Annotated in this window: 99 protein-coding genes and 1 riboswitch; of the genes, 61 read left to right on the plus strand and 38 right to left on the minus strand. The window is 58.7% G+C overall.

Going from position 1 to position 107,078, the window contains the following annotated elements:
* Both AC2FNN_RS02040 and AC2FNN_RS02045 read right to left on the minus strand, forming a co-directional pair.
* Positions 1–1,353 (minus strand): ABC transporter substrate-binding protein (locus tag AC2FNN_RS02040; RefSeq protein WP_496756250.1); only part of this gene is annotated, 1,353 nt, incomplete at its 3' end.
* Complete coding sequence (locus AC2FNN_RS02045; protein ID WP_496756252.1) at positions 1,346–3,118, minus strand: ABC transporter ATP-binding protein; 1,773 nt, start codon at positions 3,116–3,118, stop codon at positions 1,346–1,348. The genes AC2FNN_RS02040 and AC2FNN_RS02045, both read right to left, overlap by 8 nt.
* 209 nt (positions 3,119–3,327) lie before the next feature.
* Between AC2FNN_RS02045 and AC2FNN_RS02050 the strand changes: the two genes are divergently transcribed.
* From AC2FNN_RS02050 to AC2FNN_RS02080, 7 genes are all read left to right on the plus strand, one after another.
* On the plus strand, positions 3,328–3,849 hold the full coding sequence (locus tag AC2FNN_RS02050; RefSeq protein ID WP_496756254.1) for a class I SAM-dependent methyltransferase: 522 nt from the start codon (positions 3,328–3,330) through the stop codon (positions 3,847–3,849).
* A gap of 18 nt (positions 3,850–3,867) precedes the next feature.
* Positions 3,868–4,497: a glutathione S-transferase family protein gene (locus AC2FNN_RS02055; RefSeq protein WP_496756256.1), complete on the plus strand. Its 630-nt coding sequence runs from the start codon at positions 3,868–3,870 to the stop codon at positions 4,495–4,497.
* 111 nt (positions 4,498–4,608) lie between these two features.
* Positions 4,609–7,011, plus strand: coding sequence for a GcvT family protein (locus tag AC2FNN_RS02060; protein ID WP_496756257.1), 2,403 nt, complete (start codon positions 4,609–4,611; stop codon positions 7,009–7,011).
* 2 nt (positions 7,012–7,013) lie between these two features.
* A complete protein-coding gene (locus tag AC2FNN_RS02065) occupies positions 7,014–8,558 on the plus strand; it encodes a trimethylamine methyltransferase family protein (RefSeq protein WP_496756259.1) in 1,545 nt (514 codons plus the stop codon).
* The gene (locus tag AC2FNN_RS02070; protein WP_496756261.1) at positions 8,559–9,233 is read left to right on the plus strand and encodes a TetR/AcrR family transcriptional regulator; all 675 of its coding nucleotides are present in this window, start codon (positions 8,559–8,561) and stop codon (positions 9,231–9,233) included. It begins immediately after the preceding gene.
* Positions 9,230–10,534 carry an NAD(P)/FAD-dependent oxidoreductase gene (locus AC2FNN_RS02075; protein ID WP_496756262.1) on the plus strand — a complete coding sequence of 435 codons (1,305 nt, stop codon included), beginning with the start codon at positions 9,230–9,232 and terminating at the stop codon, positions 10,532–10,534. The genes AC2FNN_RS02070 and AC2FNN_RS02075 overlap by 4 nt, the downstream gene beginning before the upstream one ends.
* A 56-nt stretch (positions 10,535–10,590) precedes the next feature.
* The gene (locus tag AC2FNN_RS02080) at positions 10,591–11,373 is read left to right on the plus strand and encodes a hypothetical protein (protein ID WP_496756264.1); all 783 of its coding nucleotides are present in this window, start codon (positions 10,591–10,593) and stop codon (positions 11,371–11,373) included.
* On the opposite strand, the gene AC2FNN_RS02085 is transcribed toward AC2FNN_RS02080, so the two are convergent.
* On the minus strand, positions 11,328–11,690 hold the full coding sequence (locus AC2FNN_RS02085; protein WP_496756383.1) for a DUF3307 domain-containing protein: 363 nt from the start codon (positions 11,688–11,690) through the stop codon (positions 11,328–11,330). The two genes, AC2FNN_RS02080 and AC2FNN_RS02085, sit on opposite strands and share 46 nt — an antisense overlap.
* Before the next feature lie 244 nt (positions 11,691–11,934).
* Between AC2FNN_RS02085 and AC2FNN_RS02090 the strand changes: the two genes are divergently transcribed.
* Entirely contained in the window at positions 11,935–14,931 is a 2,997-nt protein-coding gene (locus AC2FNN_RS02090; RefSeq protein WP_496756385.1) for a cyclic nucleotide-binding domain-containing protein, read from the plus strand.
* Positions 14,932–14,934: 3 nt separating this feature from the next.
* On the opposite strand, the gene AC2FNN_RS02095 is transcribed toward AC2FNN_RS02090, so the two are convergent.
* The 9 genes from AC2FNN_RS02095 to AC2FNN_RS02135 form a co-directional block, all read right to left on the minus strand.
* Entirely contained in the window at positions 14,935–15,222 is a 288-nt protein-coding gene (locus tag AC2FNN_RS02095) for an ArsR/SmtB family transcription factor (protein WP_496756386.1), read from the minus strand.
* Between the two features lie 111 nt (positions 15,223–15,333).
* A complete protein-coding gene (locus tag AC2FNN_RS02100) occupies positions 15,334–16,566 on the minus strand; it encodes a mandelate racemase/muconate lactonizing enzyme family protein (protein ID WP_496756266.1) in 1,233 nt (410 codons plus the stop codon).
* A 19-nt stretch (positions 16,567–16,585) separates the two neighbouring features.
* A complete protein-coding gene (locus AC2FNN_RS02105; RefSeq protein ID WP_496756268.1) occupies positions 16,586–17,680 on the minus strand; it encodes a Zn-dependent alcohol dehydrogenase in 1,095 nt (364 codons plus the stop codon).
* An 82-nt stretch (positions 17,681–17,762) separates the two neighbouring features.
* Positions 17,763–18,962 carry a TCR/Tet family MFS transporter gene (locus AC2FNN_RS02110; RefSeq protein WP_496756270.1) on the minus strand — a complete coding sequence of 400 codons (1,200 nt, stop codon included), beginning with the start codon at positions 18,960–18,962 and terminating at the stop codon, positions 17,763–17,765.
* Between the two features lie 100 nt (positions 18,963–19,062).
* A complete protein-coding gene (locus AC2FNN_RS02115; protein ID WP_496756271.1) occupies positions 19,063–19,776 on the minus strand; it encodes an alpha/beta fold hydrolase in 714 nt (237 codons plus the stop codon).
* Positions 19,777–19,788: 12 nt separating this feature from the next.
* The gene (pcaD, locus tag AC2FNN_RS02120) at positions 19,789–20,577 is read right to left on the minus strand and encodes a 3-oxoadipate enol-lactonase (RefSeq protein WP_496756388.1); all 789 of its coding nucleotides are present in this window, start codon (positions 20,575–20,577) and stop codon (positions 19,789–19,791) included.
* Positions 20,578–20,636: 59 nt separating this feature from the next.
* The gene (locus AC2FNN_RS02125; RefSeq protein WP_496756273.1) at positions 20,637–21,611 is read right to left on the minus strand and encodes a threonine ammonia-lyase; all 975 of its coding nucleotides are present in this window, start codon (positions 21,609–21,611) and stop codon (positions 20,637–20,639) included.
* Positions 21,608–22,438: an alpha/beta fold hydrolase gene (locus tag AC2FNN_RS02130; RefSeq protein WP_496756275.1), complete on the minus strand. Its 831-nt coding sequence runs from the start codon at positions 22,436–22,438 to the stop codon at positions 21,608–21,610. Before AC2FNN_RS02130 ends, AC2FNN_RS02125 begins: the two co-directional genes overlap by 4 nt.
* Positions 22,438–23,124, minus strand: a complete 687-nt coding sequence (locus AC2FNN_RS02135; RefSeq protein ID WP_496756277.1) for a haloacid dehalogenase type II — start codon at positions 23,122–23,124, stop codon at positions 22,438–22,440. The genes AC2FNN_RS02130 and AC2FNN_RS02135 overlap by 1 nt, the downstream gene beginning before the upstream one ends.
* A gap of 126 nt (positions 23,125–23,250) precedes the next feature.
* Here AC2FNN_RS02135 and AC2FNN_RS02140 point away from each other — a divergent pair, with 126 nt between their 5' ends.
* Positions 23,251–23,679 (plus strand): FKBP-type peptidyl-prolyl cis-trans isomerase, encoded by a 429-nt coding sequence (locus tag AC2FNN_RS02140; RefSeq protein WP_496756279.1) that lies wholly within the window; start codon positions 23,251–23,253, stop codon positions 23,677–23,679.
* A 271-nt stretch (positions 23,680–23,950) separates the two neighbouring features.
* Here the strand turns inward: AC2FNN_RS02140 and AC2FNN_RS02145 are convergent, their stop codons facing one another.
* From AC2FNN_RS02145 to fabA, 3 genes are read right to left on the minus strand one after another with little or no spacing between them, the layout of a single operon-like run.
* Positions 23,951–24,742, minus strand: a complete 792-nt coding sequence (locus AC2FNN_RS02145; RefSeq protein WP_171636730.1) for an enoyl-ACP reductase FabI — start codon at positions 24,740–24,742, stop codon at positions 23,951–23,953.
* A 5-nt stretch (positions 24,743–24,747) separates the two neighbouring features.
* Positions 24,748–25,977 carry a beta-ketoacyl-ACP synthase I gene (gene fabB / locus AC2FNN_RS02150; RefSeq protein WP_496756281.1) on the minus strand — a complete coding sequence of 410 codons (1,230 nt, stop codon included), beginning with the start codon at positions 25,975–25,977 and terminating at the stop codon, positions 24,748–24,750.
* 31 nt (positions 25,978–26,008) lie between these two features.
* The gene (gene fabA / locus AC2FNN_RS02155; RefSeq protein ID WP_152457158.1) at positions 26,009–26,518 is read right to left on the minus strand and encodes a bifunctional 3-hydroxydecanoyl-ACP dehydratase/trans-2-decenoyl-ACP isomerase; all 510 of its coding nucleotides are present in this window, start codon (positions 26,516–26,518) and stop codon (positions 26,009–26,011) included.
* A gap of 186 nt (positions 26,519–26,704) precedes the next feature.
* Here fabA and irrA point away from each other — a divergent pair, with 186 nt between their 5' ends.
* Positions 26,705–27,121 carry an iron response transcriptional regulator IrrA gene (irrA, locus tag AC2FNN_RS02160; protein ID WP_170344907.1) on the plus strand — a complete coding sequence of 139 codons (417 nt, stop codon included), beginning with the start codon at positions 26,705–26,707 and terminating at the stop codon, positions 27,119–27,121.
* Between the two features lie 6 nt (positions 27,122–27,127).
* On the opposite strand, the gene AC2FNN_RS02165 is transcribed toward irrA, so the two are convergent.
* Positions 27,128–28,069: a LysR family transcriptional regulator gene (locus tag AC2FNN_RS02165; protein ID WP_496756283.1), complete on the minus strand. Its 942-nt coding sequence runs from the start codon at positions 28,067–28,069 to the stop codon at positions 27,128–27,130.
* A gap of 38 nt (positions 28,070–28,107) precedes the next feature.
* On the opposite strand from AC2FNN_RS02165, the gene AC2FNN_RS02170 reads away from it, so the two are divergent.
* Complete coding sequence (locus AC2FNN_RS02170) at positions 28,108–28,905, plus strand: phytanoyl-CoA dioxygenase family protein (protein ID WP_496756285.1); 798 nt, start codon at positions 28,108–28,110, stop codon at positions 28,903–28,905.
* A gap of 6 nt (positions 28,906–28,911) precedes the next feature.
* Here AC2FNN_RS02170 and AC2FNN_RS02175 read toward each other — a convergent pair whose 3' ends face one another.
* Positions 28,912–29,775, minus strand: a complete 864-nt coding sequence (locus AC2FNN_RS02175) for a hypothetical protein (RefSeq protein WP_496756287.1) — start codon at positions 29,773–29,775, stop codon at positions 28,912–28,914.
* A 123-nt stretch (positions 29,776–29,898) separates the two neighbouring features.
* Here AC2FNN_RS02175 and miaB point away from each other — a divergent pair, with 123 nt between their 5' ends.
* The 10 genes from miaB (at position 29,899) to cmk (ending at position 40,385) form a co-directional block, all read left to right on the plus strand.
* Positions 29,899–31,218, plus strand: a complete 1,320-nt coding sequence (gene miaB / locus AC2FNN_RS02180) for a tRNA (N6-isopentenyl adenosine(37)-C2)-methylthiotransferase MiaB (protein ID WP_496756288.1) — start codon at positions 29,899–29,901, stop codon at positions 31,216–31,218.
* Between the two features lie 207 nt (positions 31,219–31,425).
* Positions 31,426–32,154 carry an outer membrane protein gene (locus AC2FNN_RS02185; RefSeq protein ID WP_496756290.1) on the plus strand — a complete coding sequence of 243 codons (729 nt, stop codon included), beginning with the start codon at positions 31,426–31,428 and terminating at the stop codon, positions 32,152–32,154.
* Positions 32,155–32,290: 136 nt separating this feature from the next.
* A complete protein-coding gene (locus tag AC2FNN_RS02190; RefSeq protein ID WP_171636743.1) occupies positions 32,291–33,313 on the plus strand; it encodes a PhoH family protein in 1,023 nt (340 codons plus the stop codon).
* A gap of 36 nt (positions 33,314–33,349) precedes the next feature.
* Positions 33,350–33,844, plus strand: a complete 495-nt coding sequence (ybeY, locus tag AC2FNN_RS02195; protein WP_496756292.1) for an rRNA maturation RNase YbeY — start codon at positions 33,350–33,352, stop codon at positions 33,842–33,844.
* Between the two features lie 36 nt (positions 33,845–33,880).
* Positions 33,881–34,768 carry a hemolysin family protein gene (locus tag AC2FNN_RS02200; protein WP_496756293.1) on the plus strand — a complete coding sequence of 296 codons (888 nt, stop codon included), beginning with the start codon at positions 33,881–33,883 and terminating at the stop codon, positions 34,766–34,768.
* Entirely contained in the window at positions 34,765–36,270 is a 1,506-nt protein-coding gene (gene lnt / locus AC2FNN_RS02205; RefSeq protein ID WP_496756295.1) for an apolipoprotein N-acyltransferase, read from the plus strand. Before AC2FNN_RS02200 ends, lnt begins: the two co-directional genes overlap by 4 nt.
* 41 nt (positions 36,271–36,311) lie before the next feature.
* A riboswitch (SAM-SAH riboswitch) is annotated at positions 36,312–36,361 on the plus strand.
* A gap of 5 nt (positions 36,362–36,366) precedes the next feature.
* The gene (gene metK, locus AC2FNN_RS02210) at positions 36,367–37,548 is read left to right on the plus strand and encodes a methionine adenosyltransferase (RefSeq protein ID WP_496756297.1); all 1,182 of its coding nucleotides are present in this window, start codon (positions 36,367–36,369) and stop codon (positions 37,546–37,548) included.
* A gap of 97 nt (positions 37,549–37,645) precedes the next feature.
* Positions 37,646–38,356 carry a tRNA (guanosine(46)-N7)-methyltransferase TrmB gene (gene trmB, locus AC2FNN_RS02215; protein WP_496756299.1) on the plus strand — a complete coding sequence of 237 codons (711 nt, stop codon included), beginning with the start codon at positions 37,646–37,648 and terminating at the stop codon, positions 38,354–38,356.
* Positions 38,357–38,424: 68 nt separating this feature from the next.
* Complete coding sequence (gene aroA, locus AC2FNN_RS02220) at positions 38,425–39,771, plus strand: 3-phosphoshikimate 1-carboxyvinyltransferase (RefSeq protein ID WP_496756300.1); 1,347 nt, start codon at positions 38,425–38,427, stop codon at positions 39,769–39,771.
* Positions 39,768–40,385, plus strand: coding sequence for a (d)CMP kinase (cmk, locus tag AC2FNN_RS02225; protein ID WP_496756302.1), 618 nt, complete (start codon positions 39,768–39,770; stop codon positions 40,383–40,385). Before aroA ends, cmk begins: the two co-directional genes overlap by 4 nt.
* A gap of 21 nt (positions 40,386–40,406) precedes the next feature.
* On the opposite strand, the gene AC2FNN_RS02230 is transcribed toward cmk, so the two are convergent.
* Complete coding sequence (locus AC2FNN_RS02230) at positions 40,407–40,883, minus strand: YHS domain-containing (seleno)protein (RefSeq protein WP_496756304.1); 477 nt, start codon at positions 40,881–40,883, stop codon at positions 40,407–40,409.
* 217 nt (positions 40,884–41,100) lie between these two features.
* Between AC2FNN_RS02230 and AC2FNN_RS02235 the strand changes: the two genes are divergently transcribed.
* The 9 genes from AC2FNN_RS02235 (at position 41,101) to AC2FNN_RS02275 (ending at position 51,258) form a co-directional block, all read left to right on the plus strand.
* Positions 41,101–41,637, plus strand: a complete 537-nt coding sequence (locus AC2FNN_RS02235) for a hypothetical protein (protein WP_496756306.1) — start codon at positions 41,101–41,103, stop codon at positions 41,635–41,637.
* Positions 41,638–41,844: 207 nt separating this feature from the next.
* On the plus strand, positions 41,845–43,530 hold the full coding sequence (locus AC2FNN_RS02240; protein ID WP_171636759.1) for a tryptophan halogenase family protein: 1,686 nt from the start codon (positions 41,845–41,847) through the stop codon (positions 43,528–43,530).
* A 170-nt stretch (positions 43,531–43,700) separates the two neighbouring features.
* The gene (locus tag AC2FNN_RS02245; protein WP_496756308.1) at positions 43,701–43,976 is read left to right on the plus strand and encodes a DUF6525 family protein; all 276 of its coding nucleotides are present in this window, start codon (positions 43,701–43,703) and stop codon (positions 43,974–43,976) included.
* 231 nt (positions 43,977–44,207) lie between these two features.
* Positions 44,208–45,884, plus strand: coding sequence for a 30S ribosomal protein S1 (gene rpsA, locus AC2FNN_RS02250; protein WP_068337749.1), 1,677 nt, complete (start codon positions 44,208–44,210; stop codon positions 45,882–45,884).
* A gap of 270 nt (positions 45,885–46,154) precedes the next feature.
* Entirely contained in the window at positions 46,155–46,439 is a 285-nt protein-coding gene (gene ihfB / locus AC2FNN_RS02255) for an integration host factor subunit beta (protein ID WP_050603110.1), read from the plus strand.
* Positions 46,440–46,446: 7 nt separating this feature from the next.
* Entirely contained in the window at positions 46,447–46,797 is a 351-nt protein-coding gene (locus AC2FNN_RS02260) for a lipopolysaccharide assembly protein LapA domain-containing protein (RefSeq protein ID WP_224857610.1), read from the plus strand.
* 11 nt (positions 46,798–46,808) lie between these two features.
* Positions 46,809–47,450 (plus strand): phosphoribosylanthranilate isomerase, encoded by a 642-nt coding sequence (locus tag AC2FNN_RS02265; protein WP_496756311.1) that lies wholly within the window; start codon positions 46,809–46,811, stop codon positions 47,448–47,450.
* A 231-nt stretch (positions 47,451–47,681) separates the two neighbouring features.
* Positions 47,682–48,929 carry a tryptophan synthase subunit beta gene (gene trpB / locus AC2FNN_RS02270; RefSeq protein WP_171170912.1) on the plus strand — a complete coding sequence of 416 codons (1,248 nt, stop codon included), beginning with the start codon at positions 47,682–47,684 and terminating at the stop codon, positions 48,927–48,929.
* 676 nt (positions 48,930–49,605) lie between these two features.
* Positions 49,606–51,258, plus strand: coding sequence for an Ig-like domain-containing protein (locus tag AC2FNN_RS02275; protein WP_496756313.1), 1,653 nt, complete (start codon positions 49,606–49,608; stop codon positions 51,256–51,258).
* 52 nt (positions 51,259–51,310) lie between these two features.
* On the opposite strand, the gene AC2FNN_RS02280 is transcribed toward AC2FNN_RS02275, so the two are convergent.
* The 7 genes from AC2FNN_RS02280 to AC2FNN_RS02310 all read right to left on the minus strand — a co-directional run bounded on the left by AC2FNN_RS02280 (position 51,311) and on the right by AC2FNN_RS02310 (position 57,337).
* A complete protein-coding gene (locus tag AC2FNN_RS02280; RefSeq protein WP_496756314.1) occupies positions 51,311–51,685 on the minus strand; it encodes a DUF2237 family protein in 375 nt (124 codons plus the stop codon).
* A 9-nt stretch (positions 51,686–51,694) separates the two neighbouring features.
* Positions 51,695–52,858 carry a serine hydrolase domain-containing protein gene (locus AC2FNN_RS02285; RefSeq protein WP_496756316.1) on the minus strand — a complete coding sequence of 388 codons (1,164 nt, stop codon included), beginning with the start codon at positions 52,856–52,858 and terminating at the stop codon, positions 51,695–51,697.
* A gap of 83 nt (positions 52,859–52,941) precedes the next feature.
* Positions 52,942–53,622: an aminoacyl-tRNA hydrolase gene (gene pth, locus AC2FNN_RS02290; protein ID WP_496756318.1), complete on the minus strand. Its 681-nt coding sequence runs from the start codon at positions 53,620–53,622 to the stop codon at positions 52,942–52,944.
* A 141-nt stretch (positions 53,623–53,763) separates the two neighbouring features.
* Complete coding sequence (locus tag AC2FNN_RS02295) at positions 53,764–54,417, minus strand: 50S ribosomal protein L25/general stress protein Ctc (RefSeq protein ID WP_496756320.1); 654 nt, start codon at positions 54,415–54,417, stop codon at positions 53,764–53,766.
* 249 nt (positions 54,418–54,666) lie between these two features.
* The gene (locus AC2FNN_RS02300; RefSeq protein WP_496756321.1) at positions 54,667–55,833 is read right to left on the minus strand and encodes an alpha-hydroxy acid oxidase; all 1,167 of its coding nucleotides are present in this window, start codon (positions 55,831–55,833) and stop codon (positions 54,667–54,669) included.
* A 145-nt stretch (positions 55,834–55,978) separates the two neighbouring features.
* Positions 55,979–56,770: a tryptophan synthase subunit alpha gene (gene trpA / locus AC2FNN_RS02305; RefSeq protein ID WP_496756323.1), complete on the minus strand. Its 792-nt coding sequence runs from the start codon at positions 56,768–56,770 to the stop codon at positions 55,979–55,981.
* 78 nt (positions 56,771–56,848) lie between these two features.
* A complete protein-coding gene (locus AC2FNN_RS02310; RefSeq protein WP_496756324.1) occupies positions 56,849–57,337 on the minus strand; it encodes an acyloxyacyl hydrolase in 489 nt (162 codons plus the stop codon).
* 202 nt (positions 57,338–57,539) lie between these two features.
* On the opposite strand from AC2FNN_RS02310, the gene ychF reads away from it, so the two are divergent.
* Positions 57,540–58,637: a redox-regulated ATPase YchF gene (gene ychF, locus AC2FNN_RS02315; RefSeq protein WP_496756325.1), complete on the plus strand. Its 1,098-nt coding sequence runs from the start codon at positions 57,540–57,542 to the stop codon at positions 58,635–58,637.
* A gap of 78 nt (positions 58,638–58,715) precedes the next feature.
* Here the strand turns inward: ychF and AC2FNN_RS02320 are convergent, their stop codons facing one another.
* Complete coding sequence (locus AC2FNN_RS02320; RefSeq protein WP_496756327.1) at positions 58,716–59,108, minus strand: GFA family protein; 393 nt, start codon at positions 59,106–59,108, stop codon at positions 58,716–58,718.
* Positions 59,109–59,323: 215 nt separating this feature from the next.
* Between AC2FNN_RS02320 and AC2FNN_RS02325 the strand changes: the two genes are divergently transcribed.
* The 3 genes from AC2FNN_RS02325 to fdhF all read left to right on the plus strand — a co-directional run bounded on the left by AC2FNN_RS02325 (position 59,324) and on the right by fdhF (position 64,791).
* Complete coding sequence (locus AC2FNN_RS02325; protein ID WP_496756328.1) at positions 59,324–60,205, plus strand: LysR family transcriptional regulator; 882 nt, start codon at positions 59,324–59,326, stop codon at positions 60,203–60,205.
* Positions 60,206–60,290: 85 nt separating this feature from the next.
* Positions 60,291–61,994, plus strand: coding sequence for an NAD(P)H-dependent oxidoreductase subunit E (locus AC2FNN_RS02330; RefSeq protein ID WP_496756329.1), 1,704 nt, complete (start codon positions 60,291–60,293; stop codon positions 61,992–61,994).
* 13 nt (positions 61,995–62,007) lie between these two features.
* Positions 62,008–64,791 carry a formate dehydrogenase subunit alpha gene (gene fdhF / locus AC2FNN_RS02335; RefSeq protein WP_496756330.1) on the plus strand — a complete coding sequence of 928 codons (2,784 nt, stop codon included), beginning with the start codon at positions 62,008–62,010 and terminating at the stop codon, positions 64,789–64,791.
* Positions 64,792–65,061: 270 nt separating this feature from the next.
* Here the strand turns inward: fdhF and AC2FNN_RS02340 are convergent, their stop codons facing one another.
* The 4 genes from AC2FNN_RS02340 to AC2FNN_RS02355 all read right to left on the minus strand — a co-directional run bounded on the left by AC2FNN_RS02340 (position 65,062) and on the right by AC2FNN_RS02355 (position 72,468).
* Positions 65,062–69,150 carry a translocation/assembly module TamB domain-containing protein gene (locus tag AC2FNN_RS02340; RefSeq protein ID WP_496756332.1) on the minus strand — a complete coding sequence of 1,363 codons (4,089 nt, stop codon included), beginning with the start codon at positions 69,148–69,150 and terminating at the stop codon, positions 65,062–65,064.
* Complete coding sequence (locus tag AC2FNN_RS02345) at positions 69,147–70,910, minus strand: autotransporter assembly complex protein TamA (RefSeq protein ID WP_496756389.1); 1,764 nt, start codon at positions 70,908–70,910, stop codon at positions 69,147–69,149. Before AC2FNN_RS02345 ends, AC2FNN_RS02340 begins: the two co-directional genes overlap by 4 nt.
* A 193-nt stretch (positions 70,911–71,103) precedes the next feature.
* Positions 71,104–72,090 carry a type I glyceraldehyde-3-phosphate dehydrogenase gene (locus AC2FNN_RS02350; RefSeq protein WP_496756333.1) on the minus strand — a complete coding sequence of 329 codons (987 nt, stop codon included), beginning with the start codon at positions 72,088–72,090 and terminating at the stop codon, positions 71,104–71,106.
* A 54-nt stretch (positions 72,091–72,144) separates the two neighbouring features.
* Positions 72,145–72,468, minus strand: coding sequence for a hypothetical protein (locus AC2FNN_RS02355; RefSeq protein ID WP_170344942.1), 324 nt, complete (start codon positions 72,466–72,468; stop codon positions 72,145–72,147).
* Between the two features lie 324 nt (positions 72,469–72,792).
* Here AC2FNN_RS02355 and AC2FNN_RS02360 point away from each other — a divergent pair, with 324 nt between their 5' ends.
* Positions 72,793–73,149 carry a hypothetical protein gene (locus tag AC2FNN_RS02360; protein ID WP_496756335.1) on the plus strand — a complete coding sequence of 119 codons (357 nt, stop codon included), beginning with the start codon at positions 72,793–72,795 and terminating at the stop codon, positions 73,147–73,149.
* Positions 73,150–73,164: 15 nt separating this feature from the next.
* Here the strand turns inward: AC2FNN_RS02360 and AC2FNN_RS02365 are convergent, their stop codons facing one another.
* The gene (locus AC2FNN_RS02365) at positions 73,165–74,100 is read right to left on the minus strand and encodes a 2-hydroxyacid dehydrogenase (protein ID WP_496756336.1); all 936 of its coding nucleotides are present in this window, start codon (positions 74,098–74,100) and stop codon (positions 73,165–73,167) included.
* 130 nt (positions 74,101–74,230) lie between these two features.
* Here AC2FNN_RS02365 and AC2FNN_RS02370 point away from each other — a divergent pair, with 130 nt between their 5' ends.
* From AC2FNN_RS02370 to AC2FNN_RS02385, 4 genes are all read left to right on the plus strand, one after another.
* Positions 74,231–74,458 (plus strand): hypothetical protein, encoded by a 228-nt coding sequence (locus AC2FNN_RS02370; RefSeq protein ID WP_496756338.1) that lies wholly within the window; start codon positions 74,231–74,233, stop codon positions 74,456–74,458.
* A 7-nt stretch (positions 74,459–74,465) separates the two neighbouring features.
* Positions 74,466–75,272, plus strand: a complete 807-nt coding sequence (locus tag AC2FNN_RS02375; RefSeq protein WP_496756339.1) for a thioesterase family protein — start codon at positions 74,466–74,468, stop codon at positions 75,270–75,272.
* Between the two features lie 72 nt (positions 75,273–75,344).
* The gene (locus tag AC2FNN_RS02380) at positions 75,345–75,992 is read left to right on the plus strand and encodes a DUF1007 family protein (protein ID WP_496756340.1); all 648 of its coding nucleotides are present in this window, start codon (positions 75,345–75,347) and stop codon (positions 75,990–75,992) included.
* The gene (locus tag AC2FNN_RS02385; RefSeq protein WP_496756342.1) at positions 75,977–76,912 is read left to right on the plus strand and encodes a nickel/cobalt transporter; all 936 of its coding nucleotides are present in this window, start codon (positions 75,977–75,979) and stop codon (positions 76,910–76,912) included. Before AC2FNN_RS02380 ends, AC2FNN_RS02385 begins: the two co-directional genes overlap by 16 nt.
* Before the next feature lies 1 nt (position 76,913).
* Here AC2FNN_RS02385 and truA read toward each other — a convergent pair whose 3' ends face one another.
* Positions 76,914–77,681 (minus strand): tRNA pseudouridine(38-40) synthase TruA, encoded by a 768-nt coding sequence (gene truA / locus AC2FNN_RS02390; RefSeq protein ID WP_496756343.1) that lies wholly within the window; start codon positions 77,679–77,681, stop codon positions 76,914–76,916.
* Positions 77,682–77,788: 107 nt separating this feature from the next.
* Here truA and AC2FNN_RS02395 point away from each other — a divergent pair, with 107 nt between their 5' ends.
* The 6 genes from AC2FNN_RS02395 (at position 77,789) to ileS (ending at position 87,451) form a co-directional block, all read left to right on the plus strand.
* A complete protein-coding gene (locus AC2FNN_RS02395; RefSeq protein WP_496756344.1) occupies positions 77,789–79,204 on the plus strand; it encodes a YcjX family GTP-binding protein in 1,416 nt (471 codons plus the stop codon).
* Positions 79,201–79,656, plus strand: a complete 456-nt coding sequence (locus tag AC2FNN_RS02400) for a GNAT family N-acetyltransferase (RefSeq protein WP_496756346.1) — start codon at positions 79,201–79,203, stop codon at positions 79,654–79,656. Before AC2FNN_RS02395 ends, AC2FNN_RS02400 begins: the two co-directional genes overlap by 4 nt.
* Positions 79,649–80,638: a YcjF family protein gene (locus AC2FNN_RS02405; protein WP_496756348.1), complete on the plus strand. Its 990-nt coding sequence runs from the start codon at positions 79,649–79,651 to the stop codon at positions 80,636–80,638. The genes AC2FNN_RS02400 and AC2FNN_RS02405 overlap by 8 nt, the downstream gene beginning before the upstream one ends.
* 60 nt (positions 80,639–80,698) lie before the next feature.
* Positions 80,699–81,409, plus strand: coding sequence for a VIT1/CCC1 transporter family protein (locus AC2FNN_RS02410; RefSeq protein WP_496756349.1), 711 nt, complete (start codon positions 80,699–80,701; stop codon positions 81,407–81,409).
* Positions 81,410–81,587: 178 nt separating this feature from the next.
* The gene (locus AC2FNN_RS02415; protein ID WP_496756350.1) at positions 81,588–84,296 is read left to right on the plus strand and encodes a DUF2339 domain-containing protein; all 2,709 of its coding nucleotides are present in this window, start codon (positions 81,588–81,590) and stop codon (positions 84,294–84,296) included.
* A gap of 164 nt (positions 84,297–84,460) precedes the next feature.
* Positions 84,461–87,451: an isoleucine--tRNA ligase gene (ileS, locus tag AC2FNN_RS02420; RefSeq protein ID WP_496756352.1), complete on the plus strand. Its 2,991-nt coding sequence runs from the start codon at positions 84,461–84,463 to the stop codon at positions 87,449–87,451.
* A 40-nt stretch (positions 87,452–87,491) separates the two neighbouring features.
* Here the strand turns inward: ileS and AC2FNN_RS02425 are convergent, their stop codons facing one another.
* Positions 87,492–89,450, minus strand: coding sequence for a hypothetical protein (locus tag AC2FNN_RS02425; RefSeq protein ID WP_496756354.1), 1,959 nt, complete (start codon positions 89,448–89,450; stop codon positions 87,492–87,494).
* 134 nt (positions 89,451–89,584) lie between these two features.
* On the opposite strand from AC2FNN_RS02425, the gene AC2FNN_RS02430 reads away from it, so the two are divergent.
* Together AC2FNN_RS02430 and AC2FNN_RS02435 are read left to right on the plus strand one after the other, a co-directional pair.
* Entirely contained in the window at positions 89,585–90,040 is a 456-nt protein-coding gene (locus AC2FNN_RS02430) for a methylated-DNA--[protein]-cysteine S-methyltransferase (protein WP_496756355.1), read from the plus strand.
* A gap of 76 nt (positions 90,041–90,116) precedes the next feature.
* The gene (locus AC2FNN_RS02435; RefSeq protein WP_496756357.1) at positions 90,117–90,584 is read left to right on the plus strand and encodes a hypothetical protein; all 468 of its coding nucleotides are present in this window, start codon (positions 90,117–90,119) and stop codon (positions 90,582–90,584) included.
* Positions 90,585–90,605: 21 nt separating this feature from the next.
* Here the strand turns inward: AC2FNN_RS02435 and AC2FNN_RS02440 are convergent, their stop codons facing one another.
* The 4 genes from AC2FNN_RS02440 to fsa form a co-directional block, all read right to left on the minus strand.
* Positions 90,606–91,301 (minus strand): CDP-alcohol phosphatidyltransferase family protein, encoded by a 696-nt coding sequence (locus AC2FNN_RS02440; protein ID WP_170344959.1) that lies wholly within the window; start codon positions 91,299–91,301, stop codon positions 90,606–90,608.
* 68 nt (positions 91,302–91,369) lie between these two features.
* The gene (locus AC2FNN_RS02445; protein WP_496756359.1) at positions 91,370–92,290 is read right to left on the minus strand and encodes a tyrosine recombinase XerC; all 921 of its coding nucleotides are present in this window, start codon (positions 92,288–92,290) and stop codon (positions 91,370–91,372) included.
* Complete coding sequence (locus AC2FNN_RS02450; protein ID WP_496756360.1) at positions 92,287–92,994, minus strand: DUF484 family protein; 708 nt, start codon at positions 92,992–92,994, stop codon at positions 92,287–92,289. The genes AC2FNN_RS02445 and AC2FNN_RS02450 overlap by 4 nt, the downstream gene beginning before the upstream one ends.
* A gap of 197 nt (positions 92,995–93,191) precedes the next feature.
* A complete protein-coding gene (gene fsa, locus AC2FNN_RS02455; protein WP_152457215.1) occupies positions 93,192–93,845 on the minus strand; it encodes a fructose-6-phosphate aldolase in 654 nt (217 codons plus the stop codon).
* 88 nt (positions 93,846–93,933) lie between these two features.
* On the opposite strand from fsa, the gene AC2FNN_RS02460 reads away from it, so the two are divergent.
* The 4 genes from AC2FNN_RS02460 to AC2FNN_RS02475 all read left to right on the plus strand — a co-directional run bounded on the left by AC2FNN_RS02460 (position 93,934) and on the right by AC2FNN_RS02475 (position 98,832).
* Positions 93,934–96,129 carry a primosomal protein N' gene (locus AC2FNN_RS02460; RefSeq protein WP_496756362.1) on the plus strand — a complete coding sequence of 732 codons (2,196 nt, stop codon included), beginning with the start codon at positions 93,934–93,936 and terminating at the stop codon, positions 96,127–96,129.
* A gap of 79 nt (positions 96,130–96,208) precedes the next feature.
* Positions 96,209–97,441, plus strand: a complete 1,233-nt coding sequence (locus AC2FNN_RS02465; protein WP_496756364.1) for an MFS transporter — start codon at positions 96,209–96,211, stop codon at positions 97,439–97,441.
* Between the two features lie 66 nt (positions 97,442–97,507).
* Positions 97,508–98,386 carry a 50S ribosomal protein L11 methyltransferase gene (locus AC2FNN_RS02470; RefSeq protein WP_496756366.1) on the plus strand — a complete coding sequence of 293 codons (879 nt, stop codon included), beginning with the start codon at positions 97,508–97,510 and terminating at the stop codon, positions 98,384–98,386.
* A gap of 89 nt (positions 98,387–98,475) precedes the next feature.
* Positions 98,476–98,832, plus strand: a complete 357-nt coding sequence (locus AC2FNN_RS02475; protein WP_496756367.1) for a hypothetical protein — start codon at positions 98,476–98,478, stop codon at positions 98,830–98,832.
* A 102-nt stretch (positions 98,833–98,934) separates the two neighbouring features.
* Here the strand turns inward: AC2FNN_RS02475 and AC2FNN_RS02480 are convergent, their stop codons facing one another.
* On the minus strand, positions 98,935–99,150 hold the full coding sequence (locus AC2FNN_RS02480) for a DUF1127 domain-containing protein (protein WP_170344966.1): 216 nt from the start codon (positions 99,148–99,150) through the stop codon (positions 98,935–98,937).
* Positions 99,151–99,483: 333 nt separating this feature from the next.
* Between AC2FNN_RS02480 and ruvC the strand changes: the two genes are divergently transcribed.
* The 10 genes from ruvC to pal all read left to right on the plus strand — a co-directional run bounded on the left by ruvC (position 99,484) and on the right by pal (position 107,033).
* The gene (gene ruvC / locus AC2FNN_RS02485) at positions 99,484–99,981 is read left to right on the plus strand and encodes a crossover junction endodeoxyribonuclease RuvC (protein WP_171117483.1); all 498 of its coding nucleotides are present in this window, start codon (positions 99,484–99,486) and stop codon (positions 99,979–99,981) included.
* Positions 99,978–100,655, plus strand: a complete 678-nt coding sequence (ruvA, locus tag AC2FNN_RS02490; RefSeq protein ID WP_496756369.1) for a Holliday junction branch migration protein RuvA — start codon at positions 99,978–99,980, stop codon at positions 100,653–100,655. Before ruvC ends, ruvA begins: the two co-directional genes overlap by 4 nt.
* Before the next feature lie 4 nt (positions 100,656–100,659).
* Positions 100,660–101,679: a Holliday junction branch migration DNA helicase RuvB gene (ruvB, locus tag AC2FNN_RS02495; RefSeq protein ID WP_496756371.1), complete on the plus strand. Its 1,020-nt coding sequence runs from the start codon at positions 100,660–100,662 to the stop codon at positions 101,677–101,679.
* A gap of 63 nt (positions 101,680–101,742) precedes the next feature.
* Positions 101,743–102,366, plus strand: coding sequence for a hypothetical protein (locus AC2FNN_RS02500; RefSeq protein WP_496756373.1), 624 nt, complete (start codon positions 101,743–101,745; stop codon positions 102,364–102,366).
* Complete coding sequence (ybgC, locus tag AC2FNN_RS02505; protein WP_171205628.1) at positions 102,363–102,746, plus strand: tol-pal system-associated acyl-CoA thioesterase; 384 nt, start codon at positions 102,363–102,365, stop codon at positions 102,744–102,746. Before AC2FNN_RS02500 ends, ybgC begins: the two co-directional genes overlap by 4 nt.
* A gap of 110 nt (positions 102,747–102,856) precedes the next feature.
* A complete protein-coding gene (gene tolQ, locus AC2FNN_RS02510) occupies positions 102,857–103,552 on the plus strand; it encodes a protein TolQ (protein ID WP_496756375.1) in 696 nt (231 codons plus the stop codon).
* A 2-nt stretch (positions 103,553–103,554) separates the two neighbouring features.
* Complete coding sequence (gene tolR / locus AC2FNN_RS02515; RefSeq protein ID WP_496756377.1) at positions 103,555–104,031, plus strand: protein TolR; 477 nt, start codon at positions 103,555–103,557, stop codon at positions 104,029–104,031.
* Positions 104,032–104,040: 9 nt separating this feature from the next.
* Positions 104,041–105,144 (plus strand): cell envelope integrity protein TolA, encoded by a 1,104-nt coding sequence (tolA, locus tag AC2FNN_RS02520; protein ID WP_496756379.1) that lies wholly within the window; start codon positions 104,041–104,043, stop codon positions 105,142–105,144.
* Positions 105,141–106,460 (plus strand): Tol-Pal system beta propeller repeat protein TolB, encoded by a 1,320-nt coding sequence (gene tolB / locus AC2FNN_RS02525; RefSeq protein ID WP_496756381.1) that lies wholly within the window; start codon positions 105,141–105,143, stop codon positions 106,458–106,460. Before tolA ends, tolB begins: the two co-directional genes overlap by 4 nt.
* Positions 106,461–106,532: 72 nt before the next feature.
* Positions 106,533–107,033, plus strand: coding sequence for a peptidoglycan-associated lipoprotein Pal (gene pal, locus AC2FNN_RS02530; protein ID WP_496756382.1), 501 nt, complete (start codon positions 106,533–106,535; stop codon positions 107,031–107,033).
* Positions 107,034–107,078: the final 45 nt, after the last annotated feature.

The raw sequence follows: 107,078 nt of genomic DNA on the forward strand, positions 1-107,078 counted from the left end.
CATCGGACGGCCGTCAGGCAACAGGCGAATGCCGTTCTTGTCGCGCTGATCCAGACCCGCCTCATCCAAAAGTGCATTGGCCTGATCAATATCGTATTGCGCCCAGGCCGCGGCGTTTTCTTCACTGTAGAAGGGTGAGGCGGGAAGAACCGAGTTCGCGGCAGGGTGTGCGAGTTTGAAGTAAAGCGCCTGGTTGATGGTCTGCCGGTCGATGGCCAGCGACAAGGCGCGCCGAACACGAGCGTCCCTCAATACATTGCGCCAGACGTCATCAGAGAAGTTCAGGTTCGGGTAGATCGCGACCTGCGAGGCCACGCCGGTTTTCCACAACAGCGTTTTGTATCCGCCCTGTGCTTCGCCTTTCTTCAGGATCGACGCGTCCCGGAAGGCAAGGCCACGGCCTTGCAGGTCGCTTTCACCGGCGTTGGTCTTGGCAGCAACAAGACCGGGGGCGACGATCTCCATCTCGACCACGTCAATATAGGGAAGTTGCACCCCCTTGCTGTCGATGCGGTGATAATAGGGGTTCCGCACAAAGCTGTGACGGATTTTCTTGCCCGAGCTGGCGTTCTGCCATGGCTGCAACGTGGGAAGTTCGTGGTTGTCGAACTTGTAAAGATTATCCAGTTTGTTGTGCAGCGCCGCCCAACTTTTGACCCGGGCATCTTCAACCTGAAAGGCAAGCTCTTCCGCGTCCGCGTATTTCTCGTGATACTGTTTCAGAAAGGCGGCCGGCCGGTAAATAAACGGCGGTCGTGCTTGCGCCAGAGATTGCAGGAAATCCGGGTTGGGGTCATCCCATTCGAAGATCACAGTGGTCTCATCAGGAAATGTGACCCTGGGGGCTTTGCCTTCGACGATCAGAAAATCAGGTGGGCCAGACGGGCTGAGCAACTCGTTGTTGGCGACGTCTTCCCACCAATAGCGGAAGTCTTCCGAGGTAAAGGGTGAGCCGTCCGACCACTTGTGCCCTTCGCGCAGTTTCAGGGTGAACTTGCGATTGCCATCGTTTTCATACGAGGCCAGCAGGTCGGGCACCAATTCGTAATCTTGGTTGAACCCGACCAGCCTTGCATAGCCATAGACAACCATCTGCCGGATATCTTTGGACCGCGTGACCATGGTGCGCAGAGTGCCGCCCGGTTTCCCGAATTCTCTTCCTTTTGCGGCCGTATCAACAATCAGAGGGTCCTTGGGCAAACGCTCCTGCACTGGCGGAAGATTGCCGCTTTCAACCTCGGCGCTCCAGAAGGCGCTTTCCTGAGGTGTCGGGATTGTCTCTGCCGCGGCGGGCAGGGTCCCTGAAAACGCCAGCATTGCAGCCAGCAGCAAAGGGCGAATGGTATTAAACATGGCAACGTACCTTATGGCCCGGTTCCAATTCCACCAATGAGGGTATCACGGTGTCCGAGAAACGAAAGGCTTCATCCCAACTGTCCGGCGCGCCGGCACCCAGAGAAACCAATTGAAGGTCAATCGGGCGATTGATGTCGGGTTCGGGTTGAGCGGCAATCAGCGCCTTGGTGTATGGATGGCGCGGATTGTAGAAAAGAGTTTCGGGCGGTGCCTGTTCGACGATCAGACCCCGCCGCATGACGGCAACTTCGTCAGCGATCCGTGCGACAACGGCCAGATCATGTGAGATGAACAGGTAGGACAGGTTCAGGCTGTCCTGCAAGTTTTCCAGCAAGGTCAGGATTTGTTCCTGAACAGACACATCCAACGCCGAGGTGGGTTCGTCACACACGATCAACTGCGGGTCCAGCATCATGGCGCGTGCCACGGAAAGGCGTTGTCGCTGGCCTCCGGAAAACGCGTGCGGATAGCGTTTGAGCATATCGCCCGTCAGGCCGACGCGCTGCAACATCTCGGCGGCCTTGTCACGCTGTTCGGCTGTTGTGCCGATGCGGTGGATTTCCAGTGGTTCGGTCATGGCGTCCTGGATGCGCATCCGCGGGCTGAGCGAACTGTAAGGGTCCTGAAACACCATCTGTGCGTTGCGCTGAAACGCTGTGCGCTGGGCTCGGGTCATGTTATGCACTGTGATCGGGTCGGCGTCGGGGGCGGTGCGAAACAGGACTTCGCCACCGGGATCGGGCAATTCAGCCCCCAGGGCGATGCGGGCCGCTGTCGTCTTTCCCGATCCGCTTTCACCGACAATTGCCAAAGTCTTGCCGCGCGCCAGATTCAGGTCGACTCCACGGCAGGCATAGATTGCTTTGTCGGACTGCCATCCTTTGCTGGACCGCATGGTGTAGGTCTTGGACACATCCTTCATCTGAAGGATCAGATCCGTGTCGGGCATCGGTATGCCCACCGCATCCTGATCCGGTATTTCAGGCGCGGCATCAAACAGCTGCTTGGTATACGGGTGTGCGGGCGCGGTCAGGATCGGGGCGGCGGGGCCGGCCTCCATGATACGTCCCTTGTGCATGACGACGACCTGCTCGGCCATGTTGGCGACGACACCCAGATCATGAGTCACCAGAATGAGCGCCATGCCGGTTTCACGCTGCAATTCCTTGATCAGGCCCAGAACCTGTGCCTGGGTGGTCACATCCAGTGCGGTGGTCGGTTCGTCCGCGATCAGCAATTCGGGTTTGGACACCATTGCCATGGCGATCATGGCACGTTGGCGCATACCGCCTGACAGCTCGAAAGGGTACGAGTCATAGGCCCGCTGTGGATCCGGGAAACCGACGCGTTCGAATTGCGTCAGAACCTTTTTGCGTGCTGCAGACTCGGACAGCCCACGATGCAGCCACAAAACCTCGCTGACCTGATTGCCGATCTTGTGCAGCGGGGACAGTGATCTCATGGGCTCCTGAAAGATCATTGAAACCCGATTGCCGCGGATGTCGCGCAGCTCACGTTCGGACACTGTGGTGAGCTCGCACATGCCTTTGGAATCGTTCAGGGTAATCGTGCCGCTTCGAATCTGCGCCGTGCGGGGCAGGATCCGCAAGGCGGCGCGGCATGTGATTGTTTTTCCCGATCCCGATTCACCGACCAGGGCAAGCGTCTGTCCGGCTTCGACATCGAAGTTCACATCCGTGACCACGGAATTGCCCGTACCAAAGCCGATGCTGAGGTCTCTTACGGACAACAACGCGCTCATGCGGGTTTTCCACCCGTTTGACCGTTCGATGACATCGGTTGCTTCAACTCCCCGTGATTTTTTGTTCAGTGTCGCGCGGTTCCGCCCGTCTAGTCAAACCCGTTCTTGGGCCGAAATGTCGCGAAATCGTGAAACTATGGGCTTCGTCGCTACACAAAGTCTTGAGATTTTGCCATCAAGGTCGGCATCGGGCGCATTTATGCTCTCGAATGGTATCAAGGAGATATTTTCCGGTGTCCGAGAATCAAAGCCGTCTGGATCTGTTCATTGATCGCATGGTGTCACAGCGCGCTTGTCTGGATCACGCAATCCGGCATACTGCGGGCATGACAGGTCCGGTGTTCGAATTGGGTTTGGGCAACGGGCGTACGTATCACCATCTTGTGCAGCACATGGATGGTCGCCCGGTCTATGTATTCGAACGCGCGGTGGCCTCGCACCCCGACTCGACCCCGCCCGAAGATCGCGTGATTCTGGGCGATGTGCGGGATACCCTGCCTGCATCGGTTGAACGGTTCGGAGCGTCAGCCAGCCTGATCCACGCGGATCTTGGCGGGCACAATCGCGAAAAGAATGACAAATTCGCGCGGTTCGTATCTCCGCTCATCGAGCCTTTGCTTGCTCCGGGCGGGTTGATGGTCTCAAGTGATCGGATGTATTTCGACGGGCTGACCGAGATGCCGTTGCCCGAAGGCGCCGTCGAAGGGCGCTGTTTCATCTATCGCCGCTGACGGAAAAGAGGTAACGGCATGATTTTCTATGATTGCTCCACTGCTCCAAACCCTCGTCGCGCGCGGATGTTCATTGCCGAAAAAGGGTTGGAAATCGAAACGCGTGAGGTCTCGATTGCGAAAGGTGAACAGTTGAGCGAAGCCTTTCGCGCCGTGAACCCCCGGGCCACGATCCCGGTTCTGGTCACGGATGACGGAACCGTTCTGACGGAAAATCTGGGCATTGCGGCTTTTCTGGAGGCACAGTTTCCCGAACCGCCTTTGATGGGCCGAACCCCCGAAGAAAAAGGTTTGGTTCTGATGTGGAATGCAATCGTCGAACATCAGGGCGGGGCACCGATTGCCGAGGCTTTGCGCAATGGCCATCCCGCCTTCAAGGACCGCGCCATTCCGGGCCCTTCCAATCATGCGCAGATTCCCGAACTTGCGCAGCGTGGGCGCGAGCGTGTGGCATCCTTCTTTGAAATGCTGGAATCACGTCTGGCGGACAGCCCGTTTGTGGCCAGTGACGTGTTTTCCCTGGCGGATATCTCGGCTTTTGTTTTTGTCGATTTCGCCCGCGTCATCAAGATGCGTATCCCGGAAGACAACGCGGCCACCCTGGCGTGGTTTCAAGCTATCCAATCTCGTCCAAGCGCAAGCCTGTAAACCTGCCAAACCGTGCCGGGTTGCGTTGTGGTCAGCACTGTACATAAATGTCTAGACAGATGTGAACAGTACTACTAGCGTCTCCTCAGATTCTGTTCAGGGGAGGTCGGGATGAAATCCCAGTATCGCGTCGTGGTCATCGGAGGAGGCGTTGTCGGGGCCTCGGTTCTGTATCATCTGGCCAAGTTTGGCTGGTCGGATGTGGTCATGTTAGAGCGGCGGCGGCTGGCGTCTGGGTCGTCCTGGCACGCGGCGGGCGGCATTCATGCTTTGAACGCCGATCCAAACATGGCGTCTTTGCAGGCCTATACCATTGATCTGCTCAGCGAGATCGAGAAGGAATCAGGCCAGAATATCGGCCTGCACATGACCGGTGGTCTGACGCTGGCCGGAACCCCCGAACGGTGGGAGTGGTTGCAGGCCAATTACCGCATCTTCCAGTCCATCGGCATCGACGATTGCGAGTTGCTGAGCCCGCAAGAGGCGCAGAAACGCTGCCCGATCATGTCCACCGACGGCATCTTGGGCGCGATGTGGGCCGACCGCGAAGGCTATATCGACACCACAGGCACCGTGCAGGCCTATGCCACCGCCGCGAAAAAGCGCGGGGCGGAATACTACGAGGAAACAAAGGTCGAGGAACTGATCCAGACGGCGGATGGCTGGCAGGTGGTGACCGACAGGGGCACGATCACCTGCGAACATGTGGTCAACGCCGCCGGTTTGTGGGCCAAGCAGGTGGGGCGCATGGCTGGGGTCGAACTGCCGGTCTCGCCGCTGAAGCACCACTATCTGATCACCGACACAGTGCCCGAGGTCGCGGCGGCCGATTTCGAGATGCCGATGACCGTGGATCTTGAGGGTTTCACCTATATGCGGCAGGACCAGAAGGGTGTTCTGGTCGGAATCTACGAGGTCGATCACGAACACTGGGCCATGGACGGCGCGCCGTGGAACTATGGCGAAGAGCTGTTCCAGGAGCAGCTGGACCGCATCGAAAACGAGCTGATGCTGGGGTTCGAACGCTATCCGGCGATCCAGAACGTGGGCATCAAGACATGGGTGAACGGCGCGTTCACCTTCTCGCCCGACGGCAACCCTCTGGTCGGTCCGGTGCCGGGCAAGCGCGGCTATTGGACCGCCTGCGCGGTGATGGCCGGGTTCCTGCAAGGCGGCGGTGTCGGCAAGACGCTGGCCGAATGGATGATCCATGGCGAGCCCGAGGCCGACGCCTGGCCGATGGACGTGGCGCGCTATGGCGACTTTGCCCAGAACAAACGCTATATCCGCGAGACGACGGGGCAGTTCTATTCCCGCCGCTTCGTGATGACCTATCCGAACGAGCAACTGCCCGCCGGTCGTCCGCTGAAAATGGCACCGGCGCATGATGCGATGACCGAGGCAGGGTGCAAATGGGGCGTCAGCTGGGATCTTGAAGTACCGCTTTATTTTGCGCCGAAAGGGTTCGAGGAAACCCCGACGCTCAAGCGTTCGAACGCGCATGATATCGTGGCCGAGGAATGCAAGGTGATCCGCGAAGGGGCGGGCTTACTGGATATTTCGGGCTTTTCGCGGTTCGAGGTTTCCGGTCCGAACGCAGAAGCCTGGCTTGACAATGTCATGGCCTCGAAACTGCCCGCACCGGGTCGTGCGAAACTGGCCCCGATGTTGGGTGAGGATGGTCGGCTGAAGGGCGATCTGACGGTGCTAAACTGGGGCGACGGGACGTGGTGGATCATGGGCAGTTACTACCTGCGGGCCTGGCATATGCGCTGGTTCGACGATCACATGATGGATGGCGTCAATATCCGTGATCTGGGCGAGGAATACTGTGGCTTTGCCGTGGTCGGGCCGAAGTCACAGGCGGTTGTCGAAAAGCTGGCGGAACAGGATATCTCGGGCTTGAAGTTCATGGGGTGCGGCGATTTCGATATCGGCCTCGTGCGCGCCCGCGTCGCCCGCATGTCGGTGACCGGAGAAAAGGGGTACGAGATCAACTGCCGCTATGGCGACCACATCAAGCTGCGCCGCATCCTGCTGGAAGCGGGGGCCAAAGAAGGCATCCGCGAATGCGGGTTCAATGCGATGCTGTCCACGCGGCTTGAAAAAAGCTTTGGCATCTGGTCGGCGGAATTCACGCAGGCCTATACACCGGGCATGACCGGAATGGATCGCTGGATCGACTGGGACAAGGACTTTGTTGGAAAGGCGGGCACGCTTGCCGAACGTGACGGCAAAGGCCCCGCGCAAGTTCAAGCGACACTTGAAATTGATGCTCTGGACGCAGATGCCAGCGGATACGAACCGGTCTGGGCCAATGGCGAACGCGTCGGGTTCGTAACCTCGGGCGGCTACGGGCACTATACCGGCAAGTCACTGGCGATGGCCCTGATCGATCGGGACAAGGCGGAACCGGGTACGGAACTGTCCGTCCACGTGGTGGGCGTTGAACGTCCGGCGCGTGTGATCGCGCCGTCGCCTTATGACCCCGAAGGCAAAGCGATGCGAGGCTGATCATGACTGTTGCAGAGCGCGGGCGCCGACGGCGGGGGCGGGGGGCTGAAGCCGCCCCGCAGCCCGGTCGCGATGTGAACTATCGCCAGCTCAGGAACCCTTTCCCACAGATGGAAGTGTTCCCGGCCGATCAAATCGCGGATATGCATGACACCGCCTTGCGGACACTGGAAGAGTTGGGGGTAAAGACCCTGCTTCCCGAGGCGCGGAAACTGTTCAAACAGGGCGGCGCGCGGGTGGATGAAGACACTGAGATGGTGTTTATCGGGCGCGAGATGGTTGAAGCCGCGGTCGCGTCAGCGCCCAAATCCATCGCCTGTCGCGCCGGCTCGCGGCGTCGCGATTTTACTCTCGAACTGGGCTCGCTGGTGTTTCAACCCGGAGCCGGCGCGCCGAACGCAACCGACCTTGAGCGTGGTCGGCGCCCGGCGACGGGTCAGGATTATCTGGAGTTTCTGAAGCTCACGCATCATTTCGACGTGTTCCAGATGATTTCGCCACAGGTCGAGCCGCAGGATGTGCCGACCCATCTGCGTCATTACTTCACGACGCGGGCGCAGATGGAACTGACGGACAAGTTTCCGTTCTTCTTTTCGCGTGGAACCCCGCAGGTGATGGACTGCTTTGAGATGCTGAGCACGGCCCGCGGTCTTTCGGATGATGAATTCCGAGGCAATGCGCATTGTTACACGATCATCAACACCAACAGCCCACGCACATTGGACATCCCCATGGCGCAAGGTCTGATCGACTTCGCCCGCCACGGTCAAATGTCGATCATCACACCCTTTACCCTGATGGGGGCGATGGCGCCGATCACCGTGGCCGGGGCAATCACCTTGTCTCATGCCGAGGCCCTTGCCGCGCTGACCTTGACGCAGCTGGCCAGACCGGGCGCTCCGGTTTGTTATGGCACGTTCACCAGTAACGTGGACATGAAATCCGGCGCGCCCGCCTTTGGGACGCCGTCGCACTTTCAGGCATCACTGGCTGCGGGCCAACTGGCGCGGCATCTTGGTTTGCCCTGGCGGTCGGCTGCCGGATCGGCGTCAAACATCAACGATGTACAAGCCGCAAACGAGAACCAGTTTGGCCTGTGGGGATGCCTTATGGCCGGGGCAACGGTGATCATCCACTCTGCAGGCTGGTTGGAAGGCGGGTTGACGGTTTCCTTCGAAAAGCTGGTCTGCGACGCGGAAGTGCTGAACATGGTCGCCGAACTGTGCGCAGGTGCGCAGGCGGGGCCGTCCGAGATCGGGTTTGAAACTGCATTGAGTGAGGTTGAGCCCAGTGGCCACTTCTTTGCATCAAGCCAGACGATGGAGCGCTATAATACTGAGTTCTATCAACCGCATGTCCATGACTACGCCAATTTCGGCACCTGGTCTGAGCGTGGTTCGGTGGACGCAAACCATCGGGCAACGGATGTTTGGAAAGGCATTCTGAACGACTTCCAGGCTCCGGCTGTCGACAATGATCGGACGGGTGATTTACAGGACTTCATTGCCCGTCGTACCGCCGAGGGCGGCGCCCCACCGGAGAGTTGAATGAGCCCGAAACCGATCCTTCATCGCGATGACCCCGAGGCCGAACCATTGGTCGGCAACATCAAGGTCACGCGTGACGACTGGCTGAACGTGGCGATGGATGTGCTGATTTCGGACGGGGTGGACCAGATCAAGGTCCTGAATCTGGCCGAACGGATGGCAGTATCGCGGTCGTCGTTCTATTGGTACTTCAAATCCCGGCAAGAGCTGCTGGATGCATTGCTGGCGCGCTGGCAGGCCACCAACACAGCCGCCTTGGTCGCGCAGGCCGAAGCACCGGCCGAGACGATAACGGCGGCCGTCTGCAACGTTCATCGATGTGTAGTGAACACCGATTTGTTCGATACTGCGCTGGATTTTGCGGTACGTGACTGGGCGCGAAAATCAGGCAAGGTGCGGCGTATGCTGGACCAGTCGGACGCCCGCAGGCTGGAAGCGCTGCACGCCATGTTCGCCCGCTACGGCTATTCCGAGATCGAAGCCGAAACCCGGGCGCGCGTGCTGTATTACATGCAGATCGGTTATGATCTGGCGCAATTGAACGAACCTATCGAGATGCGGCTGTCGATGGTGCCGCATTACCTCTACGCCTTCACAGGTATCAGGCCGAAACCCGAGGAAGTCGAAGAATTCAGCGCCTATTCCCTGCGCTTTTGGAAAGGAAACCAGTCATGAGCCACCCAGACGCAATCATCATCGGAACTGGCGTGATCGGCGCGGCCATTGCGTTCGAGATGTCCAAGGCGGGATGGAAAACCCTGTCATTGGACCGGAATTCTCAGGTCGGGCACGGTTCTACCGCGGGGTCCTGCGCAATTATCCGGATGCATTATTCCACATTCGATGGAACCGCGTTTGCCTGGGAAGGCTACCACTACTGGCGCGACTGGGCCGAGTATCTTGGCTTGCCGGAAGACGCCAACCTTGCGCAGTTCCGCGAAACCGGCTGTCTGGTCATGAAAACCGAGGCGAACGGGATGCTGGAAAAGCACATGCGCAATTCGTCCGAGCTGAATTGCCCGTTCGAAGAATGGTCAGATGAAAAAGTGCTGGAACGCTTGCCGGTCTATTCGCTGGACAGCTTTGCCCCCGCGCGCCGTATGGACGATCCTGAATTCGGTCAGCCCAACGGGCGCAAAATGACGGGCGGGGTGTACTGGCCTCAGGCGGGCTATGTCACCGACCCGGCCCTGTCGGCTCAGAACCTGATGGATGCCGCGAAGCTGCATGGGGCAGAGGTGCGTATCGGCGCTGAAGTCACGGAAATCCTGACCGAGGGCGGGCGCGTTTCCGGCGTCAAGCTGGCCTCGGGTGAGGAAATCCATGCGAAGGTTGTGGTCAATGTGGCAGGACCTGGTTCGTCGATCATCAACAAGATGGCCGGCGTTCTGGACGATATGACCATCAAAACCCGGCCCTTGCGGCAAGAGGTCGTGCACGTTCCAGCCCCTGAAGGGTTCGATTTTGAACACGACGGAACCATCGTTTCGGACAGTGACATTGCCTGCTATTGCCGGCCGGAACACGGCAATCACATCCTTGTCGGATCTGAGGATCCGGAATGTGATCCGCATCAGTGGTGCGAGGACGATGTGAACTACAATCGTGAATTCACCGATCAATGGACCACGCAGGCCATGCGATATGCACAGCGTGTGCCCAGTCTTGGTATTCCATCAAAAACGCGGGGCGTGGTTGACCTGTATGATGCGTCTACCGACTGGATTCCGATCTATGACAAATCCAGCCTGCCGGGGTTCTACATGGCCTGTGGGTCAAGCGGAAACCAGTACAAGAACGCGCCGATTGCGGGCAAGATGATGGCGGCACTGATCGACTACTGTGAAGGTGGCGCCGATCACGACGCGAAACCGTTGCAGTTCGAATTGCCATACATCAAGCGGACAATCGACGTGGGCTTCTACTCGCGCAAGCGCCCGATCAATGAGGAAAGCAGTTTCTCGGTTCTGGGCTAGTCGCGTTTCGCAAACGGTCTATGTCGTGTGTGGCTGTCAACAAGCCCGACCCTGACATGACCGACCGAAAGACCACCGTATTGATCCTTGGCAGCGCCCCATCGACGCTGGAGGCGCGGGCATGGTCGCGCGCGCCTTTCACGCATATCGTCGCCATTAACAACGCGTGGCGCATCCGAGAAGACTGGGATTACCTGATCCATCCCGAAGACTTCCCGGCAGAGCGCCGCCCTGAAAATGTTCTTGGTACTCAACACATAGTCACTGCCGACGAATATGTCCCAAGACAGAATGACTATGGCGGGTTCGTCTATGCTGGCGGAACGATGGCTTTCACGGCAGGCTATTGGGCTTTGTCAGCCCTGAAGCCGGATGTTCTGGCTTTTTCCGGCTGCGACATGATGTATTCAGGATCGGGGCGAACACATTTTTACGGAAACGGCACGGCGGACCCTTTGCGAGAGGACGTGACACTGCGTTCGCTTGAAGCCAAGGCCGCACGACTGGGGCTTTACGCAGCCGCTCAGGGGTGCAGAGCCGTGCGGTTGTCCAGCGCGCAAAGCCGGCTGGTATTTCCATCCGTCAACATATCTGACCTGACCGCCGCACCGCTTCCCGATATTGCAGCCATGCACAGTGTGCAGCGAATTGAAGATGATCTTGGATATTATGTTGCCTCGGGTCGGTATTGGGAAGTTGAACACCGGTTCGACCCTGCTGCGATTGACGCATTAGATCGGATGTGGCTTAGGGCCTATCGGCTTGCCGTATCGGAAAATGTGAGCTGGCACCGTCAGGCGGCGGCGAAGGTAACCCAGGCCCAAACCATCGCCACATAAGTCAGGTTGTGCATCAACTGATCCAAACCGGCGGCGCGCCAAAACGCGGGTTGCGTTGGCTCAAGTCGTTTTTTGTCTGAATAGCTGGCCTTAATGTAATCGATATTGAAATGGATGAACCATTCCAGCGCCGCGATAATCAAAATAAAAGACAACGGCGCGCCGAACACCAAAAAAACGACGACAGAGCCCACAACATGCACAGCGGCATGTTGCGCGCGTCCCAAGTGAAAATACTCACCCCGACCGGAAAGCATCTTCGGTGTCTGGAGGTAGTAGTCAGCGAACATATGCTTGATCAGCAAAAGACAAAGCATAAGAAACACTGCGCCAATACTGGCAGTCAAAAGAACCCTCCCGATATCGTTCTGCCGCCAACATTAGGCAATAAAACGGGCACGCGTAAATGAACTAGTTCACATTCGGTCAAGAAATTTTCCAAAAGGGAAAAATTTGCTTATCCTGTCTGGATGACATTTGATTCATGCTGTTGAAATTGCATGCATTACGTTTAATTCACGTCGACGGTCAGCAGCAGGGGCAGGTTCCATAGAACGCACAATTTTCCGCTTTATCTGGAAATACTCCAAGCGCGAACAGCTGATCTTGCTGGCCGTGACGGCGACACTGTTTCCTTTGCTGTACCTCACACTTGAGTTGCCAAAACGAATAATCAATGACGCGATCGGTTCGTCCACCTCAGAGGTGACGGTCTGGGGTTATTCCATGTCGCAGACCAATTTTCTGATTGTTCTTTGCTTTGCCTTTCTGGTGGCCGTGCTGTGCCACGGCCTGATGAAAATGCGCATCAACACCATGAAAGGTGTGCTGAGCGAACGGATGCTGCGGCGCTTTCGCTATCAGTTGATCAGCCGGGCGCTGCGCTTTCCTCAACCCTATTTCGAGCGTGTCAGCCAGGGTGAAATGGTGTCAATGATTACCGCCGAAAGCGAGCCGATGGGCGGCCTGATGGGCGACGCGATCAGCCAGCCGGTACTTCAGGCCGGGCAAATGATCACCATACTTTCCTTCCTGTTCCTGCAAAGCGTCTGGTTCGGGCTGGCCGCCGTGGCGCTGATACCCTTGCAGGCCTGGTTGATCCCCAAGCTGCAACGCCAGATCAACCTGCTGAACAAAAAACGCATTCAGGAGGTTCGGGTTCTGGCGGCGCAGATCGGCGAGAACGCGGCGGGCGCGTCCACCCTGCGGACCAATGGCGGCTGGCGTTATCGCCGGTCGATGATCTCGGAGCAATTGGGCCGCCTGTTCGGCATCCGTTTCGATATCTATCAAAAGAAGTTTTTCATGAAATTCCTGAACAACTTCATCTCGCAGCTTACACCGTTCATGTTCTATCTGGTTGGCGGTCTGTTGGTGCTTCAGGGCTCGGTTTCGCTGGGGGCGCTGGTTGCCGCATTGGCTGCGTACAAGGATCTCAGCTCTCCCTGGAAGGAGCTGCTGACCTATTACAACCAGACCCAAGACATGTCGCTGCGCTGGGATGTGGTCATTGACCGTTTTGCCCCGGCCGGAATGCATGATGAAACCTTGTTCGAAGGTGAACCTTCCGAGTGGCCGCACCTGAACGGCGACATCGTGCTGGACCACGTTTCGGTGCGTGACATGGATGGCAATCAGGTGCTTGATGATCTGGACCTCAGTTTTCCTGCCGGAAAGACAATTGGGATCGCCGCACCCAGCGAGGAAGATCGACGCGCTATCGGCGAATTGCTGACACGGGAAATACGTCCCAGTGCTGGCCAGGTTCGGATCGGGGATCAGAAACTGGCCGAGGTGCATCAGGCGGTTGTCGCCGCACGTATCGGGTATGTCACATCACGCCCTGTCATGTTTCAGGGCACGCTGGGCGACAACGTGATGATGCCGATGCGGTTCAAACCGCTGACTGACCCGCCGGACGATCCGGATTTTCTCGAAACTCTGAGGGCGGGAAACAGTGCCGACCCTTTCAGGGCGGACTGGCTGGACCCAACTCTGGCCGGCTTTCAGGACGCCGCGGAACTGCGTGCCTGGTGGTTGCAGTTGATTGATGGAATGGGGTTTGGCGCAGCGCTGTTCCAACGGGGCGCCGAACAAAGTTTCGATGCGGCCGAGCATTGTGAACTGGCAAAGAAACTGATCGAGCTGCGCCCGGTCGTGCAGAAGGCGGTTCGGGATGCCGGGCTGGAACAACAGGCGCTTGTCTTTGACCGGAACACCTATAACGCGGCCCTGCCTGTGGCTGAAAATCTGCTTTTCGCAACGCCACGTGTTCCTGTGACACAAGCTTTGCTTGCGCAACAAAAGGTCTTTCTCGGACAGTTGCGTGAACTGGGGCTGGACGAGACATTGATCGCGTTGACCCGCGACGTGATCGACATGCTGCGCCAGATCTTCGGGATGGATGGAACCGACCACCCGTTGTTCCAAAAGCTTGGTCTTGATGCAAGAACCTATGAAATTGCGGTGGATCTGGTGGACCAGACCCGCAAAGAAGGTTCGGACGGGCTGGATGACGAACAGCTTGCCAACATGTTGGCGGTGCCATTTGTGATCTCTGCCGAACAGATCGGACCTGCGTTCACGGACGAACTGAAGGATCGCATCCTTGAACTCCGGCACAGCCATTCCGAGAAACTGATGGAGCGTTTGCAAGATGTCTTCGTTCCATTGGATCCGAACGTCTTTGCGCCCGGATTGACGGTCATGGAGAATGCGCTGTTCGGAAAAGTCAGCCAGATTGGCGGTTCCCGTTCGGATGAAGCCCGCAAGGTGATAGTCGATGTGTTGGCTGAAAACGGCGCGCGCCCATTGGTCACAGAGCTGATCTATGATGTGCAGGTCGCTTTGGGCGGTCAGAATCTTCCGGCGGTGTTTGCCGAACCCTTGGCCTTTACCCGTGCGACGATCAAGAAACCTGACATCCTGATTTTGGAAAACGCGCTGGCTAGCTATGACATGAAAACGCAGGTGGCGGTCTATAAACGGCTCCGTGAACTGCTGCCGGACACCACCGTTGTCTATCTGAATGATCAGTTCGAAAATCCCGGTGCATTCGACATGTATGTGGAAATCCGGCAAGGTCGTGTGGTCTCGGACGGAGGGCCTGTGGCGGTGGAGGAAGACAGTGCAGCATCGGCGGATTTGACGCGGAAACTACGCGCTCTGGAACAAACCCCCTTGTTTTCGGGTCTGGACCGGCGTCAGCTGCGCCTGCTGGCCTTTGGTGCGCGCTGGTTTGAGGCCGTGCCGGGGCAGGTGGTGTTCTTGAAAGATGACCAGCCCACCGACGGTGCCTATGTGGTGCTGGAGGGCGAAGCAGGTCTGTACCTGCCGCAAGAACAGGGGCCTGACCAATTGATCACCAAGGTCGGGCCTGGTGCTTTGGTCGGAGAGCTGGGCCTGATCAGAAAAGAACCTCGTGCGCTGAGCATGGTGGCGGAAACCCCGCTTTCCTGCTTGCGGATCGGTGAAGAAGAATTTCTTGCCGTTGTGGAAAACGATGCGGCGACCGCATTCAAGCTGTTGCAGGTTATCGCCGGCTATGTGTCCAATTAGAGATCAGCAGTCCGTGTTGCAGAACAAATCATAAAGCAGGCGGATCACTTGTTCCGTGGCTCCGTCGCGCAATGAATAATAGACCGTTTTGCCTTCCCGGCGCGTCGAGACCAACTCTTCCTCGCGCAGACGCGCCAGCATCTGGCTGACTGCGGCCTGCCGCAGCTGAAGCAGCTCTTCAAGTTGGCCGACGGATTTTTCACCACCACCAAGATGGCACAGGATCATCAGGCGCCCTTCATGTGCCAGTGTTTTGAGAAATGCAGCCGCGCGTGCAGCATTGTCTTTCATGTCCGGCAGAGCGTCTGTTGTGTGTGCCTGAGCTTCGGTTTCGTTAAGTGCCACTTTCTGACCGTCGTATCGCGTTTGTGATGCCAATATGCATTAAGGCCACTGGCATTGTCACCCCTCGGTTGCCGGGGCGCCCCCTTGAAAAGCGTTGCCTTCAACGTAATTGCATGGGTCCTCCTGCATTTGCAGATGCAAACCGTCGCCGTCATATGGGTGCGCGCGGGCCAGATCTTCATCGACATCGATCCCAAGGCCCGGAGCATCCGGGGCTGCGACGAAGCCATTCTCGACCCGGATCGAGCCCTTGATCAGTTGATCGTGGAACGGTGTTTCGATGCTTTCCAGAAGCAGCAGGTTGGGAATGGAAGCCGCCAGTTGAATATTGGCGGCCCATTCCACCGGGCCGGCATAGAGGTGCGGTGCCATCTGCGCGTTGAAGATCTCGGCCATGGCGGCGACTTTCTTCATCTCCCAGATTCCACCTGCGCGTCCCAGGGCCGGTTGCAGGATTTCGGCGGCTCCGGCGCGCAGGACCGCTCCGAATTCGGCCTTTGTGGTCATCCGTTCTCCGGTTGCAACCGGAATGCGTACATTGCGCGCGACGCGGGCCATGTCCTCGATATTGTCCGGCGGTGTAGGTTCTTCGAACCACAGAGGTTGGTATGGTTCCAACGCCTGCCCCAGCCGAATTGCACCGGCTGTGTTGAACTGGCCATGGGTACCGAACAGCAGATCGGCCCTGTCCCCCACGGCCTCGCGGATCGCCTTGCAGAAGGCGACGGACATGGAAATGTCGCTCATTGCGGGCATGTGGCCGCCGCGGATCGTATAGGGGCCGGCCGGGTCGAATTTCACGGCGGTGTAGCCACGGTTTACCATTTCCGCCGCCGTTTCACCGGCCTGTTCGGCAGAGGTCCAGAAGTCGTTCAGATTGTGCTGGGGCAGGGGGTACAGGTAAGTATAGGCCCGGATCCGGTCATTCATCCTGCCGCCCAGCAGCGCATGCACCGGTCTGTCGCGATCTTTGCCCAGAATGTCCCAGCAGGCGATTTCCAACCCCGAGAATGCGCCCATCACCGTCAGGTCCGGGCGCTGCGTAAAGCCGCTGGAATAGGCGCGGCGGAACATGAGTTCAATGTTTTCGGGGTTTTCTCCCAACATATGCCGGTCGAACACATCCTGAATGACATGACGCATCACTTCGGGGCCCACGGACGAGGCATAACATTCACCCCAGCCCGTGATGCCGGTATCGGTCGTCACTTTGACAAGTATCCAGTATCGCCCCCCCCAGCCCGGAGCGGGCAGGGCGGTGACGATGACGTCGAGATCCTGAAGTTTCATCCCAATTCCTTTCGGTGGGTCAGGTCCTGTCGAACAGGATCACATTTCGCTTGGCCGATCCGGTTTTGGTGTCGGCGATGGCCTCGTTGATCTGATCCAGAGACCAGCGGCCCGAGATCAGCTCGTCCAGTTTCAGCCGCCCCTGTTTATACAGGTCCACCATCCAGGGTATGTCGCGCTGAATGACCACGTCGCCCATTTTCGACCCGACGACACCCTGACCCAGGGCTGCCAATACAACGGGTTCATAGCTGGCCATGTCACCGGAATGTGGCATCCCGATCATGATCGCCTTGCCGCCGCGCCCAAGATAGCGCGGAGCCTGATCATAAGCGGGGATCGCGCCGACAGTGATCAGAACGGCATCGGCACCGCGCCCCCCCAGCGCCCTGTATGCGGCTTTCCATGGTTGATCCAAGCTGGCCAGGACGCCATGGGTTGCGCCGAACTCTTTGGCGATCTCAAGCTTTTCTTCGGTCATGTCCACGGCCACGATCCGCCGCGCGCCTGCAATCCGCGCGCCTTGAATTGCGTTCAGGCCGACACCGCCCGCCCCAATGACCACCACGTCCTGACCGGGGCGCACGCCCGCCGCATTCACCGCAGCGCCGACCCCGGTGATCACGCCGCAGGACAGCAGGCTGGCCAGTTCCTTGGGCAGGTCATCCGGGATTTTGACGATCTGGCGGTGGCTTACCACGACCTTTTCAGCAAAGGCCCCGCATGCCATCGCCTGTTCGAGCGGGCCGCCATCGCCTGTTTTCAATGGACCTTTGACAGTGTCGTAGGGTGTTTCGCAAATTGTCGGTTGCCCGCCTGCGCAGGCAGGGCAAGACCCGCAGGCGCGGATCAGGGTGACCACCACAGGGTCGCCGACCTTGAAACCTCCCGCTGCCTCTCCGACCGCGCTGATCACGCCTGCGGCTTCGTGCCCGTAAACGGCTGGCAGGAACCCTCCCCATGCGCCGTCTGCATATGAAATGTCCGAATGGCAGATGGCCACGGCATCCAGCGTCACCTCGACCTCGCCCGTGCCGGGGGGGGCCAGATGAACGTCTTCGATCACCAGTGGCTCGCCAAATGCCCGGCAGACTGCGGCTTTGATTTTTTGCATGTTTTCCCTCACTCCCGTTGGGTTCACGGTGGCGCGGGAAAAGGCGGCTCGCAAGGCAGAAACCGCCATTTGCGTGTCGTTGTTACGCTACGACAGGCCTGGACCGTCTGAACAGAAGGAACCCTGCCAGCATCAACAAGAGTGCCAGCAGAAAAGGGGCGCCGGGCAGGTAGAGCGGGGTGTCAGGTCGAATGAACTGCGCGAATACGCCGGTCATCACCAAAGGTGAGATCACCATGGAAAGCGCATGCAACGCAGTCAGGACACCTTGCAACTCACCTTGCTGCGAATCTGGTGTGGCCCGTGACATCATTGCCTGAAGGGCGGGCGTGATGACCGCCCCTATGGCGGAAATCGGAATGAGAAGCAGTGCGATCAGGCCGTTGGTCAGAAAAGCCAGAATGGCGAAACTTATGATTTCAAAGATCATGCCATAGATGATTGTTGCCCGCTCGCCCAAAAGCCGGATGGCCGGGCGGATCAGGCCGCCTTGCACGACGGCCATGCCGATACCATAGATTCCAAGGGACAGGCCGATCATCTGCGCGGACCAACCGAAGCGCTCGGTCGTGAAATAGGACCAGATGGCCGGATAGACATAGATTGAAACCGAATACAGGAAGTAGCCCCACAGCATCGGCCGGATGCCGGGCAATGATGCTATGGCGCGAAGCGAGTTCACCGGATTTGCGCGTCGCAGGTTGAAGGCACGCCTGTTTTCATCGGTCACCGTTTCGGGCATCACGAAATATCCGATGCAGAAGGTCAGCGCCGCCAAAGCCGCCGCAGCCCAGAACGGTGCACGGGTTCCAAATTCGCTTAGCAATCCGCCGATCACCGGACCCAGAACGAACCCCACGCCAAATGCCGCGCCCAGAAGGCCGAAATTTGCCGCCTTGTCTTTTGGGTCGGACACATCGGCCATGAAAGCCGCCGCTGTCGAATGGGTGGCCGCCGTGATGCCGCCGACGATACGTCCGACCAGCAATAGCCAGATACTGCCCGCCATGGCCATGACGACGTAGTCCAGCGCCATGACGAACAAGGACACCAGCAATACCGTTCTGCGCCCGTAAGCATCGGACAGGTTTCCCAGAATGGGTCCGAAGATGAATTGCATCGCGGCAAACGCCGTACTCAGCACACCGCCCCAGATTGCGGCATTGGCCAGGGTACCGCCCTGAACCTCGACAATCAGTTGCGGCATGATCGGCATCACAAGACCAATGCCCATGGCATCGATCATGACGATGCCGAGGATGAAGAAAAACGGCAGACGCATGGAACCTGAACACATGAGTTGTGAGCGGCACCCTAGTCATGCTCGACGAATGAGGGAAGGGGCAGTTCCGCCCGACAACCCATGTCGTTGCGGCAGGTTGCTAGAGTTTGCCTGCCAGTTCGGACAGAAGCTCAGCCAATTCCTGCGGATGTGAAAAAAACGGCGAATGCGAGCTGTCGATTGTACGACGAAGGTTTTTGGGAACGCAGGCGCTCATGTCTGCCTGGTACTCGGTTGGTATCGTGTGGTCATCGGTTGTTCGGATATAGGCCTTGGCGACCTTGGCAAAGCGCGGACCGACAGGCAACGGTGTTTCTTGTGGGAGGATGGCTTGCGGACACAGGCGCGCGTATGCGTATGGCAGGATGTCGTCCGGGCAATCGTGATAAAACAGCTGTGGGATCGCATCCACGGACACGGTATAGGAAAGCCCGTCCGCAGATTTTTCCACTGCGTGCGCAATGGTTTGCCGTGGCCCGCGCCTGCGCATTTCCGCCATCGAAAGGCCATCCCGGGGGACATAGGCACAAAGGTAAATCAAGGCGCGCATCGCATCCGGGCGGGCCTCGGCCGCTGCGCTGATCGGAAAGCCGGCCCAGGAATGGCCGACGACAATCGTATCGGGTTTACAGGCGTTCAAAATGGCATCGCGGCAACTGTCCAGCGTGACGTCGGTCATCGGCGTGGGGTCTGCACCATGGCTGGGCATGTCGATGGCGCGGGCGGAATGGCCCAGGGCTTCCAAAGCAGGGATCAGGTCGCGCCAGCACCAGGCGCCGTGGCAGGAGCCGTGGACCAACAGGAAGGACGCCATTGTCATTCTCCTTCAGACATGTCCGATTTCGGTCAGAAATCCGGTCAGGATTTCTGCGTATTCCGCGGGTTTCTCAACGCAAGGCAAATGTCCTGCGCGGCGGATCAGCCGAAATCGGGATCCGGGAACAAGATCAATCGTTTCGCGCACCAGATCGGGCGGGGTCGATCCGTCTTCGCAGCCCGCAATCCCAAGCGTGGGCAGGCGCAGGCCGCTTGTGGGGGTATAAAAGTCGGTACCGGCAATGGCGGCACAGCAGCCCAGATACCCTTCGACTGGTTGGCTGACCATCATATCGCGCCAGGGCAGGTGATTTTGGGCGCGGCGGAATTCACGTGAGAACCAGCGCTCCATCGTGGCATCGGCCAGAGCCTCTATCCCGCCCTTTCGCACCGCCTGAATACGCTCTTGCCAGATCGAAGGCGTGGCGATCTTGGCAGCGGTGTTCGACAGCACCAGCGCACGAATCTGGTCCATGCGTTTGACCGCCAGCCCCTGCGCGATCATCCCGCCGATGGACAGGCCGACAAAAACGCAATCGCGAACCTGAAGGTGATCCAGCAACGCCTCGGCATCCCGCACCAAAGCACCCATCGAATAGGGTGCAGGAGGCACCGAGGATTGCCCGTGCCCACGCTTGTCATAACGGATGATGCGCAGCCCGTCGGGCAGATATGGCAGCACCGCGTCCCAAAGATGCAGGTTGGTTCCCAGGGAATTGGCAAACACAATGGGTGCACCGTCCGTGGGGCCGTCGATGCGATAGTTCAGTTTCACGTCGCCCAGATCAGCGATCATCATGACAAAGGTCCTTGTCGTCATGCGGTCCTGATGCAATTTGCACAGCTTTCGCACCCATGTCAGGTCAGGAATTCCAACGCCTTAGCAAAAATTTCCGGATCGACATTCCCGCCCGATGTGACGACGATCACGTCGTCGCCTTCGATCTCGTCGCCCCGGAAAAGGGCCGCGGCCAGGGCTACGGCGCCGCCGGGTTCCAACACGATTTTGAGGCGCAGAAAGGCATATGCCATCGCCTGCAAGGCCTCGTCTTCGGTGACAGAGAGTCCGGGGCCGCAAAGACGATGAAGGATTGGAAAGGTGATATCGCCGGGCTGCGGTGTCAGGATCGCATCGCATATGTTACCCGACGCCGTATTGTTGTTTTGAATGCGACCTGACGCCAAGGACCGTTTGACGTCGTCGAACCCTTCCGGCTCGCAGGGGCGCGCCCGCAAATTCGGCGCGTGTTTCTCCAGCGCCAGCGCAATGCCCGAGGTCAAGCCTCCGCCGCCGCAACAGATCAGAACATCCGCCTGCGAAACCCCAAGTTCCGCCGCCTGCCTGGCGATTTCCAGCCCGGTTGTGCCTTGCCCCGCGATGACTTGCGGTTCGTCATAGGGGCGGATCAGGGTCAGACCACGTTCGGCAGCGATGGCTTCGCCTATTTCCTCCCGTTTTTCATTCGCACGATCGTATAAAACGACTTCGCCGCCCAGCGCGCGGGTGTTGTCGATCTTGAGTTGCGGCGCGTCCGACGGCATGACAATGACCGAGGCAATCCCATGTTTCGAAGCGGCCATCGCAACGCCTTGCGCATGGTTGCCCGATGAATAAGCGATCACACCACGCTTGCGCATGCCCTCATCCAGCGCCGAAATGGCCGACCACGCGCCGCGAAACTTGAAACTGCCGGTATGTTGCAGGCATTCCGGTTTGACCCATATCCGGCGGCCCGCAAGCGTATCGAGAAAGGGCGACGACAGGATCGGCGTTTCGCGAACGTGTCCTTTAAGCCTTTCTGCGGCGGCTTCGATCATCTCAAATGTGCTCATGCGGCGTTCTTCAATACCTTCTGTATCAGGTCCAGTGATTGGGATTCGTTCAGGAATGGAACATGCCCACGATCCGGTACCTCGACCGAGATCAGGTCCGGGTGCCGATGCCGCATCTCGGACAGAGTGTCCGCGCCCAGAACATCGGAATTCGCGCCCCGGATCACTCCGGTGGGAATGTCGCGCAAGGCTTCGAAGAACACCCATAGATCAGGTGCTGCCCCGCTTGCAGCTTGTTCAAGAAGCGCCTTGCGCAGGGCTGGATCATATCGCAGTTTCAGCCCATCTTTTTGCATTTCATACTGAAATTCTGCCTGTTTGCGCCAGGTTTCCAGTGGAACTCCGGGAAATTGTGGCTCCATTACGTGTTTCAATGCGGCGGCGGCTTCATCATAGGTTTTGGCGGTGGGCTGCGCCCCCACGTAGGCCATGATTTTGGCGATGCCCGACGGCTCGATTACCGGCCCCACGTCATTCAGAATTACGGCAGCCAGACGTTCAGGATGGTTTGCGGCCAGTGCCATGGCGATCAGCCCTCCGCGCGATGTGCCCAGAATGGCTGCTTTCGCGATCCCCAGATGATCGAGCAGTTCAATCGCGTCATGGGATTCGCGGATGATATTGTAGTTCATGAAATCGGGATCGTATTCCGAACGCCCGCGCCCCCTGTAATCCATGGCGATCATGCGCAGATCCGAGGCATGAGGCGCAAAAAACGAAAAGTCGCGGCTGTTTCGGGTCAGACCGGCCAGACACAAAAGCGGCGTACCCGTGCCGGTCTCTTCGAAATAGATGCGCCTGCCGTCTGTTGTTATGAATTCTGACATCAGAGACCGGCCAGTTTGGGAATCGAGGTCAGATCGGACAGCACATGCGCAGGTGTCCAGGGAAGGCGATCCATGGGTTCTCCAATCCGATTGACCCATGCGGTCACAAAACCGTACCCGCTGGCCCCGGCAGCGTCCCAGCCGTTCGAACTGACGAACAACACGTCATCGCGTGCGCAGCCAAACCTGTCTTGCACCAGATCATAGACGCGGGCATGGGGTTTGAAGACGCCGACGCTTTCGACAGACAGCACATCATCCAATACATCGCCGATTCCGGCGGATTTCACGGCTCCGTCCAGCATGGGGGGCGAACCGTTGGACAGGATCGCCGTTTGCAGCCCTCCTTCCTTGAGGGCTTTCAGCATGGCCGGAACTTCGGGATAGGCCTGCAATTCCCAATAGAGATCAAGCAGACGTTGGCGCAGTTCCGGGTTGCCTTGCAAGCCTGCGGCCTCAAGAGCCCAATCCAGCCCGTCCTGAGTGACGTCCCAGAAATCCGCATGCGCATCCGCCACGGCGCGCAGCCATGTGTATTGCAGTTGCTTCAGACGCCAGTGCCCCGCGACTGTGGTCCATTTGTCTTTCAGGGCTTCGAAACCCGGCTCGTTTGCCGCCTGTCGGGCAGCCGCGGCAACATCGAACAATGTTCCGTAGGCGTCGAACACACAGGTCGTGATCGCCATTTGGTCCTCCTTTGATTGCGCGCAGGTTGGCACATCGGCGCATGGGGTGAAAGGGCCGAGGGTTTACAACATTTTGTCAACCTATAGGGTTGGCCGCTTAACCCCATGGAACGGCCGGAGGCCACGATGACCGAAATCAAACAAGGCGACACGGTTCGCATCCACTACACCGGGACGTTGCTGGACGGCAAAATCTTTGACAGCTCGGACGGGCGTGATCCGTTGGAATTCGTGGTCGGGTCGGGCCAGATCATCCCGGGGCTGGACCGTGCCATGCCGGGTCTGTCCACCGGGGACAAGACGCGGGTGGAGATTGCCTGCACGGACGCCTACGGCCCGATCAACCCTGCGATGCGTCAGGAAAATCCCCGTGAAGGCATTCCAGACGACATCCCCCTGGATCCCGGGACACAGTTGCAGATGCAAACGCCAGAAGGTCAGGCCGTGCCTGTAACGGTTGTGGATTCAAACGAAGCCACCGTTACACTGGATGCAAATCACCCGCTGGCAGGGCAGGATCTGGTTTTCGAGATAGAAGTCGTTTCAGTCAACTGAGGCATGGTTCGGGCCGGATGTCCGGCCCGGATATCACCCTATCAGAGCGTGAATCGCGGCCCGCACCTGTGGCTGCGTAAAGAAGACGAACACCAGCAACAGTGAAGTCAACGTAAGCAATAGCACCCTGGCCCGTTGGCTGAGAAAGCCGGGCTTTCGCCGGCTTTGCGTCGCGCGTGCATTGTTTGCAATGATTTGGTCAAGTTTGCTCATATCGATTACCTGCCGCGCAATGATGGTGAAATCTGGGCAGCGGCAGGGAAAGATATGGTCACATGGATTCGGGCTGAGGCATGCCCAGAACGTGGAAGCCGCCGTCAACGCGGATGATCTCACCCGACGTGCAGGCACCTGCATCTGATGTCAGGTACACAGCCGTTCCGCCGACAGCTTCAAGTGTGGCGTTAGAGCGCATCGGTGCATTCTGATCGCAGAATTTGTAGGTCTTGCGGGCGCCGCCGATGGCTGCACCGGCGAGGGTTCTCATCGGCCCCGGGGAAATCGCGTTCACGCGGATGCCATCGGGGCCAAGATCGTTGGCCAGATAGCGCGTTGCCGATTCCAGCGCGGCCTTTGCGACACCCATCACGTTGTAGTTGGGCACAACCCGGTTGGAGCCCTGATACGTCAGGGTCAGCAGGGAACCGCCATTGTCTTTCATCAACGGATAGGCGCGACGCGCGACCTCGATGAAGGAATAGGCCGAGACATCCATCGAATGCTTGAAATTCGCACGTGTGGTATTCAGGAACCGACCTGTCAGCTCGGATTTGTCCGAATAGGCGATAGCGTGGACCAGGAAATCTATGGTGGGCCAACGTTCGGCCAGCTCGCCAAAAGCGCGATCCAGCGACTCGTCGTCGGTGACATCCGCATCGACCATGAAATCGCTGCCCAGGCTCTGAGCCAGTGGCTCCAGCCGCTTTCCGAATGCCTCGCCCTGATAGGTGAATGCCAGTTCGGCGCCAGCCTCGTGCATGGCCTTGGCAATGCCCCACGCAATCGAGCGGTCATTGGCCACGCCCATGATCAGGCCGCGTTTACCTTTGAGAAGATCCGACATTACTTTCACCCGTTATACTTTGAAAGAACCATGGACCCGTTCGTGCCGCCAAAGCCGAAGCTGTTGGTCATGACACTGTCCAGTCCTGCGTTTTCAACCACTTGAGTTGCAATTTCACCGGGCTGAATGCCTTCGGCAAGCGTTTCGACATTGATCGATGGCGCAATGAAATCATTGTCCAGCATCAGCAGGCAGAAAATCGTCTCGAGCGCGCCAGCTGCGCCCTGAGCGTGGCCTGTCAACGACTTGGTCGAGGAGATGGGGGGCACATTGCCTTCGCCAAAGATGCGGCGCACGGCCTCGACCTCGCCCACATCGCCGACGGGGGTCGAGGTGCCGTGGGCATTGATATAGCCGACCTTGCGGCCCTCGGGCACTGTGTCCAGCGCCAGCCGCATCGCGCGCTCGCCGCCCTCACCTGAAGGGGCCACCATGTCGTGGCCGTCTGAAGTTGCGGCATAACCCGTAACTTCAGCATAAATTTTGGCGCCGCGGGCCAGGGCGTGGTCCAGCTCTTCCAGCACAACGATTCCACCGCCGCCCGAGATCACGAAACCATCACGGTTTTCGTCGAACGCGCGCGAGGCCTTGTCGGGTGTGTCATTGTATTTCGACGACATCGCGCCCATCGCGTCGAACAGGCAGGACAGGGTCCAGTCCAGTTCTTCGCCGCCGCCGGCGAACATCACGTCCTGCTTGCCCAGCATGATCTGTTCGGCCGCGTTGCCGATGCAATGCAGCGAGGTCGAGCAGGCCGAGGTGATCGAGTAGTTGATGCCCTTGATCTTGAACGCCGTCGCCAGGTTTGCCGAGATTGTCGAACACATGCATTTCGGGACGGCAAACGGCCCGATGCGCTTGGTCGCGCCCGTCCTCAGAACGGTTTGATGCGCTGTCAGCATCGCGCTGGTCGATGGCCCGCCAGAGCCCGCAACCAGCCCGGTGCGGGGATTGACGATCTGGTCTTCGGTCAGACCGGAATCGGCAATCGCCTGGCTCATGGCGATATGTGCATAGGCGGCCCCGGGACCCATGAAGCGCAATGTACGCTTGTCCACATGCTGGGCCACGTCGATCTTGAGCGTACCCGCGATCTGGCTGCGAAAACCATGTTCCGCCATCTGCTCGCTGGCCACGATCCCGGATTTACCTGCTTTGAGCGAGGTCAGAACTTCTTCGGCATTGTTCCCGATCGAGGACACAACCCCCAGACCGGTGACGACTACTCGACGCATGTGCGCACTCCTTGTTTCAGACCGTTCGGGCTCAGGCCTCGGATAGAACGACCTTCATGTCCTTGACATCATAAATCATTTCGCCATCGGCTTCGACAATGCCATCCGCCACACCCATTGTCAGGCGGCGCGTTTGAATCGCTTTTTTGAAATCGATTTTATACGTCAGCATCTTGCGGTCCGGGCGCACCATGCCGGTCAGCTTTACTTCGCCGACGCCGACGGCCATGCCGCGCCCCTGCCATCCACGCCAGCCAAGGTTGAAACCGGTCAGCTGCCAAAGCCCGTCCAGCCCCAGACAGCCCGGCATGATCGGGTTGCCCGGAAAGTGGCATTCAAAGAACCAAAGGTCGGGTGTGATGTCGAATTCGGCCAGCACATGGCCTTTGCCGTGCAGGCCGCCATCGGCAGAGATGTCGGTAATCCGGTCCATCATCAGCATCGGTGGGGCGGGCAATTGTGCGTTGCCGGGGCCAAATAACTCGCCGCGAGCGCATTTCAGCAGATCATCTTTGTCAAAACTGCTTGGGAACTGGGCCATTCTGCCGCCTTTCCTGCCGGGGGTCTGTCTTTATATCTGGCCTCGTCTAGCACCCGTTTGCAAGGTCCTGCAAGAGCGGCGCGCCACATCATGTTGTGTTGGTTCCTATCTTGCGAATGAATTTCATTTGTAATTGCCGGTGATGCGCCCCTATATATAAAGGCAGCAATAATGGGTATCGGATCGATGACACCTCAGAGCCGCGAAATCGCAACAGGTTGGCTGGTGAATGCCGGCTTGCGACCGACGCGTCAGCGCGTGGCGTTGGCCGAGCTTCTGGTGGGCGACGGCCGCCATCGCCATGTCACCGCAGAAAGCCTTTTTGAATCGGCAAAGGCGAACGGGGATGCGGTGTCTCTGGCAACGGTCTACAACACTCTGCGCGCTTTTTGCGATGCGGGTGTGCTGCAAGAAATCACAGTGGACGGATCGAAAAGCTATTTCGACACGAACACGCATGATCATCCCCATTTTTATTGGGAAGACGACGCAAGGTTAAGTGATGCGCCGTCGGATCAACTGGTCATTCAGCGTCTTCCCGAGGCGCCGGAAGGTGTCGAAATCGCGTCTGTCGATGTCGTCATTCGCTTGCGCAAGAAGTAAGAGACCTTAAACACCTGTCAGCCCGGCCACCAGAACACGTTCGGCCTTTTCTATGACCGTGTCAGAGGGCCCTGTGCCGTGCCGTGCCAGAACGACGGATTCTGCTGTGTCCGGATTGGCAATCGGTACGCTGACCAGATGCTTGTTGTCATAGCTGAAGCTGCTGGGTGGGCTGGCATAGCTGATCCCGATTCCCTCACCATGGGCCGCAAGGCTGCGTTGAATCTCAAGGGATGCGGCCCGGTGCGCGACGGTAGGGCGCAGCCCGTTTTGCCGGAACAGGCCAAGAATGTGTTGGGCGGACAATCCTTCCGAAGACAGAATCAACGGATAACCTTCCAGTGCTGCAAGGGTGACTTCTGTGGTTGTCGCCAACGGATGATCCGGGGGCATCAAGGCCTTCGGTCTGCTGTCGAACAGCTTTGTACGGGCGAACCCCGCATCCATGGTCAGGTCGTATGTGATTGCGATGTCAATCTGGCCATCCATCAATCCATTCAGCAGCCCTTCGAAGGACCCGGCCACATAGGTAAGGTTGATATCGGTGAATGTGTCGCGGAGAAGTTGCAGGGCCGGGGCCAAAAGGAAGGGGGCCAGGTCCGTAAAGCAGCCAAATCTCAGCCTCGAGGTGCCCGGCGTAGAGGTATCGGACGTTTCGATTCGCGCAGCATTTTTCAGCAAGACCTCGGCATTGTCTATGAACGTACGCCCCTGAGGTGTCAGTGCCATGGCTGCACCCCGGCGGCGAACGAATAGCGGATACCCCAAATGGGCTTCAACACGCGTAAGGGCAGTAGACAAGGCCGGTTGTGAAACATTGAGATGCTGGGCCGTTGCCGACAAACTGCCGTGACGTCCGACTGCACAGACATATTCATATTGGCGCAACGAAATATATAACATGAGATTAATAATAACTTTGAAAGATATGATTTGAACAGAATACATTTTTCCGGTCAAAAGCAAAAAAACTTCAGGAGCTACCGATGCCACACCCTCTTGTTTCTCAGCAGATGATCGACACTTATCAGGCCGACGGCGTCGTACTGGTCAAAGGGCTGTTTGCGGATCACGTGGATCAACTGCGCGATGGTGTGGCCGCGAATATGGCCGATCCTGGTCCCTATGCTTCGGAAAACAAGAAGGCCGGTGAAACAGGTCGTTTCTTTGATGATTATTGCAATTGGACCCGGATTCCACAGTTCCGCGACGTGATCGAGACGTCTCCCGCTGCTGAGGTTGCCGCGGATCTGATGCAATCGAAACGCGTTCAGATGTTTCACGATCACGTGCTGGTCAAGGAACCCGGTACGTCGATGGCGACACCGTGGCATCAGGATGGTCCATATTATTTCGTCGAGGGTCAGCAGACGATCAGCTTCTGGTCTCCGCTTGATCCGGTCAGGCAGGCGACGCTGCGGTGTGTTGCCGGGTCGCACCGATGGGAGAAAGAAGTTCTGCCGACCCGATGGGTTTCCGAGGACGGCTTTTTCCCGGATGAAGGTCAGTACATCCCCGTGCCGGATCCGGATGCCGAAGGTATGAAGGTCATCGAATTCGAGATGGAGCCCGGCGATGCCGTCGCTTTCAACTATCGCACGCTGCACGGTGCGCGCGGAAACCAGTCGGACAGCCGTCGCCGCGCCTTTTCACTGCGGCTGGTGGGCGACGATGCCCGGTATGTAGAGCGCCCCGGCCGAACCTCGCCCCCGTTTCCCGGTCATGACATGACGCCGGGACAGCGCCTGCGCGAGGATTGGTTTCCGATTTTGTTGCAGCGCTAGGCCGGCTCAGAACCACTGACCTGATTCGATCAACCCGAGATCCAGCAGCTGGCGGGACTGCCATTCGAACGGTACCGAGTTGCGCCAGCGAAAGCTTCGGATGTCAAAGGTTGATCCTGCATTGGATTTCAGCGCCTTCGCGGCACGGAAGGAACAAATGGCGGCCGTCAGGTTGTGATGCCAGGGACAGGAATAGGTATTGTATTCCGGTTCGTTAAAGGTGTGATCGGGTCTCAGCACCAGGTCTTTTTGCGCCTTGAACAATGCGATGCGGTCGATCCTGCGACGTTCGTAGGGAATGTGGTCCTCGAACCGCCACCGCAACCCACCGGAAAGATCCACCTGACGGTCCAGCGGTTGGCCGCTTGGGTCGTGGCGGGTATGGGCATAATAGCCAACGCTGTCGAACATGGCCTGATCGGGGGCCACACCATTGGGATGTGCGGTCAGATCCTCGGCGTACAGGTCAATGACATAGCTGAGCATCGCATTGCGACGCTCTTCACCATGAAAGACAAGCATCTCGCCCACGCTGCGCGTTTCGCAGCAGGGAAAGAACAGGTATTCGGCGTTGTAGCAATAGTACATCCAGATGCCGGGTGCGGCCTGAATGATCCTGTTTATGGTTTCGAACACGACCAGCCGGGGAACACATTTCAAGTTGACCCGGTGCACCTTGGCGGTCAGGTCCTCTGCCAGGTGAAACTCGTCCGGGGCAAAGACGATGACGGATTTGAAGCCCAGCCTCAGATGATGGTGCAGCGTGCTGGCCAGCTCCACGTCGTCCTCGGCAAAAATCAATGCTACGGGGCCCTTGGCCAGTGCGGCCTGTCCCGATTTCAGGAAATGGTCGAGGGAATCGTATGTCATCGGGTGCTTTTCGGTCCGGCCTTGCTGGAAAGTCCTGCCAAATTCGGGTAATTGCGCCCGCATTGCAAGCGGCGTTCGAAGCGTATAGATGACGCCGATCCAGCGAATGCAAAGGCCCGTCCCATGTCCGAACCGAAGAAGCTGTTTATCAAGACTTATGGCTGTCAGATGAACGTCTATGACAGTGAACGCATGTCCGAGGCGCTGGGCGGGCAGGGCTATGTCGAAACCAAAACGCCTGACGATGCCGACATGATTCTGCTGAACACCTGTCACATCCGGGAAAAAGCGGCTGAGAAAGTGTATTCGGAACTCGGTCGCTTCAAGGGTCTGAAAGCCGAAAAGCCTGACCTGAAAATCGGTGTGGCAGGCTGTGTTGCACAGGCCGAAGGCGAAGAAATCATGCGCCGCCAGCCGCTGGTCGATCTGGTCGTTGGCCCCCAAAGCTATCACCGTCTGCCCGAGATGGAGGCCAAGACCCGTGCGGGCGAAAAGGCACTGGACACCGATTTCCCCGAGGAAGACAAGTTCGAAAAACTGAAAAACCGTCCCAAAGCCAAACGCGGCCCGACGGCGTTTTTGACCGTTCAGGAAGGTTGCGACAAGTTCTGCGCCTTCTGCGTGGTGCCTTATACACGTGGGGCCGAAGTCAGCCGCCCTGCGGATCGCATCATCCGCGAAGCCCATGATCTGGTTGAACGCGGTGTGCGCGAGATCACGCTGCTGGGTCAGAACGTCAACGCCTATCACGGGGCCGGCCCCGACGGAGATATGACCCTGGCCGGGCTGATCTGGGAACTGAACAAGGTTGACGGGCTGGAACGTATCCGGTTCACCACGTCGCACCCCAATGACATGGCCGACGACCTGATCGAGGCACATGGCAGCTGTGAGAAACTGATGCCGTATCTGCACCTACCGGTTCAGTCGGGCTCGGACCGTATCCTCAAGCGAATGAACCGCAGCCACACGGCAGAAAGCTATCTGCGCCTGATCGAACGCATTCGTGCGGCGCGCCCGGATATTGTGATGTCGGGGGATTTCATCGTCGGCTTCCCAGAAGAAACCGAAGAGGATTTTCAGGAAACGATGGATTTGGTTAAAGAGGTCAAATACGGCTACGCCTATTCCTTCAAGTATTCCACACGCCCGGGAACACCAGCGGCCGAACGGGCTCAGGTTGATCCGGTTGCGGCGGATGATCGATTGCAGCGCCTTCAGGACCTTATCACGCGGCACCAAAGGGAAATTCAGGACGGTATGGTCGGTCGTACAGTCCGTGTCTTGTTCGAAAAACCGGGCCGCCTGCCGGGCCAGATGGTCGGAAAATCCGAGTATCTGCATTCGGTGCATGTGAAAGGGCCCGAGATTGCCGTTGGTGATCTGAAAGAGGTCCGGATCACCGACTCGGGCGCTAACTCTTTGGCGGGTGAACTGCTCTGAGTCGGTGGGTTTCCGCCGTCCAGACACCATAGTTGGTGTTTGTTTCCAAAATTTACCCTTGATTTATTGCTTGGAACTATGCTCCGAGAGGAGCCATGTTTTTTCTGGCGCCGTTTTTGCGTCAAAAAACGATTATACGCCGATCCGAAGATCGGAGTGATGGAGGTACGAGTGCCAATCTTGAACAGCTTCAGGACCCTGAGCCTAGTGAAAACCTTGCCTTTGGCCTCGGTTGTCACTTTTTTTGCCAGCGCGACGATTGCCGGAGACCTGAAGGGCACGACAACCGATCCTGACGTGATCAGCCCCAAGGAATTCAGCCGTGACGTCAGTGCGTTTTATCTGGGGATTACTGGCGGCTACGGCTCGGGCAGGGACGATCGATTTGGTCTGAGAACGCCCGCCGGGTTGTTTGATATCGGTGACCTGAAAGTATCCGGCGCCCATGGTGGCTTTCGCGGTGGTTGGCGTGGTGTTCTGCCTTCCAGGTGGGGGCGTGATTTCGTCTATGGTTTTGAAGTCAGTTATGATTTCGGATCCTTGGACGACAGTGTACGGACCCAGATCGGCGGTTCGAACGTCGAGGGCGGGGCCGAGATATCTGACGTTTTGTCCCTCAGGTATCGAAGTGGCCTGACAAGCCGAAACGGTCGGGTTCTCTACTTTTTCAGCGTCGGTTACCTGTGGGGCGATGTTGAAACGACCAACAGCATCACATCGGGAACTACGGTGCAGAGCTTTTCAGCATCGGATCGGCGGGGCGGATATACCGCAAGCATCGGTGCCGAACACAAGCTGACCGACAATTGGTCGGTCACCGGCGAATACGAATACGTCCAGTTCAAATCCGAAGACGTTCAATTCGGTTCGGGCTTTTCGACGAAATCCACACCGAAATACGGCGGTTTGAGATTCGGGCTGAACTATACTTTCTGATGCGCGTCTGACACGCATTTTCCCTTACCGTGATCGGCGCTTTTGTCATCCGGGGGCTTATTTTTGAAACTGTGGCTTGCGCCCACCGAGATTTGTTGTCTACGCTCGGGGTGAACCGCCAAGACAGGAGAACGGATTGGCCATCGGTGCCCTGACCCCACCGCAAGATGAAATGCCCCAACGCGAGGCGTTTTTAGAGTTTCCCGACAACCGATTGTTGATTGACCTGTGCGGCGAATACGACCGCAATCTGACCGACATCGAAAGCAAGCTTTCCGTCCAGATCGTACGCCGCGGCAACCAGCTTGTCGTGATGGGTGATGAAGACGCCCAGAAACAGGCCATTGAGGTGCTGCAATCGCTTTACACGCGCTTGGAAGGCGGGCGCGAGGTCGAGGCCGCGGACGTGGACCGAGAACTGCGGATGGGTGGTTCGGAACAGGGGACCGGCAGCCGCGACGGCGATCAGCTGGAAATGTTCAAGGGCGGTTCAGTCGAGATCAAAACCCGCAAGAAATTGGTTGAACCGCGTACGGACGCCCAGAAAGCTTATGTGCAGTCACTGTTTCAAAATGAGCTTGCATTTGGCATCGGGCCGGCTGGCACGGGTAAGACCTATCTGGCTGTTGCCGTGGGCGTGTCGATGTTCATTGGCGGACATGTGGACCGAATCATCCTCAGCCGTCCTGCGGTCGAGGCGGGTGAAAAACTGGGCTATCTGCCCGGTGACATGAAAGACAAGGTCGATCCGTACATGCAGCCGCTGTACGACGCGCTGAATGATTTTCTGCCCGGCAAGCAACTGGCCAAGTTGATCGAGGAAAAGCGAATCGAAATAGCGCCGCTGGCGTTCATGCGTGGACGCACGCTGGCCAATGCTTTTGTGGTGCTGGACGAAGCACAGAACGCCACGACCATGCAAATGAAGATGTTCCTGACCCGTTTGGGCGAGGGCAGCCGCATGGTAATCACCGGCGACAGGTCTCAGGTGGATTTGCCACGCGGCGTTCAGTCCGGGTTGCAGGATGCGGAAAGACTGTTGAAAACGATCCCCAACATCAGTTTCAACTATTTCACGTCCAAGGACGTGGTTCGCCACCCGCTTGTGGCCGCGATCATCGAGGCGTATGAGGCGGATGCGGGCCGGGAATCCACTTGATTGCAAGGCTCATTCACAGGGCTTTTGTGCGATAAGATGAATCTGGAACTCACTGTCGAAGACGACCGGTGGCAAGGGCTTGAAGCTTTGTCGCGGCAAGCGATATCCGCTGTCCTGTCCCATGCGGAACTGGACCCTGAACTTTGCGAGATCAGCGTTCTGGGATGCGACGATGCGCGCATTTCGCAACTGAATGCCGAGTTTCGCGGCAATTCAGCCGCCACCAATGTTTTGAGCTGGCCGGCAGAAGATTTGGCCCCGGACGAAGCCGGGCAAGTTCCTCATCCGCCCAGGCCGGATTTCACCGGTGAAATTCCTTTGGGCGATATTGCGATTTCCTTCGACACCTGCGCGCGTGAGGCGGAAGAGGCAGGCAAGAACATTGACGATCACGTCATCCATTTGCTTGTTCACGGAACGTTGCATTTGCTGGGATATGATCACATTCGTGACCCCGATGCCGCTTTGATGGAAGGGATTGAGGTCGAGATACTTGGCAAGTTGGGTATAGATAACCCATATAAGGTATAAAGTGGGTCATGAGACCCGATCAGTTGGAACAAGGTAATGGGCGAAACAGACGGCAGTTCTAGGGCAGCGCAAAGCGCGCAACCCCAGGAAAGCGGCAATGATACAGAAGAGAAAAGCGGGTTTATTTCCCGAATTTTCGATGCGTTTTCGAGTCAGGAGACTCAGCAAAACCCGGGGATGAACGGGCAGAGCGCAGCGGCAGTTCGGCCTCACGGGATGATGAACCTGCGCAGGATGCGCGTCGAAGACGTGGCGATTCCCACGGCCGAGATCATCGCGGTTCCTTCTACCATCACCAAGGATGAACTGGCCGACGTGTTCCGGGACAGTGGGTTGTCCAGAATTCCGGTCTATGAAGGAACGCTGGATACGCCGTTGGGCTTCGTTCACCTCAAGGATTTCGCACTGACCCATGGTTTCAATGGCGGTGCGGACAAGTTTGACATGAAATCCATGTTGCGCACGCTTTTGTTTGTGCCGCCTTCGATGCCGATCGGTGTCCTGCTGACCAAGATGCAGACCGAACGTCGCCATATGGCGTTGGTGATTGATGAGTATGGCGGCGTCGACGGGCTGCTGACGATCGAAGACTTGATCGAGCAGGTCGTGGGTGAGATCGCGGACGAACACGACGCAGACGAAGATCAGCTTTGGGTGCAGGAAAAGCCGGGCTGTTACGTTGTGCAGGCACGTGTGCCGCTTGAGGATTTCGAGGCCGAGATCGGCAGATCCCTGACCAGCCACGAGGATGTGGATGAAGAAGACATCGACACGCTGGGGGGGCTTGTTTTCATGCTGTCCGGGCGTGTTCCGGCACGGGGTGAGGTCGTGATCCATCCGGAAGGACCGGAATTCGAGGTGATCGAAGCCGACCCGCGACGCATCAAACGGTTGCGCGTCATGCTGCCGGACGCCGCTGCATGACGCCTGTCCGGGGCTGGCCGTTATCGTTGAGATTGTTTGCCGCCGCCGCACTGGGTGCCGTCGGCGCTTTTGGCCAGGCACCGCATGGGTACTGGGGCGCCACGGTTGTTGCCCTGGTTTTGATCGTTCCGGTGTTCCTTGCCAGTGAAACCCGTGCTCGCGCAGGGTGGATCGGCTGGTTCTTTGCCACCGGCTATTTTGCCCATGCGCTCAGCTGGATCATCGAGCCCTTTCAGGTGGATGCAGAGCGCCACGCCTGGATGGCACCGTTTGCGCTGGTATTCATGGCCGGCGGGCTCGCTCTGTTCTGGGCGGTTGCGTTTCGAATGGCGCGGCATGTTGGCGCGACCGCTATGCAGCAAGGCGTTTTGCTGATCGCTACGCTGTCGCTGGCCGAATTGGCACGGGGATATGTGCTGACCGGGTTCCCCTGGGGCGGAGTGGCGCAAATCTGGGTGAATACGCCCGTGGCGCAATTGCTGTCTCTGGTGGGGCCGTATGGCTTGAATGCGCTGACATTTGCCGTGGCGTTTCCGATTGGGGCGGCATTGGTTCAGGTAAGACGCTTGCGGGCATTGGTCCGTCCACTGGGATTTACAGCTGCGGCGGCGGTGCTGGCGATTGGCTATGCGTCGATGCGGCCAACGGTTCAGAAAGGCCCGCACACAGTTCGTGTGGTTCAGCCCAACGCGCCGCAGCACCAAAAATGGGACCCGGCATATGCGCCCTTGTTCTTTGCCCGTCAGATTGAATATTCCGCCGCTTTGCCCAGACCGGACCTGATCGTCTGGCCCGAGACCGCAGTTCCAGCCTGGCTGGGCAGCGCACAACCGTATTTGACGGCCATTGCAGATGCCGCTCAGGGGACGCCCGTGGTTTTGGGGATCCAGCGCGGAGACGGCCCTAGGATCTTCAACTCGATGGTCTATCTGGATGAAGCCGGGCAGCAGGGTGGTCTGTATGACAAACACCATCTGGCCCCTTTTGGGGAATATGTGCCTTTTGGCGAGTTGATGGGCCGTTTTGGGATTTATGGGATGGCGGCCACGACGGGGCATGGATTCAGCGCAGGGCCGGGGCCTGATCTTTTGGACTTTGGCAAATTGGGAAAGGCGTTGCCTTTGATCTGTTACGAAGTCGTGTTCCCGCAGGATGTGAACGGGGCGCCGGGCCGGGCGGAGTTTCTGTTGCAGATCACCAATGACGCATGGTTCGGAACGCGTTCGGGGCCGTTTCAGCATCTGGCACAGGCCCGGATGAGGGCGATTGAACAGGGGCTGCCGATGATCCGTTCGGCCAATACCGGCGTATCGGCCATGATTGACCCATTGGGTCAGGTCACAGCCTCATTGGCTTTGGGCAAGACGGGATACGTGGATGCGATCCTGCCGCAGCCACATCAGCCAACGGTTTATTCCCGCATCGGGGACAGCCCTGTTCTTGGGCTGCTATTGTTTCTTGCTGCATTGGCGTGGTTCAACATCCGCCGCCTGAGCAAATAATTAGAGATTGACCCCATCTTTAAGCGAGCGTATGCGTCTGTGACCTGTCACAACGGCTTCCTGGCGTGGCGGAGAAACCCCTAATGGAGCGCATTTATGTCCCGACAGAACTATACATTTACTTCGGAATCCGTTTCCGAAGGGCATCCCGACAAGGTCTGTGACCGCATCTCGGATGCTGTCCTTGATGCATTTCTCAATGAAGAACCAGAAGCCCGTGTGGCCTGCGAAACTTTCGCCACGACCAACCGGGTTGTGATTGGTGGCGAAGTAGGTCTGTCTGATCAAGACAAGCTGCACGACTACATGGGGCGCATCGAACAGATCGCCCGCGACTGTGTCAAAGACATCGGTTACGAGCAGGACAAGTTTCACCACGAAACCGTCGAAGTAACCAACCTGCTGCACGAACAATCCGCCCATATCGCTCAGGGCGTTGATGCAGCGGATGACAAGGACGAAGGTGCCGGCGACCAGGGCATCATGTTTGGTTATGCCACGACTGAAACTCCGGCGCTGATGCCTGCACCGATCCAGTATTCGCACGCTATCCTGCGGCGACTGGCAGAAGTGCGCAAGAACGGCACCGAACCTGCTTTGGGCCCCGATGCAAAGTCGCAGCTGTCAGTCGTTTATCGCGACGGCAAACCGGTCGGCGTCAGCTCGATTGTTCTGTCGACGCAGCATCTGGACGAGGCTCTGACGTCGGATGATATCCGCGCCATCGTTGAACCCTATATCCGTGAAACTCTGCCCGAAGGCTGGCTGTCGGCCGAAACCGAATGGCACGTCAACCCGACCGGCAAATTCGTTATTGGCGGGCCGGATGGCGACGCGGGTCTGACCGGTCGTAAGATCATCGTGGACACCTATGGTGGCGCAGCCCCGCATGGTGGCGGTGCTTTCTCGGGCAAAGACCCGACCAAGGTTGACCGTTCGGCGGCCTATGCTGCGCGCTACCTGGCGAAAAACGTCGTAGCCGCAGGTATGGCCGAGCGCTGTACTATTCAGTTGAGCTATGCCATTGGCGTATCGAAGCCGCTTTCGATTTACGCAGACACGCATGGCACGGGTCAGATTGCAGATGCGGCGATAGAAAAAGCAGTTGGTCAGATCATGGATCTGACACCGCGCGGCATTCGCCAGCATCTGCAACTGAACAAGCCGATCTATCAGCGCACAGCTGCTTACGGCCACTTTGGTCGCCAGCCGAGCGATGATGGTGGTTTCAGCTGGGAGCGCACCGATCTGGTCGATGCGTTGAAATCCGCAGTCTGATCTGAACTATACAAAGCGCGCCTTTCAGGGCGCGCTTTTTCCTTGTGCATCCCGCGCGCCCTTGCAACGTTCTCTGGCGCGCAGTATGGCGACCGCCATGAGCACCGAGACCCCACAACGCCCGCGCAGAAACTTCTATGGCCGCTTCAAGGGCAAGACCCTGAAGCCCAGTCAAAAGACCTATCTGAACGAAGATCTGGCGGCTTTGTCGCCCGGTGCGGTGGATTGGGACACAAACCCCGACCGCAGGCCTTTGGACCTGAACACGTTGTTCGGCGGCAAGCCGGTCTGGCTGGAAGTCGGCTTTGGCGGCGGCGAACACCTGGTTCATCAGGCGCAAAGCAACCCCGACATCGGCATCATCGGGGCCGAGCCCTATATCAACGGCGTTGCCATGCTGCTGGGCAAAATTCGGCAGGCGGGGGTTGATAATCTTGCCGTGCATCCCGGCGATGCCCGAGACCTGTTCGACGTGCTGCCAGAGGCCAGTATATCGCGCGCCTTCCTTCTGTATCCTGACCCGTGGCCCAAAACCCGGCATCATCGTCGCCGTTTCGTGACGCCGGAACATCTTGAACCCTTGGCAAAGGTCCTGAAACCCGGGGCGATCTTCCGGGTTGCAACTGACATTCCCGATTACGTGCGTCAGACATTGGTGGAAGTCCCCCGCGCCGGGTTTGAATGGTTGGCGGAACGCCCCGCAGACTGGCGCGAGCCATGGGAAGACTGGATTTCCACGCGATACGAACAGAAGGCGCTGCGCGAGGGTCGGACACCTCACTACCTGACCTTCCGCCGCAAAGACTGATTGCCGCTGGACCAACCGGTGCCAATTCGCTAATCGGCTTGAGCACTGATAGCGCAAAAGGAGCCCCCATGTCCGGACACGGAACGCCCATCCCGATGACTTCGCATCCCTGCGGCCCGCTGACCGGCACGGCAGAGGTGCCGGGCGACAAGTCGATTTCGCACCGGTCACTGATCCTTGGCGCGATGGCTGTGGGCGAGACCAGGATCTCGGGGTTGCTCGAAGGTGAGGACGTCTTGGACACCGCAAAGGCAATGCGGGCATTTGGGGCAGAAGTCACAAATCATGGCGGCGGCGAATGGACCGTGCATGGCGTGGGCGTCGGCGGGTTTGCCGAACCGGATCAGGTGATTGACTGCGGCAATTCCGGCACCGGAGTTCGACTGATCATGGGTGCCATGGCGACCTCGCCGATTACGGCAACCTTTACCGGCGATGCCAGCCTGAACAAGCGCCCCATGGCGCGGGTAACGGATCCGCTTGCGTTGTTTGGTGCGCAGGCCGTGGGCCGTTCGGGGGGGCGTCTGCCCATGACGATCGTCGGTGCGGCGGACCCGACTCCGGTCCGGTACGAAGTTCCGGTGCCCTCGGCCCAGGTGAAATCCGCCGTTCTGCTGGCGGGGCTGAATGCCCCCGGTAAAACCGTGGTTATCGAGAAAGAGGCGACCCGCGACCATTCCGAGCGGATGTTGTCCGGTTTCGGTGCCGAAATTACGGTGGAAGACACTGATGAAGGCCGGGTCATCACTCTGACGGGGCGCCCGGAATTGAAGCCGCAAGTCATCGCCGTTCCACGCGACCCGTCCAGCGCGGCCTTCCCGGTTTGCGCGGCGCTGATAACGCCCGGTTCGGACGTACTGGTGCCGGGTATCGGCCTGAACCCCACGCGCGCGGGCCTGTTCACGACGCTGCGCGAGATGGGCGCCGACCTGACCTATGAAAACGAGCGCGAAGAGGGCGGCGAGCCGGTTGCCGATCTGCGCGCGAAATACTCGCCAGACATGAAGGGTATTGACGTGCCGCCTGAACGCGCGGCCTCGATGATTGACGAATATCCCGTTTTGTCCGTGGTTGCCGCAAACGCCACGGGCACCACGATGATGGGCGGAGTGAAGGAGCTCCGGGTGAAGGAAAGCGACCGCATCGATGCCATGGCTCGCGGTCTGCGCGCCAACGGCGTCACGGTCAACGAGGGTGACGACTGGTGGTCGGTCGAAGGGTTGGGTATCGGCAAGGTTTCGGGCGGCGGAACATGCGAAAGCTTCCTGGATCACCGCATTGCCATGTCCTTCATGGTGATGGGGATGGGCGCACAGAACCCGGTAAGCGTGGATGATGGTGGCCCGATCGCGACATCCTTCCCGATTTTTGAGCCGTTGATGGCGTCGCTTGGTGCAAAGGTAGAGCGCAGGTGAGCTTCGCTGTCGCCATTGACGGGCCTGCGGCTGCGGGCAAGGGCACGATCTCCAAGGCCGTTGCGGCGCATTTCGGGTTTGCTCATCTGGACACCGGCTTGCTGTATCGCGCCGTCGGGCGGCGTACTCTTGAAGGGTTTGGCGCGCTTGAAGCAGCGCAGGCCCTGACCGCCGAAGAGCTTGCGCAGGGTGATCTGCGCACGGCTGAAATCGCGCAGGCCGCATCCAAAGTGGCGGTGATCCCCGAGGTTCGCACCGCCTTGGTGGATTTTCAGCGCGCTTTTGCCCGAAGGTCAGGCGGGGCGGTCTTGGATGGGCGCGACATCGGGACGGTGATTTGTCCCAATGCCGAGGTGAAGCTGTTTGTAACGGCCAGCCCAGAGGTGCGAGCTGAACGCCGGTTTCTGGAACTCAGTGCAAAAGGTGTTGACGTGACGCGCGATCAGGTTCTGACAGATGTCAAAGAGCGGGATGCGCGCGACGCAGAGCGCAGCGTTGCGCCGATGAAGCCAGCTGAGGATGCAGTGCAACTGGATACAACAGACCTCAGTATCGAGGCTGCATTGGCCAAAGCGATTGAAATCATCAGCGCAAAACTGCCCGCGACGCGCTGACGTCGCAGGCAGGGGCGGAATTTACAGCTCGCTTACGGCGATGCTCTGGATATTTGCCCACTGTTCGTCCGCCGTTTTTGCGGTGGCGGGAACGTCCTTCAGGAAGGCCGCGCGGGTTTCGGCATTCAGGAACAGGTACAGTTTTCCATCTGCGACCAGGTATTGATCCGGGTCTCCGTCGAACTTCTTGCCGACCGATACGCCGAATGAACAGAACCCACCATGCTGCGGCAGGTAGGCCTTCGGGTTCGCCTCGAACGTCTCGAGGTTGGCGGCGGTGGTGAAATAATAGGACGCGCCATCAAAGGTCGCCGAGTGGGTGGCGAAGCCTTCGACCGGATTGCCATCATTGACCAACGCAACCAGATCGACCCCATGTGCCGCAAGCGGGGCACCTGCGGCCGAGATGCCGTTCGACACGTTGATTTCGTCAGCGGCAAAAGCCGGAGTGGACAGGGCGATGGCGGTTGCCAGGGCGGTGAAGACGATAGTTTTCATTACACGTTTCCTCTTGGTTCTGGGTTCGGGTCGATCGGATCGTCGACCGGTGAAACATAGTTAGGGGATGAAAGTTGGACGTGTAATCGCAGATGGGCCAACAGATATTGCAGATCGTACAAGTATCTGAATGGCCAGAAGGCGCGTTCACCAAGCTTTGTTTGGTCAGTGTGGTTTTGCGTACCTATGCTGAAAGAATGCCCGCAGGAGTGTCATTATGATCCGTTTAGCCCTCATTCTTGTATTCATTGCCCGAAGCCTTGCCGCGCAAGAGACCGTGCAAAGCCCACCCGAAGCCGAGCCGCCGATGACGTATGAACGGCTGGGCAACATTCTTTTTGCGCTTGACCCCGAAGCGGAGCCGAGCGGTCCCGGGTTTCAATTGACGATTGCAGGGGTGCAGGTCTTGGTCATCACCGACACCAATGCGGATCGGATGCGGGCCATGGTCCCGATCCGCAGCGCCGAGGCGCTGTCGGAGGAAGACTTGATCCGAATGATGCAGGCCAATTTCGACAGCACGCTGGATGCCCGTTACGCGATCGCCAATGGCACCTTGTGGGCTGCGTTTATCCACCCGTTGTCCCTGTTGGAAAAAGACCAGCTGATCTCGGGGCTGGCTCAGACTGTGAACATCGCCAGGACATATGGCACCCTGTATTCCGGTGGCGCGGCAGAGTTCGGAGGCGGCGACAGCACCGATCTGCAACGTAGGCTGATTGAGGATCTGCTAAAGAAAGGCGAAGAGATCTGACCTGCACCGTGAATACGGGACTGGCGTGACGCCAGCTGACTGGCCATCGTTGCGCGGCCGCGCCTTCAGGCCGGTGCGTCATAGACCCTAGATGGTTTCAGGAAAGCTGTTATAGTTTCTTCCCAGCGAAAAGGGAAAGCTGCGACACAACCCGCAAAAAGCAGGGGCGTAGCAAAAAAATTCCCAAGCCAACAGGGACAAAACTACATGAACAATCGTTTGAACAAAATCACCATCGTGGGTGGCGGTACGGCTGGATGGATGACCGCGCTGATCCTGGATATGGTGTTTTCCCGCACGTCAGCGCCCAAGGATCGGCCGCAAATCTGCCTGATCGAAAGCCCGAACATCTCGACCGTTGGGGTGGGTGAAGCCACGGTTCCGCGCATGCCTGTCACGCTGCGACAGGCGGGCATTTCCGAGCGGAGTTTCTTCCGCGAGACCAACGCGTCCTTCAAGCTGGGTGTGAAATTCTGCAATTGGAACAATGACGCCAAGGGCAATCGCATCGACTACATGAACCCCTTTGCGCACGGCCAGATGCTTGAGGGGCTGGAGGCCGCCGAGTATTTCCTGCGCTTCGGCAATGGCGACAGGGATTTCACGCAATCCATATCGCCGCATGATGATCTGGCCCGTCTGTGTAAGGGCGCGCGTCAGTTGGGGCAGCCGGAGTTCGAGCAAAGGTTTGGTTATGCCTATCATCTGGATGCCGTAAAGTTTGCAGGCATGCTGACCAGGGTCTGCACGAAGCGCGGAGTGGAGCATATCCGGGATGAGGTGCAAACGGTCGAACTGGATGAACAGGGCAATGTCAGTCATCTCATGCTCGAGGCAAAAGGCCGCCATGATATTGAAATGGTCGTGGATTGCACCGGGTTTCGTGGGCTGATCATCAACAAGGCACTTGGTGAGCCATTTTTGGATTACTCTGACTACCTGCCCAATGATCGGGCCATGGCGTTGCAGATCGAGCATCCGGATCCTGACAAGATCGAAAGCGCCACAAGATCCACTGCTTTGGGCGCAGGTTGGACGTGGCGCGTGCCGCTCTTTAACCGTGTGGGCACAGGATATGTCTATTCGTCCGCACACCGCACGGATGATCAGGCAGCGGACGAATACCTTGAATGGTTGGGTGACAGCGGCAAGGGTTTGACACCGCGCGTGATCCCGATGCGCGTCGGTCGTGTGCGCAATGCCTGGGTCAAGAATTGCGTGGCCATAGGCCTGTCCGGCGGGTTCATTGAACCTCTGGAAAGCACGGCGATCCACATGATTGATCATGCGATACGCTGGTTCGCCGAGCATCTGCCCACGCGAGACATCGAGCCTTCGCTGAGGGACAGATACAATCGGCAGATGGACAAGCTTTATAACGAGGTTCTGGAATTCATCTGTTTACACTATCGGTTGGGCAACCGTACCGATGACCAATACTGGATCGATGCGCGCACCGAGATGAAGATACCGGATCGGTTGGCTGAAAATCTTGAACTGTGGCAATATCGCCTGCCGATGGACCACGATATCGAGTTCGCCACTTTGTTTGACAGCCGCGTTTATCAGACCGTTCTGTTGGGCAAGCAGGTCTATGATACGGGCTATGGTTCAGGCATCCGTGATCGTCTTCGACCGTTGAAGAAACCGATCTGGTTCCAAGGCATGAAGAACGCGAAAATGGATCTGGCGAAGATCGTTAAGTCCATGCCGGATCACAAAACACTGTTGCGCGATATCCGGGGGGAACTTGATCAACCTGCCTTTGGAATGGCGGCGGCAATGAAGCCGACAGTGGCGATGCCGGGCACGGCGCCTGCCCCTGTTGTCATCGAGAACATGCCGAACTTTGCTGAAATCCAAAGCGGCAAAAAGGACCTGCAACTGTTCTGAATGCTTCCTGCCTGTCGCGCAGGGAATGTTTGCAGGAATGGCGGGGCGCAAATTGCCCGCCTTTTTTGCTTCCGTCTGCTTTATTGATATGAAATGTAATTACATACATTTTGCGAAAGGCGACCGTATTGCGACAACAGAAGAAACAAGGGCAAACAAAGGGTCGGAACTTGCGGAGCACCCTCAAACATCGGAGACGACAGGCGGCGCCTATGCAGGTTTACGACTCTCTGCCGTCAGGGCTGCGCCTGTGGTTGGCCTCGGCAAGCTTGCCGTGGAGCCCCGTTTCTGCGCAAAAAATCTGGAACCGGGCCGGAGGTGCGCGCAACCCTTCCGCGGCGTTGATGCGACTGGACGCAATTGAACAGGCCATGCTGCGGCGCGATGCGGGGGTTTGGACCTTCAAAACCGGAAACGCGCCTGGGCACAGAGCCGCCAAACCTTGAAAATATGGGCTTTGCCCTTGCACATACCGAGGAATCCGCCTATACGCGCGCTGTCGATACACGGGCGGTCAACGTCCGGATGACGTTTCTGAGCAGGGCCGGGTTACCTCGGCCCTTTGTGTTTGTTTGCTCAGGGGCGCACCGGATCACGCTTGAAGACATCATGAAACAAGACCGGCGGAGACAACCGCTCGGCCAGCAAAAACGTATTGTAAAGGAAAACAACGCCACATGGCTAACGCATCCATGGAGGAATTCGAAGCCCTCCTAAATGAAAGCTTCGAAATGGACACGCCCGAAGAGGGTTCTGTTGTCAAAGGCAAGGTTCTGGCGATTGAAGCCGGCCAAGCCATCATCGACGTAGGCTACAAAATGGAAGGCCGCGTTGATCTGAAAGAATTCGCAAATCCCGGCGAAGCCCCTGAAATCGCTGTCGGCGACGAGGTAGAAGTTTACCTGCGCGCCGCAGAAAACGCCCGTGGCGAAGCCGTCATCTCGCGCGAGATGGCCCGCCGTGAAGAGGCATGGGACCGTCTGGAAAAAGCATATGCCGACGACCAGCGCGTCGAAGGTGCAATCTTTGGCCGCGTCAAAGGTGGCTTCACCGTCGATCTGGGTGGCGCAGTTGCGTTCCTGCCCGGCTCGCAGGTTGACGTGCGCCCCGTGCGCGACGCTGGCCCGCTGATGGGTCTGAAGCAGCCGTTCCAGATTCTGAAAATGGACCGCCGCCGTGGCAACATCGTTGTGTCGCGCCGCGCCATACTGGAAGAATCGCGTGCCGAACAGCGTGCCGAAGTCATCGGCAACCTGTCCGAAGGTCAGACCGTCGAGGGTGTCGTCAAGAACATCACCGAATACGGTGCATTTGTTGACCTGGGCGGCGTTGACGGCCTGCTGCACGTCACCGACATGGCATGGCGCCGTGTGAACCACCCATCCGAGATCCTGACGATCGGCGAAACCATCAAGGTTCAGGTCATCAAGATCAACAAAGAGACCCACCGCATCAGCCTGGGCATGAAGCAGCTGCAGGAAGATCCGTGGGATCTGGTTGCTGCCAAGTACCCGCTGGGCTCGGTCCATCAGGGTCGCGTCACCAACATCACCGACTACGGCGCATTCGTCGAGCTGGAAGCCGGTGTCGAAGGTCTGGTGCACGTGTCCGAGATGTCCTGGACCAAGAAAAACGTCCACCCCGGCAAGATCGTTTCGACCAGCCAGGAAGTCGACGTCATGGTTCTGGAAATCGACGGCGCCAAGCGTCGCGTGTCTTTGGGCCTGAAGCAGACTCAGCGTAACCCGTGGGAAGTGTTTGCAGAAACACACCCCGAGGGCACCGAGGTCGAAGGCGAAGTCAAGAACATCACCGAATTCGGTCTGTTCATCGGCCTCGAAGGCGACATCGACGGCATGGTTCACCTGTCCGACCTGTCCTGGGACGAGCGCGGCGAGGATGCGATCCAGAACTACCGCAAAGGCGATGTCGTTCAGGCGGTTGTCTCGGAAGTGGACGTCGAGAAAGAGCGTATCTCGCTGTCGATCAAAGCCCTGGGCGGCGACAAGTTCGCCGAAGCCGTGGGCGGCGTGAAGCGTGGCTCGGTTATCACCGTCGAAGTCACCGCGATCGAAGATGGCGGCATCGAGGTCGAATACGAAGGCATGAAGTCGTTCATCCGTCGTTCGGACCTGTCGCGTGACCGTGCCGAACAGCGCCCCGAGCGTTTCTCGGTTGGTGACAAGGTCGACGTCCGCGTCACCAACGTCGACAGCAAGACCCGCCGTCTGGGCCTGTCGATCAAGGCACGCGAGATCGCCGAAGAGAAAGAGGCCGTGGAACAGTACGGTTCTTCCGACTCGGGCGCATCGCTGGGCGATATCCTGGGTGCAGCGCTGAAGTCGGGCGACTAAGCCCGGGGCGCATCCCAAACAAGCTTTTCGGCCTCGCGCATCAGCGCGGGGCCGTTTTTGTTGCGAATCAATATGTTCCAGTTGGCCGGGTTATTCGTAGTAATGTTCACGCTTTAGACGTGGAAAACCCCCTGTCCGGCGAAAATTCCCGTGAGAATGTGGCAAAATAAAGCCTCAAAACTCAGAGTATCCGTTCCCCCCTTCCGGGTTTTTTCCTATACTGTCAAAACAGTAGACCTGTCACACCGGCTGCCTGGGAGGGTATCACGCATGATCCGTTCAGAATTGATTCAGAAAATCGCTGACGAAAACCCACATCTCTATCAGCGTGATGTCGAGCGGATCGTGAACACCGTATTCGAAGAAGTCACAGACGCCATGGCGCGCGGTGATCGTGTCGAACTGCGGGGTTTTGGTGCGTTTTCCGTGAAAAAACGCGACGCACGTGTTGGGCGCAACCCGCGCACGGGCGAAACGGTGCAGGTCGAGGAAAAATGTGTACCGTTTTTCAAAACTGGCAAGTTGCTCAGGGATCGATTGAACGGTAAAGCCTGACACCATGATGCGTTACCTTCGATATGCTTTTCTGGCGGCCCTCGGGATCATCCTGATTTCCGTGTCTCTTGCCAATGTTCAGTCCGTGGAACTGAAACTGATGCCCGATGCTCTGGCCGAGCTTCTGGGTTTTAACCTCAGCGCGTCACTGCCGCTGTTTCTGGTGGTTTTGGGGGGTGTTGCGGCAGGATTGGTTATTGGCTTCCTGTGGGAATGGCTGCGGGAACACAAGCACCGCCGCGACGCGACCGTGAAGAAAACCGAAGTGCGCAAGCTTGAGCGCGAAGTCAAGAAACTCAAGAAAAAGCAAAACGAAGGCAAGGACGACGTACTTGCCCTTCTGGATGAGGCGAGCTGAGCCTGATCGCCATGTCTGATGTTCGGTTCAAAATCTGCGGTCTGACCGCACCCGATCACGTGCGTGCTGCGGCCGAAGCCGGGGCAGGCTATGTTGGGTTTGTTTTCTTTCCGAAATCGCCGCGCAATCTGGATGTTTCGCGGGCCGCAGGGCTGGCGCATCTGGTCCCAGTTGGCGTTGCCAAGGTGGCTTTGGTGGTGAATGCCACTGACGAAGAATTGGACGGGATCGTTTCGACTGTACCGCTTGATATGCTTCAACTGCATGGCAAGGAATCGCCCGAACGGGTTTCCGAAATTCGCGAGCGATTTGGTTTGCCGGTGATGAAAGCCATAGGAGTGGCCGAGGCCGAGGATCTGGCGGCCATCGATCTTTACTCGGAAGTGGCCGATCAACTGCTGATCGATGCGAAACCGCCCAGAGAATCCGAATTGCCGGGCGGCAACGGGTTGGCCTTTGACTGGCGGCTGTTGGCCGGCCGGAAATACTGGCGCCGGCCCTGGATGCTGGCCGGTGGCCTGACACCCCAGAACGTTGCCGAAGCAGTCCGGATGACCGGTGCCCGGCAGGTGGATGTGTCATCCGGTGTCGAAAGCACGCCGGGTGTGAAAGATGCGGCCCTGATCCGCGACTTTGCATCGGCTCTCAGGTGATCTGATACACAACTTGCTGAGGTTCTCTCGAAACGGAGGGAGTATGCTGGCAGCAGAACGCTTGGCGGATGTGAACATGTTTCATCATTTTCCGTGCATTGGTGTGCCCAACTCGGCGCAGGCGATTCAGGTCTGGCGTCAAAACACGCAGGTTGTGGAATGATGCGTTTTGCCCATGGCAAATCCCGCTGCCACCACCTATGAACAACAGATACGACGCAGGAGACACCCATGGCCAACGATCTTTTCAATTCCTTCATGTCCGGCCCTGACGAACAGGGACGTTTCGGCATCTTCGGCGGGCGTTTTGTCAGTGAAACTCTGATGCCGCTGATCCTGTCGCTGGAAGAGGAATACAACAAGGCCAAGGATGATCCGACGTTCTGGGCCGAGATGGATGACCTGTGGGCAAACTATGTGGGTCGCCCTTCGCCGCTGTATTTCGCGGAACGCCTGACCGAGCATCTGGGTGGTGCCAAGATCTATCTGAAACGTGACGAGTTGAACCACACCGGCGCGCACAAGATCAACAACGTGCTGGGTCAGATCATTCTGGCACGCCGCATGGGCAAGACCCGGATCATTGCTGAAACCGGGGCAGGGCAGCACGGCGTGGCCACCGCCACCGTATGTGCCAAGTTTGGCTTGAAATGCATTGTCTATATGGGGGCACATGACGTTCAGCGTCAGGCCCCGAACGTATTCCGCATGCGTCTTCTGGGGGCCGAGGTGATCCCTGTGACCTCGGGTCGTGGGACGCTCAAGGACGCGATGAATGACGCGCTGCGCGATTGGGTGACCAATGTGCGTGACACGTTCTACTGTATCGGCACCGTGGCCGGGCCGCACCCCTATCCGGCAATGGTCCGCGATTTCCAGTCAATCATCGGCAAGGAAGCGAAAGAGCAGATGATGAAGGCCGAAGGCCGTTTGCCCGACACGATCATTGCGGCCATCGGCGGCGGTTCGAACGCGATGGGCCTGTTCTATCCCTTCCTCGACGACAAGGACGTCAACATCATAGGCGTCGAGGCGGGCGGAAAAGGTGTGAACGAGAAAATGGAGCATTGCGCCTCGCTGACCGGCGGTCGCCCGGGCGTGCTGCACGGCAACCGGACTTATCTGTTGCAGGATGACGATGGCCAGATTCTTGAAGGTTATTCGATCTCGGCCGGGCTGGACTATCCGGGCATTGGGCCCGAGCATTCCTGGCTGCACGAAATTGGTCGTGCGAATTACGTCTCGATCACTGACAAGGAAGCGCTCGAGGCGTTCCAGCTGTGCTGCGCCACCGAGGGGATCATCCCGGCGCTGGAACCAAGCCACGCTTTGGCCCATGTGATGAAGATCGCACCGGAATTGCCCAAGGATCACCTGATCTGCATGAACATGTGTGGCCGCGGAGACAAGGACGTTCAGACCGTGGCCAAATATCTGAACTTCGATATGTCAGACACCGAAGGCCGTACGGCGGACTGAGTGTGAACCGGGGCGGTATGTCCCGGTTGCTCTGTCTTGGGGTCGATGGCTCAAGCAGCCCTGAAAGCAATAATTTAAAGGCGAAACGTCCTGAACTTCCACGGCAGGCCGGGCAGGGTAGTCAATCATGTGGCATGTCAGCCCAAGGCAGGCTGCCCTGCAAAAAAGGGCAGCCGCCAAGGCGCATGCGAGGACAACACAGAAGCCGGAGGAATCGCCGGCTGCTGTGAACATCGATCATTCATTGTGGGCGCATTTGTTTCCTGATGGCTGCCAGTTGCGATCTCTACCTGAGATTGTTGCGAATGCCCCGGCAAAAGCCGAGAATTTGTAACCGACACTTCTTGAGCACGTGACTTGCAAATTCACGGCTCGTTGTGACGTCTTGCCAAGAAGACTTCCTGAAAACACCGGGGTTCGAAGTGTTTTCTGGGCATTTTTTGCCTTTGCCTTGCGGTTTGAACACGGCCATGTGACCCGCACGCCAAAGTTGAGTCGTTTCCAATTCTATACAGCGTCTCCAAATTGAATTAACTATTGGGTAACTGGCGTAGTTGCAGCCGGTTCAGGGGACGTCTCTGCAATGGATGGGACAATGGATGACGCGGTTCGAGGCACAGTATCATTGCCCGGACGCCCTGGTGTTTAGCACCCTCGCGGTGTTGTAGGAGGTAAAATGGTTAGGTCCGTTATTTCGAGGCTGCTGTGCCTCTGTTTTCTGATTTCAGCACTCATGATCGGAAGCGCGAAAGAGGGCGCGGCCCTTGGCGGCGGCTTTATCATAACCTCGGTTCCGACGCCGAACGGAGGAAGCATCTTTTTCAACAACATCCCATTTACAGGCACGGCCTTTGTTTCGCTCGGGGGCTCGGGGCAGGTTCCCGGCGGCAGTTTCTATTTCAACAACGGCATTCTGAACCAGAGTGCGATCACGCCTGCCGGCCTTGCTTCCCTGGGCTATATCGGCGCAACCATTCTCAGTCAGGATGGCGCGGATTCCACATATGCGGCTGACGGGTATATGGGGATTACGTTCACCGCACGCGAAATCGTCGGAGGGCCGCTTTATCGCTATGAGATCGCGTTGTCCGGTGTAACGAACACCCAAATCGTCAACACGCGCGTTCTGGTGGATACGACACAGCCAACCGCAACGATCGGAGCCTTGACGCCAACCGGCAGCGGAACGTTTCAAGCAACCATTACGCTGAGCGAACCAAGCACCGATTTCACCGTGGGCGACCTGTCCGTCACCAATGCAACGGCCACTCTGACCGGGTCTGGCACCAGCTATGTCGCCACTTTGACGCCCCAGAACAACGGCACCATCGAGCTTTTTGTTCCGGCAGGAGTGTTCTCGGACGCGGCTGGAAATCTGAACCTTGAATCAAACAGGGTCAGCACGCTTCAGGCCGTGACAAATACTCAACGTCAGATTCAGGCGTTCCAGAACGCCCGGGCCAACAGCCTTGTGACGAACCAGCCGAAACTGACCCAGTTTCTGCAACGCTCCGGGTCGGGTGTACTGGACGCTTCCGTCACGCAGGGCTCGGGGTATCTGAATTTCGCCAGTGATCCGGCGCGCCCCGTCTGGTTCAGTGTGACCGGCAACTGGAGTTCGCAGGACGATTTTGACAACTCCTATGCACTGGCTGTTGTCGGGGCTCATCGCCAGATCAATTCGAACCTGTTGATCGGTGCCATGCTTCAGTTCGACTATGCCGAAACGGAAAACGGCCCGGCCAGCGTGGACGGTACGGGCTGGCTGGTTGGTCCTTATGTTGTGGCAAAATTGCCCAATCATTCGGTGTTTCTAGAAGGGCGCGTACTTTATGGCCAAGCCGACAACAACATCTCTCCGTTTGGCACCTACGAGGACAGTTTCGACAGTGACCGTTGGCTGGCCCAGTCGCGTGTGACAGGTGAGATAAAGCGTGGCGCCCTGACATTGATGCCATTGCTGGACGTAAGCTATGCCAGTGACGATCAGAAAGCTTATACCGATAGTCTGGGCAATCTGATTCCACAGCAGGATTTCAGTTTGACGACGGCACGGCTGGGTGTGGATTTCAGCCACCCGCTGCAAGTGTCACGAGGAGAGATGCTGCTGACGGGCGGGCTTTCGGGGATTTGGAGCACGACTTCGGGTACTGGCACCGCTCCGGGCGTGACACCGATTGGCGACACCGCCCGTGCCCGCGCGGATCTGGGCCTGGACTACCGGCTGGAAAACAACAGCTTGCTTGCAGCAAACGTGTTCTACGATGGCATCGGTGAAAGCGGTTTTGAAAACTACAGCATCAGCCTGATCTGGCAAATGGCATTCTGACCCTGGGGCGAGACTGGATCGCGGATCAGGTCTCGCCAAGGCGCAATGGCTGTCAGGCAATCGCCTTGTTCTGAAGCAAGATATCAAGCGGCACAATCTCGAGCGCGTGTTGATGGGTCGCCTCCAGGTGAACCTTTGGGGCGCATCCTTCGTCATGGGCCTGCAGGAACCGGCCGGCACACAGACACCAGCTGTCACCGGGCTTGAGGCCCGGGAAATCGAATTCGGGCCGAGCCGTGCTCAGATCATTGCCGACGTATTTCGAGAATGCCAGAAACTCGGCCGTCATAACGGCACAAACGGTATGGCTGCCCTGATCCTCGGGGCAGGTATTGCACGCACCGTCGCGGAAGAACCCTGTCAGAGGATCGCGTGAGCAGGGCGCCAGAACGCCGCCGAGTACATTGATACTGTCTTGCTTCTGCATGAACACACCTTACAGGCTTTCTGCGATCTTGCGGAACGTTTCGATATTCTGGTCGTTCACGCCAGTATCGCGGAAATTCCGATCAGCACCGGTAGACACAATCAGAACGCCCCGAGGTTGGTTGAAATAGATGTATTGCCCATACACGCCCCGGGCCAGAAACTCTCCCTCATGGGCGCCGCGCGGGATCCACCACTGGTACCCATATCCAATCTTCCCCTGAGCGGTCGGGGCGCTGGGTTGAGTTGCCTCGAATATCCAGTCGGCGGGCACCACTTGCCGGTCGTTCAATTCCCCATCTTGCAGGATCATTTGCCCGAACCGTGCAAAGTCACGTGTCGTAAAGTTCAATCCGCCCAGAACAAAAGCGACACCGGCGCCGTCAGTGACATAATACCCGTCACGCTCAAGGCCCAGGGGCTGAAGGATTTTTTCCACCAAAAGATCCGCGACACTGCGACCGGTCGCCCCGCGTATCACCATGCCCAATACATGCGTGTCTATGGAAACGTATTGCCAGGTTTCACCGGGGGCCGCGAAACTGTCCTGCAATGAGGCTGCGAAATCGTCCAGTTCACCGCCCAGGGCAATCACACGGCCCATCCTGTTGATGTCAGATTTCGGGTCCAGATAATCTTCGTCAAACGTGACGCCGCTGGCCATGTTCAAAACGTTCCGAATTGTCGCCGTGTCATATGCGCTGCCTGCAAGTTCGGGGGCGTATTTGACGACGGGATCATCCAATGAATCGATTGCGCCCTCATGCAGAAGAATGCCGAAAAGCGCCGACAGATAACTTTTTGCCACTGACCACGAAATCCGGCGATCATCGGGACCGGTGCCCAGATAGTATTCCTCGAACCGGATCTTGCCGTTCTGCATGATGAGCAAAGAAGTGACCGAGCGTTCATCGATCCAAGTGTCGGTGCCTTCAGGAAGATCGAAACCTTCGCCGTAGGGCAGTTCCCATGTTGGGGCGTTTCCACGCGGCAGATCCACGGTCAGAAAGGCTTCATCCATGTGCGAAAAGTTGTGAACGATCTTGTCCTCGGCAAACAGAGAGTTCACCGCCATCAGGCGCTGTAACTCTTCGCGTTTCCAAAGCCCAACGGCAGCGGCGGCCAGAGCCAGCGCCAGCACAATGCGCAGAACCCACTTCAGTATGGACCGCATCGCATAGCCTCCCTTGTTTGCGTGTATTGGAACGCGGACATCCCGGTTTCGCAACGCCGACGTAACGGAAAGAGGGCGAGGCGCTATTTGAACTTGTCCAACAGTTTCTGCATGGCCGACCGTTCGTCGGCCGGTGGCTCAGAAGGTGCCTTTGATGCGGTTTCAGCTTTCGGAGCGGCCGTCTTGGACGACCGGGGCGGAGCAGTGCGCAGGGCCACCGCGTTCATGAATTTTCCACCATCATCCTGGGCCAGATGGGGCGCGCCGTCCGAAACACCCCGAAGAACGTCGTCCAGCCAGTCACTCTCGGATTTCGCAAAGTCACTCAGGACATAAGCCGAAACCATTTCCTTGCGGCCCGGATGTCCGATCCCAAGCCGTATACGGTCATAGGCTGCGCCTATATGATCGTGGATCGAACGCAGACCGTTATGCCCAGCGTGTCCGCCGCCCGCCTTTACCCGCACTTTGCCCGGGGCGAGGTCCAGCTCGTCATGGAACACGACAACATCTGTGGACTCGAGCTTGTAGAAACGCATCGCTTCACCCACGGATTGACCGGACCGGTTCATGAAGGTCTGCGGTTTCAGCAAAAGGATTTTTTCAGACCCTAACCGCCCTTCCGAGATTTCGCCCTGAAACTTGGATTTCCATGGACCAAACCCATGGTCTTCCGCAATCCGCTCCACAGCCATGAACCCGATGTTGTGCCGGTTTCGGGCGTATTTCTGCCCCGGGTTTCCCAATCCGACAAAGAGTTTCATGACCAAGCTCCGCCTTTGTAGCCTCGAGGCTATGTGATGCCCGGAATTGCCATGGAAATCCAGCCGGCGCCGCGCGTCTTGGCCATAAAAAAACGGGGCTCGTCAGAACCCCGTTTCAAAATCCAGACGTTTGATCCGGATTTATTCTTCTTCTTTGCCGACGACTTCGACTTCGTCGACTGCAACTTCTGTTTCTTCACCTTCTTCGTCGTCGCTTGTCGACAGACCAGTCGGTGCCGAGACGTTTGCGATCACGAAGTCGCGGTCGATGGTCGGCTTGGTGCCTTTGGGCAGTTCAACCGACGAAATGGTGACGACGTCGTTGATGTTCATTCCGGCCACATCAACGGTGATCTTCTCAGGAATGTCACCTGCGGTGCACAACAGCTCGACTTCCGGGCGGACAACGGTCAGAACGCCGCCCTTCTTGATGCCGGGGGCTGCATCTTCGTTGATGAACTCAACCGGAATGTACAACGCGATCTTGGTGGTCCGGCGCAGGCGCATCAGGTCCAGGTGGGTCGGCAGGTCTTTGACGACATCACGCTGAACATCGCGGCAGATGACGCGAACGTCTTCATGGCCTTCGACCTTCAGGTTCCACAGGGTCGACTTGAAGCGACCGGCTTTCAGGCGCTTGAACAGTTCGTTGAACGGAATCTGAATCGGCAACGGATCTTTGTCGCCGCCAAATACTACGCCCGGAACCATGCCTTCGCGGCGAGTTTTGCGAGCGGCGCCCTTGCCTGTCCCCGTCCGTTCCAGAGCTACGAGATCAGGAATCTCTCCAGCCATGATAATTCTCCAATGTTAGGGCGGGTATCCTCCAAGGCTGTATACCCGCGTGAAGCCGCGTCCTTATCTCGATTCATCCGGTTTGGAAAGGGGGAAATCACAGCTTGTCGTTCTGTATGGCTCAACCGCGCGCTTCGGAGTGTTCTTTGTCAGATGAGTGCAGGGTCCGCTGCTTCATCTGGCCACAAATATCCCGGGGGAGACGCCCGGAACGGGCGGCGGGGGCAGAGCCCCAAATCTCCCGCGGGCTCAGCCTTGCCAACGACCACCGAAATCTTCTGGTACCAGAAGATTATGCGCCCCCAGCGCGCCGACGGTTTTTTCACCGCACAGCGCCATTGTTGTATCAAGTTCCTTCTGGATCACCTCAAGCGCGGTGGTGACGCCTTTCTGACCCATGGCGCCCAGCCCATAAACAAATGCGCGTCCGATATACGTCCCCTTGGCCCCCAGCGCCAAGGCTTTGAGCACGTCCTGACCCGAGCGGATACCACTGTCCAGATGCACTTCGACATCATTGCCGACAGCGTCCATGATCTCGGGCAATACCCGGATCGAGCTGAGCGCGCCGTCCAGCTGACGCCCGCCATGGTTCGACACGACAATGGCATCCGCTCCCAGCTTGGCAGCCATTTTGGCATCTTCCGCGTCGAGTATCCCTTTCAGGATCACCTTTCCGCCCCACTGCTCCATCAGTTTTTCGACTTTGTTCCAGTCAAGGGTGGGGTCGAACTGTTCAGCGGTCCAGGCCCCCAGCGAAGACGCGTCCGAGATACCTTGCACATGTCCCACTATATTGCCGAACTCGCGCCGTTTGGCCCCCAGCATTTCAATGCCCCAGGCCCATTTGGTCATCAGGTTTGCGATGGTCTTTGCGGTCAGTTTGGGTGGTGCGGACAGGCCGTTTTTCAGGTCCTTGTGCCGTTGGCCCAGAATTTGCAGATCCAACGTGATCACCAGTGCCGAACACCTGGCGTCCTTGGCCCGCTGGATCAGACGGCTGACATAATCAGCGTCCTTCATCGTGTAGAGCTGGAACCAGAACGGCTTGTCGGTGTGCTCGGCCACGTCTTCGATCGAGTTGATCGACATTGTGGAAAGGGTAAAGGGAACACCAAAATCCTCGGCGGCTTTGGCGGCCTTCATTTCTCCGTCCGCATGCTGCATCCCCGTCAAACCGACCGGGGCCAGCGCGACCGGCATCGACACCTTCTGACCAATCATTTCCGAGGCAGTCGAACGGCCGGACATATCAACGGCAACCCGCTGGCGCAGGCGGATCTTTTCAAAATCGGAACTGTTTTCGCGGAATGTCTGTTCCGTCCAGCTGCCGCTTTCAGCGTAATCGTAGAACATCCGCGGCACGCGGCGCTCGTAAATGTGCCTGAGGTCTTCAATGTTGGTTATTACAGGCATGACTCAGACCTCCGAACTTACTGGTTCGTTTTCCTTACCAATGCACGTCAAAGCCTGCAATGATCTGCCCCGGCATTGGGCAGTCACAAGCCTGCCCCAGACCAGTCTGCGGCAGGCTTTTGACTGTGTTGTTTTATCTGCCGGATCAGGCGCTATGGGCGCCATCCGAAAGGGACTTTACAAAATCCAACACTTCATAGACCGGTTTGCCTGCACCGATCTGGCTGACGATCGCCGATCCGACTACGGCACCATCTGCCACGGACGCGATGTTGCGGGATTTCTCGGGCGTATTGATGCCAAAGCCCACAATCACCGGCAGCTCGGTTGCGGCCTTGATGCGGGCAACCTCGGGGGCCACATCGGTTGCCTGCGCCTCGGCTGCGCCGGTGATGCCTGTGATTGACACGTAATACACGAAGCCCGAGGTGTTTTGCAGAACGCGCGGCAGGCGCTGGTCATCCGTGGTAGGTGTTGCAAGACGAATGAAGTTCAGCCCGGCCGCCTGAGCAGGCAGGCAAAGCTCTTCGTCTTCCTCGGGCGGCAGATCGACAATGATCAACCCGTCAATTCCGGCATCTTTGGCATCGGCCAGAAAGGCCTCAACACCCCGGCTGTAAATCGGGTTGTAGTACCCCATCAGGACAATTGGCGTTGTGTCGTCTGTTTCCCTGAAAGCACGGGCCAGATCCAATGTGCGCTGCAACGTCATCCCGCCATCCAGCGCGCGTTGGCCCGCCGCCTGAATGGTAGGGCCATCAGCCATCGGATCAGTGAAGGGCAAACCAAGTTCGATGATGTCCACACCCGCGCCGGGCAGGCCTTTGACCACGTCGAGCGAGGTGTCATAGTCTGGGTCCCCTGCCATCACATAGGCAACAAAAGCCTTCTTTCCTTCGGCTTTCAGGGCGGCAAACTTAGCGTCGATACGGGTCATCGGATGTCCTTGCAATCGGGTTTGGACCCGTGTGCAGAAACTTTGACCGAAAATCAATCCCGCCAACGCAGGAATAGGTCAGAAGCCCAGATGATACCGCAGCAAAACCGCGTTTACGCCAGGGTTCTCATCGTTGGTGCTGGCGTTAGATTTGTGCGTGATCGCAACTGACATTCTGTTGCCGTTGTTCAGGTTGTATCCAAGGCCCAAAAGGCTGCGGATCTGAAAGTCTCCGCCCAGGTCGTTCTGGTCGTTGCTGGCATTGAAGTACCCCGGCATGACACTGCCTTCAACGAACCAGCGCTCACCCAGAGAATACAGCCCGACCAGCCCAACACCGATATGCGTATCCCCGTCTTCGTCCACAGAAAACGCAGCACCCCAGCCAGCACTGAACCGAGTTGCCTGGTGAAAAGGAGTGTGCTGATATTCGAGAGCAATCAGTGCCTGATCTTCGGACGTCGCCTCGGAAAAATCTGAATACCCGGCACCAAAAACAACCGTCTGCGCCTGGGCTGTAGCAAATGTAGAGACCGTCAGTACGGCCGCAAGAAGGAGCTTTTCCATTATTGTCTTTCTGCCATTTTAATTGGTCATGTTATGCCATTTGTTCATTCTATCCTTCGTTTTTCAGAACCGACAAGAACACGATTCGAGAACAATTTCGTGATGTGGCCGAAGGGACTCAAACAAAGTAGCCCGGCAATCACTTGCGCATTGATGCGGACCTGCATAGAAGCTGCGTTCGTATTCTATGCAGGAGGCCGTTATGGGCTTTAAGATGGGAATCGTGGGTCTGCCGAACGTGGGCAAGTCGACCCTGTTCAATGCGTTGACCAAAACCGCTGCCGCGCAAGCCGCGAACTTCCCGTTCTGCACGATTGAGCCCAATGTCGGTGATGTGGCCGTGCCGGATGAGCGGCTGGATAAGCTGGCGGCGATTGCAAGCTCGAAACAGATCATTCCCACACGCATGACCTTTGTGGACATTGCGGGCCTGGTGAAGGGCGCGTCGAAGGGTGAAGGCTTGGGCAACCAGTTTCTGGCCAATATCCGCGAGACGGACGCGATTGCCCACGTGCTGCGCTGTTTCGAAGACGGCGACGTAACGCATGTTGATGGCCGCGTCGATCCGGTGGCCGATGCCGACACTATCGAGACTGAGCTGATGCTCGCCGATCTGGAAAGCATTGAAAAGCGCCGCGCCAACCTGGTGCGCAAGCTGAAAGGCAACGACAAAGAGGCGCAACAGCAGGACCGCCTGCTTGCCGAAGCGCAAGTGATGCTGGAAAGCGGCAAGCCAGCACGACTGGTCGAGGTTTCGGACGAGGATGCCAAGGCCTGGAAGATGTTGCAGCTGTTGACCACCAAGCCGGTTCTTTATGTCTGTAACGTGTCCGAGGAAGAAGCCGCTGAGGGCAACGAATACTCGGCAAAAGTTGCCGAGATGGCTGCCGCCCAGGGCAACTCTCACGTCATCATCAGCGCCAAGATCGAGGAAGAGATCAGCCTGCTTGAAGCGGACGAGGCACAGATGTTCCTTGAGGAAATGGGTCTGGAAGAACCCGGTCTCGACCGTCTGATCCGTGCCGGTTACGATCTGCTCAAGCTGGAAACCTATTTTACGGTCGGCCCGAAAGAAGCCCGCGCCTGGACCATCCGCACCGGCACCGCTGCACCGCAGGCGGCTGGTGTCATTCATGGTGATTTCGAAAAGGGATTCATCCGCGCCGAGACCATCGCCTATGAAGACTTTGTTGCCTGCAACGGCGAGCAAGGGGCGAAAGAGGCAGGCAAGATGCGGGCCGAGGGGAAAAGCTATGTCGTCAAGGATGGCGATGTGATGCACTTTTTGTTCAATACTTAAGGGTGCGCCACAATCCGCAATCGTATTGACGTATCGAGGCCCGCCAACTCAAATCGGGAAATGAACTGTCCTGTGCTTTCAAGTCTGTCCGACGACTGAGGTTGCATCCCAAGATTGCGCAGACTCTTGATAGATTGATTTTTCTGGATTGTATTTTCGCGGATCATCTAGCGATGATGCGTGAACATAGATACGATCATCCATAAGACTGCTGCGCCTTGTAAGTTGCGCTCCACAGTTCGGGCAGAAGCCGCTGAACGTTGGGTTGCCCGACTCGCCCAGCATTTCGTACGTTTTGCAAGCACTACTTATTTCAAAAGAGTCACGGACCAAAGGCATCATCTCTGAATGCCCGGAACCTGTGAGTTGCTGGCAGTCGCGACAGTGACAGCGAAACATTGGTACATCAAGTCGGGTGCCTTCATAGCGAACCAGGCCACATTTGCACCCACCTGTTATTCGTTCCGTCATCCTGAAACCTCCGCCTCTGGAAGCTAAGATAATTTCCGGGTTTTGTCAGCTTTGTTTCGCTTGGTCGATGACGTCATACAATTAACTGTTCCTGCATGGTAAATGACTTGAGTTCGGGAATCACAAGTCGCAGCCCGCGCAATTTAAGCGCTCTTTTCTCTGCCGTCGAATATCCGATACTCTGACGAACGACCTGCCAACAGGAATGCCCTGAGATGATCGAAATTCGCGACCTGCAATTGCTCAGTGCCTTGGCACGGCATCGGCATTTTGCAAAGGCGGCCGAGGAATGCGGGATATCTCAACCCGCGTTCTCGATGCGCATTCGCAATCTTGAAGAGAGACTGGGCGTGTCCATCGTCCGCCGCGCCAACCGATTTCAGGGCCTGACCGAAGAGGGCGAGATGATCGTTCAGCGGGCGCGTCGTATTCTCGATGACACCAAAGCACTCGAACAGCAGGTGCTGGCCAACAGGGGCGAGATCACCGGTACGCTGATCCTTGGCGTGATTCCGACGGCCATCGCCTTTACCGGGCGCCTCACCAAACGCTTTCGGCAAGCGCATCCGCGCATCGTTACGCGCATCGAAACCATGTCTGCCACCGCCATTCAACACCGGCTGGACGAAGGAAGCCTGGACGCCGGGATAACGTATGGCGACAGCATCGGGACCGATCTGCGACAGGTGCAACCTTTGTACGAGGAAACCTATGTTCTGCTGGTTCCGTCGCATATGACGGACGAAACCGGCCCATTGCCTTGGGCGCGCGTGGCTGAATTTCCGCTGAGCCTGCTTGAGCCGCAGATGCAAAACCGGCGTATTCTGGATCGTATCTTTGCCGAACAGGGGCTGCACCCGGACGTCGTTGCCGAAACCAGCGGATTTACCGCGTCGATGGTGATGGCACGCGAGGGGCTGGCCGCCACGGTTGTGCCGCGTGTGCTTATTCGGGCATTGGGCGAGTTGCAGGGGACAAAGGTGCTGCCGCTGGTCGATCCGATTGTCAGCAAACCGATCTGTCTGGCCACCCTGAGCCGAGATCCTGAACTGCCAACGGTGCAGGCACTACGCGCTGTGGTGACGTCTTTACGGTGATAAGGTGTCGTTATCGTGCGATTGCAAAAAGCGATTTGACGATATGCTGGCCTGATGAGACACGGGGTCTGAATCGGAGGGCATCATGGCACCATTAGACACCAAGCCATCAGGCGCACCCAAGGGCGTCTGGAAGTCAGGTAAAGGCAAGGGGCGGCACACGCCCAAAGGCCGTCAGTTTACGGATGAAGCACAGGCCGAAATTGCGCGCCTGTTGGGCAATCGTCCACGCCGCCGCGACCTGTTGATCGAGTATTTGCACCTGATTCAGGACACGCACGGCCATATCAGCGCCGACCACATCGCCGCGCTGGCCGTCGAGATGCGGATCGGGCAGGCCGAGATCTTTGAGACCGCGACCTTCTATGCCCATTTCGACGTGGTGAAAGAAGGTGAAACACCGCCCCCCGCGCTGACCATTCGCGTCTGTGATTCCCTGTCCTGTGAGATGGCAGGTGCCCGACAACTGCAAAAGGCGCTGGAAGATGGGCTTGATCCTTCCGAAGTTCGTGTGCTGCGCGCGCCCTGTATGGGCCGTTGCGACACCGCTCCGGTGCTGGAAATCGGGCACAACCATATCGACCACGCGACCCCCGAAAAGGTGCAGGCTGCGATTGCTGCCGATGACACCCATGCTCATCTACCCGATTACGAAACCTTCGCGGCCTACGTCAAAAACGGCGGCTACGCCAAGCTGAAAGAGCTGCGCGAGGGCGGCGACTGGGAAGAGGTTCAGGAACAGGTTCTGGCCTCGGGCCTGCGCGGTTTGGGCGGCGCCGGTTTCCCGTCGGGCAAGAAATGGGGCTTTGTCCGCATGAATGACGGCCCGCGCTATCTGGCCGTGAACGGGGACGAGGGCGAGCCCGGTACATTCAAGGATCGCTACTATCTGGAGCGTTCGCCGCATGTTTTCCTCGAAGGTATGCTGATCGCCGCCTGGGCGGTCGAGGCAGAGACCTGCTTCATCTACATGCGCGACGAATATCCAGCCGTTCTGGAAGTTCTGCGGCGCGAGATTGCTGCGCTGGAAGAGGCCGGAATCGTTGAGCCGGGTTATATCGACCTACGCCGGGGTGCCGGTGCTTATATCTGCGGTGAAGAGTCCGCGATGATCGAATCGATCGAGGGCAAAAAGGGCCTGCCGCGTCACCGCCCGCCCTTCGTGGCGCAGGTCGGCGTCTTTGGACGCCCGACGCTGGTGCACAATGTCGAGACGCTCTACTGGGTGTCCAAGATATGCCGGGAAGGTCCGGAGATCCTCAATTCAGTTGAAAAGAATGGCCGCAAGGGGCTGCGCAGCTATTCGGTCTCGGGCCGGGTGGCGAAACCCGGCGTCTACCTGTTGCCGGCAGGGTCGACCATTCTTGACGTGATTGATGCAGCCGGGGGCATGGCCAAAGGTCATGTGTTCAAGGCGTATCAACCGGGCGGGCCGTCGTCAGGTCTTCTCCCCTCCAGCATCGACGACGTCCCGCTCGATTTTGACACCCTACAGCCGCTGGGCACCTTCATCGGGTCTGCTGCGGTTGTGGTTCTGTCCGATCAGGACACGGCCCGCGATGCGGCGCTGAACATGCTGCGGTTCTTCGAGGACGAAAGCTGTGGCCAATGCACGCCCTGCCGGGCGGGCTGCGAAAAGGCGGTCAAGCTGATGCAGGCCGAGAAGTGGGATACCGACCTGCTGGAAGATCTGTGCCAGGTGATGGGCGATGCCTCGATCTGTGGTCTGGGGCAGGCGGCCCCGAACCCGATCCGTCTGGTCATGAAACACTTCGCTGAAGAAATCTGAGGGAGACAGAGCCATGCTTGATGCAAGCCCAAACAAGACCGTCACCTTCAATCTGAACGGCGATGACGTCACCGTGCCCGAAGGCACCACCATCTGGGAAGCGGCCAATGGCCGTGGACTGGTGATCCCGCATCTGTGTCACAAACCGGCGCCGGGCTACAAACCCGATGGCAACTGCCGCGCCTGCATGGTCGAGGTGGAAGGCGAGCGTACGCTGGTCGCCTCGTGCATCCGTCCGGCGGCTGACGGGATGGTGGTGAAAACCGACACCGACCGCGCCGAGAAATCGCGCGCCATGGTCATGGAACTGTTGGTGGCCGACCAGCCCGAGCAGCCGCACGATGCCTCGAGCCATTTCTGGGATATGGCCAAGCTGAACGATGTCAGCGACAGCCGCTTTCCGGCGAAAGAGCCCGAGAAGATCCCGCTGCTGGATGACAGCCATGTGGCGATGCGGGTCAATCTGGATGCCTGCATCAACTGCAACCTCTGCGTCCGCGCCTGCCGCGACGTGCAGGTCAATGACGTGATCGGCATGGCCGGGCGCGGGCATACCGCGCAGGTGGTGTTCGACCAGAACGATCCGATGGGCGCATCAACCTGCGTGGCCTGCGGTGAATGCGTTCAGGCCTGCCCGACCGGCGCGCTGATGCCCGCCACCGTGCTGGACGACCAGCAGCACGGCGACAGCAAGGATTACGATTCCGAAACCGAAAGCGTCTGCCCCTTCTGCGGGGTGGGCTGCAAGGTCAGCCTCAAGGTCAAGGACGGCAAAGTCAAATATGTCGAGGGCATCAACGGCCCCGCCAACGAAGGCCGTCTGTGCGTCAAGGGCCGGTTCGGGTTCGACTATATCCACCACCCGCACCGCCTGACCAAACCGCTGATCCGGCGCGAGGATGCACCGGCAAAAGGTCTGAACGTTGATCCGGGCAACCTGTCGACCCATTTCCGCGAAGCGACCTGGGAAGAGGCGATGGATCTGGCGGCCACCAGACTGATGGCCCTGCGCGACCAAGACCCGCGCAGCGTTGCGGGCTTTGGTTCGGCCAAGTGCACCAACGAAGAAGCGTACCTGTTCCAGAAATTCATCCGGCAGGGCTTTGGCCACAACAACGTGGACCACTGCACCCGTTTGTGCCACGCGTCGTCTGTGGCCGCTCTGATCGAGAACGTGGGTTCGGGCGCGGTGACGGCGACCTTCAACGAGATCGAGAATGCCGATGTGGCCATCATCATCGGGTCGAACCCGATTGAAAACCACCCCGTCGCCGCGACCTATTTCAAGCAGTTCGCCAAGCGCGGCGGCAAGCTGATCGTGATGGACCCGCGCGGCGTCGGCATGCGCAAATTCGCGGACGAAATGCTGCAATTCCGGCCCGGTGCCGATGTCTCGATGCTGAACGCGATCATGAACGTGATCGTCGAGGAAGAGCTTTATGACAGCCAGTATATCCATCGCTGGACCGAGAACTGGGAGGCCGAGAAGGAGCACCTGCGCCAGTTCACGCCCGAGGCGATGGCACCGATCTGCGGCATCGACCCCGATCAGCTGCGTCGCGTCGCGCGTACTTTTGCGCAGGCCAAGGCTGGTCTGATCTTCTGGGGTATGGGCGTCAGCCAGCATATCCACGGGACCGACAATTCGCGCTGCCTGATCTCGCTGGCCCTGATGACAGGGAACGTCGGCAAGCCCGGCGCGGGTCTGCACCCTCTGCGGGGCCAGAACAACGTGCAGGGCGCATCAGACGCCGGGCTGATCCCGATGTTCCTGCCGGACTACAAGACGGTTACCGATGACGGCATTCGCGCGCAGTTCACCAATGTCTGGAAATCGGGCGATTTCTCGAACGAGAAGGGTCTGACCGTCACCGAGATCATCGACCAAGCCTATGCAGGCAACATCAAGGGCATGTACATTCAGGGTGAAAACCCGGCCATGTCCGACCCGGATGTTGGCCACGCACGTGAGGCCCTGGCCAAGCTGGACCTGATGATCGTGCAGGACATCTTCCTGACCGAAACCGCGAACTATGCCGATATCATCCTGCCGGCCTCGGCGCTGTATGAAAAGAACGGTACGGTGTCGAACACCAACCGTCAGGTGCAACGTGTCCGTCCGGCCGTGGCGCCTCCGGGTGCAGCGCGAGAGGATTGGAAGATCACGGTCGAACTGGCGCAGCGCATCGGGCTGAACTGGGATTACACCGATGTGTCCGAGGTTTTTGCCGAGATGAAACTGACCATGCAGTCGCTTGACAATATCACGTGGGAACGGCTGGAAACCGAGACGATCACCTATCCGTCGCTCAGCGAAAGCGATCCCGGCCAGTCTATTGTGTTCGGCGATGGTTTCCCCCGCGCGGGCGGCAAAGCAAGGTTCACTCCGGCCAATGTCATCCCGCCTGATGAGGCGCCTGATGATGAATACCCGATGATTGCCACCACCGGCCGTCAGCTGGAACATTGGCATACGGGTTCAATGACCCGCCGGGCAAAGGTTCTTGACGCGGTCGAGCCAGAGGCCAACTGCTCGATGAACCCGCGCACGCTGAAGCTGATGGGGATTGAACCGGGCGAAATGATCCGCCTGACCACGCGTCGTGGTTCGATTGAAATCATGGTGCGCGCCGACCGGGCCATCGCCGAAGACATGGTGTTCATCCCGTTTGCCTATGTCGAAGCGGCGGCGAACATCCTGACGAACTCGGCCATCGACCCTTACGGCAAGATCCCCGAATTCAAATTCTCGGCCATTCGTGTCGAAAAGATCGAGGATGCGAAGGCTGCGGAATAAGATCGCGGCCAGACTGAACAAGGGCGGCCTCTGGAAGGGGGCCGCTTTTTTCTTTGCCGCGCCGTCGTTCGAACGGCAGCCCCATCTGACTTGCCCCGGCAATTCGTTGGGTTTTCAATTGGCCGCGGCACCACGTAAATTTCCGCACTGGCGATGGCATCACGACCACCAACGAAATCGGAACCAGGCGTCCATAAGGCAATTTGAACACCCGTCACCTGCTGGTGCGAAACAAACGGATGGCTCAACGCAGCTTTTATTGACGGCTGGTCAATAGTCACGCTCGAAGAACAGACCCAGGCCGGTTTCCCCTCGGCCATCGACCGTACCGCGCACCGTGAAATTGTCCGTGACATCGAGGTTCAGGTTCACTTCGGTGTCACCTTCGGTGTTCACGGTGAAGTCCGTATAGAGGTTTTCACCCAAGTATGCGCCCGCGCCCAAACGGCCCGCGCCGCTTTCGGAAGCCCCTATGTCGACCGTGTCGACTCCGGTGGAGTCGCGGAGACCTTTGGTTGCATCCCCACCCGCACCGCTAAGCTGCGCCAGTGATGCTGCCATTTGCGCGATCAGGAAAGGCGAGATTTCTGAAAACCGGTTCCCGAACAGCAACATTGCCAGCGCTTCTTCAGCCGGACGTTCGGGGTCGGAAAACACATTGACCTCAGGTGAATCCAGCGGGCCGGCAATTTCGATCGTCGCGGTGCCGTCCGACGTGCTGGCTGAAGATTCGAACTCGATATACGGGGTCAGGTCGCCCTGCAATGTGACGATCCCCTTGGTCAGTGCCAATCTGCGGCCCAGAATGTCGAAATTCCCCCGGATCAGTTCGATCTGACCGGACGGAACAACAGAAGCAGTGGTGCCGCCGATGAATATTCGACCGCCCAGTTCTGCGTTCACCCCGCGCCCTCTGACGAAAACCGCCTTGGGTGCAAGAAGGCTGATATCCAGCGCAATACGGGATGCGCTTTTCTCCGATCCTTTGGTTACGACCAATCCGGCCCGCTCTCGCGTGATGAAACCGGCGCGACTCTCGTTGATGTGCTGGATGTCGGGGATAGGTGCCGCGCCTACGGCGCCGGACGCGGCGGCAAGGTTGATGTTGGTTTCGTCAAACGTGATCTGACCGGCCAGCGAACTGTTTCCGGCCAACGCCCCGGTCATGGCAATCTGACCGTTCAGGGTGGTTTCATACAGCAACCGGTCTGTCAGCACGAGATTGTTCAGGGTGGTGGTAATCTGGGCGTTGAACGGAGGGGTCAGGTCAACAGGCCCGTTGACGGTAAAGTTGCCGCCCGCCCGAACTCCGCCATTCAGTTTTATGTTTGCGCGGCTTTGCGCCAGATCCACCTGACCACTGATCCCGGTAATGGTCTGGCCAGCACCCGGAATGGCAAGGGATGTGCCCGAAGTGGTGACCGATCCGCTCAGCGACGCCAGCGCCGGAGCACCTTTGAGTGCCAGATCGAAGCGCGCTGACCCGTCGATCTTGTTGGGTGTGATGAAGACATTCGCGATCCCAAGGTTGATGCCGCCCTGTGCTTTCAAATCCGCCTGACCGCTGGTTTCATCAAAGGTGCCGGCCAACGTGGTGTCTATGTCGGCAGGCCCTTGCGCCTTGGCGTCAATCGTCCAGACACCATTATCGCGCTTGGCCGTTCCCTTTGCTGCCACAGTGCCGGGAAATTCGGGAACGAACCGCTCGATCCGGTTCAATTCGGCGTCAAAATCCACATCAGCCGAGCCATTCCGGTCAACCGTTCCTTGAAGGCTGGCGTAAGAGCTGTCAGGCCCGTCCAGGCGGGCAGTGCCTTCCAGCCCAGAGCCGGTCGGAGCGACGTTCCCGCTCAGGTTCAGCGGTCCGGACAAGGTTTGCGACAGACGGGCAAGGTCATCCAGTTTGGCGGAAAAGTCCAAACCGCCGGCGTCTCGGTTCAGCTTGCCCGATGCGCTCGCCGAAAGGGCGGTTCCAATCAGTTGGAACGTACGGATATCCAGACCTTCATCGTTGTTCATCGCGTCCACGGTCAGGTTCGTTCGCCCCCGGATCAGGTCGTCAACGGCGTCGATCCCGGTTTTGATATCGTCCGCCGCCAAGTTGCCTTTTACGTCGAACGCCTTGCTGCCGACTGCGCCCTTGCCGGCAACATCCGCTCGGATCGCCCCTGCCAGATCGCGTTTTGCAAGACTTGAAAACGGTGACAGGTCCGGGATGTTCAGATTGACCTGCCCGTCAATGGCAAGGGCTTTCCTTGGGTCGTCTATGGTGGCAGAGGCTTTGGCGGTCAGCGCTGAACCGTTCACCGATGCGTCGCGGATCACAATCTGTTCCTGGCTCAGCGCACCGTCGAACGTGATCTCGTTGCGACCGACCAACAGCGGGTCGATCTCGGTCAGACCGGTCTTGATATCCCGGCCCGATACGCTGGCTGTGCCGTCAAACTCCAGTGTCTGAACGGTTCCCTTTCCGTTCAGTTTTGCTTGCACTGCACCCCCAAGTTCACTTTTGGCAAGGCCCGAAAACACGGACAGGTCCCGGGAATTGACCGTTGCCTGACCATCGATCGTCACGTTGCCATCAGGGGTCGTTACGGTGCCGTCGGCCTGGGCGCGCAAGGTTTCACCGATCAGGGTGAAATCTCGGATGGTTACGCCATCTGCGCCACGCCTGGCGTCGAGCGTTATTGCTGTGTTGCCCTTGATCACCGGATCGATGTCATCACGCCCGGTCGAGAGGTCAGTTCCTTCAACCTCCAGTGTGCCGTCGAAACTGCCTTCCAGTGGCGAGCCCTGACCGGTCACCCGGGCCGAGACCTGGCCTCCCAGCTCCAGTTGGGCCAGTTCCGAAAACCGGGACAGATCCGTGGCTTCCAGAGTGGCGGTGCCGTCGATGGCCAAACCGGTGGACAGGCCGCTGACCAATGCGTCGACACCCAATTCGTAATCCGAACCAACCAGTTCGAGACCGGTCAGGTTCAAGGATTGGTCACTGCCATAGTCAAAGGTGCCATCCAGAGTGACGAGGTCGCCTATTGCTGCATTCAGGGCCTCGTCCGCCAGATCAATTCCGTCCAACGCGGCCTGCAGATTGCCATTGATTTTCAGCACTACGCCCTGTTCCAAGGTCCCGTGAGCAGTAATTTGCGCGCGCTCCAAATTAACTTGCTCGGCCTGCACGGCGTTCGCAGTCAGGCTCAGGTCCCAGTGATTGCCGTTTTTTTCGTCGTACAGCGCCGAAATCTGTGCCGCTCCAACGGACGTGTCACCGCCCGAGGCTGGAAGAGTTACCCTTTCACCCTCCGGTGGCGTTATGCGTCCTTGCAGGGCCGCGAGTTGCAATCGCCCACCTGCCGCCAACTGTAACTGGCCTTTCAGGTTCAGTGCTTGTGATGAAAACTCCAGTTCGTCAATTTCCAGCGCGCCTTCAGGTTGGGTTCGCCCATCCACATAAAGTTGTGTTTTGGCACCGAAAAACGTATCCATTTCTTCGGCGACAAAAGGTGTCAGATCACCGCCGAGATCGGCAGTAAAGGCAATGCCCTCTTCCGCGCTTGTCGCCGCAGTCGGGGCCGAGCGCAACCGAACCTGCCCTGTCACCCGAGGCTGACCATCGCTGCTGAGGCCGATATCGGCCGTAAAATCGGTCACGGGCCCGGACCCTTTCGCTGTCAGAGCGATAGGTGGGGTATCCGGCATTTCAAGAGCGGTCGAGATCAGGCCGCCCGCTGCCTCTGTCACCTGAAGATCAAGATCGATCTGGCTGTTTGAATTCTGAAAGCCCGCGGCCAACTTGATCTCATCGCCTGCCCGGTCCAGCCGGGTGATATCAAGGTTGGTGTCCAGCGTTCCGTCGGCCAGTGACAGGTTGCCGCTGACCGCCAGTTCTGCGGCCACTCCGATCAGGGGTTGGCCCAAAGCCAGCTCGTCGATGCGAATTTCACCGATTTCGATGGCTACGGGCAGTTCAGGCAGTTGGAAGCCTTTTGTTTCTGCGGTTGGCGGCGGCGTATCTTTGGTGGTGGTGCCCGGCGCGCGGGCAACGTCGATCTCTTGTGCAGTCAAGGCATTGACCGAGAACCGCCCACGGATCAAAGCCAGCCGGTTCCAGTCAAGTTCGGCGTCCTTTATGGTCAGCCAGACCCCTTCGTCATCGGCAACCGTGATCTCGGCAATCGTGGCACGTGAACTCAGTGCACCTTGCAAGCCTTTGACGGTGACGTTCTGATCGTCGCCCGACAGTGTGTCCTGTAGGAACCGCTCGATCATGCTGCCGCCTTCGTCCTCCTGCGGATGTCCGGCCACAGGCACGATTGCCAGCGCGGCGATCAGCAGAGGATATGAAAGGTGCCGTCTCAAAATGCCTGTCCTATCCCGATATAGAACTGTAGCCCGTCCCCGGTGGGACCGCTGACAGGATAGGCCAGATCAAAACGCAGGGGGCCAAACCCGCCCAGATCATATCTTACACCAATACCGGCGCCCGAGTGGTCTTCCGCGCCGCTGCCGACAAAGGAAGATGTATCGACGACACCGTAGTCGTAAAACCCGACCAGCGACAGGCTGTCGGTCACCTTGCCTCGGATCTCGCCGGACAAGCCAATAAATGACTTGCCGCCCGCGACGCCGCTTCCGACCGGAATGCCGAGGCTTTCATAGGGCTGCCCGCGAACGGTTCCCGCACCGCCCGAGAAGAACAGAAAGTCAGGCGTGACGCCATTTGCGGGTGGGCCGATCACCGATCCCAGTTGCGCCCGCCCCGCCAGCACAACCCGTCCTCCGGTGCCAAGGCTGGTATAGGCACGACCGTCGAAAAACAGACGAATTCCGGTGTCGCTGCCGGAAAAGCCGACAAAAGGCATGATCTGGGAATCCAGATAGAAACCCCGCGTTGCACTGACTTTGCTGTCACGCTCATCCCATTCGGATCTGAACGGCACGATGAAATACCTGAACTTGCGCCCGCTGCCATATGCGTCATCGGCGTCCGACCACTGGAACCCGGCCGATGCCTCGGCGTAAAGATTGTCCGAGAACGTTCGGCGCGCACCATAGGCCAGCGAAGCCACCGTCACGTTGTAGTTTTCCGTGTTGCGGCGTTCCAGCAGGGCGCTCCAGAAGGTGTTGTCATCAGGTCCAAGCCGGTCAGGTTGATCCAGACGCAGCCCGATCCGGCCATCAATATCCTCTGCGCCGCCAATATTTCGAACCGCCGCTTCGAAGCGCAGACGTTCCGCGCGCCGGAACATATTGCGATGGGTCCACGTCGCAGTCACATCCACACCATCACGAGAGGCCAGTTCGACACCAAAGGTCAACCGACGTTTGGGCAGGTCTTCGAACGTGGCGTCGAAATCCAGTGTACCATCGGGGTTTGGGGTCTCTCGTTCCTGCAACGAGACTACGTTGAACGTGCCGGTCCGGCGCAACCGTGTTCCCACCTTCTGGATTTTCTCGGGGGAATAGACCTCTCCGCTTGGGAATCCGGCGATCTTTTCGATGGATCTGTGGCGCACATCTGAATTGCCCTTGATGAACATTTTGCCAAATGTCAGCCTGCGCCCGGGGTCAAGGTCGATCTGGGCATCCAGACGGGCTTGGGCGTGGCGCGCGATGATCGTCTGTCCCGCAATCCCGGCTTTTGCGTGACCCGCGTCCCTCCATCCCTGAACACCGGCCGAGGAGGCCTGTTGAATGGCACCGGTCGTCGCCAGTTTCCCGGGGGCAAAGTCTTCGGGCAGTTCCGTTTCAGGGGCCAGGGGCTGAACAATGGCGGTGCCGAATTTGAAGCTTGGCCCGGTTTCAACGGTAATCGCAGCGCGGTTTATTTGTGCAGGCACCGTGAGAGAGCTCAGCTCGGCCGCTTCCTGTCCATCAAGCTTGATGCTGACGACCGGGCTGAAATACCCTTCATCGTACAGGATTTGCACGATCGTACGGTAATCCGACAAGGCTGCCGAGAGGATTTCAAGCGGGGTGTCGAGGCCGCGTTCCTCAGCCGTGGTTACCGAGGATGTCTGCTTGAGGCGTTCAACCAGTTCTTTCGATGCGCCGGGGGCGGTGAGAGACGTTTCCAGCGCCGCCAGTGTGGTTGGGGCCAAACTCACAACTGCGGCCATCAGCCAGCGCCCCAGACGGCATTGCCGCTTGCTCCTTTGCATGAATTGCCCCAACTGTCCCAATTCCAGTTCTCTTGCCCGCGCCATGCGCGGCCCTTTGAATTCAGGTTAGAGCATCTGCAAGCGGATGGGGAAAGGAATTATCCATGAGACGCGTTTTTTTGGGCCAAATTGTGTTGAGGTCACCGCCCGGCTATTCGGTTGCCATAAGGCGGGCCACGTCCAGCATTCGCGCCGAGAATCCCCATTCGTTGTCGTACCAGCCAAAGACCCTGACCTGATTTTCGCCCACCATACGGGTCTCGGGCGCGGCAATGACCAGCGATTCAGGGCGGGCCCGCAGGTCGGACGAGACCAGCGGCAAATCCGTCCAGCCAAGCACAGGCGATGCAGCAACGGCCTGTTTCAAGGCTTGATCGAAGGTTTCGACGCTCATGCCGCGCTGCAATGTGACCACGAGGTCCACGGCTGACACACTGGCCGTGGGAACGCGGACAGCCGCGCCCGAGATACGACCGGCCAGATGCGGAAGGACGACATCGATCAGGTGCATCGCGCTCGATGTGGTCGGAACCATCGACAGCGCCCCCGCCCGGGAACGGGCAAGGTCGCCGCGCGGGGCATCGACCATGGGTTGGCTGTTGGTATAGCAGTGGATGGTGGTCATGTGCCCCGATACGATACCGCCGATATCGTCGATGACCTTGACCAGTGGCACCAGCCCATTGGTGGTGCAGGATGCGTTTGACACAATCCGGGCGCTGCCCAACTGGTCTTCGTTCGCACCCAAAACGATGGTGATATCAGCAGCGGGGGAGGGGCCCGAGATCAGCACTTTGCCTGCGCCCGCAGACAAACCGCGACGGGCAACGTCCGAACTGCGGGCGATACCCGTACAATCCAGCATGACGTCAACGCCCGAGAGATCAACGCGGGTCAGATCAGCGCTGTGGGTCATGGGAATTGCGTGCCCATCCACGATCAGCGCAGCGTCTCCTGTGGACACATCGCCGGAATAGGGGCCAAACGTGCTGTCGTATTTGAACAGATATGCACAGGTGTCCAGCGGCGCGATGTCATTGATCAGCACCAACTCGATATCTGACCCTTCCGGCAGGGCCAGAACCTGCCGCAGGATCGTGCGGCCGATGCGGCCGAATCCGTTTATTGCGAGTTTCATGCGCAAGCTATGGCAGGCCGGTCGGGCGACCTCAATGCCTGATCTGACGCTGTGTCAGTTGCAGCTGACCTGCGAGAAAAACTGGCCCGAGATGTTCTGATACATGCTGGCCACAATCGGTTTGCATCCGGTTGCCTGCTGAATCGCGGCTATGGCCTGAACGGTGCGCAGGCGCGGTGGCGGGCCGAATGGGTTGAGGTTGTTGTTGTCACGCGTGGCGCGATAGACGACCGGCGCGTCGGAAACCTGTGTCACCGCCCAAGTGCGGCTCATGACGAAGACGGATTTGGTTTCTTCCTTGGCCGAGATGGGAGATGCAAAAAGGGCCGCGGATGAAGCGAGTGCCGCGACGGCCAGCAGGGCAGGGCGTAGTTTCATGGAACAATCTCCAGTGCTCAAAATCAGAATTTACTTGGATTTCAGCAAATTCAGGCCCGCCTGTGAAGCCCCAAGGTCAGAAATTTGCGGCGCACCCCGTCGGCCAGATGTTATCGGCGAGCTGTCGGCAATGGCAAATGTCGGTTGCAGCCCCTGTGCCGCCAATGCCTGACCCACCCCGGATCGCCTGTGTTGCGGGCTTGCGAACAGGGGTCTCGCAGACAGGGTTGTTGGTATGTTTCGAAGGTACGTGCCGGGGGCTTGGCCCTGCCGGGTTAGGGGTATAACCTTGACCACAAATGATTTCAGCTCTGCGAGGCCGCCATGAATGCCCCAAGTTATACCGCCGTCGCCGCATGCGGCATTCTATTGATGAACACCGTGGTCGAGGCCAAGCCTCTGTCCCGAATCATAGCCGAGATGGGGTTGTCTCCGGCAGATTTCGAAGTGGTTAACGCAGCCTCGAAAGCGCTCTTGACCAGTGGTACGCCATCCGTGGGTCAGGAACGCTCATGGAAGAATGACGACACGGGTTCCAAAGGGACAATCCGGGTGCAATCGGTACAGGGAAATTGCGTAGGCCTTCAGCATGTGATTCAGCCGGACGGCGGTGATCAGAGCAGGGAAATCCGAACCCGCCGCTGCAACGACGGCAAAGGCAATTGGATCCTTACGCCCTGATCATCAGCTCGGAATTCAGTAGCCCTGATCACGATCGACTTCATGCAGCAAGGCCGCGCCGGAACTGAGGCGTCGGAAGTTTTCGGCCACATCCGACAAGGCGTCGCCCAGATGCCAGCCTGAAACATGTGGTGTGATCGTCACGCCGGGGTGGCGCCATAGCGGGCTGTCTTGTGGCAAAGGTTCCCGCGAGGTGACGTCCAACACGGCATGCCCCGGAACCCCTGCGTCCAGTGCCGCGATGAGCGCGCTCTCATCAATCAGATTTCCGCGGCCCGCGTTCAGCAACTGACTGCCGGGTTTCATCGCCGCCAGCATCCGGGCATCAAACAGGCCAGCGGTTTGAGGGGTCGAGGGCAGGATTGCGCAAACGTGGTCACATTGGCCAAGAAGTGCGGGCAACGCGTCCTGCCCATGCATGCAAGTTACGCCGTCAATGGCTTTGGACGTACGGCTCCAGCCCATCACCTGAAAGCCCACGGCGTGCAGCATCCGCGCGGTACGGGCGCCGATGTGGCCAAGACCCAGAACACCGACCACGGTGCCCGGTGTAAAAACCGGTGCGCGCGGGGACCACTCGGCGCGGGTTTGGGCCGCTTCGTGAAACGCCATGTGTCGCTGAGCGCGCAGGATATAGGCCAGAAACCACTCGGCAATGCCCTGTGCCGGTGCGTCAGGCTTCAGGCGGGCGATGCGAACGTGACCGGGCAGACCGGGATGGCTGACAATGGTCTCGACCCCTGCGCCCAGCTTTTGAACCAGTTTCAGGTTCGGCAGTCGCGTGGGGTGGTCACGTTGCATGTCAACCACGGCCAGCATCGTTATGTCATCCGGGTTTCCCAACGTTTGGGCAGTGCGGATATCCGCATCCGGCAACACCACCTGTAAACTGCGGGCAATTTCGTCATCACTTATCCAGTTGGACAGCCCGGTTTCGATCAACAACGCCATGTGCGGCTCCTGCATAAGTTTGATGTGGTGACGTCCCGTCACTGCGGTGGACAGGGCCTGGGCAGTTAAGCCATCCTTGCGGCAAAAGTATAGCCCGGACCCGGTGCTTCAGAGGGACATTTCCGAAAACATGACATTCAGCCTGGACGCGCAAATTCATGATCATCTGCAAGACGTTGCTGATATGACCTGGGCCGAGGTCATTGGGATGGATGACACATGTTTCCCTGAAGGTGAAAGCGGAACTGATCGCAAGTCCCGCATGTCCAACATAATCGCCCGCAAAGTCGGAAACGGGAAAGTGTTTGAACGCCTGGGTTCAGACAAGCTGAAACGATTTGCGCAAGAACAGACCTGAGGATCACATGGCCGAAGCGCTCGACTTTACCAACACGACCTATTTTCATCAGCGCGAGGACGGGGCGTTTGTTGGCAACGATGCCGCGCGCGGGCCTTGGTCCGCCGCACATTGCCACGCGGGGCCCGTCAGCGGATTGATCGTACGGGCCGCAGAAACCGAAATCGGCCCCGAGAAGATGCTGACGCGACTGACTGTCGATTTGCTGAGGCCGCTCCCGCTGACCGGGCTTCGAGTTGCGGCAGAGACCACACGCCACACAAAGACGCTCGGGACCGCGCGGGTCACGGTGCACGATCTCGACGATACGTTGTGCGCCACGGCCACCACCATGCATCTTTTGCGGCGCGATCTGGGGCAGGTGCCGAATGTCGGGATGGATGCGCCGAAAATAGAGGACGTTGTCGATGGCCCTTTTCCGATAGGTGAAATTCGCCACGACCTGCCAGGCTTTGCCCATTACAGCGATATTCGCTATCCCGCAGGGGGAAAACAGGGTGCCGGGCCCAAAACGATTTGGATGCGTACTCCGCAGCTTTTGCAGGGCGAGGATCAATCGCCCATACAGGCCCTGTGCCCGTTGGCGGATTGCGGAAACGGTATCTCATGGAATGCGCCGACCACTGAAATGGGGTTCATGAATACGGACCTGACCGTGCATATCCACCGTGAACCGGTTTCGGATTGGCTGGCCTCAAAATCGATTTCGCATTGGCAGCCTTCCGGCATCGGCATGTCTCAGTCCGTCCTCTTTGATACGCAAGGTCCGGTGGGTACAGCGCTGCAAACACTGGTTCTGTTTCCGCCGACCTGATGTTGAGCCGGATTTCGCATCGGGATTGAAAATGTCGTTGCCGCCACGCGGACGGAGACCTATCTTGCGATTATGCGTTACCTTATAACCACTTTGATCCTTTGTTTGCCGATGCAGGCCAACGCCCACCCGCATGTTTTCATTGATACCGGGCTGGAGTTCATCGTGGATGACGCCGGTCAACTGACCCATATTCGCGTGACCTGGGCGTATGACGAATTCTACTCGTTGCTGGTTCTGGAAGACATGAAGCTGGATCAGGATGCTGACGGCGTTCTGACGGAAAGCGAAGAACGGGTTCTGACCGGGTTCGACACCCAGTGGGTGGAAGGATATAACGGCGATCTTGTCGTTGCCGCAGACGGAAACCCCGTCGCGCTGTCAGGCCCGATGGAGGCGCAGGCGGCAGTCGAAGACGGGCGCGTTGTCACCACGCATCTCAGGGCGGTGGAGGCCGGTTCCGTCGCGGCCACCGCGCTGTCTGCGAAAGCGTTTGATGAGACGTTTTATACCGCCTACGAGGTGACGCGGCCCGTGACTGTGACGGGCCCCGCCGCGTGCCAGATTGACCGGTTTGACCCGGACATCGATGGGCAACTTGCACAGATGCAGGCGTTCCTGCTGACCCTGGACGCAGATTATGACCTCGAGGAAAACGATATTCCGCTGGTCGGTGAAAGCTTCGCGACCGAGATCCGTGTTTCATGTCCCGCTACCTGATTGTTCCAGTTGCCCTTGCCTGTGGCCTGTTGCTCTGGTTTTGGGGCAGCGGAGGCTTTGACAGTCTTGCGGCCTGGGCTGCGGGGGAGCAACGAGAATTCCAGAACCAGATCGCCCGGTCCTTGCGTGCCGCGCGTGCCGAGCAACCCGAGGCGGTGGCAACGCTGCTGACAGTCTGTTTCGCCTACGGGTTCTTTCATGCCATCGGCCCCGGCCACGGAAAGGTCTTGATCGGGGGCTATGGTTTGGGTCGGCGCGTCGCCTTCTGGCGGTTATCGGCGATCAGTGTATTGTCCAGCCTGGGGCAGGCGGTGACGGCCGTCGTCTTGGTCTATGCCGGGGTGCTGGTGTTCCAGATGTCCCGTGAAAGCCTTGTTGGAACGACGGAACAGGTCATGGCTCCGATAAGCTATGGTGCAATCGCCCTTATCGGTCTTTGGCTGGTGGTCCGGTCCTTGCGCAGTTTCGCAAGGAGACGGAATACCACGTCGCCCCATGAGCACCATCATCACGAAAACGATCACACGCATCACCACCACCATGATGGAGAAGTCTGTTCAGATTGCGGTCACCGCCATGGCCCGACTGCGCAAGAAGTTGCAAGTGTTGGTTCACTGCGCGAGGCCCTGATCCTGATTGCGGGCATCGCGGCGCGACCGTGCACAGGGGCATTGTTCGTGCTGATCCTTACGTGGCAGATGGGCATCGCGATGGTCGGTGTCGCCGGGGCTTTTGCCATGGCATTGGGCACGGCGCTGGTGACGACGTTGGTGGGATGGACGTCCTTTGGCCTGCGCGGAGGTCTGCTGGCCTCAGCCTCAGCCACACGGTTCGCATCGGTGCTGGCCCCAACTATCGAACTGGTGGCCGGGCTGATCATTGCCGTGATCGCAAGTGGTTTGCTGCTGCGTGCGATTTAGGTCAGTCGAACACCGGTTCCGGATACCCGACCCGCGCCAGATACAGCCCCTGCGGCAGGCACACCGGCCCGCAGGCCGCACGGTCGGCAGCTTCCAGCGCCTCGCGCACATCTTCCGGCGCCCACGCTCCGGCGCCCACACGTTCCAGCGTTCCGACGAAACTGCGCACCTGATTGTGCAGGAATGACCGAGCCCTTACGTGGAAATGAACCTCGGGGCCGGAAAAGCCCTGAACCTGTTCAACCCGCAACTCATCCAGAGTTTTGACTGGGCTGGCGGCCTGGCAAATCGACGACCTGAAGGTCGTGAAATCATGGCGACCCAGCAGCATGTTCGCCCCTTCCTGCATAGCCTCGACATCCAGCGGATGATTGATCTGCCAAACCTGCCCTTTGTCATGGGTTGCAGGCGCGCGTCGCATCAGGATGCGGAACAGGTATTGCCGTTCCACCGCTGAAAACCGCGCGTGCCAATCGTCGGTCACGCGCGCGGCGTCCACGATCGCCACCGGCTGCGGTTTGAGGTGATAGTTCAGCGCTTCGGACAGACGGAACGGGTCCCAGTCCTTGGCCATGTCGCAATGGGCGACCTGACCCAACGCGTGAACCCCGGCGTCGGTGCGCCCTGCGGCAGCAATCGTATGCGGGCCCGGTTGAATGCGGGACAGTGCCTGTTCGATGGCACCTTGCACCGACGGCTGATCCCTTTGCCGCTGCCATCCGGCAAAGGGTTCCCCCTGGTATTCGATTTTCAACGCGTATCTGGGCATGTGCTGCTGGTACAGCGCAGCGCGGGAACGGGCAAGGGGGCGAAAGCGCTGGTATGTGCGGTACCCTCTACCTATCTTGGGTGAAACGATAATTGCGGGGCGGCGGATTGGTCATCTCTTCACTGGCAGACAGTCTTGCACGTGGCGTCGAAAGTATCGGCGACAGCGTGTCCGAGACATTTTTCGAGCCGGTCATCCGTTTGGGTGTCACCGGGCTGGCGCGATCCGGTAAAACAGTATTCATCACTTCGTTGGTTGCCAATCTGCTGGATCGGGGCCGTATGACCGGGCTGGTTGCGCAGCAGGAGGGGCGGATCAATGCCGCCTTTCTGCAACCCCAACCGGATGACACTGTGCCCCGGTTCGATTATGAATCGCACCTGTCTGCCCTGACGGGACCGACACCGCACTGGCCAGACAGCACGCGCGCTGTGTCTGAATTGCGCTTGTCCTTCAAAGCCCGCCCCGCCGGGCTGCTTGCCGGGTTGCAGGGGCCGCGCACGGTCCATCTGGATATCGTCGATTATCCCGGAGAATGGCTGCTGGATCTGGCCTTGCTGGACAAATCTTACGCAGACTGGTCTCGGGAAACACTGACACGTATCGAGGCCCGTTCGGAGGCAGCCGCGTATCTGGGGCAGGTCAATGCCACAGACCCGTCCGGCGCACATGACGAGCCGACCGCGCAGGCGCTGGCATCGTCGTTCACGACCTACCTCAATCAGGCGCGTGAAGCAGGGTATTACGACTGTACCCCCGGTCGGTTCCTGCTGCCGGGGGATCTGGCCGGATCTCCGGTTCTGACCTTTGCGCCGTTGGTGGTGTCTGGCCCGTCGCGGCGCAGAAGGCTTCAACGTGAAATGGAACGGCGATACGAAGCCTATAAAGCCCAGGTCGTGAAACCGTTTTTTCGGGATCATTTCTCGCGGATCGACCGGCAGGTGGTTCTGGTCGATGCGCTGGGCGCTATTCACAAAGGTCCTCTGGCGGTCGAGGATATGCGCCGCGCCATGGCTGATATCCTGTCGGCCTTTCGCCCCGGCCGGAACGCGTGGCTCGGCCAATTGCTGTTGGGCAAAAGGGTTGAACGCATTCTGTTTGCGGCGACAAAAGCGGACCACCTGCACCACACGCAGCATCCCCGCCTGACCGCGATTATCGAGGCGTTGACGCGTGAGGCACGTGATCGGGCGAATTTCGCCGGAGCCCGGACCGAGGCCCTGTCTCTGGCATCGCTGCGTGCAACGACCGAAGAGATACGCAGCCACGACGGAACCGATCTACCATGCGTGCGTGGTACTTTGTTGGACAGCGGCAAACAGGCCGCCTTCTACCCGGGTGAATTGCCCGAGGATCCAGCGCATCTGTTGGGTCCGGCCCGAAACGGGGCCGATGTGTGGTTGGGCGAAGATTACGGATTCATGGCCTTTGCCCCGGCAAAGCTGTCGCTGAAACCCGGTGATGGCCCGCCGCATATCCGGCTGGACAGGGCGGCACAGTTCTTGATCGGAGATCGGTTGTGACGACAATTCTGCGCCGCGCTCGCCCGACGGATGCGGGCACGATCGGGTCGATCCTGCACAATTTCGCCCTGGAAAACGACTGGATGCCTGAATTGCACAGCTGCGCCGAGACGATCGCTTTCTGTGGTCGAATGATTGATCTGGAATGGGTGACCGTGGCCGAGGCAGAGACAGGCGTGGTCGGGTTTCTGGCGCTGAATGGGGGTGAAATCCATTCACTTTATCTGGATGCGCAAACTCGGGGGCAGGGGATCGGTCAGCAATTACTGGATCACGCGAAATCATGCCAACGGCGGCTGGGCTTATACGCGTTTCAGGACAATGCCCGAGCCTGCCGGTTTTATGAGCGTAACGGCTTTGCCGAGGTGGCCCGCAGCGATGGGGCGGACAATGATGAAAACCTGCCGGACATACGGTTTGTCTGGCGCAGCGAGGATGTGATCAATGGCTAAAGGCCCGGTTTTGATCGATCTTGAAACGGATGAGCCCCCTGCCGATGTCGCCAAGGCCCCGCCGGTGCCGGACATTGCGCAACCACAAGGGCAGGCGATGCAAAGCGCGGCCCGGCTGGCGGCGCGCAAACCATCGGCTCTGGCGCGCTGGTTCTGGGGGCTTGCTCTGGCAGTGATCGGGGCGGCCATATCGGTGGCCGCGTGGGAATTTGCAACCTCGCTGTTGGCGCGGACGCCCGTATTGGGCTGGATCGTAACCGGATTGATCGCCGCGCTGGTTCTTGTGGCGCTTATGATTGCTGTCCGTGAACTGGCCGCATTGGGGCGATTGTCCCGCGTGGATGGCCTGCGTCGGGCCGCAGATACCGCATTGGCAGAGGACGATCTGGCTCAGGCCCGCGCAGTCACCAATCGTATCATCGCATTCTATAAGGGCCGGGAAGATACGCGCTGGGGCCGCGAACGATTGACCGAACGGATGGCGGATCAGTTCGATGCGTCAGCTCTGCTGGAACTTGCCGAAGTTGAGCTGTTGGTGCCTCTGGACGAAGCCGCCAGCCGCGAGGTCGAGGCCGCGGCCCGGCAAGTTGCAACCGTGACCGCATTGGTGCCATTGGCGCTTGCGGATGTGATAACCGCGCTGGCCGCGTCATTGCGGATGATCCGCCGGGTTGCGGAAATCTATGGCGGGCGGGCGGGTACGCTGGGCGGCTGGCGTCTGACCCGCGGTGTATTTGTGCATCTGGTGGCGACGGGGGCGGTGGCAGTCGGCGATGATCTGCTGGAGCCCGTCTTGGGCGGTTCCGTCCTGAGCAAGCTGTCCCGCCGGTTCGGAGAGGGTCTGGTCAACGGGGCCCTCAGCGCCCGTGTGGGTGTGGCCGCGATGGAGGTGTGCCGCCCGTTGCCCTTCTCGGACAGGCACAAACCTTCGACGCGGGGCATCATCAAACGCGCCTTGCAGGGCCTGTTTTCCAAGGGTTGATCCAAAGCAAGGCGCCCCGGCCTGCGCTTCGGCACACTGAATGTGTCAAAGGAGCCAGCCATGACGGATCACGGTCACAGCCCGCAGGAAATCGCCGAACGGATCAACGCGCCGCCCGGACGCGGCGTGTTGCGCGATGTCGTCTATGGCGGCATCGACGGGTCCGTCACCACATTTGCCATTGTGGCAGGTGTTGCAGGGGCAGGTCTTTCCCCGTTCGTTATCGTGGCGCTTGGTCTGGCGAATGTTCTGGCTGACGGGTTTTCGATGGCCGCGGGCAATTATTCGGGCACCAAGGCCGAGCTGGACAACATACGCCGCATCCGCGCGGTCGAGGAACGCCACATTGCGTTGTACCCGGATGGTGAGCGCGAAGAAGTGCGTGCAATCCTTGCGCAAAAAGGGCTGTCTGGCGACATTCTGATCGAGGCCACGGCTGAAATCACCTCGAGCACCGAAAACTGGATCAACCTGATGATCGAAGGTGAATATGGTCTTGGCAGTGTCGACCCGCATCCAATGAAAGCCGCAGTGGCCACCTTCTTTGCGTTTCTGGTGGCGGGGATGATTCCTTTGTTGCCGTTCCTTGCGTCCGTGCCGAACGCGTTTGCGATCTCGGCCTGGATGACCATGGCAGTCTTTTTTGCGATTGGCGCGCTCAAAAGTCGGTGGTCGCTGGCCCCCTGGTGGCGGTCGGGGATCGAGACGCTTTTGATCGGCGGGCTGGCCGCGCTGATCGCGTATCTCGTCGGGTCCCTGTTCCACCCATAAATTTTGCGGCGCTGGGATGACGGTTCTTGCGGCAGACGTTACCAGAGATCCCGGACCTTTTCAGGCCAATGATCGCGCACCCGACAACTTCGGTGCTTTAGATCGGGGCAATGCTTTCCTGACTGTCACTTTCGGACGGCTCAAGATAGCTTGACCTCCAAAAGGATCGGAGACTCGGTTGGAATCGCTGCTTGTTCTTGTTGGCCTGATTGTTCTGGCCATCCCTGTGACATTGATCGCACTTTTGGTCGGGCATTCCCGTTTGCGTCGCCGGGTAGAACAGCTGGAAGCGCAAATCAACGCCTTGGCCTTGGGCGATGCGACCGTCCTGCCGCAACCGGAGCAGGAAACGACTGAACCGCAACCTGCCGCTGAAGAGAAGCCGCGCAGACCGGCACCCTGGTCGGCCCCAAAACGGCAGGAAGACGACAGTGCCGACGCTAGGGATGCAGACGTTTCTTCACCGGCTGTCGTGTTTCGCCATGACAGGTTTGCGGCTTTGGGCGCGTGGCTGCGCGAGAACTGGTTTTATGTGGTTTCGGCCCTGTCTCTGGCGCTGGCCGGTATCTTCCTTGTGCAATACGGGGTCGAAAACGGTTTGCTGCCGCCGGCGGCCCGTGTCGTCGCAGCCCTGGGTTTCGGCACGGTTCTGATCCTCGGAGGAGAAATCCTGCGCCGCAAATTCGGTGATGACGAAGCGGTGGCAACCGCCTATCTGCCCTCGGTCTTTTCCGGTGCCGGGCTTGTCACTTTGTTCGGGGCGATTCTGTCCGCGCGTCAGCTTTACAACCTGATCGGTGCCGAAACGGCACTGGCAGGGATGGTCGTTGTTGCGATGGTGGGTCTTGTTCTGGGGTGGTTCCATGGTCCGCTGCTGGCTGCGGTCGGTCTGATCGGTGCCTTAGCTGCTCCTTTCCTGGTCGGGGGCGCGTCCGATGATCCGTCGTGGCTTTACGCGTATTTCCTGCTGGTTGCCGTCTTGGGGCTGGGTATCGACACGGTACGGCGCTGGGCGTGGATCTCGGTCCTGACACTGTTCGGGGCCTATGCGGCGAATCTGCTTCTGGTGACCGGCGCGCCGAGCACGGAAGCGGGATACCTGATCGCTGCAACGGTGCTGGCGCTTTTGGCAACCGCCATTCCGGTGCGGCGCATTTGGCCAAATCACGCGGGCCCCATGCTGACTGAAATGCTCCGCCGCCCCAGGGCTCGTCCCTGGCCGGAATTCCCAACTCGTCTGGCCGCCGGGGCCATCGCGGCAAGTACGGTGATACTGTCCTGGCATTGGGCGGATACGGAACCCGAGTTCTGGTTGGGTGTCACTCTGTTGTCTGCCCTTGTTCTGGCGTTGCTCCTATGGGCCAAGGATGCACCAGCCCTCCGGGACCTGACTGTCCTGCCTGCGGCCGGTTTGGTGTTTTTTGTCGCCTCTCACGGGCTTGAGAATGGCGCGGTTCTTGACAGGTTCGCGGGCACTTACGCAGAAACGCCCGAGGCCGACTATCCGATGGTGGTGACTGTTCTGGTCGCTTTGGGAGGTTTGATGTCGACCCTGATGGCATGGCGGTCATTCACGACAAGCCAGTATCGCGCCGTCTGGGCCGGAGGAGCCGCACTTTTTGCGCCCGTGCTGGCCATCGCGCTGGAAATAGGCTGGCATCCGGCTTCGGTGATCGGGGCTTACCCCTGGGCGCTCCACGCGATTGCGCTGGCTGTGTTGATGGTGGTTCTGGCCGAACGCTTTGCCCGCGTTGACGGTGATGACCGGATGCGGGCGGCTCTGGCCACCCTGTCCATGCTGTCGTGTCTGGTGTTTGCCTGCGTCATCGTGCTCAGTTCGGCGGCGCTTACGGTTGCATTGGTCGCCAGCGTTGTGGTTGCCGCAGCGTTGGACCGCAGGTTCATACTGCCGCCGATGAGCTGGTTTATCTGGGCCGGTGTCTTTACCGTCACGGTGCGTTTGGTGCTTGATCCCGGGCTGGACTGGGCCAATTCCGCTCCGGTGACTGAGATGGCGATGGTCTATGGCGCGGCCACATTGGGATTTGTCGTGGGCTGGTGGCTTTTGCGTCCGTTGAAGCGCCCACTGGCGGCGTTGCTGCTGGAAAGCGCGGCTTGGGCGACAGCGGGTATCCTGCTGTCATTGCTGCTGCTGCGTTGGCTCGAAGGCTTTGGCGAGGGCGGCGCTGACAACAGCCATTGGGGCCTGGGTCTGTTGGCCGTCATCTGGCTTTTGCTTGCGTTCGCGCAGGTGCAGAGGTTCGGGTTGGGTGGCAAACTGAATTATCTGCGATACCTGCTTGCTCTGTTCTTTGCAGCTCATGGTCTTTTCCATCTGTTATCGGCTTTGACAGACCAGAACCCATTGTTGAACCCGAACGCGGATCCGGTGCTTGGGCCGCCGGTTTTGAATACGCTGGCCGTTGCCTATCTGTTGCCCGCATTGACCATCGGTGGCTCGGCCTGGAGGATCCGGGAAATGCCGAAACCGATCATGCAAGCAAGCTTTGCCGTTGCGGGGACGTTGGCCGCTGTTTGGTTGGGTTTGGCGATCCGTCACGTCTGGCAGGGCGCGGCGGGTATGTATGAAGGCAACGGTGTCACCCAACCGGAACTGTATACCTACACTTTGGTGCTGCTGCTGATCGGGGCCGCTCTGTTCTATCAATCTCTTGCCCGCCGATCCGACCTGATGCGCAAGGCCGGGCTGGCGGTGATCGGGCTGGCGGTGGCCAAGGTCTTCCTGATCGACATCGCCGGTCTGGGCGGCCTGATCCGGGTGTTTTCACTGTTGGCGCTGGGGCTGGCATTGGCCGGTCTTGCGTGGCTGAACCGGTGGGCCAAGCTGCGCCATTCGCCGCATGGGCCGGAACCTCTGGACCATTGAAGGCAGGCGTCTTATAAGCGCGGCCATGTATGACCGGACGGCCATCATTATTCGAATTATATCCCCGGCGCTCTGACCCTCTGAGACGCCGGGCAAAGGTGTTTGAGAATTCGCACCGACCGCTTCGATCCTAGTACGACCAGATCATCCAAAGGACGCTCAAAATGTGCGCCGACACGACCCAAACGCCTGACTATAAAGACACGCTGAACCTGCCCAAAACCGATTTTCCAATGCGCGCGGGCCTGCCTGCACGCGAACCCGCATGGCTGGAGCGGTGGGAGACCATCGGTGTCTATGACCGCCTGCGCGAGAAAACGGGGCGCAAACCCTTTACTCTGCACGACGGCCCCCCCTATGCGAACGGCCACCTGCATATCGGCCACGCACTAAACAAGACGATCAAAGACATGATCGTGCGTTCCCATCAGATGATGGGCTTTGACGCGCGTTACGTGCCCGGTTGGGACTGCCACGGCCTGCCGATCGAATGGAAGATCGAAGAACAGTACCGCAAGAAGGGCAAGAACAAGGATGAGGTGAACATCGTCGACTTCCGCCAGGAATGCCGCAAGTTCGCCGAGGGCTGGATCGACATCCAGCGGGAAGAGTTCAAGCGTCTGGGCATCACCGGCAACTGGCCTGATCCCTATATCACGATGGATTATCACGCCGAAGCCGTGATCGCCGACGAGTTCATGAAGTTCCTGATGAACGGCACGCTCTATCAGGGTTCCAAACCCGTGATGTGGTCGCCTATCGAGAAGACAGCGCTGGCCGAGGCCGAGGTCGAGTATCACGACAAGGAAAGCTTTACCATCTGGGTGAAGTTCAAGGTAGCAGCTGTAAACACAACTAGTTTCACGAATGCATTTGGTGAAGGTGAGCATTCGAAGAAGGTCACACTTTCTTCGGGTGAACAGGTAGACTCACTGTTGGGTGCATTTGTGGTGATCTGGACCACTACTCCATGGACCATGCCGTCGAACAAGGCCGTCGTGTATGGCAAAGACATCTCTTACGGTCTCTACGAAGTTTCCAGCACGCCGGACGAGTGTTGGGCTAATATTGGCGACAAGTTCCTGCTGGCTGACAATCTGGCTGCAGATGTATTGGGTCGTGCCCGTTTGAACGATGATCAGTGGACTCGCGTGCGAGACGTGACCGCAGAAGAACTGGAAAGCCTTAGTTTATCTCACCCGTTGGCCGGGGCCGAAGGCGGCAATGGCGAATGGGACGACATCCGCGATTTCCGCGCCGCTGAGTTTGTGACCGATACTGAAGGTACGGGGTTCGTCCACTGCGCGCCGTCCCACGGGATGGAGGAATTCGAGCTGTACCGCGATCTGGGCATGCTGGAACAGGTCATCACTTACAACGTGATGGATGACGGCTCATTCCGCGCCGATTTGCCGTTCTTTGGCGGCAAATACATCCTGTCCCGCAAGGGCGGCGAGGGTGACGCGAACAAGGCGGTCATCGATAAGCTGGCCGAGGTCGGCGGGCTGCTGGCGCGTGGCAAGATCAAGCACAGCTATCCGCATTCCTGGCGCTCGAAGGCTCCGATCATCTATCGCAATACGCCGCAGTGGTTTGCATCCGTTGACCGTAAGCTGGACGATGGCATGGGTGAGATGGGCGATACGATCCGCGAACGTGCGCTGCGCTCGATCGACGAGTTGGTGAAATGGACGCCGCAGACGGGGCGCAACCGCCTCTATTCGATGATCGAAGCACGCCCGGACTGGGTTCTGTCGCGTCAGCGCGCCTGGGGTGTGCCGCTGACCTGCTTCACCAAGAAAGGTGCCTTGCCCACCGACGCGGATTACCTGCTGCGCAACGCAGACTTGAACGCGCGCATCAAGGCTGCGTTCGAGAAGGACGGCGCGGATATCTGGTACACCGACGGGTTCAAAGAGAAGATCCTTGATGGCATCGCCAACCCTGAAGACTACGATCAGGTGTTCGACGTGCTGGACGTATGGTTCGACTCGGGTTCCACCCACGCTTTCGTTCTGCGCGACCGTGAGGATGGCACCGAAGACGGCATCGCCGATGTCTACATGGAAGGCACCGACCAGCACCGCGGCTGGTTCCATTCCTCCATGCTGCAAGCCTGCGGCACCAAGGGCCGTGCCCCGTATCGCAATGTGGTGACCCACGGTTTCACGCTGGATGCCAAGGGCAACAAGATGTCCAAATCGCTGGGCAACACCATCGTGCCGGAAGAGGTCGTCAAGCAATATGGTGCCGACATTCTGCGTCTGTGGGTGGCCCAGACCGACTACACCGCCGATCAGCGGATCGGGCCGGAGATTCTGAAAGGCACCGCCGACAGCTATCGCCGCCTGCGCAACACCATGCGATTCATGCTGGGCTCGCTGGCCGACTTCACTGAAGCGGACCGCGTTGATCCGCAAGATATGCCGCGTCTGGAACGCTGGGTTCTCAGCCGTCTGGCGGAATTGGATGAACAGGTGCGCAAGGGTTATGCCGCGTTCGACTTCCAGGGCGTGTTCAGCGCCGTGTTCAACTTTGCAACGGTTGATCTGTCGTCCTTCTATTTCGACGTTCGTAAGGACGTTTTGTACTGCGACGGGGATAGCACACGCCGCCGCGCCGCGCGCACTGTTCTGGATATCCTGTTCCACCGTCTGACCACCTGGCTGGCCCCGGTTCTGGTCTTCACCATGGAAGAGGTGTGGCTGGAGCGGTTCCCGGGCGACGATAGCTCAGTCCATCTGGTGGACTTCCCGGACACACCCGCCGATTGGCGCGATGCCGAGCTTGAGGCCAACATGGCCAAGGTGCGCCGAGTGCGCCGGGCCGTGACTGCCGCGCTGGAAATCCAGCGCCAGGACAAGGTAATCGGCTCAAGCCTCGAAGCGGCACCGATCGTGCATGTCGAAGATGGCGATACCCGCGATTTGCTGGCTACGTTCGACGTGGACGACATGTGCATCACCTCGGGCCTGACCGTGACCGGCGATCCCGCCCCGGCCGAGGCGTTCCGTGTGCCGGAAATCGAAGGCGTGGCCGTCGTGTTCGAAAAAGCAGAAGGCGAGAAATGTCAGCGTTGCTGGAAAATCCTGCCTGATGTGGGCCGCCACACCCACGCGGGCGTCTGCGGGCGCTGCAATGAGGCGCTGGGATAAATCAACGCGCCCCCCGAATTCAGTCGGGGGGCATTTTGGGCTATGTCTGCACAGGCTGCGGTGTTGGATTGAACAGATCAAAGCCAATGGCAGGATCTGACAGGGCTTTCCAAACCTGATAGTCCGTAAAGTAACCGGTGTGCCCGCCGGGATCGACCGGGATGTTTCGATTTGCAAAAATGAGCCCACCCTCGATCTCGGTTCCGACAAAATCGTCCTGCCGGAAGATGTTGAACCACGCGGCGTTCAACTGGCTGGCGGTGATGGTGAACATCTCGGGAAAATAGCGCTGATAGATATGCGTGACCGGAGAGCCCATCGTGATGAGTGTCAGTGTCCGCCCGTCGATGCGTTTCTGGACGCGTGGGTCAGCAAGCATCTGTGTGGCGATCACGGTGCCCTGCGAATGGGATATCACCGTGATATGATCCGCTGGAAAGATATCAAGAACATAGTACAACGTGCGATAGAAACGCTCGTCTATCGCCTTGCGATCCGGATAGTTGCGTTGCCGCGTTTCCAGGTCTTTTCCCAGATAGCATTTGTCGCGAATGGCGTAGGTAACGATGTCTCGCGCCACGCCCAGACCGGCAGAAACAAAATCAGAAAACCGGTACATCAACGCAGTTGCGCCAAGAACGATCAGGCCGATCTCGCCCTGCGAACAGGCCAATCTGTCCAAAGCCCAAGAGATCAGGTTGGTTTCACCTATTCCCACGTTGCATGCGGCCTCAAAATTCTGGTTGGCCGCGATCTCTCGGATCGTGACCAGAACCAGCACGATTGTACCAAACAGAAAGACCCACTGCGCCAGCCGGTTCACAATCGCCCGGCTGATCAGACCGCTGCGGGTGTGAAGGTTGGCCTTGTACGTCTTGCGGCCTGCAAAAAGCCCGACGCCAACGAACCCCAACAGAACGATGGCCACAAAGGCCACGCTGAGTGTTTCGATGGACTCGTTCAAATTGCTTTCAAAAAGACGTTGCAGCTGACCGCCGGACAGGCCTGTAACAGTTTCCAGCAATTGCTCTATGGTCAACCAGAGGCCGGAAATGAAGAACATCCAGAAAACCAGCATGCCCGCGCAGATGCTGGGGTACAGCCGCCTGTGCTCTGAAAGCGTGTCATTGATCCGCAGCGTCCAGGCGGACAACGCGTAAAGAACGATTGTCAGGAAGATAAGAGCGGCCCAGAAGATGGACAGCAGAAAAACCTGAAACGCCACGAATTGCTCCAGGGCCGGCGGGCAATTTCCCGTGTCGGAAGGGACGCAGGCCCACAATTTCAGGCCCAGAGGTCCAATGACCAGGCACAGGGTCAGTGCTGCTCCCATTCCGAGCATTCCGCGCCAGAAGACCCGTCTGAGATAGGTCGGCGCGGATCGGCTTTGCCCCAGCCCGACAATGGCCCCGCCGGTGTACAGCCCGAACAGCAGCCAGAACAGTAGGGCAGGGTTCTGGAAAACCAAGACAGGTATCCGGTCGGTCATGACCGCTGCGGCACCGATCAACAAATAGACGTTCAGCGTCGCAACCGCGCCGAAGAAGATCCATGTGAAAAGATGCACCAACTGTGCCGCCAGTGTATTCCTGCCATTGGGCTGGTCCGAGGCAACGCCCCTGCGGATGTGGGTTTGCTCGACATTGTCCATCGCCAGATATCCCAACGCCAGAACGACCCAGATCAGATCCAGCACGGTTTTGATCGCTCCTTTCGGGGCCGGAGAGCGATCGGCCCAATAAACTTCGGCAAACAGGGCCTTGTCCTGAGGAACAGCCGGGTCAGTCACCGTGCGCAGATTGACTTCGAACAGCTCTGCATTTCTTGGATTTCCGTCGAAGGTGGATTCGGCCAGTTCGATCATGCCGCGTTCGACTTCGATCGGTGGTCTGGGGGTTCCATCCAGCCAGGTTGTTGCCGCGCCAACCACCTGATCGACGGTTTCGCCGGGTTTTTGTTCACCGATTCCATGTACCGTGAGGATCAAATGTCGACCCATTGCGTTCTCCAAAATCTCTTCAAGTAATGGCAGGAGCGTATCATGAATATCGCCAATGCCCAAAAACGACGTTTTGCGTGGTCTTGAACATTCCCGCGCTTGCGCTGGGCGCTTTGATCTGAAACCGTCGGTCCATGGCGATGATTTCCGTTGAAACCCAGTTCGGGCGACTTGGTGTTGAAGAAACAGACGGGGCCCTTACCCGGCTTGTCTGGAACGGCAGGGACGAAGGTGAGCCGACCGCGCTGCTGCGCGAAGCGGCCGCCCAGTTGGGGGCCTATGATCAAGGGCGGCTTGACCGTTTCGATCTGCCGTATCGCATTGACGGATCAGAGTTTCAAAAGCGGGTCTGTGACCTGATGTATGCCATCCCGCTTGGAGAAACGCGTACCTATGGCGATATCGCCAAGGAACTGGGGCAACCCGCCCAGCCGGTTGGCCAGGCCTGCGGAGCAAACCCCATTCCCGTGATCATTCCCTGTCACCGGGTACTGGCTGCCAATGGCTTGGGCGGTTTCTCGGGCGACGGTGGTGTTGAGACGAAAGTTGCCCTGTTGCGGCATGAGCGGGCGGCGGGTCTTTTGATCTGAGCGTCGAAATTCGGTTGCAATCCGCTTTTTGCAGACACAACTTGTAACCGTTGCTGAATTTGAAGGACCGCATTGCATGACCACTGAACAAGACCGTGCAGCCCGCAAGAAGGCTATTATCGACCGGTTGATGTCGCTTGAAGCGCAAGAGCTTGCAACGGCGCAGGCGCATTACGATGCGTTTTTGAAAGATGCCCAGTTGGATGACAGGGAAGGTCACGACAAGGATGACATTGCCGCATCGCGGGAAAACGCCGATCTGGCGGCTGCCTTCGATGCCCCGGTTCATGCGCATCATGCCAAGATTGATGTCATCGAAAATACCGATTTCAGCCTTGCCGACACGGTCAGGCCGGGATCTGTGATCAAGTTCAACAACCGCAGATTTGTCGTGTGTGTCTCGACAACGCGGTTTGAAGTGGACGGCAAGACCTATATGGGCATTTCAACCCAAAGCCCGATCTATCTGGCGATGGCTGGTCTGCAAAAGGGCGACGTCTTTACCCATAACGGCACCGAATTCGAGGTTCAGGACGTTCTGTAAAACGGAACGTGCAGCGCTGCGTCAGGCGTGGCGCTGCGGAACAACCTGTTGGGCGATGCCTGCGAAGGTCAGGTACAGGCTGGTGATCACCAGCCCCCAATGGGCCCAGCTTTCGGGGTGAAAATCGACCCATGCGGCCCAACCCGCGAAGAACGTCCATGCCAGCGCCATCGGCAAAGTCAGGCTGCGCCAGCGCTCGGTGCGGACGGGATGAACGAATTTCAGCGGCAGAAACATGGCCAGCGACAGCAGCGTGACCAGCAGCAGGATGATCCAGAAATTCGGTTCCAGCGCGAAGATCACGATGACGAACATGTTCCAGCACCCGGGAAATCCGGAAAAGGAATTGTCTTTGGTCTTCATGCGTGTATCCGCGAAATACATCGCACTGGCAAAGGTGATGACGATGATCGCGAACCATCCGGTCCAGCCGTCCATCAGCCCCGATTTGAACAGGGCAAAGGCCGGGATGAACACATAGGTCAGGTAATCGATGATCAGATCCAGCAGAACGCCGTCGAACTCGGGCGCGTTGTGCTTGACGTGATAATGTCGCGCCAGCGGGCCATCGATACCGTCCACGATGAAAGACACGACAAGCCAAAGATACATAAGGCTCCATTTCTCTTCGACGGCGGCCAGCATGGCCAGCATGGCAAAAACAGCACCTGTTGCAGTAAAGAGATGAACGGAAAGAGCTTTGAATCTGAGTGTCATGCAAGCGTCATGACCGATGCGCGTCCGAGATGCAAACCAAAAGCCCGGGTTTTCGAGTCATGTGCACATCAGGCTTTGGGATGCGCGCGGTTGTAGACCTCCATCAACCGCGCAGTGTCCACTGCCGTATAGGCCTGCGTCGTCGACAAGGAAGCGTGGCCAAGAAGCTCTTGAATGGCACGCAGGTCGCCTCCGGCCGAAAGCAGGTGGGTGGCAAAGCTGTGCCGCATCGCGTGGGGTGTTGCGGTCGAGGGCAACCCCAATTGCATACGCGCCTTGGCCATGACCCCTTGGATCGCACGCGGGTTCAGTGCCCCGCCTCGGACGCCCCGAAACAGGGCTTTGTCCTGTGCTTGTGGATGGGGACACAGCTTCAGATATCTGTCGACCGCTTCGCGGGCGGCGGGAAGAACCGGTACAATCCGCTCTTTGCCGCCTTTGCCGACGATGCGCAGCGTGGCGGGCAAAGGCGCGTCCGCTCCGGTCAGGGACAGCGCCTCGGATATGCGCAGACCGCATCCGTAAAGCAGCGTGACAACCGCGACGTCGCGCGCCGCGACCCAGTCGGATGTGGATTGCAGTTCCACCGTATCGATCATGGCGCGGGCTGCATCTTCGGCCAGTGGCCGGGGCAGTTTCTTGGTGAATTTCGGCGCGCGTGTGGACAGAACGGCGGTGGGCTCAAACCCCTCACGCTCTGCCAGCCAACAGTAGAAGCTTTTGACTGCCGACAGTTTGCGCGCCAAAGACCGCGCGCTCATGTCTGCGCCGCGCTGATCCGCCATCCAGGCGCGCATATCCGATACCGTGATCCGTTCCAGCGCTTTCAGGCCTTGCCGTTCGGCGTGATGCAGGGTCATGAACGACAGAAACTCGACGACATCGCCGCGATAGGCGTTTCGCGTATTCTCGGATCGTCCGGCCAGTGCGCTCAGACTGTCCAGCCAATGCTGAAGCGCGTCGCGGCAGGCGGGCGAGATCAGGCTCACGACAGCCAGTGGCGCATCGAGCGTTCGAACACGCCTGCAAAAAAGGCCAGAAGGTCGGTGCCCAGCTGCGGGGTGAAATGTCGCGGGTCGCGGGCGGCCATGACGATCATGCCCGGAAGGCGACCGGCCCCGAGGTCCAGTTTCAGGCAGGCCTCGGAACGAAGCTGATCCGCCTGTGACCCGAAAATACGCCGGTTTGGCTGATGGATTTCCCGCAAGATCACATCCCGCGCAGGACCGCCGCGATCAATGGTCAGGTACCGGTCTATGAAACCGGGTTCTGCGATCGTCAGGACCCCGCCCAATGTGTCGATTGCGGGATCGTTCTGAACCACGGTTGTTTCCAGAACCAGCGTAACGCTGTCGACGCGCAGGATGTCCGCCACATCGGCGCCCAGCGTGCGCAGGAAATCTTCGAACTCGACAGGTTCCAGCAATCGCAGAATGGCGCGGTGGACCTGATTGGTGCCCGCGAGGTTTTCATAGGCCGCAGCGATGACGGAACGGTGGGTGTCTTCCAGCCGATCCAGCCGCGCCTCGAGCCGTTGCATCGCGATGCCGCGCAGGTCAATCACGTTGTCGCCGCGCGCTTGCTCGTTGGCTGCGACAAGCGCCTGCATCAGGTCCTTGTCGTCCAGTACGACATCCGGCTCTGCCAGAATTGCCGCGCGGAGGTTGTCCTCGAGTTTGGGGGTACTGCTCATGTCCCGTCCGGTCTTTTTTTGTTGTCGCGGCTTATAACATGCCGGACCGGATTTGCCTTGGAAAAAATGCACGCAAGGGTGGATTTCCTTGCATGTTGTGGCAAGGGGCTTCCGCCCGCCATGCCTGATCACAGATCAGGCATTTGGCCGTTGGGCCGGGCGCGGCGCCTGATGGCGCCGCGCGGTTGCAAACCAGATCAGAGGATTTTCTGACCGGTTTTGGCCCAGTCCGCGAGGAAGGTTTCCAGACCTTTGTCGGTCAACGGATGGTCGGCCAGTTTCTTGATCACGGCAGGCGGTGCGGTGATCACATCGGCCCCGATGCGGGCGCTGTCGGTCACGTGGTTGACGGTACGGATCGATGCGGCAAGGATTTCGGTCTCGAACCCGTAGTTGTCATAGACCTGACGGATGTCTGCGATCAGGTCCATGCCGTCGAGGTTGATATCGTCAAGCCGTCCGATGAAAGGCGAGATGAATGTCGCGCCCGCCTTTGCAGCCAGAATCGCCTGATTGGTCGAGAAACAGAGCGTCACGTTGACCATCTGACCTTCGTCGCTGAGCGTTTTGCAGGTTTTCAGGCCGGCCCATGTCAGCGGCACTTTGACGGCGATATTCGGCGCGATCTTGGCCAGCTTGCGGCCTTCGGCGATCATGTCGTCAGCTTCGGTGGCGACAACCTCGGCCGATACCGGGCCATCGACCAGATCACATATCTCTTTGGTCACTTCCAGAATGTCGCGACCTGATTTCAGGATCAGCGATGGGTTGGTGGTTACGCCGTCCACCATGCCAAGATCGTTCAGTTCGGCGATGGCGTCGATCTCGGCGGTGTCTACGAAGAATTTCATGAGGGCAGTCCTTTGATGGGTTGGCCTTGGTCGCCGATGCCTTTACCTCAAAGAGACCCCTGCTGGAACCCCCTGCGAAGGATATGCCGTGAGCGCTAACGGATTTTTCGACCAAGGAGAGCTGGTTGCGGTGCTTACAACGCAGCCGCTTGACCGGACGCTGGATTACAAGGCGCCCGAAGGCGGGTGCGTTCTGGGCGCGTTTGTCGAGGTTCCTTTGGGCCCGCGCAAGGTGCTGGGGGTGGTTTGGGGGCCGGGGCAGGGCGGCTTTGACCTGAGCAAGGCGCGCTCGGTAATCCGGGTTCTCGAAGTTGCACCGATGCGTGAAGAGATGCGGGTATTTCTGGAAAAGGTCGCCGATTACACTCTGACACCCATGCCTGCGATGCTGCGTCTGGCGACGCGGGCACCGGGCTTGGGTGATCCGCCCTCGATGCGCAAGGTCTATCGCTTGGGTGAAGGTCAACCAGACCGATTGACCGATGCCCGGACCCGGGTTCTGGAGGTATTGCGCGACTACGGCGGGCTGGCTTTTACCTTGAAGGAGCTCGCCGAGCAGGCGGGTGTAACGTCGTCTGTTGTCAAAGGGTTGGTCAAACAAGGCGCCGTGCGCGAAGAGGACAGCCCGCGCGACCTGCCTTATCCTCATCTTGATCCGGACCTGCCCGGGAAAGACCTGACAGCGGATCAGGCAGCGGCAGTCAAACGGCTTCAGGCCGGGCAGCGAACCGGCGATTACGGCACCACGCTGCTGAAAGGCGTTACCGGTTCCGGTAAGACCGAGGTCTATTTGGAGGCCGTGGCCGAGGCGCTGCGCATGGGACGGCAGGCATTGGTTCTGCTTCCCGAGATTGCCCTGACCGCAGAATTTCTGACCCGGGTCGAGGCGCGGTTCGGTGCGCGCCCGGCGGAATGGCATTCCGGCGCAACCATGACGGAACGGCGGCGGGTCTGGCGGATGGTCGGGCAGGGTAATGCGCAACTGGTCGTGGGCGCCCGGTCAGCGCTGTTTCTGCCATTTCGCGATCTGGGGCTTGTGGTCGTCGATGAAGAACACGACACGTCCTACAAACAGGAAGACGGCGTGCATTACAGCGCACGCGACATGGCGGTTCTACGCTCGGCGATCTGTGGCGCGCGGGTGATTCTGGCCAGTGCGACACCTTCGCTTGAAAGTTGGGCCAATGCCGAGGCGGGCAAGTACGAAAGGCTTGACCTGACCTCGCGCTTCGGAGCGGCGGTATTGCCCGAGATGAAGCCCATCGACATGCGGGCCGAGCAGATGCAGCCCGGAACGTGGGTTTCTCCGTCTTTGCGGCAAGCGGTGCAGCAGCGGATCGAAAAAAGCGAACAATCGCTGTTGTTCATCAACCGCCGTGGCTATGCGCCGGTCACCTTGTGCCGGGCCTGTGGTGAGCAGATCGCCTGTGATCAGTGCGACGCACGCATGGTCGAGCATCGGTTTCTCAAGCGATTGATGTGCCACCAATGCGGCGAAACCAAGCCGATGCCCGAAGCCTGCCCTTCCTGTGGCGTGGAGGGCAAGCTGGCCCCGGTCGGGCCGGGGATCGAACGGCTGGCGGAAGAGGCCGAAGCGACCTTCCCCGAGGCGAAAATCGCGATGCTGAGTTCCGATCTATTTGGTTCAGCCCGGGCATTGAAAGCCAAGATTGAAGAGATCGCCGCCGGGGATGCCGACATTATCATCGGCACGCAATTGGTCGCCAAGGGGCACAACTTTCCCAAGCTCACATTGGTCGGCGTGATTGACGCTGACCTTTCCCTGCACGGCGCGGATCTGCGCGCGGCTGAGCGTACGTTTCAATTGATGCGGCAAGTGGCTGGGCGTGCGGGACGGGCTGACAAGCCGGGGCAGGCGCTTTTGCAGACATTTCAACCGGAACACCCGGTGATCCGGGCCATCCTGTCGGGTGATGAGGAAGGGTTCTGGAAAGCCGAGGCAGCGGGTCGGCAGGCGGCAGGCGTGCCACCCTATGGTCGCATGGCCGGGATTGTGCTGTCGGGCCCCGAGGTTGGACCGGTTTTCGATATCGGCAATGCAATGGCCCGCAACGATGCGCCCTTGCGCGCGATCGGTGCTCAGGTCTTTGGACCTGCGCCTGCACCCATTGCGCGTATACGCGGCCGCCACAGAGTGCGCTTGTTGGTGAAAGCCCCCAAGGGGGCGCCGATACAGGATGCCATTGCCCGCTGGATCGCCCCTTTGCGTCTGAAGGGCGATATCCGCCTGACCGTCGATATCGACCCACAAAGTTTTTACTGACCTCTGCATCTGTGCAGGGTGATTGTGCGCAGACCGCTTCCCTCTCGCCAAAGCAGTGAAATGGGCGTACAGGACTTTCATGCTGAAACCCATGCCCCTTACCGAGGCGCAGAGCCTGCCGTTCTGGCGCCGCCCCATCACGCTGTTGTTCATGATGGCGCTGACCATGCCCATTGCGTTCAACGCATGGAGCGCGCTGCTGAACAACTTCGTTATTGAGGTGGCGAACTTTGATGGCGCGGACATCGGTCTGCTGCATACGGTGCGCGAGATTCCGGGGTTTCTGGCGGTTGGCGTGATTGCCGTCATCATTTTCATTCGCGAGCAGGTGCTGGCGATGATCTCTCTGATGATGCTTGGTGTCGCAACGGCGGTGACCGCGTGGTTCCCCAGCCTGGGCGGGTTGCTGTTTGTGACCTTGTTCAGCTCGATCGGGTTCCATTACTACGAGACTGTAAACCAGTCGCTTCAATTGCAGTGGCTGCCCAAGGATCGTGCTCCGCAGGTGCTGGGATGGCTGGTTGCGATGGGGTCGGCGGCGACCATGGTGGTGTATGGGCTGATCGTTTTGACCTGGGATCGCTTCGATCTGTCCTACAACTTTGTATTCATGGCGTCGGGTGGAGTGACGGCTGCGCTGGCCCTGTTCTGTCTGTTCGCCTATCCGCAATTCGATGCGCCCACACCGCAGACCAAGAAGCTGATCCTGCGTCGCCGGTATTGGCTGTATTATGCATTGCAGTTCATGGCAGGCGCGCGGCGGCAGATATTTGTCGTTTTTGCCGGGTTCATGATGGTCGAGAAATTCGGCTTTGAAGTGCATGAGCTCACCAGCCTTTATCTGATCAACCTGATGATCAACATGATGGCCGCCCCATTGCTGGGAAAGGCAGTGGCAAAGTTCGGTGAGCGGCGCACGCTGATATTTGAATACACCGGTCTGGCCATCGTATTCGCAGCCTATGGAGGCATCTATTGGTTCGGCTGGGGTGTTCTGCTTGCGGCAACCCTATATGTGATCGACCACGTGCTGTTTGCGCTGGCTTTGGCGTTGAAAACCTATTTCCAGAAAATCGCCGACCCTGCTGATATCGCGCCGACCGCTGCGGTGGCCTTTACGATCAATCATATTGCGGCGGTGTTTTTGCCCGCTTTGCTTGGCCTGCTTTGGGTCGTGTCGCCGGGCGCTGTGTTTGGCCTGGCCGCGGCGATGGCGATCGTTTCGCTGTTGCTGTCCCTGTTGATCCCGCGTCATCCCGAGCCTGGCAACGAGACCATCCTGACCAAATACGCTCCGGCCCCTGCGGAATAGGCCTCGGCGCTTGACCTTGACGGCGCGGCGTCCTAGGCGCGGTGTCAATCGAGACAGGAGGCCCCAATGCCCACATTCACCGCACTGACGACGCTGACAGGTAAGAAGGCCGCCGAAGGTCTGGGCGAGGCGATGGAGCGTCTGGAGCCAGAGCCAACCGGCGTTGGTGTGTTCGAAGTCGAAGACGGATCCGGCCTGTGGGAGGTCGGCGGATATTTCACCGAAGCCCCTGACGAGACTGCGCTGGCGGTTCTGGCAGCGGCGTTCGACGCCAAACCGTTTGTTGTTTCAGAGCTGCCGGAAACCGACTGGGTTGCGCATGTGCGACGCGAGCTTGCGCCCGTCGAGGCGGGGCGTTTCTTTGTTTATGGAAGCCATGATGCCGACAAGCTACCCGAAGGCCGCATTCCATTGTTGATCGAGGCCGCAATGGCCTTTGGCACCGGCCACCATGGTACGACGTTGGGTTGCCTCAAGGCCTTTGACAGACTGCTGGACGAAGGCTTCACCGCGACGAAAGTGGCGGATATCGGATGCGGCACCGCCGTTCTGGCCATGGCCGCAGCCCGGGTTTGGGACGGCGACATCATTGCCAGCGACATTGATGAAGTGGCCGTTGACGTGGCCGAAGCCAACCTCAGGGCGAATGGTATGTCCGGTGCCGTACGGTGCGTGGAAGCCGCGGGTTTCGATCACCCTGATCTCAGGGCGCACGCGCCCTATGACCTGATCTTTGCCAATATTCTTAAAGGTCCTCTGGTCGCCCTCTCGCCGGAAATCGCGGCGAATCTGCGTCCCGGAGGCTATGCAATCCTGTCAGGGATCCTTAACGAACAGGCCGATGATGTGGTGTCAGTTTATTCTCAAAATGAGTTCAATCTCGCTCAAAGAGGTGAGATTGGTGAGTGGACGACCCTAATCTTAATGAAACAGGGCGCAAACTAGGCCATTTGCAGGAGTTTTGTGGAATTTTGCCACGTTTTTGTCGTAATCTCTATTTACCGTTTTCTGACTGAAGTCGAGGGGGGCGGTTTTTGGAGGCTGCCATGACGGGTAAACAACTGGAGTTCACTCAGCGCGTTAATCGCCTGAACAAAAAACATCAAAAGATGAGCCGTGGCTATCGCGCGACGATGCGCAAGGATGGCCTGGTCGTCATGAAGCCGCAGCGGGTAAGCTCGGCAGTGCCGGTCAGGGTGCTGTTACTTACGCTTCTGAGTGTTGTGGCGTTCAAGGCGTTTCTTTTGTCCAACCTTGGCCCGACCGGATACCAATATCGGATTGACAGTTTGAACGAAGGCACATCGGTCGAAAAAGCAGGTGCCTGGGTGATGCAGATCGACCCGGTGTCGCAAGCGATCGCTGTACAGCTCAACAAGATTTTATACTGAATCTTGATTTACGGACGAAAAACACCGCGTGCCCGGGGCGCGCGGTGTTTCTGTTTGCCCCTCAAGGGAGGAAGAAGGGGCGAATGCGAGTGGTGGTCGGTATTACCGGCGACCTTGGGCGATGGCGTCAATGTCGCCACGGCACAGGCCGATATCTTCCAGTTCACGATCGCTCAGACCGGTCAGCGCGTTGCGGGTAACGCGGGCGTCATTCCATTCGACAGCGGCGTTCACGGCCGATACGAAAAATGCGCCGATACGGCCAACGAGGCCGAACGAGCCAGTGGAGGCGAAGCGGGTGGTGTCCAGTGCAGCCATATCCTGTTTCCTTCTGGTTGGTGTTCACTTTGCTGTCTTGCGATCTGCCCGGCATCTAGTGCCGCCAAATCGCCTGCACAAGTTCAGTTTTTGCATGTGTCCTATGCGTTTCCTGCAATGCTGCAAAAGGCTGTAATCCCCTTAAATAATTGGTGAAAACGCGTTCACAAAAGTGTCGAATTCAGACTTTCCCAAGTCGCAAATGGCACGTTGAGTCGCCCTTGGGACAGGGGTGTCGTTTTCAGGCCTTGGGTCAATTCGCTTGGAAAATGTTCACGCTTCGTGCTAGGCGTTGAAAAAAGATCACAGAACCCGAGCAGGCCGAGGCAAAACATGCGAATTCTGGGCATTGATCCGGGGCTTAGGACCCTGGGGTGGGGCGTCATCGAATCAAATGGCAGCCGCCTGAGCCATGTGGCGAACGGTTTGTGCAAGTCGGATGGGGATGATCTGGGGGAGCGGCTGTTGTCTCTCCATAACCAGATTGTCGAAGTCATCGCCGATCACCAACCGGACCAGGCAGCCATCGAACAGACCTTTGTGAACAAGGATGGCGCCGGTACGCTCAAACTGGGTCAGGCGCGGGGGGTGGCGTTGCTGACGCTGGCACAGGCCGGATTGCCGGTGGGGGAATACGCGCCGAACCGGGTCAAGAAAACGGTCGTGGGTGTCGGGCATGCGGAAAAAGAGCAGGTGCTGCACATGGTCAAACTGCAATTGCCGGGATGTCAGCCAAAAGGGGCGGATGCCGCAGATGCTCTGGCGATTGCGATCTGCCACGCCTATTACGGCAAGACGCAACAGGCGCGTGTGAAAGAGGTACGGGCATGATCGGAAAACTCACCGGAAGGCTGGACTACCGCGCGGCGGATCACGTTCTGATCGATGTGGGGGGTGTGGGATACATCGTCTATTGTTCTGACCGGACCATGGCGGCACTGCCGGGTGTGGGCGAGGCGGTTTCGATCTATACGGACATGGTCGTGCGCGAGGACCTGATGCAGCTTTATGGCTTTCTTTCGCTGGTCGAGAAGGAATGGCACCGTCTTTTGTGCTCGGTTCAGGGGGTCGGAGCGAAAGTGTCTCTGGCGATCCTCAGCGCGCTGGGACCGGACGGTGTCAGCCGCGCAATCGCTCTGGGAGATTGGGCGGCGGTCAAGGCGGCGAAAGGTGTGGGCCCGAAAACGGCGCAGCGGATCGTTCTGGACCTCAAGGACAAGGCTCCGGGCGTAATGGCCATGGGTGGCACCGTGACCGATGCGATGGATGGCCCTTCGATCGAGGTTGTAGAGCCTGCCGAGGCAACACCTGTTCCGAAGCGAACGCCAAAACCGGCCTCCGGGGCTGCCGCGGCATCCGCGGGTGCGTTGTCTGCCTTGTCCAATCTGGGTTATGGACCGTCGGATGCAGCAGCCGCGGTTGCCGAGGCGGCCGCCAACAACCCGGATGCAGACGAAGCGGGTTTGATCCGTGCTGCCTTGCAATTGCTGGCTCCGAAAGGGTGAATGAATGGTAGACGCTGATCCCACCGTGCGCCCGGACCCATTGCCCGAGGACAACGACCGCGCATTGCGCCCGCAGGGCTTGGATGAGTTCATCGGTCAGGCCGAGGCACGCGCCAATCTGCGCATCTTCATCCAATCCGCCCGCCAGCGGGGTGAGGCGATGGATCACACGTTGTTCCATGGCCCTCCGGGGTTGGGCAAGACGACGCTGGCGCAGATCATGGCACGTGAACTGGGGGTGAATTTTCGCATGACGTCCGGGCCGGTTCTGGCGAAAGCGGGTGATCTGGCCGCGATCCTGACCAATCTCGAAGCACGTGATGTCTTGTTCATCGACGAAATCCACCGCCTGAACCCGGCGGTGGAAGAGGTGCTTTATCCCGCGATGGAAGATTTCGAGCTGGATCTGGTGATCGGCGAGGGGCCCGCTGCGCGAACGGTTCGGATCGAGTTGCAACCCTTCACGCTTGTCGGGGCCACGACGCGCATGGGTTTGCTGACAACACCTTTGCGCGACCGGTTTGGTATTCCGACCCGGCTGCAGTTCTACACCGTGGACGAACTGCATGAGATCGTCACCCGAAACGCGCGGAAACTCGGCGCTCCGGCGGATGATGAGGGCGCACGCGAGATTGCGCGCAGGTCGCGCGGGACACCACGCATCGCCGGACGTCTGCTGCGCCGGGTGGTGGATTTCGCCATTGTCGAAGGAGATGGGCGGATCACGCGCGGTCTTGCGGATGGCGCATTGACGCGACTGGGTGTAGACAATCTGGGGCTGGATGGCGCCGACCGGCGTTATCTGAAACTGATCGCCGAAAACTATGCCGGCGGGCCGGTCGGGATTGAGACCTTGTCGGCGGCGCTATCGGAAAGCAGGGACTCGCTGGAAGAAGTGATCGAGCCCTTTCTGTTGCAACAGGGGTTGATCCAGCGAACACCGCGTGGGCGGATGTTGGCGCAAAAGGCCTGGACGCATCTGGGCATGGCTGCACCCAAACGGCAGAGCGATCTGTTTGGTTGAAGCTTGCGCTTGGAAAATTTATGCCTTCGGCGAGAGTATTTTCGAAAAGATGAAGGCCTGACCGTGACACCGGAAGAGATTGAGGCGCTGTTCACGCGCGAAGGCGGTGAGTTTCTGTTTGCCCGTTGGGGGCGACCCATCGTGCCGATTGTGTTTGGTGTTGAAGATGAAACGCTGTCCACTGTGAAGGGTGCCTTGGAGGCGGTTGTCACCTTGGCCGGTCACAAAATGGCCGAAACCGACCCCGAGCTTGGCGCCAACTGCATGGTCTTCTTCTTCCGGGATTGGCAAGAGTTGCTGGACGTGCCGGATCTTGATCGTCTGATTCCCGATCTGGCACCGTTGGTCGGGCGCTTGGTTGAAGCGGATGCAAACCAGTACCGCATTTTCCGGTTCGAAGAAGATAGCGCGATCCGTGCGGCTTTTGTTTTTCTTCGCATGGACAAGCAGTTGTCCAAGATACCGGCGGAAACGCTGGCGCTGAGCCAGGTGGTGCAGACCATCCTGCTTTGGTCCGATACTGCGTTTCGGACGCAATCTCCGCTGGCCGTGGCGGGCGAAACGACGATCCTGCGCCCCGATATTGCTGCGTTGATTCGGGCTGCATACGATCCGGTTTTGCCAAGTTCGGCGCAGGATGCGTCTCATGCGCTCAGGTTGTTTGCCCGGTTGGAGCCACCGCAATGAAACATACCTATCCGGTTCGCGTCTATTATGAAGACACCGACATGGGCGGTGTCGTCTATCACGCGAACTATCTGCGGTATATCGAACGTGCGCGTTCGGATTGGGTGCGCAATCTGGGCAATGACCAGAACGCGATGCGGGAAGAGGGCATTGTTTGGGTCGTGCGGCGGGTCGAGGCCGATTACCTTTCGCCCGCCAGGTTCGATGACGAACTGATCGTCGAAACCGAAGTCACCGAAATCTCGGGTGTGCGGCTGACCATGGCGCAGCTGGTCCGGCGCGGCGAGACCGAGATTTTTCGCGCCTCGGTCACTGCCGTGTGTATCAACAAGGACGGCAGGCCGATCCGGCTTCCGGCAGAGATTCGCGCATTGATGTAACAATTTGCGGGTCAGGGGTGGTTCTATTGGCATTTCAACCCCAACTGCGTTAGCGTTTGGCAAAACAAGGCCAAATAAACGGCCGTCAGGCAAAAACAAAGAGCAGGTTCATGGAAGCTGAAACGCTGGCGCTGGCGCAGGAGATCGATTTCTCCATGTGGGGGCTGTATGCCCGCGCGACCTTTATTGTCAAATTGGTGATGTTGATGCTGATCGGTGCATCCATCTGGTCCTGGGGTATCATCATCCAGAAGCTGATCAATTACCGCGCGGCCCGTCGCGAGGCGCAGGTTTTTGATGAAAGCTTCTGGTCGGGCAACCCGTTGGATGAGTTGTTCGAGCAGGTCGGAACCCAGCCGGATGGCAGCTCGGAAAAGATCTTTGCGTCAGGCATGATCGAATGGCGCAGGTCGCACCGAAATGATGGTGGGCTGATCGCCGGGGCCACCGCGCGGATTGATCGCTCGATGGATGTGGCCATCGCAAAAGAGGCAGAGACCTTGCAGAAAGGGCTGCCCATATTGGCGACAGTGGGCTCGACCGCACCGTTTATAGGCCTGTTCGGTACCGTCTGGGGTATCATGAACGCCTTCATCGAGATTGCCGAACAGCAAAATACCAATCTGGCGGTCGTGGCCCCAGGTATTGCCGAGGCGCTTATGGCGACGGGGCTGGGTCTGTTGGCCGCGATTCCGGCCGTCATTTTCTATAACAAGCTCAGCGCGGATAGTGATCGGATCGTTGGCGGCTACGAAGCCTTTGCCGACGAGTTCGCCACCATTCTGTCGCGCCAGTTGGACAGCTGACCATGGGTGCGGCGGTTCAGCAATCCTCGGGCAGTAATGGGCGCAGACGCGGTCGGCGTCGCGGTCGCGCGCAACCCATGGCCGAGATCAACGTGACGCCGTTTGTGGATGTCATGCTGGTTTTGCTGATCATCTTCATGGTGGCCGCGCCATTGCTGACTGTCGGTGTTCCAGTAGATCTGCCCAAGACCGCCGCCAGTGCTTTGCCCGGTGACAATGAAGAACCTTTGACCGTGACCCTGACGGCTGATGGACGTGTGCAGATCCAGACAACAGATGTGTTACGCGAAGAGCTGATCGGCAAGCTGCGCGCGATTGCGGCAGAGCGGAGCAGTGACCGGGTTTTCCTGCGCGCCGATGGTGCAATTCCCTACGCACAGGTCATGCAGGTCATGGGTGCGCTGAACGCGGGCGGGTTTTCCAACGTTGGGCTTGTGACCGATACGGGCGGGCCGACGCTGGACGAAGGTGGAGAGTGAGGGCGCACGGTGGATACCGGCACCAAGATTTCTGCGATTGCGCATGTCAGCCTGATCGGAGTGGCGCTTTTCGGCGGCACCTTCCGGTCCGAGCCGTTGCCGATGGCCGTACAGGATGTGTCCGTGATCACCGCTGAACAATTCGCGGCCATGACGGCCCAGCGGGATGCGCCCGATATCCCAGAGGTGCCGGCGGCATTGCAACAACCGCCCGAGCCGGAGGCTGAGACCAAGCCACCGGAACCTGTTGTCGAGGAACAGCCGCGCCCGGAACCTGTCGCACCGGCTGAGCCAGAACCGGAGCCTGCCCCAGTTATCGTCGAAGCACCGCCGGAGCCGGATGTACCGGATGAGCTGCCTGTATTGGCAGAACCCGAGGTCGAAACTGTCGCACAGCCGGTGCCTCCGGGGCCCGAGGCGCAGCCGCGCCCATCGGATCGTGTCGCCCCTGAGGCCATAGCGCCACCGCCGCCCGAGGCAAAACCGGATGACTTCGAAACGCCGCCGGTGTCTCTGGACGAGGGCGCCGAGGTTCAGCAGGAACAACAGGATCAGACCGCGCCGGAAGAAGCGGCCCCCGAGATCGTGACCGAGGCAGAGGAAACCAAAGAGCAGTCTCCGCTTACGTCACCGAGACCGCGGGTGCGTCCGAACCGTCCAAGCCCGCCGACCGAACCTGTTGTGGCGGAGACGCCTGAAGCAGCGCCTGAACCTGACGCACAGGCCGACGAGGCCGCGATCAATGACGCTCTGGCCGAAGCCTTGGGCAGTGGAACCGAGCCATCCGGCCCACCGCTGACCAGCGGTGAGAAGGACGCGATGCGATTGGCCGTGTCCAAATGCTGGAATGTCGGCTCTTTGTCTACGGATGCGCTGAGCACCGTGGTCGTTGTAGCTTTTTCGCTGAACCGTGATGGTACGGTCGTGGATGGCAGCATTCGGATGCTGGACAGTTCTGGCGGGTCTGCGGGCGCGGCCAATCAGGCCTATCAGGCCGCCCGGCGCGCGATTTTACGCTGCGGCGCCAGAGGATATGACTTGCCTGCTGACAAATACGCTCATTGGCAGGATGTTGAGATTACATTCAATCCCGAGAGGATGCGGATCAAATGATGAAACTTCTGACCAGCCTCTTTGTCGGCCTGACGCTGATGTCTACGCCGGTTCTTGCACAGAACGGTCCCCTGCGGCTGGAGTTGGACCAGGGCATTATCGAACCCTTGCCCTTTGCGGTACCGAACTTTGTCCCCGATAGCCCGTCTGCGGCGCAATATGCACAGGACATCTCGCGCGTGGTGGCGGCTGATCTGACAGGAACCGGGTTGTTCCGCGAGATCTCTTCGGATGCCTTCATCAGCCGGGTCAGCAGCTTTGAGGCTCCGGTTCAGTTTCCCGATTGGAAAGCGATCAATGCCGATGCGCTGATCACGGGGGCAGTCAATGTTTCGGGCAAGAACCTTACGGTTCGGTTCCGGGTCTGGGATGTGTTTTCGGGTCAGGAGCTGGGCAATGGGTTGCAATTGGCAGGCACCACCGAGGGCTGGCGGCGCATGGCGCATAAAGTGGCCGATCAGGTGTACAGCCGGATTACAGGCGAGGGCGGTTATTTTGACAGCCGCGTTGCCTTTGTTTCGGAAAGCGGGCCGAAGGACCAGCGCCTGAAGCGTTTGGCGATCATGGATTACGATGGTGCGAATGTGCAGTACATGACCGACAGCGCCGCAATCGTTCTGGCGCCGCGCTTTTCACCTACTGGCGATCGGTTGCTTTACACCAGCTATGAAAGCGGCAGCCCGCGCATCTATGTTCTGGATGTGGGCCGCGTGAAACGGCAGGAGCTGAAGACGCAGGACGGAACCATGAGCTTTTCGCCCCGCTTTTCGCCGGATGGCCGGTCGATCGTGTATTCATTGATTCAGGGCGGAAACACGGACCTGTGGAAAATGGATCTAGCGTCGGGGCAAAGCACGCGTCTGACCAACACGCCAGCAATTGAAACCGCCCCCAGCTATTCGCCGGATGGCAGCCGGATCGTGTTTGAAAGCGACCGTTCGGGTACACCGCAGCTTTACGTGATGCCCGCGAATGGCGGCGAGGCCACGCGGATCAGCTTTGGCTCGGGTCGTTATGGCACGCCGGTATGGTCGCCGCGCGGCGATCTGATTGCCTTTACCAAGCAAAATCAGGGCCGTTTCCACATTGGCGTGATGCGCACGGACGGATCAGAGGAACGCTTGTTGACCGCTTCGTTTCTGGATGAAGGCCCAACCTGGTCGCCCAATGGCCGCGTTATCATGTTCACCCGTGAAACGCAGGGGGCCAGCGGCCGGGCCTCGCTGTATTCGGTGGACATCTCGGGCCGCAACCTGCGCCCGGTGCGTACACCGGATGGCGGCAGTGATCCGTCATGGGGCCCACTACAGAATTGATCGCAGCAAAGTTCACAACGAATCGTCCCTGTGGTAGACAGGCGGCAACAATCAAAACACGAGGCACTTGAAATGAATGTATTGAGCAAAGTCCTGGCGTTGGGCGCGCTGAGTGTGATCGCCGCCTGTACGAACAATGACCCATCCGCATTGGGCGGTGCCGGTGGCACAGGCGCGATCGTACCGGGCTCGCCCAGTGACCCGCGTTCGCCTGCGTATTTCCAGCAGACCGTCGGGGATCGTGTTCTGTTCGCCGTGGACCAGTCGACCCTGTCACCACAGGCGCAGACCGTGCTGCAAGGGCAAGCGGACTGGCTTCTGGCCAATCCGGATTTCGTTGCCACGATCGAAGGTCACGCGGACGAGCAGGGTACCCGCGAATACAACCTTGCGCTGGGTGCACGTCGCGCAAATGCCGCTCGGGAGTATCTGATTTCGCGCGGTGTTGCTGGCAACCGCCTGAACACCGTCAGCTACGGCAAGGAGCGCCCGATCGAGATTTGCAGCGTTGAGGAATGCTATTCCAAGAACCGCCGCGCAGTGACGGTGCTGACCGGGTCAACTCTGGGGTAAGATGATGCGCATTGCAGGATGGGTATTGGCGGCAGTCATGGTGAC

The sequence above is a fragment of the Ruegeria sp. BHSA118 genome, assembly GCF_059613405.1.

What these genes read in the sequence shown, in the direction of transcription:
- AC2FNN_RS02240 (WP_171636759.1), top strand. Translation starts at nt 41,845, where the DNA reads ATGAACAATCGTTTGAACAAAATCACCATCGTGGGTGGCGGTACGGCT.
- fabA (WP_152457158.1), bottom strand. Translation starts at nt 26,518, where the DNA reads ATGGCCCAGTTCCCAAGCAGTTTTGACAAAGATGATCTGCTGAAATGC.
- AC2FNN_RS02375 (WP_496756339.1), top strand. Translation starts at nt 74,466, where the DNA reads ATGGCCGAAGCGCTCGACTTTACCAACACGACCTATTTTCATCAGCGC.
- AC2FNN_RS02130 (WP_496756275.1), bottom strand. Translation starts at nt 22,438, where the DNA reads ATGTCAGAATTCATAACAACAGACGGCAGGCGCATCTATTTCGAAGAG.
- tolR (WP_496756377.1), top strand. Translation starts at nt 103,555, where the DNA reads ATGGGTGCGGCGGTTCAGCAATCCTCGGGCAGTAATGGGCGCAGACGC.
- AC2FNN_RS02165 (WP_496756283.1), bottom strand. Translation starts at nt 28,069, where the DNA reads ATGTATTCTGTTCAAATCATATCTTTCAAAGTTATTATTAATCTCATG.
- irrA (WP_170344907.1), top strand. Translation starts at nt 26,705, where the DNA reads ATGACACCTCAGAGCCGCGAAATCGCAACAGGTTGGCTGGTGAATGCC.
- AC2FNN_RS02285 (WP_496756316.1), bottom strand. Translation starts at nt 52,858, where the DNA reads ATGCGGTCCATACTGAAGTGGGTTCTGCGCATTGTGCTGGCGCTGGCT.
- AC2FNN_RS02385 (WP_496756342.1), top strand. Translation starts at nt 75,977, where the DNA reads ATGTCCCGCTACCTGATTGTTCCAGTTGCCCTTGCCTGTGGCCTGTTG.
- trpA (WP_496756323.1), bottom strand. Translation starts at nt 56,770, where the DNA reads ATGACCCGTATCGACGCTAAGTTTGCCGCCCTGAAAGCCGAAGGAAAG.
- AC2FNN_RS02265 (WP_496756311.1), top strand. Translation starts at nt 46,809, where the DNA reads ATGTCTGATGTTCGGTTCAAAATCTGCGGTCTGACCGCACCCGATCAC.
- AC2FNN_RS02200 (WP_496756293.1), top strand. Translation starts at nt 33,881, where the DNA reads ATGGGCGAAACAGACGGCAGTTCTAGGGCAGCGCAAAGCGCGCAACCC.
- AC2FNN_RS02330 (WP_496756329.1), top strand. Translation starts at nt 60,291, where the DNA reads ATGGCACCATTAGACACCAAGCCATCAGGCGCACCCAAGGGCGTCTGG.
- AC2FNN_RS02320 (WP_496756327.1), bottom strand. Translation starts at nt 59,108, where the DNA reads ATGACGGAACGAATAACAGGTGGGTGCAAATGTGGCCTGGTTCGCTAT.
- fdhF (WP_496756330.1), top strand. Translation starts at nt 62,008, where the DNA reads ATGCTTGATGCAAGCCCAAACAAGACCGTCACCTTCAATCTGAACGGC.
- AC2FNN_RS02230 (WP_496756304.1), bottom strand. Translation starts at nt 40,883, where the DNA reads ATGAAAACTATCGTCTTCACCGCCCTGGCAACCGCCATCGCCCTGTCC.
- AC2FNN_RS02405 (WP_496756348.1), top strand. Translation starts at nt 79,649, where the DNA reads ATGGCTAAAGGCCCGGTTTTGATCGATCTTGAAACGGATGAGCCCCCT.
- tolQ (WP_496756375.1), top strand. Translation starts at nt 102,857, where the DNA reads ATGGAAGCTGAAACGCTGGCGCTGGCGCAGGAGATCGATTTCTCCATG.
- AC2FNN_RS02370 (WP_496756338.1), top strand. Translation starts at nt 74,231, where the DNA reads ATGACATTCAGCCTGGACGCGCAAATTCATGATCATCTGCAAGACGTT.
- fsa (WP_152457215.1), bottom strand. Translation starts at nt 93,845, where the DNA reads ATGAAATTCTTCGTAGACACCGCCGAGATCGACGCCATCGCCGAACTG.
- trmB (WP_496756299.1), top strand. Translation starts at nt 37,646, where the DNA reads ATGAGCACCGAGACCCCACAACGCCCGCGCAGAAACTTCTATGGCCGC.
- ihfB (WP_050603110.1), top strand. Translation starts at nt 46,155, where the DNA reads ATGATCCGTTCAGAATTGATTCAGAAAATCGCTGACGAAAACCCACAT.
- AC2FNN_RS02070 (WP_496756261.1), top strand. Translation starts at nt 8,559, where the DNA reads ATGAGCCCGAAACCGATCCTTCATCGCGATGACCCCGAGGCCGAACCA.
- metK (WP_496756297.1), top strand. Translation starts at nt 36,367, where the DNA reads ATGTCCCGACAGAACTATACATTTACTTCGGAATCCGTTTCCGAAGGG.
- trpB (WP_171170912.1), top strand. Translation starts at nt 47,682, where the DNA reads ATGGCCAACGATCTTTTCAATTCCTTCATGTCCGGCCCTGACGAACAG.
- AC2FNN_RS02095 (WP_496756386.1), bottom strand. Translation starts at nt 15,222, where the DNA reads ATGAAAGACAATGCTGCACGCGCGGCTGCATTTCTCAAAACACTGGCA.
- lnt (WP_496756295.1), top strand. Translation starts at nt 34,765, where the DNA reads ATGACGCCTGTCCGGGGCTGGCCGTTATCGTTGAGATTGTTTGCCGCC.
- AC2FNN_RS02260 (WP_224857610.1), top strand. Translation starts at nt 46,447, where the DNA reads ATGCGTTACCTTCGATATGCTTTTCTGGCGGCCCTCGGGATCATCCTG.
- AC2FNN_RS02115 (WP_496756271.1), bottom strand. Translation starts at nt 19,776, where the DNA reads ATGGCGTCCTTCCTGTTGGTCCACGGCTCCTGCCACGGCGCCTGGTGC.
- ruvC (WP_171117483.1), top strand. Translation starts at nt 99,484, where the DNA reads ATGCGAATTCTGGGCATTGATCCGGGGCTTAGGACCCTGGGGTGGGGC.
- AC2FNN_RS02410 (WP_496756349.1), top strand. Translation starts at nt 80,699, where the DNA reads ATGACGGATCACGGTCACAGCCCGCAGGAAATCGCCGAACGGATCAAC.
- AC2FNN_RS02325 (WP_496756328.1), top strand. Translation starts at nt 59,324, where the DNA reads ATGATCGAAATTCGCGACCTGCAATTGCTCAGTGCCTTGGCACGGCAT.
- AC2FNN_RS02470 (WP_496756366.1), top strand. Translation starts at nt 97,508, where the DNA reads ATGCCCACATTCACCGCACTGACGACGCTGACAGGTAAGAAGGCCGCC.
- AC2FNN_RS02080 (WP_496756264.1), top strand. Translation starts at nt 10,591, where the DNA reads ATGACCGACCGAAAGACCACCGTATTGATCCTTGGCAGCGCCCCATCG.
- aroA (WP_496756300.1), top strand. Translation starts at nt 38,425, where the DNA reads ATGTCCGGACACGGAACGCCCATCCCGATGACTTCGCATCCCTGCGGC.
- AC2FNN_RS02380 (WP_496756340.1), top strand. Translation starts at nt 75,345, where the DNA reads ATGCGTTACCTTATAACCACTTTGATCCTTTGTTTGCCGATGCAGGCC.
- AC2FNN_RS02435 (WP_496756357.1), top strand. Translation starts at nt 90,117, where the DNA reads ATGACCACTGAACAAGACCGTGCAGCCCGCAAGAAGGCTATTATCGAC.
- AC2FNN_RS02480 (WP_170344966.1), bottom strand. Translation starts at nt 99,150, where the DNA reads ATGGCTGCACTGGACACCACCCGCTTCGCCTCCACTGGCTCGTTCGGC.
- truA (WP_496756343.1), bottom strand. Translation starts at nt 77,681, where the DNA reads ATGCCCAGATACGCGTTGAAAATCGAATACCAGGGGGAACCCTTTGCC.
- AC2FNN_RS02450 (WP_496756360.1), bottom strand. Translation starts at nt 92,994, where the DNA reads ATGAGCAGTACCCCCAAACTCGAGGACAACCTCCGCGCGGCAATTCTG.
- rpsA (WP_068337749.1), top strand. Translation starts at nt 44,208, where the DNA reads ATGGCTAACGCATCCATGGAGGAATTCGAAGCCCTCCTAAATGAAAGC.
- AC2FNN_RS02425 (WP_496756354.1), bottom strand. Translation starts at nt 89,450, where the DNA reads ATGGGTCGACATTTGATCCTCACGGTACATGGAATCGGTGAACAAAAA.
- AC2FNN_RS02440 (WP_170344959.1), bottom strand. Translation starts at nt 91,301, where the DNA reads ATGACACTCAGATTCAAAGCTCTTTCCGTTCATCTCTTTACTGCAACA.
- ychF (WP_496756325.1), top strand. Translation starts at nt 57,540, where the DNA reads ATGGGCTTTAAGATGGGAATCGTGGGTCTGCCGAACGTGGGCAAGTCG.
- AC2FNN_RS02300 (WP_496756321.1), bottom strand. Translation starts at nt 55,833, where the DNA reads ATGCCTGTAATAACCAACATTGAAGACCTCAGGCACATTTACGAGCGC.
- pal (WP_496756382.1), top strand. Translation starts at nt 106,533, where the DNA reads ATGAATGTATTGAGCAAAGTCCTGGCGTTGGGCGCGCTGAGTGTGATC.
- ybgC (WP_171205628.1), top strand. Translation starts at nt 102,363, where the DNA reads ATGAAACATACCTATCCGGTTCGCGTCTATTATGAAGACACCGACATG.
- AC2FNN_RS02145 (WP_171636730.1), bottom strand. Translation starts at nt 24,742, where the DNA reads ATGTCGGATCTTCTCAAAGGTAAACGCGGCCTGATCATGGGCGTGGCC.
- AC2FNN_RS02175 (WP_496756287.1), bottom strand. Translation starts at nt 29,775, where the DNA reads ATGACATACGATTCCCTCGACCATTTCCTGAAATCGGGACAGGCCGCA.
- AC2FNN_RS02085 (WP_496756383.1), bottom strand. Translation starts at nt 11,690, where the DNA reads ATGCTTTGTCTTTTGCTGATCAAGCATATGTTCGCTGACTACTACCTC.
- AC2FNN_RS02060 (WP_496756257.1), top strand. Translation starts at nt 4,609, where the DNA reads ATGAAATCCCAGTATCGCGTCGTGGTCATCGGAGGAGGCGTTGTCGGG.
- AC2FNN_RS02110 (WP_496756270.1), bottom strand. Translation starts at nt 18,962, where the DNA reads ATGCGTCTGCCGTTTTTCTTCATCCTCGGCATCGTCATGATCGATGCC.
- AC2FNN_RS02350 (WP_496756333.1), bottom strand. Translation starts at nt 72,090, where the DNA reads ATGAAACTCGCAATAAACGGATTCGGCCGCATCGGCCGCACGATCCTG.
- pcaD (WP_496756388.1), bottom strand. Translation starts at nt 20,577, where the DNA reads ATGATGATCGCTGATCTGGGCGACGTGAAACTGAACTATCGCATCGAC.
- AC2FNN_RS02100 (WP_496756266.1), bottom strand. Translation starts at nt 16,566, where the DNA reads ATGAAACTTCAGGATCTCGACGTCATCGTCACCGCCCTGCCCGCTCCG.
- AC2FNN_RS02170 (WP_496756285.1), top strand. Translation starts at nt 28,108, where the DNA reads ATGCCACACCCTCTTGTTTCTCAGCAGATGATCGACACTTATCAGGCC.
- AC2FNN_RS02345 (WP_496756389.1), bottom strand. Translation starts at nt 70,910, where the DNA reads ATGGCCGCAGTTGTGAGTTTGGCCCCAACCACACTGGCGGCGCTGGAA.
- AC2FNN_RS02045 (WP_496756252.1), bottom strand. Translation starts at nt 3,118, where the DNA reads ATGAGCGCGTTGTTGTCCGTAAGAGACCTCAGCATCGGCTTTGGTACG.
- AC2FNN_RS02135 (WP_496756277.1), bottom strand. Translation starts at nt 23,124, where the DNA reads ATGGCGATCACGACCTGTGTGTTCGACGCCTACGGAACATTGTTCGAT.
- AC2FNN_RS02140 (WP_496756279.1), top strand. Translation starts at nt 23,251, where the DNA reads ATGACCGAAATCAAACAAGGCGACACGGTTCGCATCCACTACACCGGG.
- AC2FNN_RS02055 (WP_496756256.1), top strand. Translation starts at nt 3,868, where the DNA reads ATGATTTTCTATGATTGCTCCACTGCTCCAAACCCTCGTCGCGCGCGG.
- AC2FNN_RS02125 (WP_496756273.1), bottom strand. Translation starts at nt 21,611, where the DNA reads ATGAGCACATTTGAGATGATCGAAGCCGCCGCAGAAAGGCTTAAAGGA.
- AC2FNN_RS02295 (WP_496756320.1), bottom strand. Translation starts at nt 54,417, where the DNA reads ATGGCTGGAGAGATTCCTGATCTCGTAGCTCTGGAACGGACGGGGACA.
- miaB (WP_496756288.1), top strand. Translation starts at nt 29,899, where the DNA reads ATGTCCGAACCGAAGAAGCTGTTTATCAAGACTTATGGCTGTCAGATG.
- pth (WP_496756318.1), bottom strand. Translation starts at nt 53,622, where the DNA reads ATGAAACTCTTTGTCGGATTGGGAAACCCGGGGCAGAAATACGCCCGA.
- AC2FNN_RS02310 (WP_496756324.1), bottom strand. Translation starts at nt 57,337, where the DNA reads ATGGAAAAGCTCCTTCTTGCGGCCGTACTGACGGTCTCTACATTTGCT.
- AC2FNN_RS02280 (WP_496756314.1), bottom strand. Translation starts at nt 51,685, where the DNA reads ATGCAGAAGCAAGACAGTATCAATGTACTCGGCGGCGTTCTGGCGCCC.
- ruvA (WP_496756369.1), top strand. Translation starts at nt 99,978, where the DNA reads ATGATCGGAAAACTCACCGGAAGGCTGGACTACCGCGCGGCGGATCAC.
- AC2FNN_RS02235 (WP_496756306.1), top strand. Translation starts at nt 41,101, where the DNA reads ATGATCCGTTTAGCCCTCATTCTTGTATTCATTGCCCGAAGCCTTGCC.
- tolB (WP_496756381.1), top strand. Translation starts at nt 105,141, where the DNA reads ATGATGAAACTTCTGACCAGCCTCTTTGTCGGCCTGACGCTGATGTCT.
- ruvB (WP_496756371.1), top strand. Translation starts at nt 100,660, where the DNA reads ATGGTAGACGCTGATCCCACCGTGCGCCCGGACCCATTGCCCGAGGAC.
- AC2FNN_RS02430 (WP_496756355.1), top strand. Translation starts at nt 89,585, where the DNA reads ATGGCGATGATTTCCGTTGAAACCCAGTTCGGGCGACTTGGTGTTGAA.
- ileS (WP_496756352.1), top strand. Translation starts at nt 84,461, where the DNA reads ATGTGCGCCGACACGACCCAAACGCCTGACTATAAAGACACGCTGAAC.
- AC2FNN_RS02275 (WP_496756313.1), top strand. Translation starts at nt 49,606, where the DNA reads ATGGTTAGGTCCGTTATTTCGAGGCTGCTGTGCCTCTGTTTTCTGATT.
- AC2FNN_RS02050 (WP_496756254.1), top strand. Translation starts at nt 3,328, where the DNA reads ATGGTATCAAGGAGATATTTTCCGGTGTCCGAGAATCAAAGCCGTCTG.
- AC2FNN_RS02105 (WP_496756268.1), bottom strand. Translation starts at nt 17,680, where the DNA reads ATGCAAAAAATCAAAGCCGCAGTCTGCCGGGCATTTGGCGAGCCACTG.
- AC2FNN_RS02360 (WP_496756335.1), top strand. Translation starts at nt 72,793, where the DNA reads ATGAATGCCCCAAGTTATACCGCCGTCGCCGCATGCGGCATTCTATTG.
- ybeY (WP_496756292.1), top strand. Translation starts at nt 33,350, where the DNA reads ATGAATCTGGAACTCACTGTCGAAGACGACCGGTGGCAAGGGCTTGAA.
- AC2FNN_RS02075 (WP_496756262.1), top strand. Translation starts at nt 9,230, where the DNA reads ATGAGCCACCCAGACGCAATCATCATCGGAACTGGCGTGATCGGCGCG.
- AC2FNN_RS02355 (WP_170344942.1), bottom strand. Translation starts at nt 72,468, where the DNA reads ATGAAACTACGCCCTGCCCTGCTGGCCGTCGCGGCACTCGCTTCATCC.
- AC2FNN_RS02465 (WP_496756364.1), top strand. Translation starts at nt 96,209, where the DNA reads ATGCTGAAACCCATGCCCCTTACCGAGGCGCAGAGCCTGCCGTTCTGG.
- AC2FNN_RS02065 (WP_496756259.1), top strand. Translation starts at nt 7,014, where the DNA reads ATGACTGTTGCAGAGCGCGGGCGCCGACGGCGGGGGCGGGGGGCTGAA.
- fabB (WP_496756281.1), bottom strand. Translation starts at nt 25,977, where the DNA reads ATGCGTCGAGTAGTCGTCACCGGTCTGGGGGTTGTGTCCTCGATCGGG.
- AC2FNN_RS02365 (WP_496756336.1), bottom strand. Translation starts at nt 74,100, where the DNA reads ATGGCGTTGTTGATCGAAACCGGGCTGTCCAACTGGATAAGTGATGAC.